Consider the following 115,343-nt stretch of genomic DNA (forward strand, 5'->3'; position numbering starts at 1 on the left):
ATACATGATGGAGGATAGCGGCATCGCATTGCTGCTCACGCAGACGGCGTTGCGCGACCAGCTACCGGTGCCGGCACAACTACAAGTGGTCGATCTGGACACGCTGGACCTATCAACCGAACCCTCCACCGCACCGGAAGCAACGATCCACGACGACACGCTCGCCTACGTGATCTACACCTCCGGCTCGACCGGCCGCCCCAAGGGCGTCGCGGTCGCCCACGGCGCGCTGACCATGCACTGCCACGCAATCGGCGAGCGCTACGCATTGACACCGCAGGACCGCTTGCTTCAGTTCGCGTCGATCAGCTTCGACGCCGCGCAGGAGCAGTGGCTGATCCCATTGCTCGCGGGCGCCGCGCTCGTGTTGCGTGGCCGCGAGTTGTGGAGCACTTCGCGCCTTGCCGATGCGCTCAAAACGCAAGGCGTCTCCGTCCTCTATCTTCCGCCCGCTTACGTGGACGAATTCGCGCGCAGCGTCGGCGGCGGCGAGGTGGCGGTCGGCACCTGCATCGTGGGCGGCGAGGCGTGGTCGCGCGCAGGCTTCGAAGCCGTGCGCGAACGCCTGAGCGCGCAGCGCATCTTCAACGCCTACGGCCCGGCGGAGACGGTGATCACGCCCACGGTGTGGGAAGCCGGCGCCGCCAGCCGCGTCACCGGCGCCTATGCACCGGTGGGGCGGCCAGTCGGCGTGCGCCGCGCCTATGTGCTCGACGCCTCGCTGAATCTCGTGCCGCAAGGCGCGACCGGCGAACTGTACCTCGGCGGCGCGGGACTCGCGCGCGGCTATCTGAACCGCGCCGGTCTCACTGCGGAGCGCTTCGTGCCCGACCCCTTCGATGCCAACGGCGGCCGCCTGTACCGCACCGGCGACCTCGTGCGCTGGAATGCACAAGGCGAGCTCGAATACGTGAGCCGCCTCGACCATCAGGTCAAGATTCGGGGCTTTCGCGTGGAGCCCGGTGAAATCGAGGCGTTGCTGCGCGCGCAGCCCTCGGTGCGCGAAGCCGTGGTGACGGCGCAGGCCGCAGCGGGCGGCGCGCGGCTGGTGGCGTATGCGACGCCCCAGACGGGCGCATCGCTCGACGCACCGGCGTTGCGCGAGGCACTCGCTGCGGCGTTGCCCGATTACATGGTGCCCGCCCGCGTCGTGGTCCTGGACGCGTTGCCGTTGAGCCCCAATGGCAAGGTGGACCGCGCGGCGCTGCCGGCTTTGGAGCTTCAGTCGGCCGCGCACGAGCCGCCGCAAGGCGACGACGAGGCCGCGCTCGCGGCGATCTGGCGCGAAGTGCTTGGCGTCGAGCGCGTGGGCCGCAACGACACCTTCTTCGAATTGGGCGGCCACTCGCTGCTCGCGCTCCAGGCGCAACGGCGCATTCAACGGCAGTTGTCCGTCGAGATTCCGTTGCCTGTGTTCTTCTCCCACGCCACGCTGCGCGAGATCGCCGCGTCGTCGCTGTCTTCGAGACATGCTTCGGCGCAGGCGAAAGCGCGCGCGGTCACGGACATGCAGGCGCTGCTCGACGACCTCGTCAATTAATCAAGATTCCTATGCAAATGACCGGATTCAATGACCTACGCTGACGCCACACGAAGACTCCTCGCGCTGGGCTGCGCCTGCCTCGCGGCCGCGCTGAGCGCGTCCTGCTCGTGGACGGGCGGCGATCACACGACCTGGCGCGCGGAAATCCGCCGCAACGAAGCGGGCATTGCGCACATCGTCGCGCAGGACTGGGGCAGCCTCGGTTACGGTTACGGGTATGCGCAGGCCAGCGACGATCTGTGCACCATGGCGCAGGCGTTCGTCACTTATCGCGGCGAGCGGGCTCGCTATTTCGGCGCGAATGGCGCATTGCAGGGCCGCTCGACGCTCGGCCAGCCCAGCAATCTCGACTCGGACTTCTTCTTTCGCCTCGTCGACACCGACGATGTCGTGGCCCGCTACCGCGCCGCGCAGCCGCCGGCGCTGCGCGAACTCGTGCATGGCTTCGCGGCCGGCTACAACCGCTACGCAGGCGAAATCCGCGCCGGGCGCAACCCAGGCGCGCATCTCGCCTGCCGCTCCGCGCCGTGGCTGACGCCCATCACCGAGGCCGATGTGTACCGGCGTCTGTACGCTGCAAACCTCGCGGGCGGCTTCGCGCGCTTCGTCACGGAAATCGCCGAAGCGCATCCTCCTGCCGACACCGCGCCAGCGCAACCGCCGGTCCAACCCTCGGCAGCCGTGGCGCCGCCCGCGTCCGCTGCGGCATGGGCCGACAAGCTCGCGCTCGGCGGCACGGTCGGCATCGGCAGCAATGCGATGGCGTTCGGCGCCGATGGCAGTGCGAGCGGGCAGCCCGTGCTGCTCGGCAATCCGCACTGGTTCTGGTCCGGTCCCGACCGCTTCTACGAAGCGCGGCTCACGCTGCCCGGAAAACTCGACGTGAGCGGCGCGTCGTTTCTCGGCGTGCCGGTCGTGATGATCGGTTTCAACCGCGACGTGGCCTGGACGCATACGGTATCGAGCGCGCGCCGCTTCGGGTTTTTCGAGCTCTCGCTGGTGCCGGGCAACCCCACGGCTTACCGCTACGATGGCCGCGTCGAGCCGATGACGGCCGTGCCGCTCTCGGTCGAGGCGCGCGAGGCCGACGGCACGCTGAAGACCGTGCGGCGCACGCTGTACCGCACGCGCTTCGGCCCCGTCGTCGATCTCGGCGCGATGTCGCCCGCGCTCGCCTGGAGCCACGCGAAAGCGTTCGCCATCGCCGACATCAACGCCAGCAATTTCCGCGTGTTCGAGAACTTCTTCGCGTGGGGGCAGGCGCGCTCGCTCGATCAGTTCGTCGACATCCAGAGGCGATTCGCGGCGATGCCGTGGGTCAACACCATTGCAATCGGGCGCAACGACCCGCGGGTCTGGTACGCGGATCTCGGCGCGGTGCCGAACGTGCCCGATACGCTGGCGAACGCCTGCACGACGCCAGCGGGCCGCGCGTTCGATGCGCGCCTGCCGGGCGTGCCGTTTCTCGACGGCTCGCGCGCGGCCTGCGCCTGGATCGACTCGCCGGGCGCGGCGCAGACCGGCGCGTTTCCCGCGGACGAGATGCCGGTGCTATGGCGGCGCGACTTCGTCGCCAATATGAACAACAGCTATTGGCTCGCCAATCCGGACGCGCCCGCCGCGCGGCACGCAGGCATCTTCGGCGCGTGGGCCACGGGACTATCGTTGCGCGCGCAACTAGGTTTTCTGCTCGCGCGCGCCGGCATCGCCGGCTACGACAATCGTTCGGGCCGGCTCGCGACCCCGGAGACCGTGCAGCGCCTCGCGCTGGGCAGTCAGGTGCTCTCGGCCATGCGCTTCAAGCAACCGCTGCTCGACGCGGTCTGCGCGCAGACGTCGGTAACGCTTGCCGCCACGCCGCCGCGGACGGTCGATATCCGCGAGGCGTGCCATGTCCTGCGCGCGTGGCACGACACGGGCGGCACGAGCGATCGCGGCGCGGTCCTCTGGGACGAGATCTGGGCGCGCCTGGACAAGATCGGCGCGAGCGAGCGCTACCTGGTGCCGTTTAGCGCCGACGATCCGCTCGACACGCCGCGCGGCTTGAACACGAGCGATCCGGCGCTGGCCCAGGCCTTTGGCGCCGCTGTCGCCGCCATGAACGATGCCGGGCGTCCGCTCGATCTCGCGCGCGGCGACGTGCTGAACGTCGAGGCCGATGGCGCGCGCATTCCGCTCTATGGCGGCTGCGAAGCGCCGGGCTATTTCACGTCGGCCTGCGCGGACGGCGAAGTGCCGGGCAAGCCCGTGTCGCGAGCGGCGATGTTCGGCAACACCTACATGCAGGTCGTGACGTTCGGCCCGGACGGCGTGCGCGCCGCGACGATGCTCGCGCCCTCGCAGTCGGACGACCCGGCGTCGCCGGGCTACGCGGACGGCACGCGCCGCTATGCACGCCAGCAATGGACCGATATTGAACTCAACGACGATGCGCACCACGCCGCCGAGCCGCCCCCGACCGTTCTGGAAGGAAGCGACGCCGCGATGCGCACGCTACCTTAGGACGAAGTGCAGAATGCAGTGGATTTCACGACGCCGGTTCCTGCGCGATGCCGTGGCGATGGCGCCCGCATTGGCGCTTGCCCCCGGCGTGCAGGCCGCCTCCGCATGGCTCGCGCAAGGCAGCGCGACGCGTGATGCAACGCGTGATGAAACGCGTGATGAAACGCGAATTGCGATGCGTATCGCGACGCCCGACCGCGCGGGCGCCGAGTCCGTGCTTGCCCTCGGGATCAAGCCGGTCGGGGCACCGTCGGCCGATTTTTATCGCGAGATGGGCGGCACGCCGGATTTGCCAGCGGGCATTCCCAGTGTCGGGCCGCCGGTCGAGCCGAATCTCGAAGTGCTCAAATCGCTCGCGCCCGCGATGATCGTGACCGGCACGATCGCGCAGAGCACGCGCCGCATGCTGGCGCGCGTCGCGCCCGTGCTGAACCTCGACATCTATACCGGCGAGCCCGGCGCCTATGGGCGCGCGGTGGCCGAGTTCCGGCGCCTTGCCGGCGTGGTCGGCCGGTCCGCCGTTGCGCAGTCCTACGTATCGCGGCTCGAAGCGGATATCGCGCGCGCCGCCACGGCGCTGCGCGCGCGCGGCGACCGTCCGGCCTACCTCGTCACGCTCGACGACGGCGGCCGCACCATGACCGTCTATGGCCGCAACAGCATCATGTACGACGTGATGGAGATGATGGGCGTGCCGAACGCGTGGGACGGGCGCACCAACGGCTTCGGCTTCATGCCGGTCGGCGTCGAGAAACTCGTCGCCCATCCCGACGCCGATCTCATCTATGTGAACTACGGCCTCGATACGAGCGCGGCGCTCGGCCGGCTGCGCGCCAGCCCGTTCTGGAACAGCCTGCCGATGGTGCGGGCAGGGCGCGTGCATCCGATCCCGCTGTTCGACGTGTTCGGATCGCTGCCGCTCGCGGGGCCGTTCGCCGCCAATCTTGCCGCGGCCTTGAGCAACGGGGAGGGGCGCCATGGCTAGCCTCGTGGAGGCGGACCGGACCCCGCGCACGGCGGGGCCCGCCATGTTCGCGATGTTGATGCTGCTGGTCGCGCTGCTCGAAACCGCGGCGTGCATGGCCGCGCATCTGAGCGTCGCGCGTTGGGGCGAGGTGCTGCAGGCGCATCCGGCGAGCCTCGATGTCGTGGTGATACGGTATGCGCTGCTGCCGCGTCTCGCGGTCTCGGTGCTGAGCGGCGCGGCGCTCGGCTTGTCGGGATTGATCTTCCAGTACGTGCTGCGCAATCCGGTCGCCGAGCCGACCACGCTCGGCGTCGCGGCGGGGGCGAGCCTCGCGCTGACGTTGGCCTCGCTCTGGTTTCCCGCGTGGCTGCTATTCGGACGCGAGTGGATCGCGCTCGCCGGCGCGCTCGTGGCGGTCGCCATCGTGCTCGCTATTGCATGGCGCCGCGCGCTCTCGCCGCTGACGGTGATTCTGGGCGGCCTCGTCGTCACGCTCTGCTCGGGCGCGTTCGCGTCGATGCTGACGCTGTTCTTCGGCGACAGCCTCGGCTCGCTGTTCATCTGGCAGAGCGGCATGCTCGACCAGAACGACTGGAGCGCCGTGACGTATCTGCTGCCGCGTCTCGCGATCGGCTTCGTCATCGTCGCGCTGATGATCCGCCCGCTCGCCATGCTCGAAATGGGCGACGAGACGGCGCGCAGCCTCGGCTTGCCGGTGCGGGCGATTCGCGCCGTCGCCATGGTGCTCGGCGCGGCGCTGGCCGCCGTGGTGGTCAGCGCGGTCGGCGTGATCGGCTTCATCGGGCTCGCGGGTCCGGCGCTCGCGCGCCTCGCGGGCGCACGCACGCTGCAGTCGCGCCTCGTCTGGGCGCCCGTGATCGCGGCCTGCCTGCTCTGGATCTCGGATCAGACGGTGCAGCTTGCCGGTCTGTTTACCACCGAGATCCCGACCGGCACGGCGACTGCGCTGCTCGGCGGACCGCTGCTCCTGTGGCTGCTGCCGCGGCTCAAGGGCCAGGCGCTCGCGCCGCCGGAGTCCGCGCCGCATGCACCGGCGACGGTCTCGCGCTCGGGGCAGATCGCCGCCGCGCTGCTGCTGCTCGCCGTGAGCCTCTGGCTGGCCTCGGACTTCAATCGCAGCGCCGCCGGCTGGCATTTCGCCGATTGGGAGGCGCTGCGTCCGCTGCTGTCGATCCGGCTGCCGCGCGTGGGCGGCGCGCTTGCGGCAGGCGCGATGCTTGCGGTCGCAGGCGTGCTGATGCAGCGCATGACCGGCAATCCGATGGCGAGCCCCGAAGTGCTGGGGATTTCGTCGGGCGCCTCGCTCGGCCTCGTGGTGCTGCTGTTCATGACCGGCTCGCCCGGCAAGCTCGAGCAGCTAATCTGCGCATTTGCGGGCGCGCTGGCCACCTTGTCGCTGATGTTCGCGCTCGGGCGGCGCAGCGGATTTTCTCCCGAACGGCTCGTGCTGGCCGGCATCGCCGTGACGACCGTATTCAGCGGCCTGGCCGCGCTGCTGGTCTCGGCCGGCGATCCGCGCATGGCGCTGTTGCAGGCCTGGATGTCCGGTTCCACTTACCGGGTCGAGCCGCCCGACGCGTTCGTCGCGCTCGCGGTGGCGGCGCTCGGCTGCGTGGCGCTGCCGCTATTCACGCGCACGCTCGAAATCCTGCCGCTCGGCGATGCCACGGTCCGCTCGCTCGGCTTCAATATCGGCGTGCACCGGCTGTTGCTGCTGATGCTCGCGGCCGTCCTGACCGCCGCATCGACCCTCATCATCGGACCGATATCGTTCATCGGCCTGATGGGGCCGCATCTCGCGCGCATGCTCGGCTTCCGGCGCGCCGTGGCGCAGGCGCTCGGCGGCGCGCTGGTCGGCGCGACCCTGCTCGTGATGGCCGACTGGCTGGGCCGCAACGTGATGTTTCCCGACCAGGTCCCGGCCGGATTGTTCGCGACATTCATTGGCGGTCCGTATTTTCTGTGGCTGATGTACCGCCAGCGGTCGTGAGCGCGCCGTTTCGCGCCTACCCGTTATGGCTTTTACTTCGTGGTCGAACATGAAACCTGACTTTTCCGCTTCCACCATCGCGCTGCCCCAGGCGCCGTGCAACGGCTCGGGCGACACCGTTGCCGACGGCGATGGCATTTTCGTGCTGCGGGACGTATCGTTTGCGATCCAGCAGCGGCAGCTTGTTTCGTCGGTATCCTTAACGTTGCCGGCGCGCCAGGTGGTGGGCCTGATCGGCCACAACGGCTCGGGCAAATCCACCTTGATCAAGATGCTTGCGCGGCAGCAGGCGCCAAGCGGCGGCATCATCGAATTCGAAGGCCAGCCGCTCGATGCCTGGGGCCTGCGGGCCTTCTCGCGCAAGGTCGCCTATCTGCCGCAATATCCGCCCTCGGCGGCCGGCGTGCTCGTCAAGGAGCTGGTCGCCTTCGGCCGCTATCCGTGGCATGGCGCGCTGGGCCGCTCGGGCCCCGAGGACCGGCGCAAGGTGGCCGAAGCGATGGCGCTCACCGACGTCACGCGCTTCGCCGATCGCCTCGTCGATACGCTTTCGGGCGGCGAGCGCCAGCGCGTCTGGCTCGCGATGCTGATCGCCCAGGACGCGGACTATCTGCTGCTCGACGAACCGATTTCCGCGCTCGACGTGGCGCATCAGGTCGAGGTGCTGTCGCTCGTCCGGCGGCTGTCGCACGAGCGGGGGCTCGGTATCGTCGTCGTGCTTCACGACGTCAACATGGCGGCGAGCTATTGCGACGAGATCGTGGCGATGCACGGCGGCAAGATGGTCGCGCAGGGCGCGCCCGCCGATATCATGACCGCGGAGCGCTTGCAGTCCATCTACGGCATACGCATGGGCGTGATCGCGCACCCGGACACGGGCGTCCCCATGAGCTTTGTACGCTGAACGCTTCAGCGCAATCCAGACGAAGGTTTCAAATGGCTAGCGAGAATGTGGAAAAAATGAAGACGGGCTTCGGCAAGGAATTGCTGCGCCTGCTTGGGCCGCTTTGGCCGGTCACGCTGGTTTCGACGGCGGCGGGCGTCGCAGGCGGCCTTTGCACGGCCTGGCTGCTCGCGCTCATCAACGACGGGCTGCATACGGCCAGCCCGCTCACGTGGCAAACGGGCGTGGCGTTCGTGGCGCTATGCGCCGCGACGCTGCTGGGCAATGCGGTATCGGGCATCGGCAATAGCGTCGTGGGGCAGCGCGTGGTGGCGCGGCTGCGCAAGGACATTTCCGCACGCATCGTCTGCGCGCCGATCGCCGAGATCGAGCGCTATCGCGTGCACCGTCTCATGGCGACGCTGAACAGCGACGTCGATACCGTGAGCGCGTTCACGTTCAATTTTCCCGGCTATGCGGTGTCGCTCGCGATCAGCCTCGGCTGCGTGATCTATATGCTGATGCTTTCGCCGATCCTGTTCGCGATCGCGGCGCTGGCCATCGTTGCGGGCGTCGCCATCAATCACTATGCGTCGTTCAAGTGGACGTACCACTATCGCGGCGTGCGCGCCGCGACCGACGATTTGCAAAAGCAATACCGGGCGATTACCGAAGGCGCGAAGGAGCTGCGCATCAACCACGACCGGCGCGCGCTCGTCTACCGCAAGCAGCTCTCGGGCGCGGCCGACGTGATCGCCGAGCTCAAGATACGCGCGATGAGGCTTTTCTATGCGGCCGGCGCGGCGGGATCGACATTGTTCTTTCTGGTGATCGGGCTGATTCTCGCGCTCCAATACCGGTTGGGCGTCGAACCGCGTGTCATCAGCGGCTTCATTATCGTCCTGCTTTATATTCGTGGCCCCATCGAGCAACTGGTCGGCGGACTGCCGGCATGGAGCCAGGCGCGGATCGCGTTCTGGCGCATCGCCGAGCTTTCCGCGCAATTTCAGAATCGCGAGCCGCAACTGCTGACCGAGGGTGCGCCGGCCGCGCCGCTCGAGATCGGCAAGATCGAACTGCGCAACGCCCGCTACGCGTTCCCCGCGGTGGGCGATGCGAAGCCCTTCGTGCTCGGGCCGGTGAATCTGTCGATCGAGGAGGGCGAGACGCTCTTCATCATCGGCGAAAACGGCTGCGGGAAGACCACTCTCGTCAAGCTGCTGCTGGGCTTGTATTCACCGACCGAGGGCGAGTTGCTGCTGGGCGGCCGTGCCGTCGAAGTCGATCGTCTCGATGGCTATCGCCAGCGCTTTTCGGCCGTGTTTTCCGACTACTATCTGTTCGACGATCTCGTCGCGCGCGATCCCGCGCTAATCGAACAGGCGAAGCGATATCTCGATCTCCTCGAAATCAGCCACAAAGTCGAGATCAAGGACGGGGTGTTTTCGACGATCGATCTATCAGCGGGGCAAAGGAAGCGTCTTGCACTGGTGCACGCGCTGCTGGAGCAGCGGCCGATCATGATGTTCGACGAATGGGCCGCCGATCAGGACCCCACGTTCCGGCGCGTCTTCTACACGGAGTTCCTGCCCGAACTGAAGCGGCAGGGCAAAACGCTCATCGTGGTTTCTCACGACGATCGCTATTTTTCCGTCGCCGATCGTGTTATCCGGCTCGAGAGCGGAAAGATCATTCAAAGCGCGAGCGGCTCGTCGTTCGAGTATGAAGATCGCGCACGGCGCACGGGAGGGGTCACGGTTCCGCTTCAGTAAGGCGGGGTCTCTTGACGAAGCTGACGGCGGCGGAGCGTCGGTGGCCGCGACGCAGGCGTCGACCGTGATCCACGGTCTATCAAACGCTCCCGCCGCTGATTGCCTGCCGGACATCGGCGATACGAACCTTTACACCGAGCCGGGGGAATCGCACGCTGCGCCCCTTGGGCGACACTTTGATCGCTTTCAGGTCGCGCGCGGCCGGCTTGCGGTCGAGCGCGGCGAGTTGTGGAAATCGGCTGATCGGGATCTGATACCGTACCCCGAGCGCGAATTCGACGCGCAGCTTGCCCGCTTTCCTGATGTAGCGTGCGCCTGCAATCTGCCAGATGTCGGTCGCTTGCGGCTGCGTGGTCTGCTGGAGAGTCAACTTGTAGCCCATCGCGCCGACGATGCGGGCGATGGTGGCGAAGCCGACATGCCTGTCGGTCAATGCCCGCTCGAAGGCCTTGCGCGTCATTCCCGCGCGGCGCGCGACGTCCTTCACCCCCAATACCCGCGCCACGTTGCCGAGCGCTAGCTGGCACGACGCCGGGTCGCCCGTTTCGAACGACTGTGCGAGATAGCGCCGGATGGCCTCTTTGTCGGTCAAGGAAGGGGCTGCGTCAAACGGTTTTGATTTCGTCATGGCCCGGAAGTGTACCGCTAAATCGAATCAGATCCGGAGTGTGTGCCAACGAGCCGGGCCATGCGTGTGGCCGGTGAGGGCGAAGCCCTCCCTCCGCTAAACCACCTCCGATACCTTGACCTCGAAAATCTCCGCCCACGCGCGCGAATCGACTTGCATGATATTCGCGCTCTTGTGTATGGCCAGTCGCAATGACTTGCTGGTGAGCTTGTCGCCAGCGAGCCTTTCGATATTCGCTTGCTCCATGGCCAGCAGGCCGATGAGCCGCGCCGAGCGATGGGCGACGATTTCGAACTCCGCCTGATTGCGGATGCCAAAACTCGCGGCACCCAGGGCGGGAAACACGCCGGCCAGCCAGCCCAGCCATCGAGGCCCCCCTGTATTCGACCAATGAAGCTCGGCTCCCGCCGCAAGAATGGTCAATGCGAAAAGACCCACGCTCAACAAGCGAAGACTTTTGCTTATCTTTGCGTTGCGATGCACCGTGGCCTCGTTGTACGCAAGCTGATCGCGCAATCTCTGGCCGGCGGCCCAGTCACGGATCTGCAGAAGATAGGCCGCGTCATAGCGTGCGCCCACGATCCCGACTGACCGCCTGACGGCCGCGACGAACCACGGCACCCACCCGCGCATTGGGTGAATCTCGCTATTGAGATTCATGCAACCGCACGGCTCCGAACCGCCGATGGTCGCGAGCAGATCCGCCTCTCGAAACTGTTCCGCGAGGGTTCGGTAATCGAGCCATCGTTCCCGCCAACGGAATTGCGATTCCGCCAGCACGAGCACCAGCACAAGGCCGAGCGCCGCCAGTTCGAAGCAAGTGGCGCAAAGGCCGAGCTCCAGCTTGCCGATAGTCGCGCCTCTGAGAAACTGCGCCGTAAATGCCGCGACGAGCGATATCGACCCCAGAATATAGATCATCACAAATGCGCTTCGATGTACGTTGGCGTAGCGCGTCGCCAGCGCATCGGCCTTCTGGAAGTGAGCGGCGTAGGTCTGGGCAGCTTGACTGGCGGCACTCGCCGGCTGGTTCAGTTCTGGAGTACAGACGGGTGGGGCGTCTGCCAGACACCGCTGCAAGAAGGGAAACACGGCGCCTATCCATGTCAAAGGCATGGACTTCAGATCAGACCAGGACAGGCCACGGCGGTCAGTGCGAGCGCTTTCCGATTCGTCCCACAAATAGGTCGAGACAGCCTTGTGATGATGACGGGTGCTGGTTGGACTCGTGGAACCTGCCCTCCATGCCGGCAGAATAATCAGGCGAATAAGCGCCTCGGTCGTGAAGCTGCGCTCGTCTGCGCCGAGCGGACGGTCAAGCCGCAATTTGACGGCATGAGGCGTGGCGGAATGGATATGAATGACCGGCAAACCCAGTCTCAAAGCTGTTTCCACGATCTCGCCCGTGCCGCCTTCTCCGGCCGCTTCGAGACCATCCCAGACCGCAATGAGCACATCGGAATGCCGCAGCACAAAGTTCCCCGCTTCAAAATAGGCTGCGCCTTCCGCTTCGCGGCTGCCGTCGAGTTCAACTACCTCGTCGATGGCTCGCGCATGTGCCAGCAGGCTGCGGAACTCGTCGACACTGTCGACAAAGTCTTTTTCGTACTCCTGCTGGGCAAACGGCAACGGTGCCGAAAGCAGCCACTGTCGTGCGAGAGCCTGTCGCGCAACTACGCGGTCGGCACCCGTCGCCAGCGGGGAAATGATGCGGAGCACGGGCTTCGCCTCCTGATAAAACCGGTGCAACGTGCGATCGCTGGCAAGCGTGGCCATGGTCGAACCGATTGCATCGAGGATCTTTCCGATCGTCTCGTCGAGAAGCGTCATATCGGCCGAGGGGAGGTTGCGATGTCCAGTGACCCCCACGCGCAGACCGAGCCTTGGCCGGCCCGCCGTTGCCCACGCCTTTGCCATATGCCCGGGGGTGACACTCTCCTTACCTCGCGCAACCGGTTCACACTCCGCCATTTTCATTGCCTCCAATAGACAACGCGATTGCTTTAACACATTTAGTAGACGAAATTTTTTCCTCGTCTGTGCGCTGTGCCATATGTGGGTCTATTGAGCGTCTATTGCGGATCTATTGCGCGTCGATTCTGTCGAGTGAAACGCTGCGTCTGAGGGGTTGTTAACCGCCAATGACCGCGACTGTGCGTTAGCGCACATACTGAAAAAACAGCTTACCGAAAATAATGAACAGTATCGCGTCTGTAAGTTTTCCTGTGGACGCGCGCCAGCACCAAGCTTCAGCTCGAGAAGAAATCCGATGTCCCGGCAGCAGGCCTGGTTCTAATGCCAGGCAAGATTGGAGTGGTCGTACGGAGTTCTCCTCATGGGCTACGACGCATTCATCAGTTTCTCTTCCAAGGACGGCATTGCGGCAGACAAGCTCAGGCATGGGCTCGAGTTGCGCGGCCTGTCCTGCTGGATCTCGTCGCGTGACGTGGCGCCCGGTGCCGACTTCGCCGACTCCATCGTCAAGGCGCTCGAGACTTCGAGCGTGATGGTGCTGGTGTTTTCAGCGAATGCCAATAACTCCGACGAAGTCAAAAAAGAACTCGTGCTCGCGGGCGAATACAAAATGCCCGTGCTGCCTGTACGTATTGAAAACGTCTTGCCATCCGGGGCTTTTCGTTATCAACTGACCATTCGGCAATACCTCGATCTGTTCGAGGATTGGGACACGAATCTCGCGAAGCTGGCGGAACAGGTCAAGCGCATGGTCGAAAGCCGTGTCGCGTTCATGGGCAACGCGCCTGCCGATCCCGGGCAGCCGGCGGCCGGCGCGGCGGATACGAACGGACAGCAGGTGCCGCAGCCAGCAGCGCGTTCCCCGGCTGCGGGTGCGCGCTCCGAAACCGCCCAGGTGCGTCGTCCGTCGCGCGTCGTTCCTGTTGCTGCGGGGGCGTGCGTCGCGCTGGTCATCGCCGGATTCGCCGCGACACGGTGGGCCGGGCACTCCGAATCTACGCCCGCTGCCGTCGTTTCGCCAACGCCGGCAAACGCAACCCAGCCGCTCGTCAGCAACCCGCCGCCAGCGCCGCCTGCGGGCACCACGGTCCCGATGGCGCCTCCAGCGCCCGCACCGGGTCCCCAGGTTGCGAACCGCGCGAGCACCAGCACCGCGAACACCACCGCGAACACCAATACGCAGGCCAGCACGCCGATCCCTCCGCCCTCGGGCGGCAACGCAGTCCAGACGGCGAAACCGGATCTCGACGGTCACGTCGATCAGGTGCTCGACTCCAGTGCGCTGATCGTCTCCGGAAAAATCGTCAATCTGTTCGCGATTCGCGGCAACGACGGACGACCCGCGCAGGCCATGCAGCGCTATTTGAAGAGCCAGGGCGGCCACGTCGAATGTTTCGCGAAAGACACGCACTACCAGTGTCTGGCAAACGGCGAAGACATCGCTGAGCATGCCGTGCGCAATGGCTGGGCACGGACGCGCGCCGGCGCGCCAGCCGACTATATCGCCGCCGAACAGGAAGCAAGGCGAGCGCACGCCGGGGTATGGGCAATGTAGCCGTTTCGGTAATTGCGTCTCGTAAAAGAGGAGAACGTAATGAATAACTGGCTCTTGGCAATCGCCTGCGCGGCTGTGTCCGGCGCCGTGCTAACAGGCTGCGCGGACAGCAATGGCTACGGCGGAGTGGACAAGACGACCGGAGGCGCATTGATCGGCGCGGGCGCCGGCGCCACCCTCGGCGGGCTGTTCAGTCACGGCAACGCCGGGGCGATCGTCGCCGGCGGGCTCGCGGGCGGTCTGGTCGGCGGCGTGATCGGTCACGAACTGGACGAGCGCGACCGCGAGGCACGCGCAGCCGCGTTGCAGCAGGCGTTGCAGACCTCACAGGACAACCGCCCGCGGCAGTGGCACAACCCCAAGACCGGTAACTCCGGGACGATCAAGCCGCTGAACGGCTATGCGAAATCGGCAAGCACGCAGACGTGCCGGCAATTCACCGAGACCTATACGAAGGAAGGCAAAACCTACGAGCAGACGTCGCGCGCGTGCCGCGATGCGAACGGCGAATGGAAGCTTGCGAATCAGTAGCGCGTGCGTGAAGAAAATCGCCGGATCGCGGCAAGTCGCGGCCGCTTGCGACACCCGCAGGCGCAGTCTGGTTTGAGCGGTCCACTGGAGTGCGCAATGGACAATCTTCAGGATCTGCGCGTCAACCCGACGCCCGATCTGAAGTATCTGCTCGGGTTCATCATCGCGATCGGCCCGGTATCGGTGGACATGTATCTGCCCGCCGCTTCCGCGATTGCGCAGGAGTTCGGCCGCTCGACGCCGCAACTCACACTGGCTGCCTACTTCGCGGGGTTCGCCGTCGGCCAGTTGACGCAGGGGCTGATTTCGGACCGCTTCGGACGGCGCGCGCCGCTTGCCGCCGGCCTGACGATCTACACGCTCGCGTCGATCTGCTGCGCGCTCGCACAGGGCACAGCGAGCTTCTGCGCGTTCCGTGCGGTCGCGGCATTCGGCGCCGCCGCCTCGATCGTAGTGCCGCGGGCGATGGTCCGCGATATCGCCGATGGCGCGAAGGCCGCCGCCCTGATGTCCGGCGTCATGCAGGTCATGTCGGTCGCGCCAGTCGTCGCGCCGGTGCTTGGCAGCTTCGTGCTGGAGGTCGCCAGCTGGCGGATGATTTTTGGCGTCGCGGCGCTGTACGGCGCGCTCAGCCTCGTGCTGCTGTTCTATTTCCTGCCGGAGACCTTGCCGCGCGAGCGGCGTCTGTCGATCGACGTCGTGGCGTCGTTGCGTCTCTTTGGCGGTGTACTGGGGGAACGGCAGTTTCTCTCGAACGCCGTGGTCGGCACCTGCGGGATGGGTGCGTTGTTCGCGTTCCTCGCGGGATCGCCCACCGTGTTCATGACGCAGTACGGCTATACGCCGACTGCCTACGGCATGATTCTCGCGCTGATCGGCGCCGCAACGGTCGGCTTCTTTCGTCTCAATACCTGGCTCGTGCAGCGTTGCGGCGCGCCTCGGGTGATCAGCTTCGGTGTCGTGCTTTGGCTGATTGCGAGCGGCGCTCTGCTGGGGTACGGACTCGGGCCTGCGCCGCATGCCTGGCCGGTGTTCATCGCACTGCTGGTTTTCACGCTCGGTTACTGCTTCATCCCGTCGAACACGCAGGTCGGTGCGCTGTCGCGGCACTCCGCTCACGCGGCCAGTGCGACCGCGCTCATGAGCACCATGCAGTACTCGGGCGGAGCGGTAACCGGCGCGCTCGTGGGCAAGCTCGCTGACGGCACGGCCAGGCCGATGGCCGCGGTGATGCTCGGTTGCGCGATCGTGGCCGCTATCGCGGCCCGTCTCCGGCCACGCATCGCCGCACAACACGTCTGACCGGGCGGGGCCGCTCTAACGCTATCGGCACGATACAAGGGGAATATGATGATGCGCCGCGTGCTGGTACTCTCGACTCTGCTATGCCCACTGCTGGCAGCCTGTTCGCTCGAGCCGATCATCAACCACCAGGTGATCGATTATTTCGAAGCCAACGACATTGCGTCGAATCAGGTGATCCTGCAGAACATCCTGCGCGCCAAGGACGGCGCGCCACTGCACTTCAGCGAACTCGCGAGCATACGCGGGTCGCTCTCGAGCGGCGCCTCGGCGTCGGCGACTTTTCCATTCATGAGCCCCGATCACGCCACGACCTTGCCGCGCAAGCTCGGCACGGTCGGCGTGACGATTGCGAGCTCGCCGAGCTTCGACATCGACAGTCTCGATACACAGGATTTCACTAACGGCGTGATGCGGCCCATCACGCCCGAGACCGCGCAGTTCTTTCTGAACGAAGGCATCGACTACCGGATGGTGCTGCTGTTGCTGGTGTCCGGCGTGCGCTCGGCCGGCAGCCCCGAAATGCTGCTGAATGCGCCGAACAGTTCGCGAATCGTCTGCTATCACACGCCGCCGGGCAAGAACAGCGTGCCGACCGACTATTCGATCCTCGAAGCGGACGAGCCGTGCGCCGGCAAGTCGGAGCCCGAGTTCTACGCTTTTTTACGGACCATCAATAATCTGGGGCGGCTCTATCCCCTTAGCGTGACGAAATCGCCGAAGCCGGTTGGCAATGCTTTCGATCTCGACATGAGAAAGGACATGACGGAAGTCGCCAAGATCGATCCCGGCCACTATCGGCTCGCGCACCTCAAGTCGGGGAAATACCAGCTAATGAGCGAGGTGCAGGGTAGCAACGTGGTGCTGTGCCGCGAGACGGCGAGCGGACCCGCGATCGCGGGCGTGCTCGATAGCGAACGCGACGAATCCACGCCGGTGCCTGGCGACGCCTGTTCGCGCAAGCGCGGCGGCGGCGCCGATCAACGTGCGTATGACGATCAGACGGGCGTCACCCGGCAGACGGTTGTCGGCGAAGCTGACGGCACCGTCGTGTTCAAGCTGCGCTCGACGCTCGAAGTGATCGAGTACGTCGGGCAGATCCTCGCGCTGCAACAGGACGAAACGCAAGAGAATCCGCAACTGCCGGAGCGCTGCGTGACACTCGAATACGAGGACTATAAGGACGGAAAAAAGGCGACCTGCAATTACGGCGTGCTGTTCCATCTGCAACGGAATTCCGCCGTGTCGAGTTCGCCGCTGACCACGGTTTCCTATAACGGCGTGAGCTGGTCGCTGCCCGCGCCGAAAGTCTGCAGGTCGCCAACGCTCTGCGACCACACCCTCGAAACCATCTCGGTGATTTCGCTGCTGCTCAACCAGAACAAATCGTCGAAGGACATCGCCAAAACGCAAGCCGTGCAGGTGGTTCCATGACGGCGCCCGGCAAGGACGATGCCGCCGCGTCTACGCCGGGTAGGGCGGAGTGGCTCGAACGCATTCAGCGCGCCAATGGCAACGAAGGCAACTACCTTGCCGCGTACGATCTATCCGTGAAAGCGCTCGCGGCATGGCCTGATGCCATGGTCTTCGAACATCAGGCGATTCTTGCCCTCGCGCGGGCAGGCGCGCTGAACCGTGCGCTCGAGCGATACCGCAGACTCGACGAAGCGGGGCGGTTCGCCACGTTGACGGATCTCGATCTGTCGGCCGAATTCGCGGGGCTGTTTGGCCGGCTGCTGAAGGATTGTGCGAGCGGCAGTTCCATCGAAGACGCGAAAAAACACCGGCTCGAATCGGCGATCGCCTATGCGAGCGCATTCGAACGGCTTGGTAAGTACTACCTGGCGATCAATGCGGCGTCGATGTATCTATCATGCGGCAAGTCCGGCAAGGCACGCCATTACGCACAGGTCGCGCTTGAACTGGCTGCCGCGCAACAAGAACAGGATTACTGGTCGCATGTCACGCAGGCGGAGGCATGGCTGATCCTCGGGCAAGCCGGGGCGGCGATCGACATGCTGAAGGCGGCGGCCAGCGACCGGCTTGCGAGTCTCGCCATTAACGGCACCGAAAATCTCGACGCGGTGGCGACGACCCGCCGTCAACTGACATGGGTTGCCAGCCTCGTGCATGCGCCCGCGGACATCGTCGATCATCTGCCAAAGCCGCGCGTGCTCAACTGGATCTCGCGTCCCGATCTGCTTCTGTCGCACAACCCGTTTTCCTTCGCACCGGGACAGACAGTCATCGCGTTCGGTCCGTTGATGTCCGCTGCCGATCTGCTGATCGCGGACGCACTGCTCGAAGTCGGCGCCAATGTTCATCTGGTGCTGCCATGCGAGCCCGATTCGCTCGCCTCGCGAGTTTTTCCGGATCAGCCGGAATTAATCGAGAAGCTGGCCCGCGTGCTCGGCAGCGAACGCGTCCGCGTGACGCTCGTCACGAAAGAAGGTTCGCCCGACGAGCCCGCGAGCACGCTGCTGTGCCAGCAGCAGGCGCGCGGCCTCGCGTTGCTGCGGGGCCGTAGTCTCGTGGTCGACCCGGAGCTCGTCGTGCCCGGTGACGGCACCCTTGCATACGGCGCGATTCCCTCGGGAAACGGCGACATTGCCGACAGCGCGCCGCGGGTGGGCGCGCGATCGAACGGCGTGCGCAAACCGCATGCGATCGTGTTCGGCGACGTGCGCGGCTTCAGCATGTTGAACGAAACCGGGCAACTGACGTTTCTCGAGCACGTGATCGGCGGATTCGCCGACGCGCTGCACGCGTGCGAGGGCGTCGAATATGCCGAAACCGCGGGGGACGGTTTGTTTATCGTGCTGTCCGACGTGATAGCCGCGATCGACTGCTGTTTCAGGCTCCAGAAGGTACTAAGGCCGGAGAGGACGGCACGGCTCGGCTTGCCCGCCCATCTCGGCATCCGGCTGAGCGCGCATGTCGGGCCGCTTTACCGGCGTTACGACAAGGTGATTCATCGATACAAGTTCGTCGGGATGGAGGTCGTGCGCACGGCCCGCATCGAACCGGTGACGCCCGTCGGGGAAATCTTCGTGACCGAGCAGTTTGCGGCGGCGCTGGCCTTCACGACACGGGATGCCTATGTCTGCGAGTACGCGGGACTGCAGCCGATGGCCAAGAATTTCGGCGAATGCCGGATGTATTCGTTGCGGCGGGCGAGGCGGCATTTTCCGGCGTGAAGGGGCGCCTATTTATCGTCGTGCCGGCGTTCCTGCAATGGCAGGGCTTCGTTTTCCGATGCGTCCATCAGCGACCAGAATCGGCCTTCCACCAGGTCGCGGGTGGCCGGCTTCAACCCCGCCGGCTTGAGATTTCCGCCGCTCCATACGAGCGGCAGATTCTGGTTGATGAATGCCAGCAGGCGGCTTTTGTCGCGGAAGAACTGCCACTGCTGCAGCGCTCCCGCCTGGGGTCGGGCCACGATCCGGTCTGGATTTTCGGCAAAGCCCGCGCCGGACCACTTCGCACCTGCCGCTCCGAAGATACCGACCGGGCTGTCCAGATAGTGCAAGTCGTACAGTTCCAGCGGCCCCTGCGAAGGCGTTAGAAGGAGCCACTTGCCGTCGTCCGAGACTTTGCACGCGATAATTCCTGTTCCTTTCGGCTTCAGGCTTCCTTCGGTCACCCCCTTGATTTCCGACCTGACGACCCAGGCAACTCCTTCTGGAGTCCTTGTGACTTGCGTCGTTTCAGGACTGCCGCCGGCACACGCAGTTTCAGCACGCGCCGGTGACGGAACCCCTGGAGGATCTGCCGGCAGTTCACGCGACAATGCTGGCGCCGGGTACCAGAGGGAAACTTTTCCGTTCGTCGTGCCGGCTGCAATGCGGTCCTGGTTGTCGAAAGCAACGCTGATGAACGGTCCATCATCGGGGTTTCCCCGCAGCACCAGCGGCGCTTCGCGTCCTCCAGGCGCGTAATCCGGCGAGTCGAGCTTCCATACGTAAATGCGCGACTGGTCCTGAATGGTTGCCGCGACCAATTTTCCGTCCGGGCTGATGGCCCCGCGGAAAATGGGGAGTTTGCTCCCTGTTTCGAGCGTGGTGATGTTCCGGGAAGTCACGCTCCAGATATCGACGTAGTCTGCCTGATCGTAGGTTCCAATCAGCCGGTCTGGATTGCCCGGGTCGAACATGAGCCATTTGACAGCGTGTGCCTGAAGACCGGAATCCTGGTCCTGGGCTCGATTTCCGCCCGTATCGGGCTTGAGCTGCCGAGGATCGACCAGCTCTTTGGCGAGCGGCCAGTCACGTCCATTGTCTTTGACTTCAAAAATCTGAATCGGGCCATCGTTCGCGGCAATCGCGACGAACTTCCCGGCTCCGCTGATTGCCGCGGCGGGAAAAAGGCTGGACGCCGGGGCAATATCGGCAAATACATAGGCCGGCTTACGGGTGAGGTTGAGCGCGCCGCCGTGATACGGTCGCGACAACGCCCACATTGCCCACCGGGTTCCGTTGCCGCCCGTCAGCATGAGATCCCGGTCGGGCGCAAACACGCCGAAGCGCGGCCTGGCGCCATCGACCTTGATGTCCTCCGTCCGGGTCCATTGCTTTGAAGCGGACGAGCTGACCAGGCTGATGCCGTTGGCGCTCACTGTCGGCCCCGATACGATTGCATCGCCGTTCTTGTTGATACTCAACTGAAAAGCGCTCAACTGGCCGGCCGACAGCAGCAGGTTCGACCGGGTCATCCGGCTGGCGCCGGTACCCCAAACCGGGTCGACGTTCCACACCCAGGGATCTCCGCCTGCGGACCATGAGACGGTGACGAGCTCGTCATTCTTCGAGCCCCCGGCGGGTTTAAAAAAGACGCCGATCATTCCGCTTTGGGCTGAGAGGACAGCACGCTCCTGCATATGCTGGAGAGCGTCATAGGCGAGCACCATGTTTTCCGGCTTGAGGGGCAGCCAGTCCACGGAGTTTTCGCGCTCGAACCCCGCCACGAGATTCGCGAGCGGCGGCCACATCAGGATTTTTTGAAGGGGAGGCCACGTTACGGGATTCTTGACCTGGTCACGAGACAAGGCATTCTCCGCGAGAAGGGCGGCCTGATCCGCGCTATCCCGCTTCAGTAGATTCAGCCCGGCAGAGGCAATCTGGTCGGCTTGCATCCCTCCAAGGTTTTCCCGGTCGTTGTGCACACGGTTGACATAGATCCCTGCCGCCAGTATCACCGCCGCGCAGACGGCGGCTGCGCTGCCCATCACCGTTTTGCGCCGACGCGAACGTCTCTGGACGGCCTCAGCCTGTCTGCGCGCGAGTTCCGCACGGCTGCGCGAAAGCAGATCCGCTGCGGCGTCGAGGCGGTTTTCGCCGCCACGGGCATACCGGCTGGCCCAGAAGCTGTTTGGTTGCCGTTGCTGCCACCATGTCTCGAACTCGCGAAGCAACGGCGGTGGAAGGGCATCGAGATCGGCAAGCGTGACCAGCCTGTTGTATTTTTCCGCGTCGTCGCGTTCCTGGCGGACCCAACTGGCCGGGTCGTCGCCGCCCAGACGCTCCCACCGGCGGATGAGCGCCTCGTGCCCGATGTCGACTACCGCGTTTGCACTGAGCGTGTCCTCGGTAGGCGCGCGCAAAAAGCTGCACATCGGATCGGCAAAATGCGCGACGACCTTGCGCACCGCGGCCTCGATTTCCGAAACTTCGTCAGCGGGGGCATCGTCCCGGGCAATCACCTTGACGAGATCGCCAATGGTCTGCGGCCTGCGGATAATGCGCCCCTGGCTCTCGATTTCCGTGAGGGACTGAAAAATCCGCTTCGCGATATGCTGAAGGTCCTGGCCGCCCGGCGCTTCGCCAGGCTGTGCGAGACTGGCCAGCAACTCGTCACCATGCTGGGTCAAGGCTCCTTCGATGCCGCCGATCTCGTTGTAACGCTCCAGCGTAAACGCCGGCGGCGAAGAGCGGTCATGGTCCTGAGCGCGTTGGCAGCAGCGCATCATGGCATGTTGCAAGACCGGAAGCTGATCCGGGTCCTCGTTCGTATCGTTGAGCACCCGCTGAACGAGGGCGGGTTCAATCGTGGCCTCGGCACGCTCCACCGGTCCACGGATCGCGAGCGCGCGTTGATCGCGGGTCAGCGCGGGCACCAGGTATTGCGTCTTCGTTACCGCTTCCGAAAGACCCTGGAAGCGGGCGCAGTCTCCAATGAAGTCGGAGCGCATCGTCAGCACGATGGCGCCGGAGAACTGATCGTCCGCCGCCGCAGCCAGCAGGAGTTGCACGAAGAAGGTGGCTTCGTCGCGCAGCTCCGACGCGCGCGTTGGATTGATGTTGTGGCGAGTCCGCAGGTTCGCATAGCGGAAGATTTCCTCGAACTGATCGATCACGATCAACAGCCGCGTGCGGTTGCGGACGTACGTGCTGGCGAGCACCTCGCCGATACCGAAGCTCGAGCTGCGCAGCATGATCTCGATGCGGTCCGCCTTGGACTCCGCCAGCGCATCGGACGTCGCGGCGCCCGCACCCACGTTGGGCCGCGCCAGTGCTTCCGCGAGGTTGCGCACGGGCGACTCGCCGGGCCGCATGTCAACCCAGTCCCACAACGTTTCGCGGGTTTCGCCCGGTGTCAGCGCGGGCAGCAGGCCGGCGCGGACCAGTGAGGATTTGCCGCTTCCAGAGCTGCCGACGACCGAGACGAGGGCGCCGCTGCGCACGAGATGCAAAAGCGTGGCGATCTGCCGTTCGCGGCCAAAGAAGAAAGCGGCGTCCTCGATCCTGAATGGACGCAAGCCAATGAACGGATGAATGTTGGAGGCGGCCGCATCGGCAAAATTGAGCATGATTAGCAGCCCATAATTATCTCAACGAGCGTCTCCAGCGGACAACCCGGCAATCAATCCCTGCTCGCCGAGCCTCGCTGCATCGACCACGAAATCCGCCGCACCGAAACTTTCAATCTCGCGAGCGATTTGCTTGGTGTCGCTGTCTGGCCCGAACAGGATGAGCTGAAGCTTCCCGTTCGGCCTCTGACGCCGCCATTCGGAAGAATCGAGCCGATCGAGCGCTTCCATCACGGTGATTTCGTCGGCCTCGCCCCAGCAGAACGCGAGGTGGTCCGCGCGGCTGGCCTGCTCGTAGGTCGTATCGGTCGGGCAAATGAGCACCTTTTGCCCGCGTTCTTTCAGGCGTTTGCCCGCTTCAATCGACAACTTCAGATCGACCGGCGCGGCGGCAATATAAATCGTGGTGGGGCGGTGCGGTTCCTCGGGTCTGGCCTGCTTGCGGGCTTCGAGCCGCTGGATGACGAACTCGTTGAAGCGCGCGGCGGTGTCGCCTTCGAGTTCGTCCGTTTCAAGCAACGTATCGAACCCGGCAAGAATCCGCAACGGGTCGCGCTCGTTCGCTTCGGCCGCGCCTGCTGCGGGGTTGCCTGCCTCGGGCACGATCTTCGGTATCCAGATGAGCCGGTGGAAATCAGGCCGACGCGCAACTTCGGCAGCCGCCTCCGTGAGTTGCAGGGAGACGATTCCGACGTCGAGGCCATCGGGTTTGTAACCGTGGCGTTCACCGATGAAATGGATGGAGAGCTCCGCCTGCGCAAGACCGGAACGCACCACGTTCTGTACCGCGCTGCCGTCGTCCGCGAGCGGCGATTGCACATCGGGCACGACGGTGTAGTGGCGCTTGCGAAGCTCGCGAACCAGCGTCTCGTAAGGCTCCAGCAAGTCGCTTGCCGGCTTGGCCAGATAGACGGTCCGCTGACCGGCGCGAGGAGGGAACTCGACGATACTGTGTTCCTCTTGCTCGTCGGGATGATTGTCGCGCCCGTGCTCCGGCTCCCGCCCGGATGCCCCCTCGCGTTCACCGGCGCCATCGGTGTCCTCGTCTACCTCGGTCTGCCTCAGTCTCTCGAGGCTCTTCATGATAGAGACGGCCAGGCCGTGGATCGCAGCAGCGTAGGGCGTGGGACGCTTCAGAACGCCACGGACGTAATAGGAGCTTTCGCCGCCGGTCTCGCGGTCTCTTTCCCAGAACCGCACCGCGTGGACGGCCTGGAGCAACTCGGGCAGCTCGTCGTCCGCCACCGGCTGTTTTTCCAGACGAAAGATTCGGTTGTTCTGGCCCGCTTGCGGCAGGTTCCGCAACCTGTGCACGAACAACTCGACTTCTCGTTGGCACTGCTCACTTTTCGCAAAGTTCTTTGATGTGACCACGAGCATGAGATCGCTCTGATTGAGCGTATCGTCAATCACGTTCGGCCATCTATCGGAGAACCTGAGATTTTCCTGATCGCGCCAAATGAGATTTTCCGGCAAGCCGAGATCAATGAGTTCCCACTTGAGTTGATCGTAAAGATAACTAACAAACCCACGGGTTTTTGGCTTCTCAAGCGGGCGCTGATCATCGTCCCTTGCATAGCTCAGAAAGGCAGAGCCTCGCTTGTTTGAGACGGCTTTTAGAATGCTCATTGTACGCTCCGCGATCAGGGCCCATTGCCGGTGCGAAGTATTGATGGCACGGTATTCGATACGTTCTGGTTCTTTTAAGGAAATCGATAATTCAAATGAATTGAAATGAAATTGAATTAATTTAATTTCTTTAATAGTTTTATTGATCGTAGGCTTCCTGTTTGTTGCAATATGTGCGCTGTCCAACATAGGGATTCGTACGAGCGTTGGTCCGCGCCGATTTGCTATTTGCTTCAGGCGCTTGTGGTCGACAACGGCGGATTGATCGATCCGGGCATAGCGGGCTGTCGAGTTCGCATATGCTTGCTGCGATCGGCTCACGTCCATTCATGGTTCGCCCCTGGTCGATGTCTCACGCGGGCGTGCGCGTCAACCTGGACAGGGATTCCGCCGCACCCCCAAAGCGGACATTTCAACCTGGCCACTACAAAATGAAAAGTTGATAACTTTACTTATGTTAAATTCAACCTCGACATGCAGGTGGGAAGCTTGTCATCGAACCGTTAATGGTTTAAATTCAGTCCTATGTGAACCTTACCCGGAGCGCTTGATGCATCTTGCCGACCATGTGAAGCCGATCAGTTACCTCAAAAGCGAAGCGGCGCAAATCGTAAAGGACCTGACGGAGTCTGGAGAGCCGCTCGTCATCACGCAGAACGGCGAGGCGAAGCTCGTCGTCCAGGATGTGCGAACCTACGAATCGACGCAGCAAACCCTCGCGCTCCTGAAAATCCTGGCTATCGGCCAGAAGCAGATCGAGCGCGGGGATCACGTCGATGGCGACGAGTTCTTCGCGGAGCTCAACGAGCTCGACCGTCAGGAAAAGCTCCGCTGATGGCGGCGCCGTTGCTGAAATACCGCATCCTTCCGACCGCGCGGATCGGCATCGACGAGCTCAGAAACTATGTCGTCCGCACGTTCGGATGGGAAACATGGCGTCAGACATCCGCGCAACTGCAGGAAACGATCACCCATATCCGCCAGTTCCCCGCTAGCGGTCATGCGCCTGCCGAGCTTGAGGGCTTCCTGGAGGACGGTTTCCGGCAAGCCCTGTCCGGCAAAAACCGGATCATTTATCAGGTCCGTGACAATATCGTTTTCGTTCATCTCGTGGTCGATGTGCGACGCGACCTGCCGTCGCTCCTCCAAAGAATCGTGCTTCGCCTAATGTAACGGGGCCGCACGGCGGCCCTGCGCGCATCTCGGGAGACAGCTGGACCGGTGCCAAACGCAAAAATGTCCAGCACATGCCGCGCGCGTGCGCGCGGTGCGCCAATTACCAATTTTTTGGGGTCTGACGTAAATAAGTAGTCAGTCTGAAACTATTCCGGCGCCGGAGAGCATGGCAAACTATGTGCATGGTTTATGCGCATGGGAGATGCACATGATCAATACGCCCAGGGCGCAACTCGATGCCCTCAAGCGGGCCGCTAAAGCACACGCCCCAGCAAAGGTTACGCGCAAACCCACCAACGTTTCGCTTCCGACGGATCTGCTCGAGCGTGTCAGGGAACTGAACGTCAACGTTTCGCGGGCAAGTGAACGCGGCTTGCGCGAAGAGGTTCAGGCGGCCGAGGCTCGTACCTGGGCAAAAAAGAACGCGGGCTTCATTGCTGAAATGAATGCACGTATCGAGCGTGACGGCTTGCCCCTGGAAGACTATCGGATGTTTTGATGGCGCGTTTTGATCTTTACAACAACCCCTCAACAAGATCCAGGGCCAAGTCACCGTTTCTGCTCGACGCGCAAAGCGATTACCTCGGTAATCTCATATCGCGCGTAATCATTCCCTTGACGCGCATAGCCGGCAACTATACGACGAGCAAGGTTGCGCAGGATCTCTCGCCCATCATCGAGATCGAGGGAGAAGCGTTCGTGCTGGAAATGCCGTTGCTCGGCACAGTCAGTGTAGGACGATCTGGGTTGCTATACGCGTATATGGAATATGGCGTAATGCCCGACATCCTCACGCCGCCGTGGGCGAAAAAGTCATCGAACTGGTAAACAAGCCGAATGTTCTCAAAGGCGTACGCAAAGGCGGCGACTACTTCCTTTCTGCGCTGCGCTCGCTTAACTCGCGGCTGGGCATGTTCCGGGAAGTCCGCAGCATGGGGTTATTGATTGGCGCCGAGTTGAGCGAGCAATTCGCAGGACGTGTGCCGGAACTGGTGAGCTCGGCATTCGTATCCGACCTCCGGATGCGCATGAATGTCCCGGCGAATAGCCTGTATTTCGGACGCATGCGCCTCGATTCCAGCAATAAATGCCATGGTGAATGACTCGGCCCCGCCCGGAACGCGGGACCTTTCGAAAATCAAACGTGAAAGATCTGGGCGACGAGCGCGGCGCCGAGGAACGTACCGGCGTTCGCGACGAACGAGACCAGCACGATACGCCAGCCAAGCCTGCGGAATGCCGGGATGTCCTTGGCAACGGAGAGGCCCGCGAACGTCAACATCGGGGTTGTCACGCCGAGGAAATCGTTCTTCGCGCTCAGTGCCGCAATCTGGGCAGCCCACGGGCAAAGCGGAGAGGTCATGAACATAGCGACGATCGATACCCAGCAGACAGCGGGAATTTTTCTGCCAGTCGCCGTGGCAAACAGATCGCCAAGGACCGCGGCAAGCACCATGAAGCACATGCCAGGCAAGCCTTGCAGCAGCGGCGTGCCGTGCGTGATCCAGTCGCAGACCAGCGAAAGCACGGCGGTCAGCACCCATGCAGCGAGCTTGCCCGTAAAGCCGAGAACCGGCGCTTCGGTCTGAACGTCTCCGAGCTTCGGGCGCGAATCAACCGCCGCGTTCGATGCACTCGACGCCCGGGTCGTGCGGCCGATGAGTGGCTCGAGCACGCGGTAGCCAAACAGCGCCATCGGCAGTGAAATGAACAGTGTGAAGTACGTGCCGACGGTCGTCGTAATGAGATTGCTCGCCGCCGCGAAGGTCATGACGTCCTTCGCCATCTCCGGCGTCTGCTGCGCCGCGATCGCGCCGGACGCCGCCGCCATCATGCTGCCCGATCCCACGCCCGAACCCATGGCGAGCGCAAGCGGATGAAAGATGTGCAGGCTCGCAACGAAGCCGGCAAAGATCGCAATGAAGACCGCGCCGAATACCGTGCCGGTCAGGTACTCTGCAAGAACGCCCCGCCCTTCGGCAGAGTCCATTCCGTACTTTTCGCCGATGATGGCAAGGCTCGGTTCGCGGCCCACCGAAAACGTCGCGCCAATGGCTTCGCGTTTAATGCCGAGAAGCAATGCAAGCGGTAGCCCGAGGAGAATGGTCCCGACGAAATGGCCGAGTTCCTGAAAGGCCAACGCCCATCCCGACGCGGCGAGCTTCGGCAGCGCGCTTCCGACCATTAATCCCAGCTTCGAAACGAAGAGCAGCAGCGCTGGCTGCAGGACCGCAGCGGCGAGCAGTTGCGTCCTGATGTCGAGACGCAGATCGCTCTTCCTGCGCCCGGAAAAGAGACCAAGCGCTCCGCCCATCAACAGCGCCCAGATCATCGGCAGCAAAACGACTTTGCCGGGACCGACGCTAAACGTGAATGACCCAATGAATTCCGCGACAACCAGGATTGCTGCCGCATAGACCAGAAGCTTCGCACCCGTGAAACCATGGCTTCCCGTGCTTTCCGTCATCATCGTATGTTCCATGCCTCCTCCGTGGTTTCAGGCTAACGCGAGGCCTCATATGCGCGGTTACCCGCGCTTCAGCTTCCGGCGAGGCCCCGGCCAACCCGGCCTATTTGTTTTTTATTTCGCTCAATAGTTGCCACTCCAGGCGCTGTGCTCTGCCCGGAGGGGCTGCTGGTCAGAGATATCCAAACGCGGTTGCCGGATCCTTCGCCGTTTCCACCCAGACGCTCTTCGTCTGCGTGTATTCGTAGAGCGCTTCGACGCCACTCGAGCGTCCATAGCCGCTCATGCCGTAACCGCCGAACGGCGAGGCCACGTTGATGGTCTTGTAGCCGTTCACCCAGAACGTGCCCGCGTTGATCTGGCCGGCCACCCGATGCGCGCGCGCCACGTCCTTCGTCCACACCGCACCGGCAAGACCGAACTCCGTGTCGTTGGCGATCTGGATGGCTTCCTCTTCCGTGTCGAACGGAATCGCAACGACCACGGGCCCAAAAATCTCGGTGCGGGCGACGTCCATGGAGTTGTCCACGTTCGCAAGCACCGTCGGCGAGACAAAGTAGCCCGCGTCGGAGCGTTCCGTCGAGCCGGCCGCGAGCGTTGCGCCCGCCTCCACGCCGCTTGCGATCATCTTCATGACATGGTCGTACTGCGTACGATTGCAGATGGGGCCGATTTCCGTCGCATCATCGGTGGGCATACCGACCTTGATCTTCTTTGCGCCGTTCGACACCATCGCGACGAACTCGTCATAAACGGAACGCTGTACCAAAAGACGCGAACCCGCCACACAGCTTTGGCCAGCGCCCGCGAAAATCGCAGCCTGAGCCGTGAGCGCCGCGCGCTTGAGGTCGGCATCTTCGAACACGATGTTCGCCGACTTGCCGCCGAGTTCGAGCACACAGGGCAAAACACGTTTCGCAGCCGCTTCCGCAATGCGCGCGCCGGTTGCCGGCGAGCCGACGAACACGACCTTCTTGATGGCCTTGTTGGCGATCGCCGCTTGAGCTACGGTCTGACCATAGCCCGCGAGCACGTTGATGAGGCCCTTCGGCACACCCGCTTTCTCGGCCAGCATGCCGACCACGAGCGAGCTGAACGGCGTGAGTTCGGACGGCTTGAGCAGAACCGCGTTGCCCATCGAGATGGCGGGCGCGAGCTGCCAGCCGCACGTGAAGACCGGCGCGTTCCACGGCGTGATCTGCAGAACCGTACCGGCGGGCTCACGGCGCGTGTAGTTGAGATGCGAGGTCGGAACCGGAATGACTTCGCCATAAAACTTGTCGGCCCAGCCACCGTAGTACTCGAACATTTCGGCGACCTTCGCGACTTCGCCGCGGCAGTCGCGAATCGGCTTGCCCGAACCCAGCGACTCCAGGCGGGCCAGCGGCTCCGCGTGCTTCCTTAGTTCGCGTGCGACTTCGAACATCACACGGCCGCGCGCGGCGTGGGTCAGCGCCCACCACGCCTTTTGTGCAGCCGTTGCCGCGGACGCGGCCAGCGCCACGACTTCGGCGCCCCCATCCTTGTATGCGAGGCTTCTCTCGCCCGTCGCGGCGTCGTAGAGCTGGACAAGCTCGCCGTTGCCGGCGACCAGGTCGCCATTCACATAGGAGCCGACCGTGCTCGCGTTCGGGAAGAAGTGCTTGAATGCCTCAAGCAGGGTATCTGCAATTTGCTGTGCCATGTTTGCTTCCTGTTTCGTTCAGTGCTTTTCGACGAATTCGACGATGCGGTTGAAGTCCTCGGCATCGGCGATCGACGCTTCGCTGTTGGCCCAGAGCCGCCCCGCTTCCTTCGCGACGGGCGCGGACACGCCCTGGCTCTCGAGGAGCGCCATTGCCAGGCGCATGTCCTTGCGCATCAGCTTCATCGTGAAGCCCGAATCGAACTTGCCGTTCAGGATCCAGGTCGGGTAGTTGGTCAGCGTCGCGCTGTTCTTGCCGGAACCGCCGCTAAGCGCTTCGATGAGGCGTTCCTTGTCTACACCTACCGCCTCCGCAGCGCGCACGGCCTCGCTCGTCACCAGAAGATGGACGCCCGTCAGCAGGTTGTTGATCAGCTTCGTGACGTGGCCCGCGCCCGGCGGACCGACATGCACCTGTTTGGCGCTGATGGCGCTCAGCAGCGGCTGCACGGCGGCGACGTCTTCGTCGGCGCCGCCCAGCACCATTGTCATCGTCGCGGTCGCGGCACCCTTCGGGCCACCGCTCACAGGGCCGTCGATGAAGCGGACTCCGGCCTCCTTGAGGGCTGCCGCCACCTTGCGCGTGCTGTTCGGGTCGGCCGTGGTGGTGTCGATTACGATCAGGCCCGGCTTCGCGCTCGCCAGCACGCCGCCTTCGCCGAACACGACCTCCTCGACGATTGCCGAGGTAGGCAGCGAGAGAATGAGCACCTCAACCTGGCTCGCGATGTCCGCAATCGACGCGCAGGGCAGCACCCCTTCGTCGCCGAGCGCGCGCACGCTTTCCTCGTTGGCGTCGAACCCGAGCACCGTAAAGCCACCACGCTTTGCCGACAACGCCATGCCGCGGCCCATGTTTCCCAGTCCGACGACGCCTACCTTTTTCATTGATGCGCTCCTCTGCAGTTCCGGCAAATGTGTATTCGGATGACATAGCTGGCCTCCGATGTCTGTGATGTTCGGCTTCTTGACGTATTCAAACAATAAATGCCAATATCGTCTCCGTTCTAATTATTCGAACACTCGATATGAACAACGCCCTCACGGAGAGCCGTATCGCCTATTTCTTCGAGGCCGTACGGTCTGGCACGATTCGGGCCGCCGCGGACTGGCTGAACGTCGCACCTTCGGCGGTTAGCCGCCAGATCAGCCTTCTCGAAGAAGAACTTGATGCGGCCCTGATAGAGCGGCACTCAAGGGGCGTGACGCCGACCGAAGCGGGTGAGTACGTCATCGAGTACTTTCGGGAGCAGCGCGCCCATCGGGACGACCTGCTCTCGCGGCTGCAGGAGTTGAGAGGCTTGCGCACGGGGCACGTGAACGTCGTGCTGGGTGAGGGATTCGTTTCCGACATGTTGTCGGGGCCCATGCAACAGTTCTGCAGACAGTACCCCAACATCAAGGTCAATCTCGACCTCGGCAGCACGAACGACGTCGTGAGACGAATTTCGGAAGACGAGGGTGAGATCGGCCTCGTCTATAACCCGCCGAACGAGGCGCGCATCGTCTCGCGGGCGGCGCGCCAGCAACCGATGATGGCCATCGTCGGCATGCAGATGGCGCGCACAATCAACAGGAAGAGCCTGAGCGTGCAGGAACTCGCTTCCTATCCTTTGGCGGCGCCTCACCCCACCTACGGAACGAGGCAAATGCTCCAGGCCGTGGAATTTGCCGAGCGGATCAGCCTCGACCCGTTGGTCACGACCAATTCCATCAACATCATGAAACAGTTCGCGAAGTCGGAACTGGGCATCGTGGTATTGCCGGCGTTTGCCGTTGCCACCGAGCTGGAAGCCGGAGAGCTGACGGCTATTCCGATTGAACATCCAATTCTTGAGAATGCCGAGGCGCATCTGGTGACACGTGTGGGACGAAAATTGTCGGTGGCCGCAAACAAGATGCTGCAGATGATGTCTTCGCAGATGACTGCGTTCCGCTAATAGCCGGCACAGGAGAGCGGCACGCGCCCAGTTTGCCGAGCCACTTCTGCACCCCGGACGCTTCGACCTCCGCGAAGTCTTGCCGATCGACACCCGGCGCGCCCTTGTTAGAGCGACACTAGGCGCACGCGTGCGCCAGCACATCCTCGCAATAGACCTTGTCGTCACCGCGTAGAGGCGATACCCGGCTTCTGCCTTCGCTTTCGCGTGTAACGCCATCTGCAGCTTCTGAACACGAATCGGAGTTGACAGGTCGCCCAATCTCCACGTCCTCACTACGTATTGCGTTGGTCTTGAACCAAGGCACCTTCCCTCCACCAGCATTACACCGGCTTCAACGGTAATACGGGCCTCTCCGTCACCCCAAGGCGCCCGGCCTGTCCCTCACCGGCGTCCGATTGGTCATCCCTGACCACGCCGAGGAAAAGCGCTGCCTTTGCACGGCGCACGCCAGGAAGAGACATTCGATATCAGTACCTGGATCGCGGCAATCGAGGCGATTATAGGAGTGCGAATGACTCGCGCCGGAGAGCTGAACCGATGAAAGAACACTGACAACTGCCTGTGGCAGCCTCAGCTTTACTGCATAGCCAAGAATTCGTAGTCCTTCAACTTCGCGAATGTGCATTGAGGCTTTGGGTCGAAGGTGACAACGAGGCCGCCAAAGAAATTGTGCTTCAGTTCACCAGGGTGGAATCCTGCAAGTGCACATTTGTGACCTCTCATGCACCGCTGCTATGTTCAACCTGGCTTACGCAAAACTCGTCTGTCTCGACAGTGCGCGACCGGACAAAGTCCGAAGCACCGAAAAGGCAGACAGATAGAGCGACTATCGATCTGTCATCCGATGATCACATTTGATGACGGGCCGCGCTATAAGATCATTTGCCGCTCTTGGAGCATCAAGGAGTGAGCGTGCAGCATCGCGCGTCCCAGCACGTCGACCCCAGTCTGCTATGTCCGGGTGCCCGTCGGCCAGGCGATCAACCCGAACCTGCGGATCGTTGACAAACTGTATCGACCATCAGCGCATCAAGATCCCCCGATAGTCCTCCTCCCACATACGGCCAGTAGTCATTCGCACATCTAGTTGGGTCGACAGGCGCTTCTCGCCTCCCCTGTCGCCATTCATGAAAAATCTCGCGATCACCTCATCACACTCCCCACTGCCGACCCCGTCACCGCCCCGAGACAGGGCAACGATTCAACGGGATACCTTAGCCGCGAGCCCCCGGTGCCCCTTGCGCGTCTGCATCACCGCAGCCACGAGCAGCGCGCCCAGCACGAGGCCACCTGCCACCACATACAGCGCGACATCGGTGCGGCCCGTCATCTCCTTGAGCGAGCCAATCATGTATGGCGAAACAAAGCCCGCGAGATTGCCGATCGAGTTGATCATCGCGATACCGGCGGCGGCCGTCACGCCGCTCAAGAACGAAGTCGGCACGGCCCAGAACAGCGAGGGAATCGAAAGCACACCCATGTTGGCGACGCACAGTGCAACAATCCCGAGCACCGGCTCGCGCTGCCACACGACGCTCAGCACGAAGCCCGCCGCCGCCAACGAAAATGCCCCAATCAAATGCCATTTACGCTCGCGGAAGCGATCGGCGCTATAACCGAACGCCAGCATGCAGACGATCGCGCAAAGACCCGGCACGGCGTTGAGCAGGCCGATCGCGAGCGCGTCCTTCGCGCCCATGCGCTGAATGAGCGTGGGCATCCAGAAGCTGATCGCGTAAAGCCCGACGTTGTAGAGAAAGTAGATCGCGACGAGCGCCCACACATAGCCGTTCGCGAGCAGCGCGCCGAAGCCGTGCGCCACCTTCACGCGGTCTTCGGCCGCCATCGCGTCGCTCAGCCAGTTCTTCTCGGCGTCGCTCAGCCAGTTGACCGTGCGAATCTGCTCGCTCATGCGCAAGAAGATATACACGCCGAGCAGGATGGTGGGCACCCCTTCACAGAGAATCAGCCATTGCCAGCCGCTCAGGCCGCCGAGCCCGGAGAAGAATTCGAGAATCGAGCCGGACATCAGCCCGCCGATCACCCCCGAAGAAGCCAGCGCGATATAGAACGTGCCCCATGCGCGCCCGCGCCGCGCCGCGGGAAACCACTGCGACATGTAGTAGATCGCGCCCGGAATAAACCCCGCTTCGGCGAGACCGAGCAGGAAGCGCATGACATAAAACTGCATCGGCGTGCGCACGAAAATGGTGGCGCACGACAGCAAGCCCCACGTAATCATGATGCGCGAGATCCAGCGCCGCGCGCCTACGCGATGCAGGATGATGTTGCTCGGTATTTCCAGCAGAAAGTAGCCGACAAAGAAAATGCCCGCCCCGAAACCATATACGACGTCGCTGAATTGCAGTTCGTTCGCCATCTGCAATTTCGCGAAGCCGACATTCACGCGGTTCAAATAAGAAAAGAAAAAGCCGAGCATCAGCACCGGCAAGATGCGTAACGAGACCTTCCGGAACAGCGCGTTTTCGTCGATGGACATGCTTGTCTCCTGATATGTTTTTTACGCGCGCAGCGCGTGCGCGACTTGATCGAGCGTTGCTCGTGCCCGCTCGTGCGTGACTTTCTCAGCCGACGCGATAAAACCGCTGCGCCGTGCCCGCGAACAGTGCGCGCAACTCGCCTTCGGTCGCGTGTGGCAACGCGCCGATCACATCGGCGACGATCTCGGTGAAGCTCGCCGAGAGATTGCCCACCGGCAGGTTGCTCGCGAACATCGACCGCTCGAAGCCGAACAGATCCACCGCCTCGCGAATCACGCGGCGGTTGCTCGCACTGTCCCAGGTTCCGTTTGGCAATCCTGGCTCGGATACCTTAAGCAACACGTTGGGACAATCCGCCAGCGCCTGCATCCCGTGCCGCCAGATCGCCACACCCGCATCCGAACGGTCGAGCGGCAAACCCAGATGGTTGGTCACGATGGGCGTATTCGGGAACGCGCGCGCGACTTCGGCGGCTTCTTCCAGATGCCAGTACGGCACGCGCAAATCCCACGAAAAGCCGAAGCGTTCGAGCATGGCGAGACCGCGCAGCCACGCCTCGTCCTGCATCGTGCCGGGCTGGCCACGCACCGAATCGCCGGGACCGGACGAGATTTCCGGCTTCGAGCGCACGCCGCGCGCGAGCGGGCTTTTCGCGTGACCCGCGAGGACCGCTTCGCAGTCGGGCTGCACGAAGAACACATGACCGACGATGGCGCTCGGCAAGCCCGTTGCCGCGTTCAGTCGCGTGAGGAATTCGGTTTCCTGCACCTGCTCGCTGCGCGAGCGTTCCGCTTCCACATGCACGGTGCCGATCACGTCGAAGCCCGCCGTCGCCGCGCGATATTGCGGCGGCAGGAAGTTCTGGCACATCCGACGGTAGTCGCCGAGGAAGAAGTGCTCGTCGTAGTCGTCGGTGAGCCAGGGGAAATGGCCCTCGGCGAGATCCCAGAAGTGATGGTGCGCGTCGAAGATCGGCAGGTCGAAACCGAGCGCGTTGTTCGATGCGTTGCTGCTTGCCGTGGAAGTCATCGTGAAACCTTTGCAGAAAGATTCGACAAGTCGATGGGCCGATACACCCGCGTCGCCGTGTCGTGAAAAAAGGCGCGCTGCTCCGCCGTGCTCCACGACGACACCAGCGCTTTAAAGCCGTCGATGAGCGCGTCGAGCGAGAGAAACAGGCCGTCGACGGGAAAATTGCTGCCGAACATGAGCCGTTGCGCGCCGAACAGTTCGCGCAGCGTGCCGAGCACTTCGCGGTTCGCTTCCACGCTCCACGGCTGGCCGGCTTCGCACAAACCGGACACCTTCACGGCCGTGTTCGGCAGCGCCGCCAGCGGCGCAAGCGCTTCGCGCCAGCCGTGCAGCGTGATGGCCGAGCGGTTGCCGGGCACGCCCGCATGGTTGACGATCAGCAGCGTGTCGGGGAAATCGCGCGCGAGCGCCGCCGCTTCGCGCAGGTGATGCCACTGCGTTTGCAGTTCGAAATGCAGGCCGTATTGCGCGAGTTGCGCGTAGCCGTCGCGCCAGCGGCCGTTCGACATCAGCGTGTTGCCGGATGAAGCATGCGCGTGCGCGGGCTTGTGGCGCACGCTGCGCACGAGTTCGAAGCGGCTTTGCGCGGCCAGCACGTCGGCGACATTGGCCGCATCGAGCCATGCCTGCGCGGCCATCGCGTTCGGCAAACCGTGCTCGCGCGCGAGCGCCGTAACGAAGCGCGTTTCATCGAGCGGCGTGGCCGGGTCCCATTCCGCTTCCACGTAGACGGTGGCGGCCACGTCGTGACCGGCCGCATCGCGGCGGTAATCGGCGGGCAGATAGTCGCGCTTGATGGCCTCGTAGTCACCGTAGCGGTGCGGCACACGCACGCCCGGCGCGAGCCACGGATGATGTCGCCGCGCGAGCGTCCAGAAGTGCTGGTGCGCGTCGACGATGGGGCCGTCGTACTTCGTGTTCATGTGCGTTCCGCCGTGCGCGTTGCATCGCCGGCTGCGCTCGCATCGCTCGCAACCGGCGTCGCGCCGAAGTCGATCAGCAGCGAGCCGATCAGATAGGTCAGCGCGCTCGCCGCGAGAAACAGCAGCACCATGTGATAGCCGCCCGTCATCTGCACAATCACGCCGACTACGACAGGCACCCCGATCGCACCGCTCGTGCCCGCGAAGTTCATCACGCCGCCCACCAGTCCGACTTGCTCGCGCGGCGCAAGCATCGCGGGAATCAGCCAGTAGAGGCCGCCCCACAGGTGGAAAAACACACCAATGGCAAGCACGACCACGGCGAGGCGCACGTCCTCGACGAACGGCAGCGCAACGAGACACAACAGCGACATGCCGCCCGATACGCCGAACAGCAGCTTCATCGCCCGCGCGCGCGGCATCACGCGTTGCAGCCAGTCGGCGATCGCGCCCGAGAGAATTTCCCCCAGCGCGCCCGCGAGGAAGACCGCGAACGTGGCAATGCCCATGCTGCGGATATCCAATCCACGCCCCGCTGAAAGATAGTTAGGACCCCAAGTGACCAATCCGAAGAACACCGTGGCCCAGCCGATGCGCCCGATCACCATGGCGGCGAGGGTGCCGCGCGTGAGCGGCGCGCGCGCGGCGCCGCCCGGCATTTCGCCGGCCACGCGCTTGGCTTCGCGAATCTCGCGCGCTTCCTCGGCGTCGAGGCGCGCGTGCTGTTCGGGCGTTTCGCGCAGCATCAGATACACGGCGACGCCGAGCACCACGGTCGAGATGCCGACCACGATGAACGCGGTGCGCCACGAGCCTGATGCGCCGATCAGCGCGCTGATGACGAGCCCGCCCACCGCCGATCCGAGCGGCGCGCCGCTGTCGATCAGCGTGAGGCCGCGCGCGCGTTCGCCGGGCGGCAGCCACGCGGCGGCGAGCTTGGTCGCGGAAGGCATATAGGGCGCTTCGAACACGCCGAGACCGATACGCGTGAGCAGCAGCATCACGCCGTTGATCGCGAAACCGGCAACACACTGGAAGCCGCCCCACAGCACCGCGGCGATGCCGATCATGCGGCGCGCGCCGAAGCGGTCGGCGGCCCAGCCCGCGGGAATCTGGAACGTGCTGTAGGTCCAGAAGAACGCCGAGAGAATGAGTCCTTGCATGGCCGGGCTCAGCGCGAATTCATGCACGATCGACGGCATGCCGACCGAGAGCGACATGCGGTCGATGCAGTTCACCGTGTAGAGCGCGAACAGCATCAGGATCATGCGCCAGCGCGTGGTGGCGAGCAGCGCGCGCAGCGAGCGCGGCTTGCCGTGCGTGGACGAAAGCGCATGGGCGTCGGTATCGGTTTGCATGGTCTCCTCCGGATATCGTTGTGTCGACGGCGTGGATGGTGTCGCCAGCGAAGACGCCGTCTACCAGCGTGCGCCGAACGTCGTGCGCAACTCGTCGATCTGGTCCTCACCGAGCGGCTCGACGCTCCTGCCTTGTGCCTGCATCATCAGAACGAGGCGCGCCGTTTCCTCGAGTTCCTCGAGCATCGCGGACGCTTCGCGCAGGCTGCGATGCCACACCACCGGCCCGAGCCGTTCGAGCAGCACGCCGCGCACGCTGCCCGCGAGTTCGCGCACGCGCTCGGCCACCTGCGGGTGGCCGGGGCGGCAATACGGAATCAGCGGAACGTGGCCGACCTTCATCACGTAGTACGGCGTGATCGGCGGCAGCACATCGTCCGCGCGCCACACGCCCGCAAGCGTGAGCGCGACGAGGTGCGTCGAATGCGTATGGACAACCGCATGCATGTCGGGCTGATGGTCGTAGACGGCGCGATGCAGCGCGAGCGTCTTGGACGGCTTGTCGCCGGCCACCCATTCGCCGGCCGTGCTCACCTTCGCGATGCGCGCGGGATCGAGGTCGCCGAGACAGGCGTCGGTGGGCGTGATGAGCCAGCCGTCGTCGAGCCGCGCACTGATGTTGCCCGCCGTGCCCGCCGCGTAACCGCGATCGAAGAGACTTTTGCCGATGCGCGCGATCTCTTCGCGCAACGTGCTTTCCTGATTCATGGAGATCCTGGTCATGACTGAAGCGCGAGGGCGCGCGTAAAGAAGTCCGTGCCGCCGAAATTGCCGGATTTGAGCGCGAGCGCGATGTGGCCTTGCGCGCTGTCGCCGAGCGTCCACGGCACGCCCGGATCGATTGGTGCGCCGATGCGCAACCGCGACACGCCAAGCGCCTGCACCACCGCGCCCGAGGTTTCGCCGCCCGCCACCACGAAGCGATGCACGCCGCGCTGCGCGAGTTCGCGCGCGATGGTGGCCAACGCGCCTTCTACGAGTTGCCCTGCCCGTTCGACGCCCAGTTGCGCCTGGATCGCGCCCAGTTCGTCGGGCGCGGCCGTCGCGTAGATCAGCACGGTTTGGTCGGGGTGTTGATCGAAGAAGGCGAGCGCCGCTTCCACCACTGGCTCGCCAGCGGCGAGCGCGAGCGGGTTGATACGCAGCGCGGGGCGGCTCGCGCGCCAGTGTGCGACCTGCGCCTGGCTCGCGCGCGAGCTGCTGCCGGCGAGCACCACCGCGCGGCCGCCCACGGCGGGCAGTTGCGCGGCCTGTTCGCCAGCTCCGAGCAAACCGGTTCGGCGGAAGTTGTCCGGCAGGCCGATGGCGAGACCCGAGCCGCCCGTGAGCAGCGGTGCGTCGGCGAAAGCGCGGCCCAGTGCGTGCAGGTCGTCGTTCGACACGGCGTCGGCGATCGCGAGGCCCACGCCTTGCGCGCGCAGTTTCGCCGTCGCCTCGCGCGTGGCCTGCTCGCCAGCGGCGATCGCGTCGTAGCGCAGCAGGCCGACGGGCAGCGTGCTTTGCGCGGCCAGCACGCGCACGAGGTTCGGGTCGGTCATGGGCGTGAGCGGATGCTTTTCCATCCCCGATTCGCTGAGCAACGCGTCGGCGACGAACAGATAGCCGCGATACACCGTGCGGCCGTTCTCGGGAAACGCGGGACAGGCGATGGCGAAATCCGTCCCGAGCGCCTTCATGAGCGCCTCGGCGACGGGGCCGATATTGCCGGCGGGCGTCGAGTCGAAAGTCGAGCAGTATTTGAAATAGAACTGGCGGCAGCCCTGCGCCTGAAGCCACGCGAGCGCAGCGAGCGACTGCGCGATGGCCTCCTCGGCGGGGATCGTGCGCGACTTGAGCGCGACCACGAGGGCGTCCGCCGCGATGGGCTCCGCGTCGCGCGGCACGTCGATGAGCTGCACCGTGCGCATGCCGCCGCGCACCAGCATGCTGGCGAGGTCGGTCGCGCCGGTGAAGTCATCCGCGATACAGCCGAGCAGCGGCGCGTTCGGGGCGGTTTCTGGAATAGGGGTCATTGCCTTCTTCTCCTCAATGTCAACCGATTATAGCCTTAATGTTCTAATATGTTAAAGATTGATATAAAAGTTGACGTAAATGGTAGTGAAAGTTAAATTCGCGTTCAGACAACGTGCGATTCCGTAGCTCGCGCAACCGTTCGCCGGCGAAGTCCGCAGCCGAGCGGCCGCCCAACCACTGGGGACACCCCTTATGAACTTCGAACTGCTTTTCCGCGCGGCTTCCGTAGCCCGCTCGCCCGTCACGCCGGTGGTCCGCTACGCGCTGACCGGCGCGGGCGGCGGCTTCGCGCGCACGCTGCTCGCGCAAACGCGCCTGATCGACCGTCTCGCGCCGACAGTGCTCTGCGATCTCGATCTCGCGGGCCTGCGCGCGCTGTGCATCGAACTCGGCTACGAAGCAGCGTCGCTCGTCGAATGCAGCGACGCCGCCAGCGTGCGCGCACTCTCGCCGGGCCAGATCGCGCTGGTGCGCGACGTGGCGCTGCTCGATCCGGCCGCCTTCGACATTCTTGTCGAAGGCACGGGCAACCCGTCGGTCGGCTACCGCGCCGCGCGCGCCGCGCTCGAAGCGAAGCGCCATGTCGCGATGGTCAGCAAGGAAGTCGACGCCGTGGCGGGCGTGTCGCTCGCGCAATTCGCGGCGCAGCAAGGCGTGGTCTACACCACGGCGGACGGCGACCAGCCGTCGAACCTGATCGGCTGGGTCTCGTGGGCGCGCACGCTGGGCCTCGACATCGTGGCGGCGGGCAAGTCGAGCGAATACGATCTCGTGTTCGACGAGGCCACCGGCGAAGTGACGCAGCTCGATCAGCGCTTTGCCGCACCCGAACTCGCGAACCTGATGACGCTCGGCGACGATGTCGCCGCCACGCTCGCCGCGCGCCGCGAAGCGTTGCGCGGCCGCAAGACCTCGGCTACGGCCGACTACTGCGAGATGACAGTGGTGGCGACCAACACGGGTCTCGTGCCCGACGTCGAACTGCTGCACTACCCGGTCGCGCGCACCACCGAACTCGCCGATATCTACGCGTTGCGCGAAGACGGCGGCGTGCTCTCGCGCACGGGCGTGATCGACGTGTTCAATATGCTGCGCCGCCCGGACGAGGCGAGTTTCGCAGGCGGCGTGTTCGTGGTCGTGCGCACGACCGACGCGCCCACCTGGTCGCTGCTCGCGCAGAAGGGCCATGTGGTGAGCCGCAACGGCCGCTATGCGTGCCTCTATCTGCCGTATCACTTCATGGGCGTCGAGACCCCGATCACGCTGCTCGAAGCCGTGCTGCACGGCCGTCCGACGGGCGCCGCGCAACCGATCCAATGCGCGGTGCTGGCAGGTCGCGCGACGGGCGACATCAAGTCGGGCGCGGTGCTGCACATGGGCGGCCATCATCACGACGTGACGGGCGTGCAAGCCGTGCTGCTGCCGCGCGAAGCGGCGGGCGCGAATGTCGCGCCGCTCTATCTGGCGGCGCACGCGACGCTCGCGCGCGACGTGGCGGCCGGCGAACTGCTGACGCTCGATCATCTGCAAAACGTGGACGAAGCGCTGCTGGCCGCGTGGCAAGCCGGCGCGAAGTAAGATCGGCGGCCAACGCAGCATGGCAAGCGCGTCGTCGCCGCGCTTGCAGCGACGCGCGCCTGAGCCCACGCAGCGACGCGCAATAAATACAGGGAGACACCATGCGGGGAGAGGTCGCAACCATCGCGATGGCTGTGAGCGCCATCGTCGTGCTGATCGTCCTGATCGTGCGCCTACGGCTGAGCCCGTTCGTGGCGCTGACGTTGTCGGCGCTCGGGCTCGGCCTTCTGGCCGGCGTCACGCCGGAACACAGCATCGAAAGTTTCACCAAAGGCTTTGGCGGTGCGCTCGCGCGTACGGGACCGGTCGTCGGCCTGGGCGCCGTGCTCGGCGGCATGCTGATCGGCACGGGCGGCGCGGATCGCATCGCCAATGCATTCGTCGGCAAGCGGCCGCTCTGGCTCACGCCCTGGACGATCTGCGCGGCGGCGCTACTGGTCGGCATGCCGCATCTGTTCGATGTGAGCTTCATCATGCTCGCGCCGCTCGTCTACACGATCGCGCGGCGCACGAAGAGCCATCTGCTTTATATCGGCTTGCCGGTCGCGGCGGGCCTGTACGTGTCGCACGGTTTGCTGCCGCCGCATCCGGCGCCCACGCAGGCGGTTTCGGCCTATCACGCGAATACCGGGCTCACGCTGCTCTACGGACTGACGATTGCGATTCCGGGCGCGGTTCTCTGCGGCCCGCTATTCACGCTCGCGGCGCGGCGCTTCTTCGGCCCGGCCCCCGATCTGGCGGCGGGCCCCGGCGGCACGCGCGGCGAGGACGTGCGGGAATCGACGGCTTCGCTGCCGCTCTCCGTGATTTCGCTGCTGATTCCGCCCGGCTTGATGTTGGCGGGCACGGTAGGCATGGGACATGTCGCGAAAGACAGCGGCGCATTCGTGTTCTTCCAGGCGCTCAACGACCCGATTCTTTCGCTGCTCGCCGCCGTGGTGTTCGCGTGGTTCGCGTTGGGCGTGCGCGGCGGCTACGCACTGGCGGCGATGCAGAAAATGGTCAACAAGGGCGTGGCGCCGCTCAGCACGATCCTGCTGATTCTCGGTGCGGGCGGCGGCTTCAGCGAGATGCTCAAGTCGATTCACCTCGACACGATCATCGTCGAGCATTCGATGCACTGGGCGGTCAGTCCACTGCTGCTCGCCTGGGCGCTCGCGGCACTCCTGCGCATCTGCGTGGGCTCGGCGACGGTGGCGACGGTGGCGGCCAGCGGTATCGTCGCGCCGCTCATCGTGGCGCATCCGGGCGTCTCGCCGGAACTGATGGCGCTGGCGACGGCCTCGGGCGCGGTGATGCTCTCGCATGTGAACGATTCCGGCTTCTGGCTGTTCAAGGAATACTTCCAGCTCTCCGTCGCGCAGACGTTTCGTACCTGGACGCTCATGCTCTCGCTGCAATCGATGGTCGGGCTCGCGGGCGTGATGCTGCTGAGCACGTTTATCGGCCATTAACATCGGTTAACATAGCGGCGTTCCGAACGGCCCCGCAGAGATTCCGTATGTCGAGCAAGACCAAACCCGACGAAACCCCAACGGCGCCGCTGATTCCCGATCAGCGGCGCGAAGCCATGCTGCGCCTGCTGCGGCGCGACAAGGTGCTGTCGCTGCATCAGTTGATGGAGTCGCTGGGCTGCTCGCACATGACGGTACGGCGCGATATCGCGCTGCTGGAGCGCGAAGGGCTCGTGCATTCGGTGCCGGGCGGTGTGCGCGTGGCGAGCCAACTGGCGACCGAGCCCAGCCACGTTTCGAAGACGCTGATCGATCCCACGGAAAAGCGCGCCATCGCGCAAATCGCGGCGTCGTTTCTGCGGCCCGGCATGACGACGTATCTCGACGCGGGCACCACCACGCTCGCGCTTGTGCCGCACATTCTCGCGCTGCCCGACATCACGGTCATCACCAACGACTTTCCGATCATGCAGGAGCTGATGAACGCCGGGCATGTCGCCGCGATCCACACCGGCGGCCTGTTAGACCATGCGAATCAGTCGAGCGTCGGCGAACTCGCCGCGGCCACGCTGCGTCAGCTTGCCGTGGACGTCGCGTTCATCTCGGCCAGTTCGTGGGACTTGCGCCGTGGTGTGACCACGCCCTCGCCGCCCAAGATCGACGTGAAGCGCGCGGCGATGGACGTGGCCGAGCAAACCGTGCTGCTCGCCACCAGTGCGAAATACGGCACCTTCAGCACGTACAAGATTGCCGGGCTGGAGCGCTTCGACCATATCGTCAGCGACTCGGCGCTGCCCGAGGCTGCGGCTTCAGGCATTCATGCGGCGGGGCTGTCGCTGAAGCTGGCGTCCGCCGGCAAGAAGGCAGTCGATTCGTAGCGGGCGCGGAAGTGTCGATTGGTCTTAATCGACGCAAAGGCGGCCGCGACAATTGAGGCGAGAAAGTCCGTGTGGAAAAATCGCTATATCCGAAAGGGGCGAGGTGGTCGAAATGAGCCGTGACGTAAGTGAGCCGTGACGTGCTGGATTTCAGCGACATCCAGCGAAGTGCGCTCGCGGACGGCACGCCCCGCGCTCGACGAATCGCGTCAACTCTTCGCCGACGCTCGCGGCGACGCTTGCCCAATCGCCGCGTTCCGGTGCGACGGCCAGCTCGCGCTGACACAGTTGCTCGGCATGGGTCGCCTGGCCGGCAGTCCAGTGTGCTTGCGCCCGGCGGCATTACATAATGCACCTCGTCGAGGCAGTACGCATAGGACGGAGCCCGTAGGCATTCGTGCCGACGATATCGAATGCATCGCACGGATCGATCACCGTCATGTTCGGCATCGCGCGCACCAGCGCGAGGTCTTCGGCGGCCTGATGGCTCGGGCCGTAACCCGTCGTAAGCCCAGGCAGCGCGCAGACGATCTTCATATCAAGGTTGTCTTCGGCGATCGTCTGATGGATGAAATCGTACGCGCGACGCGTCGCAAACACGGCGTACGTCGTGACGAACGGCTGCGCACCTTCGTGGGCGAAGCCGGCTGCCGCGCCCATCAGCAGTCGCTCGGCCATGCCCATCTGGTAGTAACGCTCGGGAAACTCCTTCGCGAAAATGTGCAGATCGGTGTACTTGCCAAGGTCCGCGCTAATGCCGATCAGCGGCAACGCAATGATTGCGCAGAGATACGGAATGGCGGTGAAAATGCCGACCGACAGCGACCATTTCCAACGAAATTAAGCGAAGCACAGTTCGAGCAGTTTGTCTTGCCCCATCTGGCCCCTTGGGGTGTCAGTGGAAAATGCCACCGATCGACAGGAATGCTCAAGGACTGCCCGAGATTCACTACATGCGGATCTACCGGACGTTTCGTCGCTGGCAGCCCATGGGTTGTATCGATGCAATCTTTTCCAACTCGGTTCGCAGGCTTCATGATGACCAGCTGCTTGATCTGGCGGTCATTCACGGCAATGGCACGACGACAGCAGCGAAAAAGGATGGCGATAACCTCAGCTTCAGCGGCCACCAACATCTCAAAGGCGATAAGGTGGTGGCCTTTTTCGATCGCCACTGCAACGTCATCGCGCCGTTCGTTATCGCTGCCGGCAACCGCAACGAATCGCTCCTGCTGCGTGATGCACTGCCCCGGCTCAGCCAGATAGCGCGCGCTATCGGCATGGATCTGCAAGGTGCCATCGTCAGTCTGGATGGCGTCTACGACTGTCGGGTCAACCGCAAAGTGATTTTCAATCGCGGCATGGTTCCCAACATTCCCAAGAACCTGCGTGCGCACAAAATCTTGAAGCGCGGTCGCAAGCGCCGCTTCAATCCGGCAATCTTCGAAGAGCACGCTTTCGCACCATTGAGCGCGTGTTTGCCTGGGAAGACAAGTTTCGCCGCCTGCTACTGTGCTTTGAACGCATCAGTGAGGCGCACTACGCGTTCAAGACGCTCGCCTATACGATGATCAACCTGCGCCACTACTTCTGAGCGTTAGATCATGGCGTGCAGGTCATTCATGGCACAGTACGCCATGAACAGTCACGTCAATTCGATTCGCATTGCTGACGAGAATGCCGGGAAAAGCTTCGATTTCCCGATGGTCTGAATGTAGCTTTTTAAAGAAACGCTGTACTAGATACGCTCTCCTGATGTCAATGATCGGTCAATCCAAGCATCCTGTCAAAAAACACTATAGCCAACACGCCCACAGTAACGCCATTCTTCGGCGTTCCCGCATAAGACGGGTTACCCCAGGTGTTCGTATTCCAGGTTCGCATGACATAGGGGCTGAGAAGAATGCTGCGGGTCAGCGCTATATTGGCGTCCAGCTTCACACCATATTGCGTGCGACCCACGGTATAGCCCGTGCCGCCAGCCTCGATATTCTGATTTTGGAGGAACGCCTGCTCGTGCGGTGTCAAGGTAGCCCAGTTGAAAGAAAGCGAGATGCTGTCGTGCGGCCGGCTACGCAACGGTGCTTCGACGATTACGCCCGCGCTGCCGGTCATTTCGAGCCCCGTGGACGAATGGGAATCGAAACTCCCCGTGGCGGTGGCGAACAGTGACACCGCAGTCGGGTCGGACACGCCCGCCTTACCGCCATCCGCACGATACACCACCTGACGTCCGCCGAAATAGATGCCTGATGTGCCTTTGTGTGTGCCGAGTGTGAACGGATCCGTCTGCGTGCTCGTATTGTAGTAAAACATGAGCTCGTAGCTCTTGGGCCAGGGATCGGTTTGATACGTGGTCCGATATACGACGTTCGCGAGGTACACGTTGCTGTCAGGCACGCTGTCAGTCCACTCCCAGCCGTTCGTGAACGGGAACGCCGGGTTCGAACGCCACATGCCTGCCTGCACCGACAACGCTGGCGTCAGGTTGTAGCGCACACGGCCGCCCCAGTTCACATAGATCGGCGGATTCATGCCGGCATTGTGCTGCAGGATCAGGCTCTGGCAACCAAAGCCCTGGTTACAAACGGGTGCCGCGAAATACAGGCCGGAATTCGTTTTGCCAAATTCGAAGTCCAGCTTGTCGTGGAAAGCCTTCTGCTCCCACGTAAACAGCGCGAGGTGAGAAACCTTGGGCACATAAGGGCCCACATTGGCCAGCACGTCGCCCACCTGTTGGCCCCAGCCGAGGTTGACCGTCGATGGCACGAAGAGTTGCTGGAAGTGAATCGTTGCACCTGGGAAACCCGCGATCTTCTGCATGTCGAAGTCGCCACCGACTGCGATGAACGTCAACGCCTCATGATTGCCGGTCTGCTGGCCCACGCTCGGGTTGGCCAGATACATCTGCACAAGGTTCAGCGTCGGCGTGAAGCCCCAGTTGTTCAGCATCTGGCCCACGCTCGACAACGGTCCGTGGCGCGTGCTTTCGGCAGCCTCCGCCGCCGCATCGCCAATGTGGGATACGCCAAGCTGATCCGTCGACGGAATGCCCTGTTGCACGGCCGGACGATCCGTGGACACCAACTTGGCCGGGCCGCTCTCTTGAGCGACCGTCAATGCCGGGCCTTCCGGCTGCGGAGAAGCCGCATGCAATTCGGAACCTGAAACGGACTGCGGATCAGGTAAAGCCACGGAACCCGCGGTAGCCCTATCTACCAGGCTGGCTGAGCCAGTGACCGCCGAAGCGTCGGGCACAGGCTGCGCCATGGCCGCGCCACTCGCGAGCATCGCCGCAGAAAAAATCGCCGAAAGCGGCAATGAAGCCGGCTGACGCCGCTGAAAAAACTCGCACCCTTTCGATGACATTTGTCGTCTCCTATTTTTTTATAAAATTCTCCCGTCACCTCTCGTTGGAGATGAGCGGCATTTCGCGTGGTAAGCAAGGTGATCAGGCCATCGCAGCACAGCTATGCGGCCACGCCGCTACTATTGGCGACCCATCGAATGAAATCCAGATATGAATAAAAAATGAATATAAGAAGCAGCTTTATAAAAAATCAATGAAAAACAGGAATGACAAGCGATTTGATTTCAGTATATTGTTCAATGGCTCCTCTCCCATGCTCCCGTCCATAGCCAGACTGTTTGACTCCGCCGAAAGGCAGGCTTGGATCCAGAGGGATATGACTGTTGATCCAGATCGTGCCCGCTTCAATTTCTCGCGCAGCACGTAAAGCACCGTTCAGGTCATTTGTCCAGATACTTGCCGCAAGACCATACTGGCTGTCATTCGCCATTCCGATGGCCTCGTCAAGCGATCCAATCGGAACGGCGGCGATCACAGGACCGAAAATCTCCCGCTGCATTGCCCGGCTCGTGGATGCCTGATTGATCAGCAACGTCGGTTCAAAGTAGTACCCATCGCGTTCTGGTACGTTGCCGCCGGTGATGACCTCGGCACCTTCTGCACGACTCGTCATGACCGCATTCAAAACACGGGTGCGATGACGTTCCGAAGTGAGCGGCTGCAGCGCTGCCGAAGGATTCAATCCGGGGCCGAGCGACATTGATTTCATCGAAGCCACCAGATGCTCGATCGTTTTGTCGAAAATCTCGCGATGAATATAGAGACGCGAGCCGGCGGCGCACACCTGCCCCTGGTTGAAGAAACAGCCGCCCATGAGGCCCGGCAGAATCTGTTCAGGGTCGACATCATTCATGACGATCATTGGATTCTTGCCGCCGAGCTCCAACGTGAATCGCGTCATGTTGCCAAGCGCCATACGGCCGATCTCCTTGCCCACCTCCGTGGAACCGGTAAACGTGAGCTTGTCGATATCCGGGTGACTGGCCAGTGCAGCGCCTGCGTTGATGCCGCTCCCCGTCACCACATTGACGACACCGGGTGGAAAGCCTGCGGAGCGTGTCAACCCGGCCAGATAAAGTGCCGTAAGCGGGGTGTCCTCCGATGGCTTGAGAACGATGGTGCAGCCGCACGCCAGCGCGGATGCCAGCTTCCAGACGGCGATCGAGAGCGGGAAGTTCCATGGGACAATTGCGCCGACCACTCCGACCGGCTCGCGCAAGGTCAACCCGAGATTGCGTGCCCCCTTTGGAATCGGAATTGACAGATCCGACGATGTCCCTTCAATTTTCGTGGCCCATCCGGCCATGTATCTGATGTATTCGACCGATCCACCCACTTCGATCGCCCGCGAAGCATGGATCGACTTCCCCTGATTGAGTGTTTCCAACTGCGCCAGCGCCTCGCTATTGGCTTCGACAATATCGGCGAGTTTGAGCAGTAGTCGCTCCCGATCGACCGGACGGCATCGCGCCCACGGGGTAAAGGCGCGTCGGGCGGCTTCGACCGCCCGGCTTACATCCGCGGAGCTGGCATCGACTACGCTCGATATGACTTTTCCTGTCGATGGGTCGAATACATCGAGACGTCGATTGCCCGTCGATTCGACATATTCGCCGTCGATCCACAATCCGTGCCGGCGCGCCATAAATTCATTGACCACTGGCAACACGGGAATCAGTTGAGATACGCCGGATTCATTCATGACGTTGTTCTACCTTCGAAGAAATTTCGCCGATGCGCTGAGCAGCCAGCGTGCTGCCTTTGATCAGGAATCCGAGATCGGTTCCACACGAAATAAACTGCGCTCCAGCGGCTATCCATATCGACAACTCGTCGGGTTGTCCCGCCATTCCGCCAATACCGACAAACTTTCCTGCACGGCGGCAAGTCTCGACAACATGCCGTAACGCGGACCGTACGCGCGGATGACAGACATCGCCGGGAATTCCCATATCCATCGACAGATCGTATGTGCCTACAAACACCATATCGACTCCGTCCACATCGGCGATTGCTTCGAGGTTATCGAGCGCCCGCTCGGATTCGAGCATTACCGTCACCATCGTCGCGTCGTTCACCGCCCGAAAAACATCATCGACCGGAAACTGACGATAACCGAGCAAAGGCAATTGCGGCGATGCAGAGCGCTCGCCTAGCGGAAAGTACCGAGCCTGTCGAACGATTTCGCGGGCGTCTTCCGCTGTCTCCACATGGGGAGCGATAATGCCCATCGCTCCAGCGTCCAGGGCACGTCCGATGTCGGCGCCTCGCCAATCCGCCACGCGAATGAACGGCGTCAGGCCGAGTTCCTGCGCAGCCAGACATATCTGCCCGGCATCACGCAGATCGATAGTCGAATGCTCGAGGTCAACATATAAACTATCGAAGCCCGCCGCCTTCGCGACGCGCGCTATCTCCGATCCCCGGCCGAAGGTGACTGTCATGGATAAAACGGTGCCCTTTGCGGACAGTTTTTCCTTGACACTGTTACGCGTGAGCTGCGCCAAGTTCATCTCGATTCCCGGATAGTCGTTCATCACTTTGCTACTCGCCTGGTATGCATCAGGCAGATGCAAGATCGTAAAAACGAGTCTTCTCTTCCCTGATATGGGATTGGTTGACCAGCACAGACGCATCGACGCGCGCGATGTCCGGCACACCGCACAACTGCATGGCCCTCCGCAACTCGTCTTCGAGAATATTGAGCGCCCTGCGCGCGCCCGGCTCCCCTGCGGCGATGGCTCCAAATAGCGTCGCGCGGCCGAGCAGCACGGCGTTGGCCCCCATCGCACGTGCCTTTAAAATATCGACACCCCGTCTGATCCCTCCGTCGAGCATCACTTCCATCTTCCCTGCTGCAGCCGCCACGGCAGGCAGCGCATCGAACGTTGCCATCGACGTATCCAGCTGACGTCCTCCATGGTTCGAGACCACGACAGCGTTGCACCCGATACGATCGAGGCGCTCCGCGTCGTCCGGCCTCAATACCCCCTTCACGACGAGCTTTCTCGGCCATTTATCGCGAAGTGCAGCCAGTCGATCCCAATCGAATGATGGATCGTAGTCGCGTCCCGCCGCCGAAGCCAGGGTTGACCTCGGTACCGCATCGCCCTCCAGTCCATGCAGGTTTCCAGCCGGGGGGGTGCCGCGGACCAGCATATCGATAGACCAGCGCGGATGCAGAATGAGATCGACAAGCCCCGCTCGCGTCGGCCTGAACGGCGCACTGAATCCATTTCGCAGATCGCGCTCGCGCTTGCCGCCGACCGCGAGATCCACCGTGATGACCAATGCCTCGTAATCGGCGGCGCGTGCGCGATCGATCATCTTCGCCAGAAATTCCCGATCCTGAAGAATATAAGACTGAAACCAATGGCGTCCCGGTGCCGCATCGGCGACCTCCTCGATCGAAGCGCTCGAACGCGTGGAAAGCGTATAGGGAATGCCGATATTCGCGGCGGCTTTCGCGATGCAAATATCGCCACCGCGTCGACCGAGATCGACGCCACCGGTCGGGCCAACGACCATCGGCAGCGACGCCGATACGCCGAGAATGTCCGTACGCGTAGCGACCGTCGCAACATCGACCAGCACGTGAGGTGCGACTCTCGTCTGCTCGAACGCCTCGCGGTTGGCGCGCAGGGTAATTTCGTCTTCAGCGCCGCCGTCGAAGAAATCGAAGACCAACCTGGGAAGACGCCGCATGGAAATGGTGCGCAGATCTTCTATTGAAAAAGCAGACTCTGCCCTGCGTTCTAGATTCATTTTCTGTGCTCGTGCTATATCGTCGGTTCATTCACAGCGCTCGCAATCTAACGTCTGGTCATTCTGGACCTAAGTGCGTGGGCTGCCACTGGAATGAACCCATTCTATCCATGCGGAAGTGCACAATCTGCTAAACGAATTGTTCGCGAAAGAGTTGTCCGACGAAACAGTACGGCTCCGATAGCAACCCGCCTGGCTCACAATTGCCAAGCAAACATGGGCTCCAGACTCGAGAGATATCTGCGGCGAGGATGAGAAGGAAAATCAATGACGAGTTGTGGCCACGCTCGGACACCGTTGCCACGCCGGCCCCCCTATCGAGAGATGGACGACCGGGTCATTGACGGGCGTGCCGTGTTGAACGGTTCTATTCGTGACGGGTTTCGCAAAGAAATAGTGACGTCCGGCATCATCTGATGCGGAGTAGCGTACAACAGCGGCCTGCCGGCATGCGGACTACAGTTAGCTGACCATAGCGAGCAACCTGCCCGCACACGACCAATGCCAAAACGACCCCACGCCGGCGCGATTCACAGATCATTACCATGAACATCGGCGGGAACCGGACTCTCCCATATTTTGGGCTGCTTGGCCCAGCCGCGCAGGAAATCGAGCAGACAAGTCGTTCTTGCAGGCATCAAATCGCGGTTCGAATACAAGACGTGAATCGACGTGCTATGCGGCTCGTACTCCGGCAGGACCCTGCACAACTGACCGCTCTCGATCTCGCCCGCAAACATATAGTAGGGGTGCATGGCGATGCCATGTCCTAGCAGGGCAGCCTGCTTGATCACCTCGCCAACCGAAGCGCTCAAGGTGCCATGTACATGCACCGACTCCACGCCAAACGGCCCTTTGAACCGCCATATCGAGCCGGGGGAGTTGAGCAGGTTCACGAGACAATTGCAACGCTTCAGGTCCTCAGGCGTTTTTATAGGCTCGCATCGATCGAGATAGGTTTTTGCCGCCACCAAAACCTGAGGAGACTCAGCCAACAAGAACGCCTTATGGCTCGAATCCGGCAGCGTCTGGGCAACAATAATTGCAACATCAAGACCTTGTGCGGTGAACTGGTCAATGGTATTACATGCAAATATCTTGATTTCGACCAAGGGATATTGCGCGGCAAATTCAAGGAGCATGGGCGTCAGGTAGCGCGCGCCGAATGAAGGCGGCACGCCAATCCGTAACGTCCCCTTGACGCCCTCTTCAAGCCTCCCGACAGAATCGAGCATTTCACCGTAGTCGGCCAGCAACTTGGCGGCCAACCCGAATATCTGCTCTCCCGCCTGCGTAAGCGCGACCTGCTTGGTCGTGCGCGCGATCAGGGTCGCGCCGAAAGTCTGCTCCAGCGCCGCCACCTGGTTCGACGCGCTGGCCTTCGAAATACCCAGGTGTTCTGCTGCAAACGTGAAATTTCCATGCCTCACTACTTCGAGGAAAGTGCGCAAGCAGTCCAGTTTATCCATCGTAGTGACCTGCCAGAATAATGCCGGCCGGGAAATCGCTGTCCAGTCGGCAGCAGAAACGCAAGGCAGGCCATGAATAAAGTACATACAAATACCGGGGCCATTTCAGGCGTTCTCGAAATGCCCATCCTGCATCCGCTCGCGCCCAGTAGCATCAGCGACCATCCGTTGGCGCCGTTCACGAGAATCGCGCTAATCCGCCTTCTGGATCAGTGCAACGCTGTATCCGCCCGGCGCCTGAACCGTCGCGAAAACACGTTTTCCATACATCATCCGCGCGGCCTGGCGCGTAATCAGACCGCCCCGCGCCTCGACTTCCTTGCATGCATCAAAAACGTTCTCTACCTCGAATGCGATATGTCCGAGTGCCTCGCCGGGAGGAATGTGTTTTACGTCCCACGCATGCATGAGCTCTAGTCGGGCCGTGGAGCCACTCTGTCCATCTTCAAGCAGCGCCAGGGAGAAGCGCCCTTCCAGATAGTCGTGTCGACGAACCAGCCTCATCCCCACGACATTCACATAAAAAGAAAGCGATTTTTCGAGGTCTTCCACCCTCAACATTGTATGCATCAGCCTCACACATGGACTCCTGTTCATTCCTGGCGACACGCCTATCACAAGCGAAGTTCCGAGGCGTCGCGGAACTTCGCTTCTCAGGTTGTCAAATCCCATCTGCCACTGACGATCGAATGGACCTCAACCCAGCGCCAAAGGAGCCAGAACGCGCTGTACAAACGACGGGTTGAACACCCGGTCGGCCATGACCTGGCACCGCTTGATGAGGCGTCGCTCGGAAGCCGTATAGTCGGGATTCGCCATATGCAACGTCCCGATATGGTCCCACATTAATACGTCCCCGACGCTCCAGCGATGGAAGTATTGATACTTCTCCTGCAATTGGTGCGCAAAGAGAAAACTTAACGTCTCCTGGCTCTCTTCGTCGCTCATTCCCTCGATCGAGACCGTGTAACCTGGATTGGCATAAAGAATCTTGTCACCGGTTACGGGATGATCAAGGAAGACCGGATGTCGCGACGGCGGCAAGGATGCCCGCATTTCCGGGGTCATGGGCCCGCGCCTGCTACCCGGCCGAGCTCGCGTCGCCTCCCAGAACTTATTGAAATCGTGCACGGCAACCGCTTTCGACAAGGATTGCTTGTAATGATCCGGGAGATCGTCGTATGCCAACTTCATGTTCGCAAACATGGTGGCGCCGAGCGCCTCGCCGTTTCGGTGAGGAATCTCGATCCCGTAGAGCACATTCGTGTAGCCAATCACATTGTTGTACGACATGTCGGTGTGCCAATCCTGGCCCGCATCCGGCGCACCCAGCGGCTTTCCGTTCTCGACGATGTTCGAGAGTATCGTCACCTCGGGAAGACCTGCTTCACAGTCCTTTCCGGTTGGCGAGGCCTGCAGGCTCCCGAACCGTTGACTGAACTGTTTGAGTTGAATCGGCGTCAACATCTGCTTGGGAAACCGCAACACGCCGTGCTCGCTCAAAGCACGAACAATTTTCGCGAAATTCAATTCATCGAGTTCATCCGCGAGATCGACTTCCTCGACAACGGCGCCCAACACGCATCCCGACGCTGTAATTTTCATTTCCAACTCCTGCCAGGTAATCGCTACCATTTATCAGATAAAATTTCCGCCGCAAATCGTCTTATCAAGAATGTTCCGTTGAAATTCAATGAAGTTTGACGATATTACAACCCGCTTAAATCAAATTCGATAGCCGCTCAGGAAGTCGCACCGTGACCGGCAACATATAGCATTTCGTCCGCCTTGTTCTTTTCGTCTTTCAATTGAGGATACCGGCCAATTCCGGCAAAAAGCCACGCAACAACGACCGTGCCGAGCATAAAGATAAGCAACGGAGCACGGTAGGATCCCAGCCGGTCATAGAAAGAAGCCATCACAAGCGGCCCGGAAGACGCACCGAGCATAAAACCGATGAAGCCGAGCGCGTAAATTCTCGCGGCCGATTGCATCCCGAACCACCGGCGAACGATCAATCCCATTACATCAACTTCGACGCCCGCCGCCAGTCCCAGGAAAATGGGAACAAGAAATTCACGCCCCGGCACCGAAAACAACAGCAACGCCAGGGCCGCAGTTGTGAACATGTAGATCGAAGTAGAAAACCGGATAATTTTGAGGCGGTCAAGGATGGCCGCACACAGCAAGCGCCCCGAGATCTGGGCGATTCCCATCAGGCCAAAGAACATAGCGGCCTTTTGCGGCGACATGCCCTGATCGATCATGATAGAAACGAAGTGGACCGAGACGCCCGCAAAAGTCATCCCCATCAGGAAGAAACACACAACGAGCCGCCAAAAAACAGGATGTCCGACCGCTTCGCGCAAGGGAAACCCGCCTAGCGCCGCTGCACTGCCCAGGTGGCGCCTCTTCGCGGCCACGACCTCTTTATTGTCCCAAACAAGCAATAGCGCGTTCAGAATCCCGATCGTACCCAGGATCATCGCCTCGACCCGGAAGGCTTCCCGCCAGCCCCAGAGCGTAATCCAGTGCGAAATGACGGGCGGCAGGAGCGCAGTCCCCACGCCCAACGCCGCCATGGATAGCCCCAGGGCCATTCCCAGGCGTTTGTCGAACCATTGCAGCAAGACCGAGGTGAGAGAAGCTGGCGTCGACAAGCTATTCACAACCCCGCCAAAGCACGTGATGAGAATAAATTGCCACATCACGGGTTGCAACGTACTGAACGCCATCAACAGCGCAGGAATCGCGATGGCCTGGACGAGAATGACCCAACGATTCCCCACTCGATCGATAACCAGTCCGACAAAAAAGGCCAGCGGTGCAGCAACCAGAGGGACAATCGAATAGCCCAGGGTAACCATTGTGCGGTCCCACCCAAAGCTCGCCGCAATCGGTTTCATATAAATACCCCATGGCTGTTGAATTGCCGGAGAGTACGAAACCATCAACGCAATTGCGGACCCTACAAGGACGATCCACCTGGTCAGTGGATTATGAACATTTTTCATATCGAGTCTCCTCTTGTCTTCAATACGATCTGATGCGATGCCGACTGAATCCCGTCTATCCCGCCCCTGAGCGCTCCAATAGGCGCTGATGAGGTGTTGAGCGCTTTCCGGGGCCGCCACTGAAAGTCAGTGGCAGCAGCCCTTTTCCCGCGCCGCTTTTTTCGAATTGCAGGTGCGGGGGGCACTCATCCTTCGAATCCAATCAGATCCATAGGGCTGGTAAAGGTATGCGGAGGTTTAAGTCCCCATCCAAGACCGGTTTTCTGCACACCCTCCACCCAGTCAAAATCCTCCTCGATATGATCCATATCAGCATAATATTCAACGAAATTGCCGGCCGGATCGCGCAAATACCAGAAGAAGTTCGAACCAATGTAATGCCGACCGAGCCCCCAGACATGCGTCTCGTCGTTTCGCTTGATCATCTGCGTCGCACCACGCCCGACCTCGTCGACATCCTCGACTTGCCATCCCGTGTGATGCAAGAAGTCGACTTTCGAGTCGAGCAGGAACACGTTATGATGTTCCGTGGAACAGCGCATGAACGTTCCCACGCCATTGACCGTGTCGGACGCCTTGAATCCGAGGCCGGCCAAAAAGAATTCGCGGGTAGCCTTCGCATTGGAAGATCCAAGCACTACATGCCCGAGCTTGCGTGGCTTGACCGCATTGGTACGGTAAAATGCATCGATTCGCTCGTTCGGCCTCGCATAGTCGCCAGGAAGGTTGAGCCGAGGCGCCTTGGCGGCACGTTGCGAGATCCGGGGGGCGACGCGGATGCTGACGGCCGTTCCCGAAACCGGCTCGGCTGTGCGCAAGATGTCCCCCTCGACGGAAGAAGGCAGGTCAAGACGCGCCAGGCTTTTCGATATCCCCTGCAAATCGCCAGACGTATCCGCGCCAAAGCATATTTCCATGAGTTGTCGCCTGGGTGTCTCAACGAGCGTGAGTTGATGGCCTCCCTCTACCGTTCCGTATTGGTGCTCGCCGAGATGAGTGAGTCCAAAGGCTTCGTAATAATCGCCGGTGGCTCCGACGTCCGGAACGCCCAGAGTAATGCTCAAAATACCATGCAAAGCCATGCCTATCTCCTGATCGTCGATTCCAGTGCGGATAATTTCCGTAACGGAATAAAAATGAAATCTGATCTTCCCTGAGATCAGGATTCCTGAATGCTGCTCGATTCATCGAGCTGGAATCGCAGTGTTAGTAACAGGCGTTTCAGTTCTGCCCGCGTGCGTGCTGTGCCATAGACGTATCGATCCGGGCGCATGACGAGCGCCGCATAGCCCTGACTGCTCATGAAATCGCGAAACACCCCCTCAGTTTCGAGCACGACACTCCCGCCCGCGGGGCAAACTGCGTCGGCTTCGGTGGTATCCGATCTTATCTTCACGAACGTTCCGCCAATGTCGGTCCAGAATTCCGCGTCCTCTTCATCCAGCCAGTATTGGGCATCGTCAGACGCAATTGCGATCACAAACTTGAGATCGATCACTTCGTCAAACAATGCGACCTGCCCCCCCACTGACTTCAGAAGCGGTTGCACGCAGAGCGATCCAGCGTCATTCGAGAATATGTTGTCGCCGCTCGAGCCCAGTATCCCAGCCTGTATTCCCGGAATGGCGCGATGGCGCTGCGTGGCTTGAGGCGCATTCGAGCGGGTCACGAGCAAACGCGCGTCGCGGTCTCGCGCGGCTTGCTCATCAAGTTCGCCGATGACGATTCCGGCCTCTTTCGCCAGCTCGACCAATCTTCGAGTTTGAGGTTCCCGCTCGAGCTCGTAACTGTCGAGCAACGACGGGGCGGCCCTTCCCCGAACCACCATGGCGAGTTTCCATGCCAGATTTGCCACGTCGCGAATCCCTGAGCACAGCCCCTGGCCGAGAAACGGCGGGGTCTGATGTGCCGAGTCTCCGACCAGAAAGACGTTCCCATGGCGCCAACGCCTGGCGACAAGCGCGTGGAAGCGATAGACGGCCGTCCGCCAGAGGTTGATCGCTTTCAGATCGACATAGGCGCTCAAGGCATCGGCAAGGGCAGTTTCGTCAAACGATTCGCGATCCTCGCCAGGAAGCAACTTCAATTCCCAGCGTCGCAGCGTGCCTGGCCCGATAATGTAAGAGGCCGGTCGCTTAGGCCAGCAATACTGAATATTCCTGTCGGGTACCGCATCTCGATCCAGTAACCATGCGTCGATCACTGCCCACGTTTCATCGAATTGCAGGTCGTCGAGCGGAATGTCCAGCTGGGTCCGGATGGGACTGCTGGCGCCATCACATGCGAGGACGTACTTCGCACGAGCGACGATCGGTTCTCCCGTCGCCGTGTGCTCCGCCATCACGTCGTATCCGGCGGCCACTTTTTCAAGGCCTGTCCAACGGTAGCCGAGGAAGGTGGTTACATTGTCCCGCCGCTCTGCCGCTGCCCGTAGCATACGTTCCAGTTCGGGCTGCAAGAACAGGAATGACGGCGGCCAGCCCAGCGGATAAGGGGGAAGCGGCGCCGCGTAGCTCCGGATAACCTCTCCGTCTACTCCGAGATAGTCGCTGCCGCGGTAGGCAACCGTGTGCTTTGCGAATTGATCGCCGATACCACACCATTGCATCACGCGGAAAAATTCGTGATCGCCGCCGATGGCACGTGGCTTGTCGTAAATATCGGTTTCACGTTCGAGCACAACAACCTTCAGCCCCATACGAGCCAGAAGATTGGCAGCAGTAGCGCCGACGGGTCCGTATCCGACCACTGCGACATCGAAATCCGTCTCGATTCTGCTCATTATGCGCTCGCAAGTGCAAGAATTTCGGCATTGATGCCGAGCGCGTCGACTTCCTGCGCGCGCAAGTTCTCTTTGACCTGATTGACCGTACGTGCGCCAAAAACAACGGATGCCACCGCCGGATTCTGCAAGGGAAAGCTCATCGCCAGTGCGGTGGCGGGAAGCCGATTTTCGGACGCCAGAGCGGCAAGACTTCTTGCGATATCCATCGAACGGCCGTCCAGTTCGGATTGCTTGTTGCTGAGTCTCCCACCGTCATGGGCGTCGGATTCAAGATATTTACCACTGAGAATTCCGCCTGCCATGGTGGTGGTCGCCGTAAGCATCAGCCCGTGCGACAGGTGCAAGGCGTCGAGCTCGGGGCTGACCGAAGCTTCCGGTTCGACCAGGCTGTAACGAATCTGTGCCACGGCAGGGGCAAGCAACGAATGGACGTCGACGATGGAAAAAATCCGTTTGATGGCTTCAGGTTTGGAATTAGCGAATCCGTATGCCTTGATTAAACCATCCTGTTTGAGCGCCGCCATTTCCTCGGCGATCGAGACGACAAGCTTCTCGTAGTCGAACGTTAGCTCCGGGTGGGCGACCGCCAGACGATCGGGGCGATCGATGTACAGGAGATCGATGTATTCCTGATCCAGCCTGCGTAGTGCCTTGAGAAGCTGCTCACGCAGAGAGAGCCGCGGATACTGATCCCACCAAAGCTTGTCCGCGATCGCGTATTCTTGGCGGGGACGACCGATTTCACGCAGCGCCCTCCCGACGATGACCTCTGTGGTCGGAATGCCGCCGGGAACACCTGGCGCACGGCCATACCTGCAATCATCGATAAAATTGATGCCGGCATCGAAACATGCGGCAATAACGGCCACGATATCGTCGAACTCCATCGTTTCGAAAGTCTTCCAGGAGCCGATGGACAATTCGGAGGTCGCCAGGGAGAGTCCTGGAATGGTACGAAATCTCATAGTGGTGCTCGCCTATTGCTGTATTTGAAACTCAAGGAACAATGTGATTGAGCAATGCGCCCAACCCGCTGATTTCCGTTTCGAGCACATCGCCCGGCTTGAGGAAGACAGGAGGGACTCGTGAACCGCCAATCCCCTCAGGGGTGCCGGTAAGAATGACGTCGCCACTCAGAAGTGTCATTCCACGCGAGAGTTCCGCAATAATCCTTGCAACAGAGAAAATCATTTGCCGCGTATGCGCACGCTGCATGGTTTCGCCATTAAGGCGGCAAGCGACGGTGAGTGCAGCGGGGTCTACCTCGTCCGACGTGGTCAACCAGGGGCCGATCGGACAAGTGCCATCGAGGCTTTTTCCCTTGAACCACTGCCCGCCGTGGGCGCGCTGCACGTCTCGCGCTGAAACATCGTTCGCGACGGTATAAGCAAATACGTGACTTAAAGCGTCTGCCTCGGAAATATCCGAACCTCCTCGACCAATCACGACGGCCAACTCTGCCTCCCAATCCAGCTTTTGGGTGGTTTCCGCGTGAAGCCTGACGTCATCGTATGGACCGCAAACGGTCGTCGTTGCCTTGGTAAAAATGGACGGTCGCTCGGGAAGTTCGACGGGCGGACGGGTATCTTTCCCCTCCTCAAAATGAGCCAAATAATTCCAGCCGATACAAAAGATATTTCGCCGGGGTTGCGGCAACGGCGCCAGGAGCTTGACCTCAGCCAATTGATGGTACTGTCCCCGCACTCGGCCGTGGATCTCGGCAACCGGTAACTGGACCAGATCGAGCATAGATGCCGCGCCATCGATGGACTGGATCGTTTCCCGTTTGTCGTCAACGACGCCGACGCGGATTGATCCGTTGCTGGAAAAGGTAGCGAGTTTCATGAAAGTTCTGTCCCTCGACGTTACCGCGTATTCATTTTTTGATATTCGGCCATGACGGCCTCCGTGGGTGGCGCCACGTCATCGAGTGAAGCGCCCTTGGCAATCTTCGCCTTCAGGAATTCATCCAGAGCCTCCTGCTCGCAACTGGCCTCCACTATTTCCGGGGCAATCTTCCATGGAACGACTACGACGCCGTCTTCATCACCGACGATGAGATCGCCTGGTTCGACCAGCACTTCCCCGCAGGCTACCGGAACGTTGATCTCGGCCGCGGCGTGAACATTCCGGAATGTCATCGTATGGGTCGCACCGGCATGCACGGGAAAATCGGCGGGATAATTCCGCGTATCGCGAACCGCTCCATCAGTCACGAAAGCGACGGCACCGTTTACCTTCGCGCATTCGATCAGCAGATCGCCGATCACAGCAGCGTGCAAAACCCCACGTGCAGCAACAACGATGACATCGTTCGGCCCGGTACCGTTGACTATTTCCCGATGTGCATTGCGCGAACGCCGCTCGCCTTGTACGTCGGCAACCTTGTCCTCCCGGTACGGCAGAGTCGAAAGTGTTCGCGCGCGGCCAACGAATCGGGATGCAGCCGTAACCGGATGGATCCGCTCTATCTGGCAATGCCGATACCCTCGCTTTATCAGGGAAAGCGAGATAGTTCCGACAGAAACTCCTTGGAGCTTCTTAGCCAAACTGCTGAATTCGCTTTCGGATTGGTCTGTCACATGTCCTCCTGTTCTCGATCAGGCGTATCACGCCAACGCACACAACTTAACATGTTAAATCACTGCGGATAGCCAGGGTTTCCTCTGTCTCCAGATCGTCGGGCCGAACTCCTGGAAGTTCGCAATGCCGCTTTTCAGCTGATTTCTTTTTTTAAGGGATCGAGCAAGCCGTACCCAGCCACGCAGCGAGCACTGGCGTCGACGATTCGCGGATAGACGGGCCTTCGTTCGCGTCGCTGGCGCGTTGTGTCCCAGAGCCGATAGCACAAGCGAAAGCATTCCCTCCGACCTGGGCGAGCGACGGAGGCCCCCCACTCGGATTCCCGTTGGGACCCGGCTGGATGATCGCCGATGTCCATACAGCGCTGCATCGTTTCCCGCGCGGGCTCCCAGCAACCGAGCGGGGTCGCCAACATCTCCTCAGACCGCTCGGCCATAGTTATGCTATCCCCGTCAGTCGGGCTGCGATTACTGAATAGATTGTTTCGTACATCGGTCGGTGGCCGCCGGCGCAGCGCCTGACTGATGCCAGTATGCTTAAGAGGAAACTCACGGACGCAATACTTTGCCCTGACGCCGCCGGGGAAAGCGGCCGGCCCGGCGGGCCGCAGGCTCCGCACGAATCGGACATAGAGGCGCTGGATGTGACCACCGATGACATCGAGCCAGCATTTGGCTATCATGAGCCGCAAACACTCGCCCTGAAGCCGGTCGTATCGGAGTTCAAGGAATCTCCGCTTCATGACGGCTCAGGAGCGAAAATCAAATCAATACCATCTTACTGCCTTTATTTTTTATAAAATTCCGGTTTTTCAGTCGATTCACGAAGCGAATCCGTTTAAGTTCTCAAGAATATCGCCAAGGTCAAAACTCCATGCCCTCCAATTCTCATTATCGATAGATGAACAAAATTTTCCCACCCGGTCCAGAACCGGAGTCAGCCGCGTCGTCTACGCGAAGAACCGACCGTCCGCGGGTGCAAACACTCCAGCCGATCGACGAATCTTTAGCTTTACTGCTGGCTCGCGCGCGCGAATCGCTCATGATGCCGCTTCGACCGCTGTTACGCGATGCAGACCTTACCGAGCAGCAATGGCGAGTGTTGCGGACGGTCGGTGCTCGATCAGAAATGGATCTCACTGAAATTGCTGTAGCCACCTCACTGCTGCCAGCCAGTCTTACTCGAATTGTTCGTGACTTAACCGACCGAAAACTGGTGGCTCGACGTGAACAGCAAAGAAAACAACGCTTTGCGCCGATTTATCTGACTCGTGATGGTCATGAGTTAATCGAAAGAATTACGCCAGACATTATAGAAATCAACGAACAAATCATTGACCTGTACGGTGAACAACGCATAGCGAATTTAATGAAGCTTCTCCGGGAATTTCGCGAAGCAATTTCATCACAGTTTTCCCAGGACTAAGAAATTATCCGTAAATCGCTGGCAAAGCGTCGACGGTGCGATGACCCATTCCATTACACATACTGACGTGTGTACCAAATAGTGCGTGGTGCGTTATACGGGCATGAAGACAAAAACTGGCTGTGTCGCAATAACAAAGATGGGAAGGCTGAACTCCATCGATGCACAGGACTATTTATGTCAAGAGAGAATAAAATTTCTCGGCAGGAGTCGCAGCAACGCCTTGTCGACGGCGCGGTACAAATACTTCCATTGGCCTTTGACCTTGACGTAGGTCTCATCGACGCGCCAGCTCCTGCCCACCGCACGCTTGCGTTTGCGAAACGACTTTTCGAACAACGGCACGAGCTTGATGACCCAGCGATGCACGCTCGAATGATCTACCTCGATTCCACGCTCGAGCATCATCTCTTCGAGGTTGCGCAGGCTCAATGAGTACGCCACGTACCAGCGTACGCACAGAAGGATCACGTCCAGTGGGTCGTGCAGCCGCTTCAGTACCTTGCCAGTGCCATCCGGCAGCATCTTGCTTGAGGTATTCTTCGTTCGGGCCATCGTGTTCGTCAGCGGTGTCGGGCTGTCGATTTTACCTTTGTGCTTAACGCGACACAGCCCCGGGTTCGGCCGCCAGGCGTTCGTCGGCCTGCAGAGTCCGTACGGCGCGGTCACACTCGGCCGTCAGTACGATCTGGTGACCGATTACGTCGATATCTACGAAGCAGGCAGTCAATGGGGCGGATATATCGCGGCGCATCCGGGTGACATCGACAATCTCAACAATTCGAACCGCGTGAATAACGCGGTCAAGTACACGAGCCCCACGTCCCGAGGACTGACCTTCGGCGGCTTCTACAGTTTCGGCGGCGCGGCCGGTGATTTCACACGGAATCAGCTTTATTCGTTTGGCATCGGCTACAGCAACGGTCCACTTTCGCTGGGCGCGGGCTATCTGTATGCGAGGAACCCGAATCAGTCGTACTTCGGCAGCACGCCGAGCTCATCCGCCGTGAACAACAACATGACCGCGACGCCGGTCTACAGCGGCTATGCGTCGGCCAGCAACGAGAAGCTGGCGGCGGCCGGCGGCGCCTACACGTTCGGCGCGGCGACCGTGGGAGCGGTCTGGTCGTACATCGCGTTCGGCGCGATCGTCGGTCGCTGATCGCTTGCGCGGTGAAAAGTGGACCGCTGGGTCGAACTTCGAGGCGGCGCGCTCCGGTGGGGGTCGCAATAAGGTCGTTTTGGCTCGGATAGTTCGCAAGGATCAACGACTGGATTTGATAGAAAATTAGGGGACGCAGCGCAAAGCCGTGGTACGCCCAGATGCCCCTAAACAGAAACGGGCCTGTGCGCCCACACCCGTCACGAACCGTTCGAGCGGGCCCGCATATTCTACGGAGGCACCTATCGTCATCGCGATTTGATACTGCCGGACGCGGCCAAATGAGTTTTTTCCATGGTGTGAGCGATCGTAAGCTCTTTCCTATGAAATTCACGTCCGACCTTGCTCTGGCTTCGAATGCGGCGCCCATAAAGGCACCGTCGACAGCCCCTGTCGCAGCGCCAATTGTGACGCCCGCCACGACTGCGTGGGAAGGCACTCCGTTCGACCGTTCGATGCACGGGCTCCAGCCGGCGCTGACGCGCCTGCCTGGGTGGCGCGGCCAATCGGTCCCGACGACCGATGCGCGCACCGGCCGCCGGGCGCAGCATGGGCTGCGCACGCGCGCCGGCGTCGAACGGGTGATCGCACATATTCATGCGAGCCCCGGCGGCGATCTTGGCGTCGCGACGCTTGCGGCCCGCGCGTGTCTGAGTATGTGGCGTTTCACCGTGATCTTCAAAGGTCTGACCGGAGAGTCACCGCATCGCTACGTTACGCGAATTCGAATCGAGCACGCGCAGAAACTGCTGTGCCAAGGCGTGGCGCACGCCGCGGCGGCACAGGCGTCGGGTTTCTACGATCAAAGCCATCTGTCGCGCGCCATGAAAGCGAACTGCGGCATGAGCCCCAAACAGTTCCAGCAACAACCGACCGGCGACACGCCGGCCCGCCTCATTCCCCTCTCATCCGCGAGCTACACATGAGTCTGAAACGCTTCAAAGTCTTAACGTTCGACGTGGTCGGTACCCTCATCGATTTCGAGCGCGGCATGTTGAACTACCTGCACTCAGTTGCCGGCGACAGCAAGGTCTCGGACGAGGACTTCCTGGCTGCCTATCGCCAGGCACGCAAGCGTGCCGACACAATTTGGTATCCGGACGATCTGGAACTGTGCTGGAAATTGATCGCCCCGGGCCTGGGTTTGCCCGACAGCGACAGCGTCGCCAAGGGTTTTCGCGACTCGGTATCAGAATGGCCCGCGTTCCCGGACTCTGTGGAAGCGCTCAAACGCCTCAACAAGCATTTCAAGCTGGTCACGATGACCAACGCGCAGACGTGGGCGCTCGCGCATTTCTCGAAGACCCTCGGCGAACCGTTCGACATGCTGCTCGCCTGCGATAACGCGCTGTGCGAAAAGCCGGACGCGCAATATTTCGCGTATGCCCGCGGCCGCTACGAGCAGGCATGGGGCCTCAGGCAGGAAGACAATCTGCACGTTGCGCAAAGCCAGTATCACGACATCGGCATCTCGAAGAAGCTCGGCATCACGACGTGCTGGATCGAGCGCCGTCATGGCATGCCCAGTTCGGGCGGCACGATCGAGTCTGCCCACACGGTGCCCGACTACCACTTCCACACGCTCGCGCAACTAGCCGACGCCGTGGAAGCAGGCAAATAAGCGAGGAGCCAGATCACGTCATGCCGATCACCATCCTCTCGCAAAGCGCGCAATGCCAGGCTCTCACACCCTCGGGTCCGGTCGGCGCGCCGATCACCGAACCTGCCTGCGTGACACAAACGCTGGAAGTCCCGCTCGAAGGCGCGGGCAACAACCGCTCGGGGCTGTGGGCAGTGTCCATCGGCCGCTTCTCGCGGCATCTGGCCAACGCTGAAGTCATGCACATCCTCTCGGGCGAATGCACGTTCACCCCGACGGGCGGCGAGGCTCAGCCGATCAAGGCCGGCGACACGCTGTTTTTCCCGGCGAACACCACCGGCGTCTGGGACATCAAGACGCCACTGCGCAAAGTCTATGTCGTGATGGCAGCCGAGTAGGCGCAATACCGCGCTCACTCGCGCGTACTGGCGCGTACTGGACGATGCACGCCTTCGAGCGAGAACGCATCGTCCAGCGACGCCTCCAGATGAGCGCCGATTCAGACCTTGCCGCCGAAGACTTTCTCGATCGGATAGTGCGTCTTGATGAAAGGCGACTTGATCACGATGTAGCTGAAGTATTTCTCGATGCCGATGTTGCGTTCAAGTAAGCCTTCCATTAACTCCTGGTAATGGTTGACGCCGCGCGCCATGACCTTGAGCAGGTAATCGTAGCCGCCGCTCACCAGATGGCATTCGACCACTTCGTCCAGTTCCTTCACCGCTTTCTCGAAGCGAATAAAGTCCTCACGGTGATGGTCGGATAAGGTCACTTCCGTGAAAACCGTCAGGATGTCACCGATCTTCTCCATCCGGATCTGGGCGCTGTATCCGCTAATGAAGCCCGCCTGTTCCAGGCGCTTGACACGGTTGAGGCAAGGGCTGGCCGACAAACCCACCGCTTCGGCCAGATCCACATTGGTCATTCGCCCATTCTTTTGAAGCTGGCTCAGGATGCGCAAGTCCAGTCGGTCCAGCTGCATATTTGTACTCATACTTCACTATCCCAAAGTTCCGCAAACCAGACGGTGTCTGTGACTGTCGGCAGCGGCTGCTGCGCCCGGGGGCCTCGTCGGTCGATGCGCCGCCCGCCTAGCCCAGCGCCTGCGCCGCCACAACGAAGGTATGCAGATCCGATGCGCCAGTCGGAAGGCTGCCGAGCGTCATTTTGGGGACACGATTCACGCAGGTCAACCCAAGGCCTTCGAACCACGCCTGCATCGGTGCCGCGTGGTGTTCGACCGCGTCGAGGCGCAGAAATTTGCCGGCCGCCATGCCGCAAAGATGCGCGATCAATGCTCGCGCCAGTTGAGGATTGGTCGCCACGACCGGGCCGATGAAAGCGCCGCGCCCGAAGCGGCGCAGGAACGCGAAGCCCTGTACGCCCTGGCCCGATTCTTCGTCGTCGAGCACGATGGCCTGAATAGGCTGATCGAGCCACGCGGAGATGAGCCGCTCGCGCATCACCCCATTGGCGCGGGCATCGAGTTCGCACAGCAAGACTTCGTCCGCGCGGCTCGCAGGACGCAGGCGGGTGCCTGCGGGTATGGCGATCAGCGGCGCGGGACGCGGGCGGCCCTGATACTGCAGAACCGACCCGCTCTCGCGAAAGCCGAAGCGCTCGACGGTGTGACGCCAATGTCCGAAAGCATGCACCGTCACGCTGCGCGCGCCCGCGCGCGCGAGGAGATCGCGCAGCAGCAGCGTTTCGGCCTCGCCGCCGCGATGCGTCTCGTCCGAGACCAGCAGGCCGATCGATGCCGCCTGCTCGTCCCATGTGAAGATTTGCCCGATCGACGCGATCTCGCCGTCGCACATCACGACGCGGCCCACTCCAAGCGCGGTCAGCGACTGCCAGTCGCTTAGCCGATGCGGCCAACCCGCTTGTTCCGAAAATCGCTGCGCGACAGGCAGATCCGTCTCGCTCAAATCGCGCAGGGACAACTGCGCCGCTGCCACAACCGGCTCGCGTCTGGTTGAATCGTTCATGACGGTCGAATGGTTCTATCAGCCTCATGATCCCGTAAAAGTATTTTTGATCGCTAGGAAAAACGCCACGTGTTTCGTGTCTCGACACCGTCCATTGGCACAAGCCCGACTATCTTTTTCGCGACGTTTTTCAGCGATTCCTAAAGAAACGAGTGAGCTGGGCGGCCTCTTCGCCAAACGGCAAACAATGCTGCCGAGCCCCCCATAAACCGCAGTTCCCTCTGCGCGACCCGGTCAATACGACGCGAAGCCCCGGTTTTGGCGTGATTCAATTTCAGCATGGTTTTTCACCCGGGCGGCACGTGAGCGCATGAACGCGTCCTGTCGCGGCTAGCGAAGCAAACCCGCGTGAATGATGTATTGATTGACCCTGGAGGCCGCGTTAGTCGATGAAACTGGATTCGTACTGGAAGGAAAATGTCGAGCTGGCTGAGCGCACCGTTGCGCCGCTGCCGGCAAGCGCAGACGTGGTGGTGATCGGCGCCGGCTTTTGCGGCCTGTCCGCCGCGCTGACGCTCGCTCGAGCCGACGCGCGCGTGGTCGTGCTCGAAGCGAACGACACGGTGATCGCCGAAGCTTCCGGCCGTAACGGCGGTCATGTGAACAACGGTCTCGCCGTCGATTACGCCTGTCTCGCCGCCAAAATCGGCACGGAAAAAGCGCGTGCGTTCTATCAGCTTTACGACGCCGCCGTCGATACCGTCGAGCGCATCGTGCGCGAACAAGCGATCGACTGCGATTTCGTGCGTCACGGCAAGCTGAAACTGGCGTCGCGCCCCGCGCATTACGATTCGCTCGCCCGCAGCTACGAGCGCCTGATCGCCGACGGCGTGGACACCGATATCGAACTGCTCGATCGCAACGCCGTGCGTGCCGAGGTCGACAGCGACAGCTATCACGGCGGCCTGCTCTACCGGAAGAGCGCCCAGATGCACATGGGCCGCTTCGGCAAGGGTCTCGCCGACGCGGCGATGCGCGCGGGCGCGCAGATTCATACGCGCACCGAGGCGTTGCGTCTGCAGCGTATCGCGCAATCGGCGCACGGCTATCGCGTGCAGACTACGCGCGGCACCGTGCAGGCGGGCAAGGTCCTGCTCGCGACCGGCGCAACGCGGCATGGCGACTACGGCAGCTTTGGATGGATCCGCCGCCGCGTGGTGCCGATCGGCAGCTTTATCGTGGCGACCGCGCCGCTCGGCGAGGCACGCGCAAGCGCGTTGCTGCGCGAGCGCCGCACGTACGTTACGACGTCCAATCTGCATCACTACTTCCGCATGTCGCCCGATCATCGACTGATCTTCGGCGGCCGCGCACGTTTCGCGGTGTCCAACCCGCAATCGGACGCGACCAGCGGAGAAATTTTGCGCGCGGGACTGCTCGACACCTTCCCGCAACTCGCGGACGTGCCGCTCACGCATTGCTGGGGCGGCATCGTCGACATGACGCAGGACCGCCTGCCCCATGCCGGAGAACGCGACGGCCTCTACTACGCAATGGGTTTCAGCGGCCACGGCACGCAAATGTCCACGCATACGGGCCACTGCATCGCCCGCACGATGCTGGGTGAACGCGCAGCCAACCCGTGGGCGGAGCGCAGCTGGCCGGCAGTGCCGGGCCACTTCGGGCCGCCGTGGTTCCTGCCGTTCATCGGCCTTTACTACAAGATGAAAGACGCAATCGCCTGACAAACGACGCGTGCTGCTCGACGATCTTCATGACACAGTTTGATGCAAGCGAATTCCCGTTTTCAACCATGACCTTGTCCCCAGGAACGTGTAGCCATGTCTGAACGCAAGAAACTCGAAACCCTCATTGGCGCACCGGAATCGGACCGTCTGGTCGCCGCTCTCCAACACGGCGCAACACGGCGCGATGTGCTGCGCATTCTCGCGGCAGGCGGCATGCAACTGGCGATGGCCGGCACGCTCGCCGGCGTGGCGAGCACGGCGCACGCGCAAACGCCACGCAAGGGCGGCAAGATCCGCGTCGCGGGGGACAACGCGTCCGCGAACGACACGCTGGACCCAGCCAAGCAGTCGAACAAGACCGACTACTGCCGCGGCACGATGCTGTACAACAACCTGGTCGAACTCGACGGCGCGCTCGCGCCGCGGCCCGCGCTCGCCGAATCGTTCACCACGACCGATGCGCGCGTGTGGGTGTTCAAGCTTCGCAAAGGCGTGACCTTCCACGACGGCAAGGCGCTCTCGCCCGCCGACGTGGTGTTCTCGATCATGCGCCACAAGGATCCGGCGGTTGCCTCGAAGGCCAAGACGCTCGCCGACCAGATCGACAGCGTGAAGGCCACGGGTCCGAACGAAGTCACGGTGACGCTCTCCGCGCCGAACGCAGACCTGCCCGTCATTCTCGGCACCTTCTACTTCCATGTCGTCAAGGACGGCACGACCGACTTCTCGAAGGGCATCGGCACGGGTCCGTTCAAGCTGCAGACATTCCAGCCGGGCGTGCGCTCGGTAGTCGTACGGAATCCGAACTACTGGAAGCCAGGCCTGCCGTATCTCGACGAGATCGAATTCGTGGGTATCGGCGACGAAAACGCACGCGTGAACGCCCTGCTCTCCGGCGACATGGATCTGGTCGCGTCGATCAATCCGCGCTCGGTTGCCCGCGTCAAAAGCTCGTCGAGCGCCAGCGTGTTCGTCACGCAATCGGGCCAGTACACGGACCTGATCATGCATCGCGACGCCGGCCCGGGCGCCAACCCCAACTTCGTTCAGGCGATGAAGCTGCTGCTCGACCGTAACCTGATGAAGCAGTCGATCGCGCTGGGTTACGCGGTGCTCGGCAACGATCAGCCGATCGACCCGACCAACCGCTTCTACGCGCCGGGCTTGCCGCAAACGCAGATGGATCTGGACAAGGCGAAGTACTACCTCGCCAAGGCCAATCTGGGCAGCACGCCGATTCCCGTGGTGGCTTCGCCCGCCGCGATGTACTCGGTTGACATGGCGCTGATCTTGCAACAGACAGCGCGCAAGGTCGGCCTGAATCTGGATGTCAAGCGCATGCCTGCCGACGGCTTCTGGTCGAACTACTGGCTTACCGCGCCGGTGGGTTTCGGCACGGTCAATCCGCGCCCGAACGCCGACACGCTGTTCACGCAGTTCTTCAAGTCCGACGCACCGTGGAACGAGTCGCGCTGGAAGAATCCGAAGTTCGATCAATTGCTGCTCACCTCGCGCGCCGAGATCGACGTGGCAAAGCGCAAGCAGATCTACGCGGACATGCAGACGATGATCCACAACGACGCGGGCATCGGCATACCGCTGTTCCTTGCGACGCTCGACGGCCACAGCAACAAGCTGCAAGGGCTTTCGCCGATTCCGCTCGGCGGCATGATGGGTTACTCGTTCGGCGAGCATGTATGGCTGTCTGCCTGATCGAAGGTCAAAGCATGAATCGCCGCGCAACGCATCAATGCACGGCGAGTTGTCCATTTCAGAGGAGTCCGACGTGAACACTGTCATTGTTCGCCTGCTGGCACGCCGCGTAGGCGCTGCCGTTCTATCGCTGCTCGCGATCTCCGCCATCGTGTTCGCGATCACCGCGGTATTGCCCGGCGACGCCGCGCAATCGCAGCTCGGCCAGGCCGCCACGCCCGAGGCCGTGGCGGCACTGCGTGCGCAGATGGGGCTGGACGTGCCCGCACCCATCCGCTACTGGCACTGGCTGACCGGCATGCTCACCGGCCATGCCGGCGAATCCATGCTCACCCATCTGAGCGTGGCGAGCCTGGTGGGCGACCGCCTGTCGCATTCGCTGCTCCTCGCCGGCATCACCACGCTGGTCTCCGTGCCGATCGCGCTCGCGCTCGGCATTCTGTGCGCCGTCCTGCGTGGCCGCGGTTTCGACCGGGCGGTGAGCGTCGGCGTGCTGGCAGTCGTTTCGGTGCCGGAGTTTCTGGTCGCTTCGCTCGCCGTGCTGCTCTTCGCCGTCAAGCTGCAGTGGCTGCCGGCGCTCGCGTATCTGGACGACGGCGCGCCATTTGGCCGCGTGCTGCGCGCACTCGCGATGCCGGTGATGTGCCTGTGCTGCGTGATCGTCGCGCAGATGGTGCGCATGACGCGCGCCGCGCTGATCGACCAGCTGAAGGCGCCATATATCGAAATGGTGCGCCTCAAGGGTGCCTCGTCGTTGCGCATGGTGATGTTCCACGCGCTGCCCAACGCCATCGGCCCGATCGCCAACGCCGTGGCGCTGAGCCTTTCGTACCTGCTCGGCGGCGTGATCATCATCGAAACCATCTTCAACTATCCGGGCATCGCCAAGCTGATGGTCGACAGCGTCAGCCAGCGCGACATGCCGGTGGTGCAGGCTTGCGCGATGATCTTCTGCTTCGCCTACCTCGTCCTCGTCACGCTCGCCGATATCTGCGCAATTCTGGGCAATCCGCGTCTGCGTCACCGCTAACGCGTCGTCACCCTCTAGTTTGTGGAGCTCACTACGATGACCCAATCCACCTCTCGGCGCAAACTCGCGCCGCATCCGGCCGAAGCCGTGCCCGACCTGAGCGCCCACCCGCGCCTCATCCGCCTGCGCCGTACGCTCGGCGGCCTGGGGGTGCCGGGCTGGATCGGTCTGCTGATCGTGCTTGTCTGGATCGCCGCGGCCATCGCCGGGCCGCTCGCCGGTGACGGCAGCAGCACGTCGGCCGACAACGTGCAGATCTTCGCCGGCGCGAGCGCACACCATCTGCTCGGCACGGACTATCTCGGCCGCGACATGCTCGATCGCGTGATGATGGGCGCCCGCTACACCGTGGGCCTGGCGCTGATCGCGACGCTGCTCGCGAGCGGCATCGGCACCGCGCTCGCGTTGCTGGCGATCGTCGGCGGCCCGAAGCTCGACGCCGTGCTAAGCCGCACGCTCGACACGCTGACGGCGATTCCGAGCAAGATGTTCGCGCTCATCATGGTGGCGGCGTTCGGTTCGTCGACCGTCATGCTAACCGCGACGGCGGCGATCATCTATCTGCCTGGCGCCTACCGCATCGCCCGCTCGCTCGCGGTCAACATCCACGCGATGGACTACATCGCGGTGGCCCGCACACGCGGCGAAGGCATGGGCTACATCATGCTGCAGGAGATTCTGCCCAACATCCTGAGTCCGATGCTCGCGGACCTGGGGCTGCGTTTCGTGTACGTCGTGCTGCTGCTCGCGAGCCTGAGCTTCCTCGGCCTCGGCATCCAGCCGCCCGACGCCGACTGGGGCTCGCTCGTGCGCGAGAACCTCGACGGACTCGCCGAAGGCGCGCTCGCTGTCATCGCACCGGCGTTGGCGATCGCCAGCCTGACGATCTCCGTGAATCTCGTGATCGACAACCTGCCGGGCGGCGCGCGCAAGGCCGGCCGCGATGCGCGCCGTCAGGCCAGACTCAACCTGAAATTCAATGCGGCGCGCGGCGCGCAAGCCACGAACGCCGCCGATGGGGAGGCAGACTAAATGGGCGCCGCAATTCATGTCAAGGACCTGACCATCTCGGCAGGCGACGCCGTGCTCGTCGAGCGCCTCGCGTTCGACATCGAGCCGGGCAAGGTGCTCGCGCTGATCGGCGAATCCGGTTCGGGCAAGACCACCACCGCGCTCGCGTTGATGGGCTATGCACGCGAGGGCTGCGCGATCGCGCCCGACAGCGTCGTCAGCGTCGGCGAACGCAACGTCACCGCGCTGGATGCCGCCGGCCAGCGCACGCTACGTGGCCGCGTGGTCACGTATATCGCGCAGAGCGCGGCGGCGTCGTTCAATCCGTCGCGCACGATCATGGACCAGGTCGTCGAGCCCGCGCGCATACACGGGACGATGCCGCGCGCCGAAGCCGAAAAGCGCGCGGTCGAGCTGTTCCGCGAACTGGCACTGCCGAACCCGGAAACCATCGGCGCGCGCTATCCGCATCAGGTATCGGGCGGTCAGTTGCAGCGGCTGATGGCCGCGATGGCGCTGATCACCGATCCCGATCTCGTCATCCTCGACGAGCCGACGACGGCGCTCGACGTCACCACGCAGGTCGAGGTGCTGCGCGCCTTCCGTCGCGTCGTCCAGCAGCGCAAGACCAGCGCCGTGTATGTCAGCCACGATCTGGCGGTGGTCGCGCAGGTCGCGGACCATATCCTCGTCCTGCGGCACGGCAAGATGCGCGAATACGGCGAGTCGGATCAGATCCTGCACGCGCCCAACGACGACTACACGCGCAGCCTGCTGGCCGCCGCGCGCCCGAAGGAGCGCCATCACGACGCATCGGACGACGCACTCATCGCACCGGTCACTCCAGGCGCGCCCAGCGCGCGCGCCGACGCCCCGCTGCTTCGCGCGGTGCCCGAAGACACGCGCAAGGCGCCGCAACCGCTGTTGCAGATTGACGGGCTGTGCGCGGGCTACGGCCCGCTGGACGCGCAGGGGCGCCCCCAGAACCGCATCCTCGACAACGTCGACCTGAAGCTCCATCGCGGACAGGCAATCGGCGTGATCGGCGAATCGGGATCCGGCAAGACGACGCTCGCGCGCGCCGTGGCCGGCCTGATCGCGCCGTTCGAAGGCCGTATTGCGTTCGACGGCAAGGCGCTGTCGCCGCAGCTCGAACAACGCAGCCGCGACGAGCTGCGCCGTATCCAGATCGTTTTCCAGATCGCGGATACTGCGCTGAACCCCTCGCATACCATCGAGCGTATTCTCGCCCGGCCGCTGCAGTTCTATCACGGCCTCCAGGGTAAGGAACTGCGCACGCGCATCGCCCACTTGCTCGACATGGTGCGCCTGCCCCGCACGCTGATGGAGCGTGCGCCGGCAGCACTGTCGGGTGGTCAGAAGCAGCGCGTCAACCTCGCCCGCGCGCTTGCCGCCGAACCCGATCTGCTGCTGTGTGACGAAGTGACCTCCGCACTCGACAGCGTGGTCGGCGCCGCAGTGCTCGACCTGATGGCCGATCTGCGCAAGGACCTTGGCGTCTCGTATCTCTTCATCAGCCACGACCTGCACACGGTGCGCGCCATCTGCGACGAAATCGTCGTGATGCAGCACGGCCGCCGGGTGACGCAGGTCGCGCGCGAGGACTATGACCGCGGTCCACATCATCCGTACTACGAACTGCTCTCGCGCTCCGTGCCCGAACTGCGACGCGGCTGGATCGACGAAGTCGAACTGCCGAAGATCGAAACCGCGGCGTGAGTCCCCCACACCATCACGATTCACGAAATTGAGGAAAACCACATGTCTCTGAGCATCAGCAACGATTCCTTGCTTCCGGGCCGCAACTATATCGACGGTGCCTGGGTGGATGCCGTCGACGGAACGACGTTCCCGGTCACCGATCCGGCCACCGACGCCGTCTTCACGCAGGTGCCCAACAGCGGCGCCGACGATGCGAAGCGCGCGGTCGATGCCGCGCACAAGGCGTTCGCCTCGTGGCGCAAGGTCCCGGCGAAGCAGCGCGCCGCCATCATCAAGCGCTGGAACGACCTGATCGTCGTGCACACGGAAGACCTCGGCAAACTGATCTCGCAGGAACAAGGCAAGCCGCTCGCCGAAGGCAAGGGCGAGGTGCTGTACGCCGCCAGCTACGTCGAATGGTTCGCGGAGGAAGCGACCCGCACGAACGGCGACATCATTCCCGCGTCGGCACCGGGCCGCCGCATGTTCGCGTTGCGCGAACCGGTTGGCGTGATCGCCGCGGTCACGCCGTGGAATTTCCCGGCCGCTATGATCGCGCGCAAGATCGCCCCAGCGCTCGCCGCCGGCTGCACGGTCGTCTGCAAACCCGCCGAAGACACGCCGCTCACCTCGCTCGCGCTAGTCAAGCTCGCTGAAGAAGCCGGCGTACCCGCAGGCGTCCTGAATATCGTCACCACATCGCGCGAGAATACACCGGCTGTCGTCGACGTTTGGCTCGACGATGCGCGCGTGCGCAAGATCACCTTCACCGGCTCGACGCCGGTCGGCAAACATCTCGCGCGCCGCAGCGCCGACACGCTAAAGAAACTCTCACTGGAACTGGGCGGCAACGCGCCGTTCATCGTGTTCGACGACGCCGATCTCGACGCCGCGGTCGACGGCCTGATGGTGTCGAAGTTCCGCAATGGCGGCCAGACCTGCGTGTGCCCGAACCGCGTCTACGTGCAAGCCAAGGTGCACGATGCTTTCGTCGCGAAACTGGCCGAGCGTGTCGGCGCGCTGGTCGTGGGTCCGGCGACCGATCCCCGCTCGCAGATCGGTCCGATGATTAACGCCCGGGCGGTCGAGAAGATCGAGCGGCACGTGCGCAACGCGGTCGAGAACGGCGCAAAGGTGGTCGTGGGCGGCAAACGGGTGCAGTCGGAGCAATGCGCGTCGGCGAATTATTTCGCGCCGACCGTGCTGATCGACGCCACGCCGTCGATGGACTGCTCGTGCGAAGAGACCTTCGGACCCGTGGTGCCGATCACGCGCTTCGAGACCGAGGCGGACGTCATCGCGCAGGCGAACGCGACGCCGTTTGGCCTCGCGGCCTACTTCTATTCGACGGACGTACGCCGCATCTGGCGTCTCGCGGACGCGCTGGAAAGCGGCATCGTCGGCGTGAACGAAGGCGCTCTCGCGGCGGAAGCCGCACCGTTCGGCGGCGTGAAGGACTCGGGTTATGGCCGCGAAGGCTCGACCCACGGCATCGAAGAGTACATGCACATCAAATACGTCTGCCAGGGTCAACTGGACTGACCGATTGTTTGACCGATGGGCGGTTGCGCAATGGCACTGTGGATTCTGCCGTTTCAACCGCCCAATTCGGTATGGGGTGCCGTGGCAAGGGACGTTTTCAATTGTTTGTGAATTGGCGTCGTTTCTATACTGCTTTACGGCGCTGCATTTCTGTGAACAACGCCGTATCGCTCCTCTCGCCGTTCGCCCCACGCATCGCATACCGCTCCATGACACGACACACCACCTCCGACGCCCCGGATCTCAACCAGCTTTTGACGCTGCGTCAGCAGCTCGAAAAGCGGACGACGGCAGAAGTCCGCTTCGACTCGGCCACGCGTGCGATGTATGCGTCGGAGGCGTCGAACTATCGTCAGCCGCCGGTCGGCGTCGTGATCCCGCGCACGATCGACGACTTCGAGACGACCGTCAAACTGTGCGCCGAGTTTGGGATCGCGATTCTGCCGCGCGGCGCGGGCACGTCGATGTGCGGCCAGGCCGTCAATGCCGCTATTTGCATCGACCATTCAAAGTATCTGCATGCGATCGAACGGATCGACGCCGCAGCAAGTTACGCGATCGTGCAGCCGGGCGTGGTGTGCGATCAGCTGAAGAAGGCCGCGGCAGGGCATGGCCTGACCTTTGGCCCCGATCCCGCAACGCATAGCCGCTGCACGCTCGGCGGGATGATCGGCAACAACTCGTGCGGCGCGCACTCGGTGATGGCCGGCAAGACCGTCGAAAACATCGAACGTCTGGAAGTGCTGAGCGCCACCGGCGCACGTTTCTGGGTCGGCCCGACCGACGACGCCACGTACGCGGAACATCTCGCCGCGGGTGGCGAACGCGCTCGCATCGTCAAAGGCTTGCGCGAACTGGCCGAGCGCTATGCGGACGATATCCGCGCCGGCTTTCCGAAGCTCAAACGCCGCGTGTCCGGCTACAACCTCGATCAGCTGCTGCCGGAAAATGGTTTCAATATCGCGCGGGCGCTGGTCGGCAGCGAAGGCACGCTTGCCACCACGTTGCGCGCGCAGACCTCGCTCGTCCAGGGACGCCACAAGCGCGTGCTGGTCGTGCTCGGCTTCGACAGTATTTTCGACGCGGCCGATAGCGTGCCCCATCTACTGCCGCTCGGCGCGATCGCGATGGAAGGGCTGGACCAGGGCATCGTCGGCGGCCTCAAGGAACTGGGACTGAAGCTCGACGACATCGCCGAACTGCCCGCCGGCGACGCGTGGCTGCTGGTCGAATTCGGCGCACGCACACGTGACGAAGCGATCGCGCAGGCCCGCGCGATGGCCAACGCAGCACAGCGCTTCCCGCAGCGGCCGAGTGTGCGCTTCGTCGAAGACGCGGCCCTCATGAACCGTCTGTGGACGATTCGAGAAACCGGCGCGTCGGCCACGTCGCTCTCTCTCGTGCCCCATGCACCGGACCCCGTGGTCGGCTGGGAAGACGCCGCGGTCGAGCCCACGATGCTCGGCTCGTATCTGCGCGAATTCACCGCGCTCGTGGCGCGCTACGGCTACAAGACGAACCTGTACGGCCATTTCGGCGACGGTTGCATCCACTCGCGCATCACCTTCGATCTGCGCTCGCCCAAAGGCATCACCGACTGGCGCGCGTTTCTGGAGGAAGCCGCGCAGCTCGTGGTCAAGTACCAGGGTTCGCTGTCCGGCGAACATGGCGACGGCCAGGCCAAGGGCGAGTTCCTGCACCTGATGTACACGCCGCGCCTCATGCAGGCATTCCGCGAATTCAAGGCCTTGTGGGACCCGCACGGTTTGATGAACCCCGGCAAGCTGATCGACGCGATGCCGGTGGACGCCAACCTGCGCATGGGTCCGCAATACCGGCAAGGCAACGTGAAGGGCATGTTCACGTATCCGATGGCAGCGCATGGCCATGCGAGCGCTGCGCAAGCCACGACCGGCGGCGCGCTCCAGGAACGCGGCTACGGACGCGAAACCGAGCGCTGCATCGGCATGGGCAAATGCCGCTCGATGGACGGCGGCACGATGTGCCCGAGCTTCAAGGCGACGCGCGAGGAACGCAACTCCACACGCGGCCGCGCCCGCCTCTTCTTCGAGATGTTGAACGGCGAGGTGATCGACGAGACGCGGGATGCGCAAGCGGTCAAGGAATCCATGGATATGTGTCTGTCGTGCAAGGGCTGCAAGAACGATTGCCCGACGCACGTGGACATTCCGAAATATCGCGCGGAGTTTTTGCACCGCTACTACAAAACACGCCGCCGCCCGCTGATGGATGCTGCCGTGGGCCGTATCGGCGCGTGGCTGCCGGTCGCGACGCGCGTGAGTGGACTGCTCAACGGCGTGATGCGCCATCCGCTCGTCAAGAAGGCTTCGCGACGCTTCGGCCTGTCGGAGAACGCACCATTCCCAGCCATCGCGAATCGCGCGTTCCGCGACACGGCGGCGGCGAAAAAACTGATCGCGCCGTGGCCCGGGCGCTTCGGCGCAAGAGACGTCGTGGTCTGGACCGATACGTTCAACAACGGCTTCTCGCCCGCCGTGCTCGAAGCGGCGTTGCATGTCGTCGAGGCGGCGGGCGGCACGGCGCGCCTCACGCCGCGCCACGTCTGCTGCGGACGTCCGCTTTACGACGTCGGCCTGCTCGACGAGGCGAAGAAGAACCTGCTCGAGATCGTGGAGATGATGCGCGCACCGGTCGTCACGAACGTGCCGGTGTTGATCCTCGAACCGAGCTGTCTCTCTGTGTTTCGCGACGAGATGCTCGCGTTGATCGGCAACGACGCCGAGGCAGGCGAACTCGCACGCAAGCTGTCGGCATCGTGCATCACGGTCGCCGATTTCGCGCAGAAACACGGCCTGAAACTCCCCCAGCCATCGCCCGACGGCGCGAACGCCGCGTCGGCCGTGCATGTGCACACGCACTGCCATCAGCGTGCATGCGGCGGCGCCGGTGCCGAAAAAACCATCGGCGCCAACGTGCTCGATACCGGCTGTTGCGGCATGGCTGGAGCATTCGGCTATCACGACAAGACCGCCACGATCGCGAAGGCGGTTGGCGAGAAGGAACTCGTGCCGAAGCTCAGGCTCTTGTCCGACGACGCGATCTTGGTGGCCGACGGTTTCAGCTGCCGCACGCAGATTGGCAAGCTCACCGGCCGCAAGGCGCAGCATCTTGCGCAGGCGATCGCGAGCGCGTACTCGCATGGCCGCGCCGACGCGGACGATCCAGCATAACGGCCCGCATCGAGCCCCACGCATTCCTCATTCACTTTTGCTCAACGCAGCATTCCAGAGAGAACCTGTCATGACCCGCGACAACAACACCCTGATCGAACATCGCCAGCATCACGTGCCGCGCGGCGTCGTCACCGCTCATCCGCTGTTCGTCGAAAAGGCGCAAGGCGCGCAGCTATGGGACGTCGAAGGCCGCCGCTTCATTGATTTCGTCGGCGGTATCGGCGTGCAGAACATCGGCCATAGCCATCCGCGCGTGATCGAAGCCGTGCAGAAGCAACTCCAGAAAGTCACGCACGCGGCCTTTCAGGTGGTCGGCTACGAGGTCTACACGCAACTCGCCGAACGCCTGAACACATTGATCGGCGGCGGCGAGCACTACAAGTCGTTTTTTTCGACGACGGGTGCCGAAGCAGTCGAGAACGCGATCAAGGTGGCTCGCGCGTATCGCAAGGTGCCGGGCGTGATCGCCTTCCGCGGCGGCTTCCACGGCCGCACGCTGCTCGGCTCGACGCTGACCGGCATGAGCACGCCGTACAAGCAGAATTTCGGACCGATGGCCGGCGAAGTCTTCCACACGCCGTATCCTGATCCGTACCGCAATTTCAGCGCAGCCGATGCAATTCGCGCGCTCGAAGACCTGTTCGCCACGCAGATCGCCCCGGATCGCGTCGCGGCCGTCATTCTGGAGCCGGTGCAGGGCGACGGCGGCTTCCTCTCGGCGGGCAAGGACTTCATGCAGGCGCTGCGCGCGCTGACGACGAAGCACGGCATCGTGCTGATCTGCGACGAGATCCAGGCGGGCTTCGGCCGCACCGGCGAAATGTTCGGCTTCCAGCACTTCGGCATCCAGCCGGACGTCGTCACGGTGGCCAAGAGCCTTGCGGGTGGTCTGCCGATCTCGGGCATCGTCGGCCGCGCGGACATCATGGAAGCGCCGCTGCCCGGCGGGCTCGGCGGCACGTACGGCGGCAACCCGCTTGGCTGCGCGGCGGCGCTCGCGGTGCTCGACGTGTTCGAAGAAGAGCAACTGCTCGCCAAGGGCCGTGCGCTCGGCGACACGCTGCACGCCGGTCTTGAGCAGATCGCCCGCGACCACGCCGCAATCGGCACGGTTCGCGGCCTTGGCCCGATGGCCGCGCTCGAATTCGTGCGCAACGGGGACCCGTTCCAGCCCGACGCCGACTTCGCGCAAGCAGTCATCGACGAGTGCCGTGAGGATGGCCTGCTGGTGATCAAATGCGGTGTGCATCGCAACACGGTGCGCCTGCTTGCGCCGCTGAACGCGTGTGACGAAATCGTCAACGAAGCGTTGATGATCCTCGGCAATGCGGTTTCGAAAGTGTCGGCCAAGGCGCGCTAAGACCTCGCCTGGGTGGGATTGCGGGGTCGCCGGGTCGCGCGTTGCGTAACGCTGCGCCGCGACGACGGTCCCTGCACAGCCCGTCCTTTTGTATGCCTTGTTGTTTGCAAGCCGATCAACGTCTTATTTTTTTGAGCTCACCCAGCCATGCTATTGGTGGTCAAATCGGGCGGACAGGAAGCGATGCCGGAATGGCAATCGCTGTACCGGGCCTTGTTGCCGGAACTGGAAGTTGTCGGTTGGGACGATCCGGCGCTGGATCCCGCGCGGGTCGAATACGCAATGGTCTGGGAGCCGACACCCGGACGGCTCGCGCAGTTTCCCGCGCTACGGGTGATCATGAGCAGCGCGGCAGGCGTGGATCACATTACGCGTGATCCTTCGGTGCCCGCGCATCTGCCCATCACGCGGATGGTGACACCCGAGACCGAGGAGCGGATGGCCGACTTCGTCACGGCAGCCTCGTACGGCATCGTCCGCGATTTTCCCATGCTGCGCGAAGCGCAAAAAGAACGACGCTGGGACGAGAGCATCGTCGGGCGGCGCGCGAGCGAGACGACCGTCGCGATTCTCGGCCTGGGCAACCTGGGCGCCGCGTGCGCCCGACGCCTCGCGGCAAACGGCTTTCGCGTCAAAGGGTGGGCACGCACGCACAAGCAGATCGAGCGGTGCGAGAGTTTTGCTGGCGACGAGCGTCTGGGCGAGTGCGTTTCAGACGCGCATATCGTCGTCAATCTTCTTCCGGACACGGCCGCCACGCGCGGGCTGATCGGCAACCGCTTTTTAGAGGCGCTGCCGCGCGGCGCTTCGTTGATCAACGTTGGCCGCGCGCCTCAGGTCGATCTGCGCGCGGTCGTGGAAAGTCTCGATACTGGGCATCTGCGCAGCGCGTTTATCGACGTGTTCGATTCCGAGCCGCTGTCACCGGACGATCAGATGTGGAATCACCCCAAGCTGTGGGTGAGTTCGCATATCGCCTCGGCAGTGTCACGGAAAAGCAAGGCCCGACAGATCGTCAAAAACATCCTGGCGGACCGGTCGGGGCAGCCGCTGGAACACGTGTACACCGCCAACCTTGGCTACTGAGCGTTGAGACCTCAAGCCATGGACTTCCGACCGGTCGACATCTCGAGCGCACGCATGTGGGCTGTCGCGACTACTCGACTGAGTCATTCACATCGGTGAGCCGGATCATGTGCGAATGGAGTTGCGCGTCGTCGTCCGCTTCGGGCGTGGTTCACAGTAGGGTTATACGACGAGCGGCATAGCGAGGGCGCGATGGTCGATAATCGGCGCTCACTTTTCACTTGGGGGCGCGGATGAATCGATCGGCTGGCGCGGCAGCGCAGCTGTCCGGGTGTGAACGCAAGCATCTCGCCGTACGGGCCCTGACGGGCGGGCACACCATCAGTTCGCTGGCCAATGGGCACGGCGTGAGCCGCAAGTTCGTCTAAGAGCAGAAACGCAAGGCCGGTGCGGCGCTCGATGATGCCTTCACGCGTGGGCCTGCACGACGAGATCTTCCATGGCGAACGCCCGGTGCTGGCCGGCGTCGATGCGGATTCGACCTACTGCTATCTGCCGGCCGCCGAAGACCATCGCGATGGCGACACCTGGGGCGTACACCTGCTCGATGCCGCGCAGCAGGGGCTTGCGGAACCGCGCCCCATGGAAATCCTTGATGGCCCGCTTCATACCGCACAGCACGCAGTGCCGACGCTGCACAGGTGATAGGCTCGGGCGACGGGCGCATCGGGTCGTACCGGTGATCGGCGCAAGATGCGAACCAAAATAGCAGGATTCCCCATGGCTTCGTACGCGCGGCGCTGCCGGCGCATTCACGCGGCCGCCTTCATCATGTCCTCGATCACCTTCTTCGCAGCTCGAGCGTGGCGTCAGCGTCACGTACGAGTCGATTCGCAACTGGCGCGACCGGTTTGGTGCGCGGTTTGTGCGCCGGACCAAGGCCTCGCGCGGCAAACCGGGCTCCACCTGGCATCTCGATGAAGTCTTCGTGAAGCTGCAGGGCGAGCCGTATGTGCTGTGGCGCGCGGTGGACGAACACGGAACGGAACTGGACGTGCTGCTGCAAAAGCGACGCGACAAGGCTGCGGCCAGACGCTTCTTCAGGAGAGTGCTGCGCTCACACCCGGTACCCGCGAAGATCGTGACTGATCAGCTGCGCAGCTACCCCGCTGCAAAGGCGGAACTGCCTGAGCTTGCCGGTGTGAAGCACGTCTTCGTGAAAGCTTTGGCCCGGGTCAATAACCGCGCTGAAAACAGTCACCAACCCACACGCCGGCGCGAACGCCAGATGCAGGGCTTCCGCGATCCGCGACGCACCCAGGCGTTTCTCTCGCGATTTGGTCCGATCCGTCAGCACTTCGTATTGCCCCGGCACCGAATGAACGCGGCCTGCCATCGCGCACAGCTGAAGGCGCGTTTGCAGGCGTGGTATGACTGGGCTGGCGTGCAACTCTTCAACGTGTATTAAAGAGGATACCTTAGTTTATCGGAATACCTCACACACCTCTCCGACAACTTGACAAAGCCCCAGCGTGCAGATCTTGCTACTCGGGACATCTTTCTCATTCTCGAGAATGATTGCAGCGTTGCCTTAGGCAGTGCCGATCTAAGCATTGACGCCATTCCGGCGCATGCGCCGGTTACGCGAGCGCTTGAGCTGAAGAAGGACGCGCCGGTGCTGCGCGTCGAACGGCTTACATACGACAGCGATCGCCAACCGGTCGACTTCGAATATCTCTACTTCAAGGGCGGCACGTTTCAATACCGGTTGCGCGTGGATCGAAAACGTTCTGTAAAGGCTAATCGCAGGGCCTGATTCGAGTGCGATCCAGATGTTCGTCCGGCAGGCTCGGCTAGACACGGCGGGGGTTCCGGCATTGCGTGGCGCCTCCTCAGGCAAACGTGTGAGGGCCGGCAGGATCATCGAGATGCAGTTCGACCGGATCGACGCTTCTCTACGCCCGGAAGTCTGTATATCACGCGTGAGCGCCGCAAGGCTCGCCAGTGTCACTTCGCCGGATCGGCCATTGCGATTCAATCGCTCCTCGTACTAGCGCAGGCCCAGCGCGATCGGGTGGGCTGCCTGGTCAAAGGCTACATGCTTGACGGCCGGACCTCAGCATGTGCCCTCTTGCGAACACGACTACTGTGAACTAGATACTTGGCCCGAGTGCGCTGCCAGGCCGCGCGCCTGAGACGAGCCGGACGCCTGAATTGCTTCATGTTGTCTACTTTTCATGATGCGTGCGTCAGGCGACCGGCGCTGACGGTCAATGCACCGCAATGACCTCGAGCACCTCGTCGTGCTCCTGGCGTTCCGCGAGGTACGGCGAGCGGTAGCCCGAATTCACGCCCCAGTAATAGAACACGAGCGACACCAGCGCGACGACCAGCATGTCCCAGCCGTAGGGAAGCAGACCGCTGCCGCCGAACTGCTTGCTGCCCAGCAGCGAGAGCAGCGCCATGATCGGCAGGTACGCGCACAGCCACCATGCCGCCTTCAGATCCTGGCCCCAGCCTTCGTAGCCCTGCTTGCCCTGGAAGTAGAAGTACACCGGCAGCGCGACGACCATCAGCAGAATGATTTCGCCGGTCAGCGGCCACTTCGCCCAGTACAGGATCATCGACGCGCACACGAACGCGAACGGTGCGATCACCTTCATGAACGGCACGGAGAGCGGGCGCTCGATGTCCGTGGCGGCGCGCTTGAGCGCCATCAGGCTGATCGGGCCGGTCAGGTACGAAATCACCGTCGCCACCGAGATCACCGCCGCGAGCGAGCTCCAGCCGCGGAAGAAGAACATGAAGATGAACGAGACGAGCAGGTTGAACCACATCGCATTGCGCGGCACGCCGTAGAACGGATGCACGTTGCCGAACATCTTCGGCATCGTGTTGTTGCGCTCCATTGCGTAGATCATGCGCGAGGTCGTCGCCATGTAGGTCGTGCCGGTGCCGCTCGGGCTCACGAACGCGTCGACGTAGAGCAGGATCGCGAGCCAGTTCAGGTTCAGCGCGATCGCGAGTTCCGCGAACGGCGACTTGAAGTTGAACGTGTTCCAGCCCTTCGCGACGTCAGCCGGATTGACCGCGCCGATATAGGCGATCTGCAGCAGCACGTAGATCACGAGCGCGCAGAGGATCGAGCCGATCACCGCGAACGGCACGCTCTTCGCTGGATTGCGCGCTTCGCCCGCCAGGTTGATCGGGCTCTGGAAGCCGTTGAACGCGAACACGATGCCGCTGGTGGCGACCGCCGTGAACACCGCCGACCAGCCATACGGCGCGAACTCGGTCGTCTGGCCGAAGTTCTCGTGGTGGAAGCTTCCAGCCATCAAGCCGGCGATCGTGAGACCGGGGATGATGAACTTGAAGATCGTGATCGCGCTGTTGGCACGCGCGAACAGCTTCACACCCCAATAGTTGAGCATGAAGTAGATGATCACGAGAATGGCCGAGAGCCCGAGCCCTGAATGGGTCAATGACCCGTCGACGAAGAGCGCGTGCGCCCAGTCATAGGGCCAGGTGCTCATGTACTGGATCGAGGCTTCGGCTTCGATCGGAATGACCGAGACAATGGCGATCCAGTTGGCCCACGCGCTAATGAAACCCACCAGTGCGCCGTGCGAGTAGCGGGCGTAGCGGACCATACCGCCCGACTCCGGGAACATCGCACCGAGTTCGGCGTAGGTGAGCGCGATGGCCAGAATGACCACGGCGCCGATGATCCAGGCGCAGATAGCGGCCGGACCTGCGATTTTCGCCGCCTTCCACGCGCCGAACAGCCAGCCCGAACCGATGATCGACCCGAGGCCAGTGAACATCAGCGCGAACGGGCCGATGTTCCGTTGTATCGATTGCTTCACATTGTCTCCTACGATATGGACAGCGCGCGCGAGCCATACCAGCGGGTCCGACACAGGCGTACTGTGCCAGGCCCAAGCCTGCTTTCACAGGCGACGGCGCCGATAGCGCGTGTCCTTGTTGTAATACCGTGTTACTGCCGAGGCAGAGGCATCCGCGATTGCAGCGGAGACGCGATGATGATGTGGCCTGTCGTGATCGTCTAATGCTGTGTCAGCATGATCATATGCAAATTATGCATAATAGCGACGAGGCTGCGCCTTCGTAGGGCACGCAGAACCATCCGTGTCGATGTCCTCGCCTTCGCGCGCAGCCGCTCTTTCATGGCGGGCGTCACGACGGGCATCGTCTTCGAACGGGCGCGGCGAACGACCACCTTCGGCTGCCTGGCAGCGTCCACCGGGTCAAAAGAATAGCCAGCGCTGTTCAATACTCGGCGATGCCGACTTGCAGGCGTCGCCGTTGCGGTGTTCATGGTGCGCCCAGACGATACCCGCCATCCAGTCGACAAACTGCAGGGAAAAACTGTCCCGGCTCTCCCACGGCGTGGTCTGCAGCATGGTCTCGGCACCCCGGCCCGCGAGTTCCGTGCAGAGGTACTCATGCAGTGAATGTTTCAGTTCGACCTTCAGTGAGCGCGCATCAGGGATAAAGCACACGGAATCGTATTCACCCATGACGTCGAGCAGCAGCAGCTTCGCCATGAAGTTGTGTACAGGCCATTGGGCGTGCGACGGAAAGCGCCGTTGACCCTTTCCTTGCGCACCGTGATGGTCACGAAACGGATATCGGGCCGTTTCGCCCGGATTTTTGCAAGCTCGCCCGCGAAAGCCATGCGCTCGCCAGATGAGAGCTGCACGGACTTGAGTTCGTTACCCGAGGAACGGCCGCGATGCTTGTACACGCCACGCACCACCCGTTCGAGGACCGGTTCCGCCCCGTCCGGGATGATGGCCGCGGCCAGCGTGAAGAAACGGCTTGAGCCGCCCCGCTGATACGGAGCATCCAGTTTCCAGCCGAGACAGCCGCTTTCATCGAGAAAGATCGTTGCGCCCAAATCCTTACGCCCACAGCCTTGCGCCCACATCGTGGCGCCCATATGAAAATAGCCTCCCGAAGGAGGCTACTTGGAAAAGGTGCGGTACCCGGACCTGACGTACTCACAGTACGCTTACGATCGCCGACGCCGATTTGTCGCAGGGGACCCGGGCATATTTAAACCGCAGCGCCGCTATACCTCCACTATGCGGGCGAATGTCCGGATTTTCAACGGGCCGTTGCAGGCCTGCCCTGGGTCGGGCATCGGTTAGCGGCGCGCGTTCACCGCGTCCTTGAACGCCTTGCCGGCCGTGAACTTCACGGTCTTTGCGGCGGCAATCTGGATTTCAGCGCCGGTGGCCGGATTGCGGCCGGTGCGTGCCGCACGGGCACCGGTCGAAAACGAGCCGAACCCGAGCAGCTGGACGGCATCACCCTTCGAGACCGCCGTCGTTATGGTCCCGATAAAGGCGTCAATTGCCGTCGCCGCAACTGCCTTGCCCTGCCCGGTGGCGGTCGCTACGGCGTCCACCAGTTCCTGCTTGTTCATTGGCGATTCCTCGTTGTGACTGGATGACGCCACCCCACCCCATCGGCGCGCTGTCGCGCAATCGCTGCCGTCGACCCCGCGGGTTGAGCGTGCGCGCCCGTCCGACGAAGTGAAAGTTGATCCAGTCCAGAAGTGAAATTTGTACCGGCCCCACAAAACCGCACGGCGCCGCAACTGTTCGTTTCCCCGGAGCAGCTGGGCGATCCAACGAAGTGGAAAATAGCGTGTCCCCGGGGAATCGGCTCGACGAGCGCATCCATCCCACCACACAGGTCCCCGTGAGCAGTCAGTGGGTCACCGGACTGGCGCTTTGGGCACGCACCCCCTTCAGCGCTCAAACTCCGGTTCGTCGAACAGATCGGGGCCTGTCCGGAACGCGGCGGGCTCGGGCACTTCGCCAGCGCGGACCTGCGCCAGCCGGTGCGGTGGCAGCCAGACCTCCTCGAGCGCGCTGATCCCGCCTTCGATCAGCTGCTGCAGGAAAAAAGACGGCTTGCGGCCGCTCGTTTCAGCCAGTAGCCGGAGCCTGCGCTCAATGCCCGGATCGATGCGGACTGCGACAACCTTCAATTTTGCTGCTTTCCTGGGCCTGACCAACCTGCACTCCGCGATTTTCAACGTACACGCATTTTACGCGGAGCCGCCGGGCGTATTGCACTATGCGCCGGGATTGGCGGCACACACGTCACGCCGGTTGCTGCATGCATGCGCCGGCGAGCCGGCAACGCTTCGCGTTCGCCGGCTCGCGTTGGGCCCTCGCCCGATGTCGTTGTGCGTGTTCGCTGACCATCAATCACTGTTGCGATAACCGCCTGCCATCTTTTCGCGAAAGCGAACCTGCCTGACGCTTGCGTTCCAGCGTGCAGACTAGCTGCGGATCAGAAATCTGTCACGGTTCTTCGCCTCCTTGATCCAGTTCGGCGCACGGCCCCGGCCCGACCAGGTTGCGCCGGTCTTCGGGTCACGGTATCTGTCCGGCACGGCGGTTCCGGCGGTCTTCCTCGGTCTGCCCCGCCCGCGTCCGAAAATGTCGTGCTCGGTGAACCCGTACTCGGCCACCTTGGCCCGGATGTCCGCGAGGATCTCCTGAAACTCTGCCGCCCGGGCGGCCGCCGCCTGTGCCTCCAGCTCGGCCATCTGGGCCTTGAGCTCCCTGTATGTTGCCAAGATTTGTCTCCCCGACTAGATATGATGATGGCGATCATAGCCCGCTTCACGGCAGTGCGATCAGTGGCTGCCCACTCAGTCTCAAACGGGCGTCGGACCCGGCACACGCACCCTGACACGCCTCCGGCGCTCGCCCACCAGTGATTAGAAGAAGAGTCCCTGCTGCCGCTCATCACGTGCAGGCGGCAATGAAACTTTCGCGCGGCGAGCGGTGCGGCGACGCGCGAGGCGGCGCACGTGGGCCACGAGCTCGGCCCGGACGCCCTCCGCCACCAGCACCAGTGAATACAGCTGCAGGCCGTCGGGCCCGGCTTCAGGTCGCGCGCGCAACGACATGCGCAGGGCCAGACGCCGCGCGCGATCGAGCAGCTGGGCGCGGCTCATTCCCGGCCAGCACGCGGCGACCAGTGCCGCGACCGGCGGCGCAAGCGATTCGGGGGCGCAGCCGGCGGGCAGCGCGAGGGCAACGAGTTCGAAGCGGACGGCCATGTCGTGGGGAAATGCGGTTCTGACCTGCCGGGAAGACCGGACGACCTGCCCATCCTGGCATCAATCGCGCTGCGCGGCAAATCCCTTCCGCAGCCAGCGCCTCACCAGCCACTGACCGTCGCAGAAGCTGCCAGAGCGCTGTGGGACACCATCGGCGCGCACCACAGATCCCAAGTTTGTACCAGGAATTTGCGACGCAATCACGCCATTAAGATAAGTATTCTTATCATAAGGTGTCGATTTACTCGCAAAACTCTGCACACGGTAAATCGCCCGCCAGGCGCCCGCGCTTGAAGCGGTGGCTCATCACCTGTCCGTAAACCTCCCTTTACGAACGGCGCCCCTGACATGTACTTTTTAACAATGCTCGAATAGGCTTCTTTCCCGGTCGACGAAGTTACCTACCGAAGGGGCGCAAAAGTGTGTCGCTGGAATGAGGGCATGACGGTCACGCCGCTGCCTTCCACATGGGCCCGAATCACGGATCCTCTACTACATACGCGAATTTCCCGACCAGATTCATCATCCGAAGGAAGAGCAATACCTGTTCGCGCGGCTGCGCGAATGTACCGACGAGTGCGACGCCGTCATCGAGTCACTCGAGCACCAGCACGAAGAAGGCGAGCGACGCGTGAGCGCGCTCGAACGCGCGCTCACGCGCTATGAACTGGCCGGCGCCGGCATGCGGTCCGCGTTGCGCGACGAGGTCATCGCTTATGCCGAGTTCTATGCCAATCACCGGCATCTTGAGGAATCCATAATTCTGCCCGCTGCGCAACGCTATTTGACCACCGCCGACTGGGTGGAAATCGACGAGGCGTTCGGTGCGAATCGCGATCCGTTCGAGAGTCTCGGAAACGAGGAGCATCTCGACGATCTCTATGCGCTGATCGTCCAGACGGTGCCCGACGCGCGATCGTGACCACCGGCATGAGGCGCGGAAAGCCGCGCCCGGCTCCCCCATACAACCTCACATCTCGATGACGACCTTCAGCGCCTGCGTGCTGGCCGCGTTCGAGAACGTCTCGTAGGCCTTGAGCACGTCGGCGAATGCAAAGCGATGCGTGATGAGCCGGGTCGGATCGATGCGCCCGGAGCACACAGTCTTGAGCAGCATCGGCGTGCTCACGGTGTCGACGAGCCGCGTCGTGATCGAGACGTTGCGGTCCCAGAGCTTGTCGAGGAACAGCGAGGCCGGCACGCCATGCACGCCGATGTTCGCAATCGTGCCGCCCGGCGCCACCAGTTGCTGGCAGAGCTCGAACGTCGCGGGCACACCGACCGCCTCGATCGCGCAGTCCACGCCGACGCCTTCCGTGAGCTTCATCACCGCCTCGACAGCGTCCGAGGCGCGCGGATCGATGCCCGCCGTCGCGCCGAAGCGCTTCGCGCATTCGAGACGGTTCGCGTCCATGTCGATCATGATGATCTGCGCGGGCGAATAGAACTGCGCCGTCAAAAGCGCCGCGAGCCCGATCGGCCCCGCGCCCACGATGGCGATCGTGCTGCCGGGCTCGACCTTGCCGTTGAGCACGCCGCACTCGAAGCCCGTGGGCAGAATGTCCGAGAGCATCACGAGCGCCGCTTCGTCGAGGCCGTCGGGAATCTTGTAAAGGCTCGTTTGCGCGTGCGGCGTGCGCACATATTCGGCCTGGGTGCCGTCGATGCGGTTGCCGAGAATCCAGCCGCCCGTCTTGCAGTGCGAGTACATGCCGCGCCGGCAGTATTCGCATTGCCCGCAGCTAGAGATGCACGACACCAGCACGTGATCGCCGGGTTTGAACGCCGTCACGCCGCTGCCGACTTCGTGCACGACGCCCACGCCTTCGTGGCCGAGAATGCGCCCCGGCGTGCAGGTCGGCACGTCGCCCTTGAGGATGTGCAGATCGGTGCCGCAGATCGTCGTTTTCGACATCTTGACGATGGCGTCGCCGGGCGCCTGCAATTCCGGCATCGGACGCGTTTCGACCGCAAAGCGGCCCGGACCGTTGTAGACCAGTGCTTTCATGTTCCCTCCATCGGCGTTCGAAAATGGGCCGGCGCGGTCGGCGCGCGCGAGCGGTTCGCAGCGCGCGCGGGACGGTCTGCCCGGATGGTGCGTAGTGCGGGCGGGCAGGCCACCGGCGGCTTCCATCATGCGCCGCGGCCGCATGGAGCAGTTGACTTCGATCAACTGTGCGCCGTCGGCCACTGATTGATGCAGGTCAAATGGCGATGGGTAGCCGTCCGGTCGAATATCGTCAGCTGGCACGCGCCGTGCGGATATCTGCGATGTGTGCTGGCATAACCCGGAGCGCCGATCATGACCATGCTATCCCTCCTGCGCAGGCTCCTTTGCGGGCCGCGCCGCTTCCGCCGCGTGCGGACCCTGACGCTGGCGCGCACGCGCGCCATGCCCGCGGCTTCGCCGCTTGCCGTCGTGCTGCCATGCCCCGCGCGCGTCAGCGTCAAGTTCCGTTCGCGCTGAGCCGCGGCAACGCGCGGCGCGATGCCCGTCGCGCCGATCGTGCGTTGCGCCATGCGGCGACCTACCCGCATCCGGCGGCCCGCGTCGTGCGCATCGAAACGCATCTGTCGGTCGTGTATCTCGCGGGGCGCTACGCCTACAAGGTCTTCAAGCCGGTGAAGTTCGGCTTCGTCGATCTCACGCGCCTCGCGCGGCGCCGCCGTTGCGCGCAGGCCGAATGCACGCTCAATCGCGCGCTGGCGGGGCCGCTTTATCTGGGCGTGTGGCCGCTCGTGGCGCGGGGCTGGCGCGGCGGGGCGTTCGGCCCGGCGTTGCCCGCGCATGAGGTGGCGCGAGGAACGCTCGCCGCCGCGTACGAAGCCGCACGGGGAACGCGTGCCGCCGCGCCCGAATACGCGGTGCGCCTGCGGCGCTTCGATGCGGGCGCGATGCTCTCCGCGCGCTGCGCGCGCCACGACGACGGCTTGGCCGATGCCGACGCGCTGGCGGCGCGCTGGCGGCGCGCCTCGCGCACTATCACCTGCACGCGCCCCGGCGCGCGCACGCGCAAACGGTGCTCGAAAGCGGCTACACGGCGATCGTCGACGCGATCTTCCTGCGCGAGCGAAACCGCGCGGCGTTCATCGCGCTCGCGCGTCGTTCGCGGGTTCAGATCTTGAGCCCTCCCGCCCGCGCGCCGCGTAAAACGCCTCGCACATAGCCATCGCCGCAACCCATACAGGCCATCGAATGTGGTACGCCCTTGTCGAACAGCAGCGCCAGTGGCTGCGTGCGTGGCGCGCGGCGGCGCAGTTTCCCCAGCTGTTTGCGCCACTCACCTGCGCTGCCTGGCCCGCGCCGGCGCTCGCTCGTGCGGCTTCCACCTGTTACGCCGATCTCTACGAGCCCCTGCTCGGCCTGGAGAACAGCCCGCCGCCGTTCGCGATCGGTTCCATCGAGCTCGATGGCCGTCTCTGTGCCGTCGAGGAAAGCGTCGTCGCGCGCATGCCGTTCTGCGAGCTGCGCCGCTTTGCACGCCGCTTCATACGCACCGACGTACGCACCGGCGCCTCGCGCGCCGTGCTGCTCTGCGCGCCGCTGGCCGGCCATGCCGCGGTCATGATGCGGGAGACGGTCGAGGCGCTGCTCGCCGATGGCGACGTCTACCTCACCGACTGGATCAACGCGCGCGACGTGCCGCTCGACGCGGGGCGTTTCGGCCTCGACGAATACGTGGCAATGCTCGACGGCTTCATCGACCGGCTCGCGCGGGACGAACGGCCGCTGCACGTGGTGGCCGTCTGCCAGTCCACGTTTCCCGCGCTCGGCGCCCTCGCGCTGCGCGCCCAGCGCGCGCTCGCCCCGCCCGCGAGCATGACGCTGATCGGCGGCCCGCTCGACGCGCGTCTCAACCCGAGCACGCTCGGCCTCGCGGCTGCGTCGCATTCGCTCGACTGGTGCCGCCGACATCTGCTCGACGTGGTGCCGCCCGGGTTCGCGGGGCAAGGCAGGCGCGTGTTTCCGGCCTGGCTGCAGCAGGCCGAGATCGCGATTGCGTATCCGCATCGTTATATGTCGCTGATCGACCGCTATGCGCAGGCGAGTTCGCGCGGCGACGCCCCTGCGCTCGCCGATGCGCGCCGCGCGCTGCTCGAATACGCGGCGCTGCTCGACATGCCGGCCGAGTATTTTCTCGACACCGTGGATATCGTGTTCCAGCGTGCGCTGCTCGCAAACCGCGCGTGGCGCGTGGGAGGTTTGAGCGGCATCGGCAGCAAAAACGGCGGCACGCTCGTCGATCCAGCCGCGCTGCGCGACACCGTGCTGCTGACCGTCGAGGGCACGCGCGATGCCGTCACGGGCGCCGGACAAACACACGCGGCGCTCGATATGTGCAGCGGCGTCGCGGCGCACGCACGGCTGCGTCTCGATGTCGAAGGCTGCGACCATTACGGCCTGTTCACGGGCGAGCGCTGGCGCAACGACGTGCATCCGGCGCTACAGGCGGCGTTCGCGCGCGCCGACGCCGCGCAGATGCGCTTACGCGCGATGTCTTGCAGAACCGGCGCCACGTCGGGCTGACAACGTCCCCCTACGCTTCCAGCACATATTCCCCCGGCGCCGCGCCCAGCCCCACTTCCGGCGTGCGCCCCGCCACCTCGCCCGTCGAGCGCTCGCGCAGCCAGTCGCGCCAGCAGAGCCACCACGACCCGTCGGCCGTCGGCGTCCCCTTCACGAACTCGTGCGCGCTCCGGTAAGCCGCACCGGGCGCGCGCGTCGCGCAGCGGTAGTACCGGTGCGCATGCCCCGGCTCGGACACGATGCCTGCGTTATGCCCGCCCCCCGTCAGCACGAAGGTCAGCGCGTTGTGCGTAAGCAGATGCAGCTTGTAGACCGAGCGCCACGGCGAGACGTGATCACGCTCGGTCCCGACGACGAACATCGGCGCCTCGATATCGGAGAGCGCGACCGGCCGGCCATCGACGCAATAGCGGCCCGCCGCGAGGTCGTTGTCGAGAAAGAGCCGCGTCAGGTACTCGGTGTGCATGCGGTACGGCATGCGCGTCGTGTCCGCGTTCCACGACATCAGGTCGTTGCGCTTGGTGCGCCGGCCGAGCAGATACTCGCTCATCATGCGCGACCAGATCAGGTCGCGCGCGTTGAGCAACTGGAACGCCGCCGACATCTGCGAGCCGTCCAGATAGCCCTGGCGCCACATCAGCGCATCGAGCGCGGCCAGTTCGCTCGCATCGATGAAAAGCCCAAGCTCGCCCGGCTCGCTGAAGTCGGTCAGGGCGGCCAGCAGCGTGACGGTGCGCAGCACATCGCTGCGGGCGTCGCGCGCGAGCGCCGCCGCCCCCATCGCGAGCAGCGTGCCGCCGAGGCAGTAGCCCACCGCGTGCACGGCCTCGCCGCAGCGCGCGCGCACCGCTTCGAGCGCCGCGAGGAAACCGTCGCGCAGGTAGTCGTCGAGGCCCAGATCGCGGGCCTCTCCGCCCGGGTTACGCCATGAAATCGCGAACACCGTGAAGCCCGCGTCGACGAGAAAGCGGATCAGCGAATCGCGCGGCTGCAGGTCCAGGATGTAGTACTTCATGATCCACGACGGCACGATCAGGACCGGCTCGCGCGCGACGCCGGGCGTCGTGGGCGCGTACTGGAGCAGTTCGCAGAGCGCGTTGCGCCAGACGACGCGGCCCGGCGTGAGCGCGACGTCGCGGCCCGGCACGAAGGTCTGCCCGCCGGGCGCATGCGCGCCGCCGCGGCCGGCGGCCAGTGCCACGGCGTCTTCGAGCCAGTTGTGGAGGCCGGCCACGAGATTCGCGCCACCGTTGCGGATCGTCGTATCGAGCACGACCGGATTGGTGGCGATGAAGTTGCCCGGCGAGCAGGCATCGAGCCACTGGCGCGCCGCGAGGGCCACCAGTTGCTGGTGGTGCTGCTCCACACCCGGCACGCCGCGCGTCGCCTCGTGCCACCAATGCTGGACCGCGAGAAAGCCGTCGCGATAGAGCCGGAAGGGCCAGCTCGACCATGCGGCGTCGGCAAAGCGCGGATCGGCTTCGCCGCTGTGCACCGCGACGCCGCTCTGGTCCTCGTCGTCCGATTCGCCTGCGGCGGGCACGGCGGCCGGATACAGGCTCGCGGCCAGCCACGCCTGAGTGGCAAGGTCGAAGCCCTTGCCCGGCGAAATCGCGAGATGCGCGCCCCAGTCGAGCGCGGCGAGCCCGAGCGAGATCGGCGAGAGCCCGAAGGTCATGGCCGCCATGCTCGCGTGCGCGGCAAGGTTCCACTCGACGGCCGGCGCCGCCGCGCCGCCCACCGAGACGATGCGCTCCTGCAACGCGGCCACCTCGCTCGCGAGCGTGGGCTGATAGCCCACGCGCGAGGGCATGCGCCCGAGCGACGCCGACACCTCGGCGCCCGCCTGCACGAAGCGGAACACGTTGTCGATCATGAGCAGCACGTTCTGGCGCTTCTCGTCGCGAAAGTGCTCGGCGATCGTGAGCGCCGTGAGCGGCACGCGCCAGCGCGCGCCGGGCGGCTCGTTCATCTGGCCGTACACGAGCACCGTGCGCGCGAGCACGTTCGAGCCGCGCATGTCGGCGAGCATCTCGTGGCCCTCGCGCGAGCGCTCGCCCACGCCCGCGAACACCGAGATGCCCTGGTAGCGCTCGACCATCGCGTGAATCAGCTCCATCACGAGCACGGTCTTGCCGACGCCCGCGCCGCCGAACATCGCGGCCTTGCCACCTTGCGCGAGCGGCGCGAGCAGATCGATCGCCTTGATGCCGGTCGTGAAGATCTCGGTGGAGCCGCGCAGCGCGGCGAGCGGGCCGCCCTGGGGCTCGACGCGCGCGCCGCGCCGTAAGCCCGCCGTCGACTGCAAGGCGAGCGCGCGCAATGCCGTGGGGCCGAGATGGGCCTCGACTTCGGCAGTGAGGCGCGAGCCGTCGTCGCGCACGATCCACAGCGCGTCTTCCACGGGCGGCAGCGGGCCAGCCTCGAACACCACGTCCAGCACGGCGCCGCGCACGGCGCTCACGCGCCCGGCGGCGCGCGCTCCTGCCGATGCAGCGGCGGCGGCATCGGGCGAACGGTCGTTTGAGTCGGTGCTGATGGGCACGGCGTTTCTCCGCATGGCCAGGCTTGGGTCCGTCCAGGATAGGCGCCTCGCGGGTATTTCGACTGATTTCGGTCAAATCGTCGCGTAGCGGGCCGCCAATCGAACCGCAAGCCGGGTGTGCGACGGCCAGGCTCGCCGCGCTCGCCCTCCGCATAGCCCTGGTTGATCTGAGTCAATTGGGGGCCCGCGTCCGGCGTCGAGACTGCAGCGGAAAGCCCCTCGCAAAACCACCCCCAGGAGACAGCCATCATGAAACCCACCGCCCCCAACCCCGCGTCGCTCGGCCTCGCCGGATTCGCCCTCACGACGTGGCTCCTCAGCATGATCAACGCCGGCTGGTTCAACGGCGACGCGCTCGGCCTCGTGCTCGCCTGCGCGCTCGCGTTCGGCGGCACGGCGCAGGCCGTCGCGGGGCTCATCGAGATTCCGCGCGGCAACACCTTCGGCGCCACGGCGTTCATCGCCTATGGCGCGTTCTGGTGGTCGCTCGCGCTCTATCTGCAGTTCCTGCACGAGCATGTCGTGCCCGCCTTCGTCGGCTGGTATCTGCTGCTCTGGGGCGTCTTCACGTTCTATATGTGGATCGCGACGTGGCGCTCGGCGCGCGCGCTGCAACTGCTGTTCGCCGTGCTCTGGATCACGTTCTTCCTGCTCGCCTCCAGCGAATGGACCGGCTCGCTGGCGCTGCACCACGCGGGCGGATATGCGGGACTCCTGACGGCCCTCGTCGCGTTCTACCTTTCGGCGGCGGAGATCATCAACGAGACGCACGGCCGGCGCGTGCTGCCGACCGGCACGCCCGCGAGCCCCGGCGCCGGGGATCTGCCCGCCGCGCGCGCCGCTTGACGCAAGCGTGCGTCGCCCGGCGCCGGAGCACGCGCGTCTACGCGGATACGCCCATGACGCTCGACACGCTCGGCGAATTGCTTTGGGCTGCCAACGGAATCAATCGCGCCGAAACGGGCGGCCATACCGCGCCCTCCGCGCACGGCTTCAACGAGATCGACATCTATGTCGCGCTGCCTCATGGGGTGTATTGCTATGAGCCCGCGCATAGCCGGCTCGTGCTCAAGCATGCCGTCGACGCGCGCAACATGACGGGCTATCAGGACTTCGTGGGCAAGGCGCCGCTCGATCTCGTGTACGTGCTGCGCGGCTCGCAGACACTCGCCACGCCCGCGCAGCAGCGCCAGTTGTTCGCGGCCGTCGCCACCGGGGCGATCGCGCAGAACGTCTCGCTCTATTGCGCCTCGGAAGGGCTCGCCACCGTGGTGCGCGGCTGGATCAACCACCGTCTGCTCGCCGAGGCGCTGCGCCTGAACGAGGACGAAACGCCGATCCTCGCGCAGACCGTCGGCAGGCCGGCGGCGTGAGTGACGAGCGCCACGAAGCGTGCCGTGAAAATCGCCGCGCGCTAACCGCACATTCACCCACATCATTGCGGCGCGCATTCGGAGCAGACCTGCGCGCCGCGTCGATCGCGCTCAGGCGCCCGCCGATGCGCCGCGATGCTCCGGCTGCACGGCCCGCACTTCACCATTCGAGCCAGTCGCGCCATTCATGCCATTCGGCAGCGCGCTCGCGAACCGGCCGAGGTACGTGAACCAGTCCCCCGCCTGCGGCACGGCCCCGGCCGTCCCCGTCATGCTCGCCGGCACGCCGCGCATCCAGGCCTTTTCCATATTGAGGACCGTGTCGCGCAGCAGCGCCCCATAGGCCGCCTGGTTCTGCGCCGCCGCGCCAAGGCTTTGCTCCCACAAGGCCACGTTCGCGGCCAGGTACTCGCGCATCAGCGTCTGCCACGTCTGCGCGAAGGTCGTCATGTCGTAGGGGCGCATCTGCATGAACGCGTCACAGGCATGTTTCGCGGCGGCACGGTCGTGTTCGAGACGCTTCGCGTGCAGCCCGAGCGCCGCCTCGAACTGATCGAAGCCAAGCTGCACCGCGCGCGTGCCCATGCTCAGCGGGGATTCCGGTTGGACCGGCACACTCTGAGGGATGTCTTTCATTTCATTCTCCTGATCAATTCAGTTTCGTTCGGTGCTCACGTCGCTCACTTGTCGTCGCGCACGAGCAGCACCGGGCAATCCGCTTCGCGCACGAACGCCTCCGCCACGCTGCCGAGGAAGGCGCGCCTCATGCCGCGCCGGCCATGCGTGCCGAGCACGACGAGCTGCGCGCCCACGCGCTTGGCGCAGCGGTGCAGGCAGTCGGCCACGCTGTCGGTGACGGCCTGCACTTCGAGCAGTTCCGTCTCGCAGCTCACGCCCACGGCCTTCGCTTCGGAGCGCGCGACCTCCAGCAGCCGTCTGGCCTCCTCCCGATACGCGGCGATCAGATCGGCCGGCACATAGGTCAGCCCCATGCCGAGCGGCGCCACGACGTCGATCACGTGCGCGACGCACAGTTGCGCGCCCGTCAGGCGAGCGACGCGCAGCGCCTCGGCGAGTGCCCGCGCAACTGCGCAATCGCGCGCACCGCGGTCTGGGCCTGCCACGCGTAATCGACCGCGCCCCGGAGCCCGACGTGGCCGTGCTCGACCTGGACCTGCACGGCGTCCTCGCTGAGCCCGGCCGTCCAGCGCAGCACCGAGCGCGCGATGTGCGCGATGTCTTCGTCGGTGCGCAGGTCCTCGCCCGGCAGATGCACGTCGAGCTCGACCACGAGCGCGCGCACGCCGCCCACGCGCTGCGCGGCCTGCCCCGCGGCGATCTTCTCGCCGAGGCTCGCGGGATGCCCCGAGAGCGTCACGATGCCGTCCTTGACCTCGACGCCGATATTCGACGCCGTCACCGCCGGTTCCCACTCGAGTTCCGCTTCCACGTCATGCTTGAGCTGCAAATCGGTCTTCATTGCCGCCTCCGTCGAATCCGGTCCAACGCGGACCGTCGGACCCAGCGTGGCATGAGGCGTTGTTGCTCGACTGATCTGCATCAACTGGCATGGCGGGCCGCACGCTCATCCATGCATGTGCATGCCGCCGTTGACGGCGAAGTTCGCGCCCGTCACGAAGGCGCCGTCGTCCGAGCACAGGTACGCGATCAGCGCCGCCACCTCCTCCGGACGGCCCAGCCGGCCCAGCGGAATCTGCGGCAGGATGCGCTTTTCGAGGATGTCCTGCGGCACCGCTTCCACCATCGCGGTCGCGAGATAGCCGGGCGACACCGTGTTCACGGTCACGCCGTGCTTCGCGACTTCGAGCGCGAGCGACATCGTGAAGCCGTGGACGCCGGCCTTCGACGCCGCGTAGTTGGTCTGCCCGAACGCGCCGCGCGAGCCGTTCACCGAGCTGATGTTGACGACGCGGCCGAAGCGGCGCTCGACCATGCCGGCGAGAAACTGCTTTGTGAGATTGAAGGCGCCGTCGAGATTGGTGTGCATCACTTCGTCCCATTCGCGTTTCGTGAGCTTCATGAAGCTCGCGTCGCGCGTGATGCCGGCGTTGTTGATCAGCACGTCGACGGCGCCGAACTGCGCCAGCACTCGCTGCGCGCATTCCTCGCACGAATCGTAGCTGCCCACGTCGACGCCGAACGCGTGGAACGTGCGCCCCGCCGCGCGTTCGCCGTCGAGCCAGCGCATCACGTGATCGTTGTGCTCCGAATGCGATACCGCGACGGTCAGGCCGGCGTCATGCAGCCTGCGGCTGATCGCGGCGCCCAGGCCGCCCATCCCGCCGCTCACAAAAGCAACGCGTTCGCTGCGCATGGCAACTTCTCCTCGCAAAGTGGCGACCGGCCGCGAACCGGCGCGGTCGAATGGGGTTCAACCAAGGTGGCTCAACCAGAGTGGCTCAACTATAGGGGCCGCGCCCTCCCCGCGATTGACGTGCATCAATTGCAACCTGGCCGCGCCGACGCCCGCGCACGCTTGACTCAAGTCAATCGAAAACCGGCGTGGACGCCCACACTGAGCCGCACGGAACATCGCTTCGGTGTCCCGTCCATCGTGGAGCGCCGATCATGAATTACCGCAGCATCCTCGTTCATCTGGACGAAAGCGAACCTGCGCGCACGCGCCTCGATGTCGCGCTGCACGTGGCGAAGCGGCACGGCGCTCATCTGAGCGCGCTGTTCGCGCCCGCCGTGCCGGAGCACGACGCGGCCTACGCGTTCATCCTCGACGCCGAGTATTGGTCGCAATGCCATCGCGAGCACGAAACATGCCGCCGCGCGCTCGAGCATCACTTTTTCTCGCGCCTCGCCGAGATGGAGCTCAAAGGCACCTGGCGCACGGCGGCCCACGCGCAGCACGAGTTGCTCGCGCGCGCACGTTTCGCAGACCTGATCGTGCTGGGCCAGAGCAATCCCGCCGATGTGGACGCATCGCTGAGCAACCGCTTTCAGGCTCGCGTGGTGCTGAGCGCGGGACGGCCGGTGCTGTTCGTGCCGTTCGTGCCGCCCGTGTCTTCGCCCGCCAGCGGCGGATTTGCGCACGTGGGCGACCACGTGATGGTCGCCTGGGATGCGGGCCAGTCCGCCACGCGCGCGCTCCACGACGCGCTGCCGTTCATGCGGCTCGCACGGCAAACCGAGCTCGTGACCTTCACGCCCACGCACCAGGACGGCGCGCTCGCGCACCAGAACGAAGACCGCATCCCGGCCGCCGACATCGGCCTCGTGCTCGCGCGCCACGGGCTCCACGTGCAGGTCACGGAGCTGCATCCGCCGCCCACGGTCCCGGTCGGCGACGCCCTGCTCGCGCGCGCCGCCAAGACCGGCTGCGACCTGGTCGTGATGGGCGCCTACGGGCACGCGCGCTGGAAGGAGCTGATCCTCGGCGGCGTGACGCAGACCGTGCTCGGCGCGATGCAGGTTCCCGTATTGATGTCGCATTGAGCGTGCCTTACTGGCCGCTTGCGTGCGAGCTTTCCGACTGATGTCGAAGGAAAACGCCATGTGCTACAAGACCCTGCTCGTCCACCTCGACGACTCGCCGCGCTGCACGGTGCGTCTTGCGCTCGCGCTCGAACTCGCGGGGCGCTTCGACGCGCATCTGGTCGGGCTCTATGTTCCGGCGCCGCATGCGCGCACGCCCTCGCCCGAGGACGCATCGGCTGCGCAGGAACGCAGCGAGCGGGCGCGCGCGCAGTTTCTCGACGCCGGCGCCCGCGCGGACCGCATCGTCGAATGGCGTGCGCCGCAGCCCGGCGACGGCACCGGCGCCATCGGCATCGCCGATGCCACGCTGCACGCGCGCCACGCCGACCTGCTCGTGCTCGGCCAGCACGACAGCGCCGATCCCGCCATCACAATACCGGGCGACTTCGTCACGGATCTGCTGATGAGCGCCGCGCGGCCCGCCATCGTGGTCCCGCATTCGGGCGCGTTCCCGGCATTCGCGCGCAACGTCCTGATCGCGTGGGACGGCAGCCGCGAAGCGGCGCGCGCGGCCTCGGACGCCCTGCCGCTGCTGCGCCGCGCCGACCATGTCTCGATCGAGGTGGTCGCCCCGCAGCGCGTCAGCCATCCCGCGCGCGCCGAAGCCGAAGCGATGGACGCCGCGGCATGGCTCGACCTGCACGGCGTAAGCGCATCGTTTCACGAAAGCGCCGGTGCATCGGGACTCGGAACGGGCGCCGCGCTGCTGAGCCGCGCGAGCGACCTGCGCGCCGACCTGCTGGTGGCGCTCGCGTATGCGCACGCTGCTCGAAGCCATGACGCTGCCGGTCCTGATGTCTCACTGATACCGCCTCCGATTCACCGTGGCGCGGCGGCGCATGCTGGATGCCGCCGCGCACGTTCCGCCAGGAAACGGGCCATGCACGAGAACCCCGGCGCGCGCGCCGCCGACAGCCGCACTCACGAGGAAACGCAGCAGTTCGCGCTGCGCTTCGCCCTGCGTCATGCGACGCTCGCGCCGTCGAGCCACAACAGCCAGCCGTGGCGCTTCGTGCTCGGCGCGGATCGCGTGCTGCTGTGCGCGGACCGGCTGCGCGCGCTGCCGGTCGTGGACCCTTACGACCGCGAACTCGTCATCAGTTGCGGCGCGGCGCTCTTCAACCTGCGGGTGGCGCTCGCGAGCCTCGGCATCGGCTACGCGATCACGCTGTTCCCGTCGAGCGCCGACCCCGATCTGCTCGCCGAAGTGCGCCTGCTCCACGGCCGCGCGATCGGTGCGGAGCTCGCGGCGCTCGTGAGCGCGATTCACGAGCGCGTCACCACGCGCCAGCCGTTCTCGCCGGAGCCCGTCGACGCCAGCGTCGAGCAGCATCTGAAGGAAGCCGCGCGCGCCGAAGGCGTCGACATCGCCTGCGTGAGCGCGGACGCGCCGCGCAATGCGATCGCCGAGCTCGTCGCCGAGGCGGACCGCCAGCAGTTCGCCAACCCCGGATTCCGGCGCGAGCTCGCGAAATGGATCCACCCGCGCCGCACCGACGACGGCATGCCCGCCTACGCCGCGGGGCTCGGGCCGCTGCTCGACTTCGCGACGCCGCTCGTGGCGTCGGCGATCCGGACCTTCGATCTGGGCGGCGGCGTCGCCGCCACGCATCGCGATCTGGCGGCGGGCTCGCCGCTGCTGCTGTGCCTCGCGACCGGCGTCGACGACGCGCAGGCGTGGCTCGCGACGGGCCAGGCGCTCGAGCGCGTCCTGCTGCTCGCGACCTTGCATGGACTGTGCGCCTCGTACCTGAACCAGCCCATCGAGGTGCCGGCGCTGCGGCCCCGGCTCGGCGCGCTGAGTGGACTCGCGGACGGGTTTTTTCCGCAGATCCTGCTGCGCATCGGCCACGGCACGCCCGCTGCGGCGACGCCGCGCCGTCCGCTCGATGAGGTCGTGTCGTAGGAGCGCGCCACGCGCCGGGCCACGAATAAACACATAGCCAACTCGCAGCGGCCCGCACCCGCGCGCGCTAACACGCGCCTCGTCACCCGACATCGCCGATTTCCCCGCTCGAATGCGCGAGACGCCTCGCGCAACAGGGCCGCGCATCCTCACATCGGCGAGCGACACCGCGTCGCATATCTGTAGGAATTGCCCTACACGCCTTCCGTTCCGCGTACGCTGGATTCCACCGTCGCCGATATTTTTTTGAGATGGCGTCGCCGATACTGGCTCCATGAAAGCCGATCTGACCCGTCCGAAATTGCACGTCTTCCTCGTCGAGGATGCGGCGCCCGTGCGCCGCAGAATCGCCGAGGCGTTCTCGGCCATTGCGGATGTAAGCGTGGTCGGCGAGGCCGAGGATGCGCTCACCGCGCTCAGCGCCATCGCCACGAGCGGGGCGCATGTCGCCGTGGTCGATCTGAGACTGACCGAGGGCAGCGGCATCGAGCTCGTCGCCCGGCTTTCGCACGAGCAGCCCTCCGTCGTCACGGTCGTGCTGACGAACCATGTAGCCGCGCCGTTCCGGGCGGCCTGCCAACGGGCCGGCGCCGATTTTTTCTTCGACAAGACGTCCGAATTCGACGCCGCCTGCCACACCATCGAAGCGCTTGTGAAAGAGCGCGCGCACGCCGCGCGCTGAACTGGAGACCGCCATGTATGCCGAGCCCGCTTGCGATTCCTCCCTGCCCGCGACGGCGCCGCTGCGCCGGTCCGTGATCGCACTGCAGGCCGCCGTGCGGGAGGATGCACCGCGCCGCGCCGCCTCACGCTGCTCCACCTGCTCGCTGCGGGCGGTCTGCATGCCGTCCGACCTCACGGCCGACGAGCTCCAGCAACTCGACACCGTCGTCCTCACGACCCGCCACGTGCGTCGCGGCGAGGCGCTGTTTCGCGCGCACGACGCGTTCCAGAGCCTCTACGCCGTGCGCACGGGCTCGTTCAAGACGATCGTCATGCATCGCGACGGCCGCGAGCAGGTCACCGGTTTCCATATCCCCGGCGAGCCGCTCGGACTCGACGGCCTGTGCTCGGGCACCCACAACTGCGAAGCGATCGCGCTCGAGGACAGCACCGTCTGCATCATTCCGTTCAGCCAGTTCGAGTCGCTGTGCCGCGAGAGCCGCCGCATGCAGCGCCATCTCTACCAGCTGATGAGCGGCGAGATTGTGCGCGAATCGAGCCTCATGATGCTGCTGGGCACGGCGACGGCGGAGCAGCGCCTCGCGGCCTTCCTGCTCGATCTCGCCGAGCGCTTCAAGGCGCGCGGCTACTCGGGCGCGCAGTTCAACCTGAAGATGAGCCGCGAGGAAATCGGCTGCTTTCTCGGCATGAAGCTCGAAACCGTGAGCCGCATGTTCTCGCGCTTTCATCGCGACGGCCTGGTCGAGCCGAGCGGCAAGCAGATCCGCATCGTGGACGCCGAGGGCCTCGCGCGCGTTTGACCCGCAGACCACTCGGGACCACGCGAGACGGCCCGGAACATCGGGCGCCGTCGTTTGCCGATTGACTCAGGTCAACGGCGCAGCGCCAGCCAATGAGAGCATGAAAAGCATGAGCCAGGGCCACCGCCCTTCGCGGCATGCCCGATGCGCAAGGAGACCTCTCATGGCCTGCAAACCCGTTCCCGCCGCGACTTCCGCCGCCTGGGCGCGGCCGGCGGCCCGTTCGAGGGCGAGCATGGCCGCGCGCAATGGCATGGCGGTGCGGGCGAACAAGTCTCTGGCGATTGGCACGTGCAGTGCGTCGATGAAACCGCTTGTGTGCCCGAGGAAGGGCTGTTCGCGGACGAGGTTTAGAAGGCACCGGACGGAATCGGGATCACCCGATCCTTTTCCGGTACGCGTCATTCATTCGCCACACACGCGGAACACGCCACTGTGCAGCAGGACCGGCGCGCCGCGCGTGGCTTCGATCAGCGTGGCTGCCACGATGCGCGCGGAACGCATCGACGAGATCCGTCTCGCGGATCGACAACGCCCCGAAATGATCCTCGAGCGCTTCGGCGGTAATGCCGCATTCAATGCGCGCGCCATTCACTTCGGCGGGAAACACGAGCGCGAAGGCCTCCGAGTCATAGCGCGGAGCCATGCGGGGAAACGAAATGTTCATGACGAGAGCCTCCTCACCCGTGCGCCTGAAGCTTGAATTCAGGATAAGGTCCGGCGCCCGGCGCCCGTTGACGCATATCAATTCAATGAATCCCGTTCCCGGCCGCGACGAGCGTGTGCTCCGAAGGTTGCGGCACGAGCAGCAGCGGCACGACGGTCCGTCGCGCGACCTCGGCCGCGACGCTGCCAAAGCGCCAGCCCCCGCCCTCGCCGCCACCGCCGTGCGTGCCAAGCACGAGAAGATCGGCGCGCCATCGCAGCGCGGCCTCGACGATCGCCTGCGAAGCCGCATCGCCCTCGTGCCTCGCACTTAGAACCAGTGCATCGAAGTCCTCGGGATGGCGCGCCGCCGCCGGATCGCAGGCCAGATAGCCCACGCGGATCGCCGCCCCCGCCACGGCAACGCGCGCCGCTTCCCGAACCGCCGCGGCCGACGCGGCGCCCCCGTCGCTCGCGACGAAGATGCGCTGCGGCGGCACCCGGCACCGGTGCGCGAACGGCTCCGGCAGCACGAGCACGGAACGATCCGCCGCCCCCGCGAGCGCGACCGGATTCGACGGCGCGCCGATCGCGAGATCCGCCTGCCATGCGCGCATCGCGCGCGCCAACGCTTCCTGCCCGTCGCCCTCGCCCCATTCCAGGATCTCGCGGTCCGCGTCGATGCCGCGCCGCCCGAGCATCTCGCACGCCGCGTCGGCGGTGGCCGCCAGCACGATCCGTCCGGAGAAGCCTTGCGCGGCGCGCGCGCCCGCATCGCCCTCCGCAGGCTCGAGCGTCATGGCCGCCACGCGCACGCGCGCGCCATGGCGTGCCCAGCCGGCCACGCAGTCGAGCAGCGAAGCCACGTGCTCGCGCCCCGTCATCAGGACGACGATGCGCAAGAACGGCGCGACGAACGGTGTATTCGTCGATGAACTGGCCGAACGCCTCATGGTTGTCTCCCTGGTGCAATGCGCGTGGCGCCGGAAAGGCGCGCACGCACATTGCGGCACATTGTGCATTGTGTATGGGCTGGCCGGCCTTCGCGCACGGCCCTCGCCTGACCGTGCCGCCGCCGGGGCCTGCGCCCCATCATGCGCACCGCGCGCAGCGGCGCGCGCCATCTCCAATCCAGGAACGCCCGGATTTTCGCGATTGATCTGCCTCAATGTCCTGCGTGGGCCGCACGCTTGTGACTCGGCTTTTTTTTGTCTTTTTACGGGCCAAACCAGAGCCTGATTTAAATCAAGTGTGACGAGGCGCGCGTTCCTGGACTCGAAGCCATTCACCACCCCAATCGAGCCTGGAGGCCCACCATGTTTTCCCGCATTCTCGTCGCCCTCGACGGCAGCTCGACCGCTTCCACCGCGCTCGATGCCGCGATCGGGCTCGCGCGCGACAGTGGCGCGGAGCTGCAGCCCCTCTACGTGATCGACATGCCGGTGCTTGCCTACGACGTGCCGGGCTTCGATCCGTCGATCGTGCGCGACGCCTATGTCGAGGAAGGGCGGATCGTGAGCGCCGACGCCCAGGCGCGGATGACGCGCGAAGGCGTGAAAGGCGCGCCGCGCACCGCCGAAGTCGAGCTCGGCGTCGAGGACGTCGCGCAGTGCATCGAGCGCGTTGCCGCCGACTGGCACGCGGACCTGATCGTCATGGGCACGGACGGACGCCGCGGCGTGCGGCGGCTCGTGCTCGGCAGCGTCGCGGAGCGCGTGCTGCGCAGCGTATGCCGCCCCGTGCTGCTCGTGCCGGCGCGGGCGGGCGCACACGAGGCGAAGGCGCCCGACGATCGCCCCGCCAGCGTCACTGCATGACCCGATGGGTGGCGCGCGCCGTCGTTTGCGCGCTTGGCGACTGAGTTCACGGATTGTTCACGGATTACCCGCCCCGCCCGACGCCCCGTAAATCTGCCCGGTCACATAAGTCGACTGCGCCGAGGCCAGCTCCACATAGATCGGCGCGATCTCGGCGGGCTGGCCCGGCCGCCCCAACGGCACCTGCTCGCCGAACTTCTGCACGTTCTCGGTCGTCTGACCGCCGCTGACCTGCAAGGCGGTCCAGAACGGCCCCGGCGCGACACCATTGACACGAATGCCGCGCTTGATCATCTGCTTCGCGAGCCCCTTCGTGAAGTTCGCGATCGCGGCTTTCGTCATCGCGTAGTCGAGAAGATTGGGCGCCGGATCGTAGGCGTTCACCGACGCCGTGTTCACGATCGCCGCGCCCGGCGGCATATGCGCAATCGCGGCCCTGGTGATCCAGAACAGCGCGTAAAGATTGGTCTTCAGCGTCCAGTCGAAGTCTTCGGTGCTGATGTCGAGGATCGAGTCGTGGCTGTGCTGGCGCCCCGCGTTATTGACCAGAATGTCGAGGCCGCCGAGCTCCGAGACCGCGCGCTCGACCAGCGACTGGCATGCGGCCTCGCTGCGAATGTCGATGGCAATGGGCACCGCCTTGCGCCCCGCCGCCTGGATCAGTTGCACGACTTCGCGGGCATCGGGTTCCTCTGCAGGGAGATAGACGATCGCCACGTCGGCGCCCTCGCGCGCGAACGCGATCGCCGTTGCGCGGCCGATGCCCGAGTCGCCTCCCGTGATCAGCGCGCGGCGTCCGGTCAGCTTGCCGCTGCCGCGATAACTCGTTTCGCCATGATCGGGACGCGGCGTCATGCGCCCCGCGAGTCCTGGCCAGGGCTGCTGCTGCGCCGGGAAAGGCGGATGCGGGTAGCCGTTTCGCGGATCGCGCAGCGCCGCTGCGCCCGCGCTCGCCGGCGCGTTCGTCTCGTCCGCCATCGCGGGCATGGCGGCGACGAATACGCCGGCGGCAGTGGCTTGCATCCAGTTGCGACGCGATGAGGACACCTCGTCTGATTTCATGACTCGCTCCGGAAAGTCGTGATGACCTCCGTGCGCGCGCATCGCGCGTGCCAGGCAGCTTCGCCTGGCCGCGCGGCGCGCCGTTCGAAACAGGATGATTACGGACAGCGCCGCGCCTTTCAACACCGCAAGCTCAGAACAGATGCCTGACGCCGACATTCGCGCCAACGGTCGTGCCCCGCACGCCATAGAGCGCGCCGTTCAGGGAGAGGCCGGTGTTCATCGTCCCGTGATTATCGACAACGCCGGCCTGGACATAAACGGCCGTGCGCTTGGACAGGTTGCAGGTCGCCCCGACCGCGCCCATGATCGAATGATTCTCCGTATGATTCCGGTCCGTCGTGTAATAGACGCCGCCATTGAGATCGAGTTGCGGCGTGACGTAGCTGTCCAGGCCCGCGCTATAGATATTGGCGTCGAATGATTGCGCAACCTTGTAGTTCACGAATTGCGCCTTGGCAGTCAGGATACCGAAGTTATATGTCGCGCCAATCGTGCGTCCCCAGAACGCGACCGTGGTCGGAACCGGCGTCGCAACGGTGCCACCGCCGTTGCCCGAATAGATGGCGGCATTGATCAGCAGACCGCCGTTCTGGTATTTGAGGCTCGCCGAGTATTGACGGCCTGCCTGAAAATTGCCGGCGCTTCCGCCCAGCGCCAGCATCGCGCTGGCCTGAAATCCATAGAGCTTCGGGCTCGAATACGAAATGGCATTGGCATTGAATGCGCCCGTGCCGAGGACATTATCGACATAGCTCACGAGACCGCTGCCGAATTGCGAAAAACCGCGCGGGTCCGTATCGAGAATGGCCAGAAAAAACGGCGAGAACTGCAGGCCGAGCGCCACCTGCCCTGCCGGACTTTCCAGCGCGACGTAAGCCTGACGCCCGAAGATATTGCCGTTCGAGTTGTTGAATCCGCCGTTCATCACGTTGAAGCCGCTTTCGAGCTTGAAGGATGCCTTGAGGCCGCCCCCCAGATCCTCGGTTCCCATCAATCCGAACTGGGTTGGCAGATTACCGCCGTCGATGGCCGAGAACTGATGCCCTGCGTTCTGTCCGTTCGCGCTCGCCGTCTTGCTCGTGTAGAGCAATCCGCCATCGACGATGCCATAGAGCGTCACGCTGCTCTGGGCGTGGGCGATGCCGCCCATCATCAAGCACGCCAGTGCGAGCGCCGTTCCCTTGAGGGAGAATTTCAGACCAGCCTCCATCTACGTCTCCTGTCTATTTAATTTAATTAAGGAATTCGAACTATTTTCGCCAGGGCTATGGCTTCGACCAGTTCAACAAGCTGATGCGTCAGCGAATCAGATTGCAGCAGCGAAGGCGCGGAACCCGCGCGCCTTCGCGTGCGCCGATGGCTCAGCGAGGAACGCTGCAGGCCAGCGCAAAAGCAAGCTGCTGAAGCTGGAAAGCGCCGCCGAGCCGGTGAAAGTCGATGTTATGGCCCACGCCCTTGAACACCCGGGCATCGACCAACGGCGCATTGACGAAGCGGGACGCAAAGTCCTGAACCTCGGCTTCGTTCACGACCCAAAGATTGTCGAATTCCGGCTGCCGGTAGTGAACGGGAACGTCGACGCGCGGTGCCGCTTCCTGAAGGAGCCGTGGCCACTCGAAAGCGATGTCCAGCAATTCCTGTCTCGGCATGGGATGATCCGCGCGATGCGCGGCGCGCTGCGCCTCTGGCACATAAGTCTGCGCGGGACCGTACATCAAGTGGTCTTTGGCTTCCGGCTGGATCGCGATCAGCTCGTCGGGCGGCAGCGATCGCCATTGCTCGAGAACCGGTTCGGGCTCGCGCACGCCAACGCCCGAGATCGAGAGGCCGAGCAATGGCCACGACTTCTCGAGCGCGGCCATCTGAACGGCAATCGCACCGCCAATCGAATGGCCGATCAGAAAGATGCCGCGCGCGTTGCCACGCCGGGTCTCCCACAACCCGGACAGCGCATCGTTGAGCAGCGCTGCGTTAGCCGCAATCGAGCAATCGAGTTTCTCCTTGCGCACGCTGTCCGCATACGCGGGGCGATTCACCGTGAAGATGGGAATGCCGAGCGCAGCGGCGCGCGCCGCCAGCGAATATCCCTCGATATGGAAATAGTCGTCGGTATAGGTTCCGCCATGAATGGCCACGACGAGCGGGTAATCCTCAGCGGCGGGAACCTCCAGCGCGGGCTGGAAGCGCCCGGTGACAAAGTCCACTCCGTCCTTGCAACGCACTGTCAAGTCGATCATTTCGTCTCCGTCATGGGTTTAAATGATTGGTAATCCTTATGAATTGTCCCGGGAGCGTTCCCGATGTGCCAGCCGGTGCGCAACGACCTCGAATCGATGCGGCCAATGCTATGGCGAGTAGACGTTAGTGTCAAATAAATTGACGTTGTAGTTAACCCGATGACGGTGCCCCGGTGGCGCGCCGCTGGCGGGCCGTGGTCTTACAATAACGAGCGCCCGAAAGCGGCGCCCGGCGGCATGACCTCGGCGCAACGCATGTTCAAGTCAAACCAGGGAAACCATGAGCAAGGTATCGCCCCCCGCAAAAGCACGTCCGACGCGCAACGACTCGCAGCGCCAGGCCATTCTGGACGCCGCGTCGTTGCTGTTCATCGAGAAGGGGTTCGCCGGCACCAACATCAACGACATCGCCGACGCGGTCGGCGTGACGCGCACCGCCCTTTACTACTACTTCGCGAGCAAGGAACTGATCCTGATTGCGCTGACCGACGAGGTCACCGAAAAGGCCAGCCAGCTCGCGCAAACCGTTTCCCGCCGGGGCGACCTGCCGCCTGACGAGGCGCTGCGGCAACTGATCGAGCAGCACGCCGGGTTGATCCTGTCTCATCCGTTGCAGTTTCGCGTCGTGGAGCGCAGCGAAAGCAGCTTGCCCGAGCCGCATCGCTCGGCTGCCGAAGCGGCGCGCCGGACCGTGCTCGATCATTTCGTGCGGGTCGTCGCGCGCGGCATGGAAGAGGGGGTATTTCGGGCGACCCATGCCCGCGTGGCGGCGTTTTCGATCATCGGCATGTGCAACTGGTGTGCGTGGTGGTTCGATCCCGATGGCGATGTATCGGCCGAGGAGATCGCCGCCGAGATCGCGGAGCTCGGGCTGCGCGCGGTCGCGTCGGGGCAGGACGGACGCGACCCGGCCGCCACGCTCGACAGCGCGCTCGCCCAGATGCGCACCGCCCTCGATGCGATGGAAGGCCACCTGAAAGGCCGGCGCCCGAAGAAAGGATGAAGCCTCGCGGGCAGCCGATATCGACCGCGGCAGCAACCGTAAGGTCCACCGCCCTCGCCGCGCCGCGCGTTTGACACGTCCGGATCATCGTTAACACTTAAGTCAAATAATTTGACGTATGTGTCTAATGAGCCTAGCATTGACTCAACGTCAATGACAGGAGCGCCCGCGCGCGATTCGTACGATGAACGACCATTCCGCCAACCAGCCGGCCACCCAGGCGACCGCCGGTTTCCTCAACACCGACTGGAACCCGCGCGATGTCCCGCCGGGCACGCTCACCACCAACGTCGTGCTGCGCACCGCGGATCAGGCGGCCACGGGCGGCTCGCTCTACCGTCCGTCGACGCCCACCGACACGGTGGTCTGCGTCATGCACCCGCGCGAGTTCATGGCCTGCCACTACCTGATCCCCGATATCGTGGGCGCCGGCTACGCCGCCTGGTCGCAATCGCCGCGCTCGGTGGGCAACGACCTGCGGCTCGAACACGAATTCGCGCTGCACGACGTGGCCGCCGGCCTGCAATATCTGCGGGCGGCGGGTTTCCGGCGCATCGTGCTGCTCGGCAATTCGGGCGGCGCGGGGCTCTATGCGCTGTACGCGCAACAGTCCGCGCTGCCCGGCGCACAGCGCATCGCCCGCACGCCGGGCGGACGGCCCACGCAACTGGCCGAGCTCGACATGCCGGCCGTCGACGGCTTCGTGCTGGTCGGCCCGCACCCGGGCCAGGGCGCGCTGCTGCTCAACTGCATCGACCCGAGCGTGAGCGACGAAAACGATCCGCTGTCCGTCGATCCCTCGCTCGATCCGCTTTCGCCGGCCAACGGCTATGCGGGCAAGGGCGGCACGCGCTACGGCGCCGAATTCATCGAGCGGTATCGCGCAGCGCAGCGCGCACGCGTGGCGCGTATCGACGAGCACGCGCGCGCGCTGATCGAGCGCCGCCAGGCGGCGCGCCAGCGCGTGAAAGCCGCCGCCGCGGAAGGCCGTGCAGCCACGCCCGAGGACCGGCGCATCGCGGGCCACACGCCGATCTTCAACGTCTGGCGCACCGACGCCGACCCGCGCTGCTTCGACCTCACGCTCGACGCATCGGAGCGCAAGTTCGGCTCGCTCTGGGGCGCCGATCCCTATGCCTCCAACTACGGCGCGGTTGGCTTTGCGCGCCAGTGCACGCCCGAAAGCTGGCTGTCCACGTGGTCGGCGCTCTCGTCGAACGCCTCGCTCGCGAAGACGGCGCCCGCCATCACGCAGCCCACGCTCGTCGTCGAATACACGGGCGACCAGGCCTGCTTTCCCGGCGACGTGCAACGCATCGTCGATGCCCTTGGTGCGCCGGGCAAGCGCCACCTGCGCGTGCGCGGCGACCATCACGGCCGCGCGCTGGCCGCCGGTGAAGATCCGGGGCGGCTCGAAGCCGGCCGTCTGGTTGCGCAATGGCTGCGCGAGCAGTTCCCGCATTGAGCCGGAGCTAGCCCACTACCCGATACTCGTGGCGCCCGCGGCGCCCCTCCCTCGCCATTCCCCTTTCTCATGGACAACGAACCATGTCTGCACCCGACCTTGCTCCCCTGACGCTGCGCGGCGTCGACCACACGGCGCGGCCCACCTGGCGCCTGCGCGAGACCGTCGAGTTCTATCGCGACAAGCTCGGTCTGCCGCTGATCCACGTGATCTCCGCGCGCGGCTGGGGACCGGCCACGCACCCGGACTTCCTGCATTTCTTCTTCGATAGCGGCAACGGCAGCACCATCGCGTTCTTCTACTACCTCGGCAGCGAAGAACCCGCGGGCATGCACGAGCGCGCCGCCGCGCGTCCGCTGCCCGACGATCACGTGATCGACGCCACCCATACCGCCTGGCTCGTCAACGGCCCCGATGAACTGCGCGCCTGGAAGGAACGCCTCGAAGCGCACGGGCTGGACGTCTCGGTGGAAACGCGGCACGAAGTGATCGAGTCGATTTACGTGCGCGACCCCAATGGCTATTTCGTCGAGTTCACGCACAAGCTGCGTCCGTTGACGGCGCTCGACGCCACCGACGCCTCGCTGACGCTCCAGGCCGCGATGGCGCTCGAAGACGCGGCACGCGCCGGCGAACGTCCGCTCGATACCGTGGACGCAATCTGGAGTCGCAAGGCCGAATTGCTGGCCGGGCACGGGGTGGCTTCCCGCGCGCCGGTGCGCATCGCCGTCCCCCGCGTGGAGGAGTTCGCGCCGCTGGTGCGCGCAGCGGAGCAGCATGCCGGTTGCCGCGTCGTTAAAGGTCAGGAGTACGATTTGATCGAAGCCGATGGCGCGCTCGAATTCGAACGCAAGGCGCTCGGCTTCAAGCCCGCCCTCTGGTATGGCATGCTCACCGGCGGCGTGCATGGGCGCATCGAGCGTTTCGACCGTGACGTCCTGCGCATCGCGCCGGCACAAGCCTGAGCGCGGGCCGGAGGAGACGACAATGACTAATGTTGCATACCCGATTGACGACGTGGTCTACCCGACCCAGGCGCGCGCCGAAGCGGCGCTCGCGAGCGGCGCCTGGATCGCCAGCACCGTGGGCGACGCGCTGCGCGCGACGGCCCTCCGCTATCCGCAACGCGCGGCTTTTATTGGCGACGAACGCAGCATCGGCTTCGCCGAGCTCGACGAAGCCACCGAGCGCCTCGGCGCCGCGCTGCTGACGCTGGGGCTCGAACCCGGCGACCGCGCCATCTTCCAGCTCGGCACCACCGTGGAGACCGCGATTGCGCTGCTGGCCTGCTTCAAGGCCGGCATCGTGCCGGTCTGCTCGCTGCCGCAGCACCGCGAAGTCGAGATCGGCCAGCTCAGCGAGCAGTCCCGCGCGCGCGGCTACTTCGTGCAGGCGGACTTCGGCACGAGCTTCGACCTGCCGGCCTTCGCCGCTTCGATGATGACGCGCCATGCCTTGCTCGAACATCTCGTCATCGTGCGCGGCGAGCGCGCCGGCGCGAGCAGCATGCAGGCGCTGATCGACGCCATGCCGCTCGCGCAAGCGCGGGAGCGCCTGGCTCGCGTGCGCATCGGGCTTTCGGACGTGCTCAGCTTCCAGCTCTCCGGCGGCACCACGGGCGTGCCGAAGATCATCCCGCGCTTTCACGCCGAGTACCTCGGGCATTCGGCGGGCTGGATGCGGCGCTATCGCGTCGATGCCGAGAGCCGGCTGATCTGGTCGCTGCCGCTCATGCACAACGCCGGCCAGCTCTATGCGCTGATTCCGGCCGCGATGACGGGCACGCCCGTGGTGCTGATGTCGAGGGTGGACATCGCGCGCATGCTGAACCTGATCGGCCAGCACCGCGTCACGCACGCGCTCTCGATCGGCCCCATCGCCCCCCAGTTGCTGGCCTATCCGGACATCGCGCAGCACGATCTGTCGTCGCTGAAGCTGTTCGCCACGTTGAGCCGCGCCGACACGCTCGAAGCGCATCTGCGCGTGCCGTGCTCGAACCTTTATGGCATTACCGAAGGCCTGCTGCTCGGCTCGCCGGCCGACGCGCCCGCCGACGCACGGCATCGGAGCCAAGGCTGCTCGGGCTGCACCGACGACGAAGTCCGCCTGCTGGAGCCGGGATCGGAGCGCCCGGTGCCCGAGGGCGAAATGGGCGAACTGTGCTTTCGCGGCCCCTCCACGCTGACGGGCTACGTCGGCAATCCCGAGGCCAACGCCGAGGCGTTCACGTCCGATGGCTTCTATCGCACGGGCGATATGGTGAGCGCGCACCGCGTGGACGGCGTGCTCCACTACGCGTTCGAGGGGCGTTTGCGCGACAACGTCAATCGCGGCGGCGAGAAGATCGGCTGCGAGGAAGTGGAAAGCCACGTCAGCCAGCATCCCGCGGTGGCCGACGCGAAGCTCGTGCCGATGCCCGATCCGTTCTACGGCGAAAAGGGCTGCATCTTCATCATTCCGCGCCCCGGCATGCCTGCGCCCGACGTTCGGGAACTCGCGCAATTTCTCGTCGAGCGAGGGCTCGCCAAGTACAAGTGTCCCGAGCGGGTCGAGGTGGTTGAAGCGTTCCCGGTCACGCGCGTCGGCAAAGTGGACAAGCCGGCGATGAAGCGCGTCATTGCCGGCATTCTCGACCAGGAGACGAAACAATGAGCGCGCGAGGTTTCATCGAATCGGCCGCCTTGCGCGAGGCGCCGGACTGTAAGCGCGACTGCGGCCGCTGATAACACCCCCCGTTCAGGATTCCTTATCATGAAGATCGATATCGTCGGCGCCGGCCCCGCCGGAATGTATTTCGCACTGCTTGCGAAGAAGAACGACCCGTCTCACCAGATCCGCATCTACGAGCAAAATGCCGAAGGCGCCACCTATGGCTGGGGCGTGGTGTTCTCCGACGTCGGCCTGTCCTTCCTCAAGGACGCCGACCCGGCCTTCTTCGACGAATTCATCGCTCACCACGAGCGCTGCGACTACATGGAGATCGTCCACCGCGGCACGCACGTGCAGGTGCACGGCAATCACTTCTCGCGCACCTCGCGCATCGACATGCTGCGCGTGCTCCAACGTGCGTGCGAGCGCGAAGGCATTCGCATCGAATACGGGCGCCGCATTGACGATGCGCGCTCGCTCGCGGCCGACTGCGACCTTCTGGTGGCCGCCGATGGCGGCAACAGCGCGATACGCATGCAACTGGCCGATCACTTTCGTCCCAGTTTCGTGAGGCGCCGCAACAAGTTCGCCTGGTACGGCACGCACCAGCGCTTTCATCCCGTTTCGCTGATCTTCCGCGAGACCGAACACGGGATCTTCATCGCGCACAGCTACCAGTACAGCCCCGAGCTTTCGACCTTCCTGATCGAAACGGACCCCGATACCTGGCAACGCGCGGGGCTCGACAAGGCGACCGAAGACGAGAGCCACCGCTTCTGCGCCGAGGTGTTCCGGCCCGAACTCGGCAGCAACGAGCTGCTGACCAACCGTTCGCTCTGGTTCGAAGCCAATATCGTCAGCAACGAGCGCTGGAGCCACGACAACATCGTGCTGCTCGGCGACGCGCTGCGCACCGTGCACTTCTCGCTCGGCTCCGGCACGCGCATGGCGATGCAGGACGCCATCGCGCTGCACCGCGCGCTGGCCGCACATCCCCGCGAGCTTTCCGCCGCGTTCACGGCGTTCGAAACGGAGCGGCGTCCCGCGTCGTCGACCTTCCAGGGCGCCGCTGCGAAAAGCCTCGACTGGTACGAGAACGTGGCCGACAAAATGCATCTCGATCCCGTGAGCTTCGCTTACGACTATATGCGCCGCACCGGCAAGGTCGAGCACGCCGATCTCAAGCAGCGCGACCCGAACTTCGCTCGCGCCTATGAGGCGCTGCATGGCGCAGGCCGCTGAAAAGGCTTTTACCCTTCACGTCAATCCGAGGGACACACCGTGACCCAGCTTTATCGTATCGGGCAGATCGTGCCCAGCTCCAATACCACCATGGAGACCGAGATCCCCGCCATGCTCCACGCGCGCGAGGCGATTCGCCCCGAAGAACGCTTCACCTTCCACTCCAGCCGGATGCGCATGCACAAGGTAACG

At 63.7% G+C, this 115,343-nt stretch carries 98 protein-coding genes and 9 pseudogenes (1 of these 107 running past the window's edge); 57 read left to right on the top strand and 50 right to left on the bottom strand.

What is annotated here, in order from left to right:
• The 6 genes from U5775_RS20600 to U5775_RS20625 all read left to right on the top strand — a co-directional run.
• On the top strand, nt 1-1,540 hold a 1,540-nt coding region (locus U5775_RS20600; RefSeq protein ID WP_322059943.1), incomplete at its 5' end, for an amino acid adenylation domain-containing protein.
• Between the two features lie 30 nt (nt 1,541-1,570).
• Complete coding sequence (locus tag U5775_RS20605) at nt 1,571-4,045, top strand: penicillin acylase family protein (RefSeq protein ID WP_322059944.1); 2,475 nt, start codon at nt 1,571-1,573, stop codon at nt 4,043-4,045.
• A 13-nt stretch (nt 4,046-4,058) separates the two neighbouring features.
• Nucleotides 4,059-5,030, top strand: a complete 972-nt coding sequence (locus U5775_RS20610; protein WP_322059945.1) for an ABC transporter substrate-binding protein — start codon at nt 4,059-4,061, stop codon at nt 5,028-5,030.
• Nucleotides 5,023-7,023, top strand: a complete 2,001-nt coding sequence (gene fhuB, locus U5775_RS20615) for a Fe(3+)-hydroxamate ABC transporter permease FhuB (protein WP_322059946.1) — start codon at nt 5,023-5,025, stop codon at nt 7,021-7,023. The genes U5775_RS20610 and fhuB overlap by 8 nt, the downstream gene beginning before the upstream one ends.
• Before the next feature lie 49 nt (nt 7,024-7,072).
• The gene (locus U5775_RS20620) at nt 7,073-7,927 is read left to right on the top strand and encodes an ATP-binding cassette domain-containing protein (RefSeq protein ID WP_322059947.1); all 855 of its coding nucleotides are present in this window, start codon (nt 7,073-7,075) and stop codon (nt 7,925-7,927) included.
• Nucleotides 7,928-7,959: 32 nt separating this feature from the next.
• A complete protein-coding gene (locus tag U5775_RS20625; protein WP_322059948.1) occupies nt 7,960-9,678 on the top strand; it encodes a cyclic peptide export ABC transporter in 1,719 nt (572 codons plus the stop codon).
• Nucleotides 9,679-9,757: 79 nt separating this feature from the next.
• Here U5775_RS20625 and U5775_RS20630 read toward each other — a convergent pair whose 3' ends face one another.
• Both U5775_RS20630 and U5775_RS20635 read right to left on the bottom strand, forming a co-directional pair.
• Entirely contained in the window at nt 9,758-10,306 is a 549-nt protein-coding gene (locus tag U5775_RS20630) for an addiction module antidote protein (protein ID WP_322059949.1), read from the bottom strand.
• Nucleotides 10,307-10,402: 96 nt separating this feature from the next.
• A complete protein-coding gene (locus U5775_RS20635) occupies nt 10,403-12,136 on the bottom strand; it encodes a hypothetical protein (RefSeq protein WP_322059950.1) in 1,734 nt (577 codons plus the stop codon).
• Nucleotides 12,137-12,641: 505 nt separating this feature from the next.
• Between U5775_RS20635 and U5775_RS20640 the strand changes: the two genes are divergently transcribed.
• The 5 genes from U5775_RS20640 (at nt 12,642) to U5775_RS20660 (ending at nt 18,865) form a co-directional block, all read left to right on the top strand.
• The gene (locus U5775_RS20640) at nt 12,642-13,835 is read left to right on the top strand and encodes a TIR domain-containing protein (RefSeq protein ID WP_322059951.1); all 1,194 of its coding nucleotides are present in this window, start codon (nt 12,642-12,644) and stop codon (nt 13,833-13,835) included.
• Between the two features lie 39 nt (nt 13,836-13,874).
• The gene (locus U5775_RS20645) at nt 13,875-14,366 is read left to right on the top strand and encodes an RT0821/Lpp0805 family surface protein (protein WP_322059952.1); all 492 of its coding nucleotides are present in this window, start codon (nt 13,875-13,877) and stop codon (nt 14,364-14,366) included.
• A gap of 96 nt (nt 14,367-14,462) precedes the next feature.
• On the top strand, nt 14,463-15,668 hold the full coding sequence (locus U5775_RS20650; protein ID WP_322059953.1) for a multidrug effflux MFS transporter: 1,206 nt from the start codon (nt 14,463-14,465) through the stop codon (nt 15,666-15,668).
• A 45-nt stretch (nt 15,669-15,713) separates the two neighbouring features.
• Nucleotides 15,714-17,102, top strand: a complete 1,389-nt coding sequence (locus U5775_RS20655; RefSeq protein ID WP_322059954.1) for a hypothetical protein — start codon at nt 15,714-15,716, stop codon at nt 17,100-17,102.
• Entirely contained in the window at nt 17,099-18,865 is a 1,767-nt protein-coding gene (locus U5775_RS20660) for a tetratricopeptide repeat-containing protein (protein ID WP_322059955.1), read from the top strand. Before U5775_RS20655 ends, U5775_RS20660 begins: the two co-directional genes overlap by 4 nt.
• Before the next feature lie 8 nt (nt 18,866-18,873).
• Here the strand turns inward: U5775_RS20660 and U5775_RS20665 are convergent, their stop codons facing one another.
• Both U5775_RS20665 and U5775_RS20670 read right to left on the bottom strand, forming a co-directional pair.
• Nucleotides 18,874-22,473: a WD40 repeat domain-containing protein gene (locus tag U5775_RS20665; protein ID WP_322059956.1), complete on the bottom strand. Its 3,600-nt coding sequence runs from the start codon at nt 22,471-22,473 to the stop codon at nt 18,874-18,876.
• Between the two features lie 21 nt (nt 22,474-22,494).
• Nucleotides 22,495-24,291 carry a toll/interleukin-1 receptor domain-containing protein gene (locus U5775_RS20670; protein WP_322059957.1) on the bottom strand — a complete coding sequence of 599 codons (1,797 nt, stop codon included), beginning with the start codon at nt 24,289-24,291 and terminating at the stop codon, nt 22,495-22,497.
• A gap of 361 nt (nt 24,292-24,652) precedes the next feature.
• Here U5775_RS20670 and U5775_RS20675 point away from each other — a divergent pair, with 361 nt between their 5' ends.
• The 5 genes from U5775_RS20675 (at nt 24,653) to U5775_RS20695 (ending at nt 26,381) form a co-directional block, all read left to right on the top strand.
• Nucleotides 24,653-24,937, top strand: coding sequence for a type II toxin-antitoxin system Phd/YefM family antitoxin (locus U5775_RS20675; RefSeq protein ID WP_322059958.1), 285 nt, complete (start codon nt 24,653-24,655; stop codon nt 24,935-24,937).
• Entirely contained in the window at nt 24,937-25,275 is a 339-nt protein-coding gene (locus U5775_RS20680) for a type II toxin-antitoxin system RelE/ParE family toxin (protein ID WP_322059959.1), read from the top strand. Before U5775_RS20675 ends, U5775_RS20680 begins: the two co-directional genes overlap by 1 nt.
• A gap of 211 nt (nt 25,276-25,486) precedes the next feature.
• A complete protein-coding gene (locus U5775_RS20685) occupies nt 25,487-25,777 on the top strand; it encodes a type II toxin-antitoxin system CcdA family antitoxin (RefSeq protein ID WP_322059960.1) in 291 nt (96 codons plus the stop codon).
• Nucleotides 25,777-26,106 carry a CcdB family protein gene (locus U5775_RS20690; protein WP_322059961.1) on the top strand — a complete coding sequence of 110 codons (330 nt, stop codon included), beginning with the start codon at nt 25,777-25,779 and terminating at the stop codon, nt 26,104-26,106. Before U5775_RS20685 ends, U5775_RS20690 begins: the two co-directional genes overlap by 1 nt.
• Complete coding sequence (locus tag U5775_RS20695; protein WP_322059962.1) at nt 26,079-26,381, top strand: hypothetical protein; 303 nt, start codon at nt 26,079-26,081, stop codon at nt 26,379-26,381. The genes U5775_RS20690 and U5775_RS20695 overlap by 28 nt, the downstream gene beginning before the upstream one ends.
• A 35-nt stretch (nt 26,382-26,416) precedes the next feature.
• Here U5775_RS20695 and U5775_RS20700 read toward each other — a convergent pair whose 3' ends face one another.
• From U5775_RS20700 to U5775_RS20710, 3 genes are all read right to left on the bottom strand, one after another.
• The gene (locus tag U5775_RS20700) at nt 26,417-27,760 is read right to left on the bottom strand and encodes a DUF3100 domain-containing protein (RefSeq protein ID WP_415913617.1); all 1,344 of its coding nucleotides are present in this window, start codon (nt 27,758-27,760) and stop codon (nt 26,417-26,419) included.
• A gap of 157 nt (nt 27,761-27,917) precedes the next feature.
• The gene (locus U5775_RS20705; RefSeq protein WP_322059963.1) at nt 27,918-29,429 is read right to left on the bottom strand and encodes an aldehyde dehydrogenase family protein; all 1,512 of its coding nucleotides are present in this window, start codon (nt 29,427-29,429) and stop codon (nt 27,918-27,920) included.
• Between the two features lie 18 nt (nt 29,430-29,447).
• Nucleotides 29,448-30,335 carry an NAD(P)-dependent oxidoreductase gene (locus U5775_RS20710; RefSeq protein WP_322060060.1) on the bottom strand — a complete coding sequence of 296 codons (888 nt, stop codon included), beginning with the start codon at nt 30,333-30,335 and terminating at the stop codon, nt 29,448-29,450.
• Nucleotides 30,336-30,457: 122 nt separating this feature from the next.
• On the opposite strand from U5775_RS20710, the gene U5775_RS20715 reads away from it, so the two are divergent.
• Nucleotides 30,458-31,369, top strand: coding sequence for a LysR family transcriptional regulator (locus U5775_RS20715; RefSeq protein ID WP_322059964.1), 912 nt, complete (start codon nt 30,458-30,460; stop codon nt 31,367-31,369).
• A 1,204-nt stretch (nt 31,370-32,573) separates the two neighbouring features.
• Here U5775_RS20715 and U5775_RS20720 read toward each other — a convergent pair.
• From U5775_RS20720 to otnK, 6 genes are all read right to left on the bottom strand, one after another.
• The gene (locus U5775_RS20720) at nt 32,574-33,872 is read right to left on the bottom strand and encodes an MFS transporter (protein ID WP_322059965.1); all 1,299 of its coding nucleotides are present in this window, start codon (nt 33,870-33,872) and stop codon (nt 32,574-32,576) included.
• Nucleotides 33,873-33,957: 85 nt separating this feature from the next.
• Nucleotides 33,958-34,902 (bottom strand): amidohydrolase family protein, encoded by a 945-nt coding sequence (locus tag U5775_RS20725; protein ID WP_322059966.1) that lies wholly within the window; start codon nt 34,900-34,902, stop codon nt 33,958-33,960.
• On the bottom strand, nt 34,899-35,828 hold the full coding sequence (locus tag U5775_RS20730) for an amidohydrolase family protein (RefSeq protein WP_322059967.1): 930 nt from the start codon (nt 35,826-35,828) through the stop codon (nt 34,899-34,901). Before U5775_RS20730 ends, U5775_RS20725 begins: the two co-directional genes overlap by 4 nt.
• On the bottom strand, nt 35,825-37,186 hold the full coding sequence (locus U5775_RS20735; protein ID WP_322059968.1) for an MFS transporter: 1,362 nt from the start codon (nt 37,184-37,186) through the stop codon (nt 35,825-35,827). Before U5775_RS20735 ends, U5775_RS20730 begins: the two co-directional genes overlap by 4 nt.
• Nucleotides 37,187-37,246: 60 nt before the next feature.
• The gene (locus tag U5775_RS20740) at nt 37,247-37,894 is read right to left on the bottom strand and encodes an aldolase (RefSeq protein ID WP_322059969.1); all 648 of its coding nucleotides are present in this window, start codon (nt 37,892-37,894) and stop codon (nt 37,247-37,249) included.
• Nucleotides 37,895-37,905: 11 nt separating this feature from the next.
• Nucleotides 37,906-39,198: a 3-oxo-tetronate kinase gene (otnK, locus tag U5775_RS20745; RefSeq protein ID WP_322059970.1), complete on the bottom strand. Its 1,293-nt coding sequence runs from the start codon at nt 39,196-39,198 to the stop codon at nt 37,906-37,908.
• A gap of 193 nt (nt 39,199-39,391) precedes the next feature.
• Between otnK and U5775_RS20750 the strand changes: the two genes are divergently transcribed.
• The 3 genes from U5775_RS20750 to U5775_RS20760 all read left to right on the top strand — a co-directional run bounded on the left by U5775_RS20750 (nt 39,392) and on the right by U5775_RS20760 (nt 43,109).
• Nucleotides 39,392-40,777, top strand: coding sequence for a homoserine dehydrogenase (locus tag U5775_RS20750; RefSeq protein WP_322059971.1), 1,386 nt, complete (start codon nt 39,392-39,394; stop codon nt 40,775-40,777).
• A gap of 101 nt (nt 40,778-40,878) precedes the next feature.
• Nucleotides 40,879-42,231 (top strand): gluconate:H+ symporter, encoded by a 1,353-nt coding sequence (locus U5775_RS20755; RefSeq protein ID WP_322059972.1) that lies wholly within the window; start codon nt 40,879-40,881, stop codon nt 42,229-42,231.
• A 47-nt stretch (nt 42,232-42,278) separates the two neighbouring features.
• A complete protein-coding gene (locus U5775_RS20760) occupies nt 42,279-43,109 on the top strand; it encodes a DeoR/GlpR family DNA-binding transcription regulator (RefSeq protein WP_322059973.1) in 831 nt (276 codons plus the stop codon).
• A gap of 405 nt (nt 43,110-43,514) precedes the next feature.
• Here U5775_RS20760 and U5775_RS20765 read toward each other — a convergent pair.
• Nucleotides 43,515-43,874, bottom strand: a pseudogene (locus tag U5775_RS20765) (transketolase family protein); the annotation flags it as partial.
• Between the two features lie 140 nt (nt 43,875-44,014).
• Here U5775_RS20765 and U5775_RS20770 point away from each other — a divergent pair.
• Nucleotides 44,015-44,680 (top strand): transposase, encoded by a 666-nt coding sequence (locus tag U5775_RS20770; RefSeq protein WP_322059974.1) that lies wholly within the window; start codon nt 44,015-44,017, stop codon nt 44,678-44,680.
• Nucleotides 44,681-44,867: 187 nt separating this feature from the next.
• Here U5775_RS20770 and U5775_RS20775 read toward each other — a convergent pair whose 3' ends face one another.
• The 13 genes from U5775_RS20775 to U5775_RS20835 all read right to left on the bottom strand — a co-directional run bounded on the left by U5775_RS20775 (nt 44,868) and on the right by U5775_RS20835 (nt 60,094).
• Complete coding sequence (locus U5775_RS20775) at nt 44,868-46,478, bottom strand: carbohydrate porin (RefSeq protein WP_322059975.1); 1,611 nt, start codon at nt 46,476-46,478, stop codon at nt 44,868-44,870.
• A gap of 191 nt (nt 46,479-46,669) precedes the next feature.
• A complete protein-coding gene (locus tag U5775_RS20780; protein WP_322059976.1) occupies nt 46,670-48,181 on the bottom strand; it encodes an aldehyde dehydrogenase family protein in 1,512 nt (503 codons plus the stop codon).
• On the bottom strand, nt 48,174-49,016 hold the full coding sequence (locus U5775_RS20785) for an HpcH/HpaI aldolase family protein (RefSeq protein WP_322059977.1): 843 nt from the start codon (nt 49,014-49,016) through the stop codon (nt 48,174-48,176). Before U5775_RS20785 ends, U5775_RS20780 begins: the two co-directional genes overlap by 8 nt.
• Nucleotides 49,017-49,041: 25 nt before the next feature.
• Complete coding sequence (locus U5775_RS20790) at nt 49,042-50,244, bottom strand: alpha-hydroxy acid oxidase (protein ID WP_322059978.1); 1,203 nt, start codon at nt 50,242-50,244, stop codon at nt 49,042-49,044.
• Between the two features lie 530 nt (nt 50,245-50,774).
• Entirely contained in the window at nt 50,775-51,800 is a 1,026-nt protein-coding gene (locus tag U5775_RS20795) for a LysR family transcriptional regulator (RefSeq protein WP_322059979.1), read from the bottom strand.
• Nucleotides 51,801-51,905: 105 nt separating this feature from the next.
• Nucleotides 51,906-52,283, bottom strand: coding sequence for a VOC family protein (locus tag U5775_RS20800; protein WP_322060061.1), 378 nt, complete (start codon nt 52,281-52,283; stop codon nt 51,906-51,908).
• 126 nt (nt 52,284-52,409) lie between these two features.
• Nucleotides 52,410-53,318 (bottom strand): TauD/TfdA dioxygenase family protein, encoded by a 909-nt coding sequence (locus U5775_RS20805; RefSeq protein WP_322059980.1) that lies wholly within the window; start codon nt 53,316-53,318, stop codon nt 52,410-52,412.
• Nucleotides 53,319-53,455: 137 nt separating this feature from the next.
• Complete coding sequence (locus tag U5775_RS20810) at nt 53,456-54,727, bottom strand: MFS transporter (protein ID WP_322059981.1); 1,272 nt, start codon at nt 54,725-54,727, stop codon at nt 53,456-53,458.
• Between the two features lie 185 nt (nt 54,728-54,912).
• Nucleotides 54,913-55,809, bottom strand: coding sequence for a VOC family protein (locus tag U5775_RS20815; protein ID WP_322059982.1), 897 nt, complete (start codon nt 55,807-55,809; stop codon nt 54,913-54,915).
• 77 nt (nt 55,810-55,886) lie between these two features.
• On the bottom strand, nt 55,887-57,509 hold the full coding sequence (locus U5775_RS20820) for a bifunctional 3-(3-hydroxy-phenyl)propionate/3-hydroxycinnamic acid hydroxylase (protein ID WP_322059983.1): 1,623 nt from the start codon (nt 57,507-57,509) through the stop codon (nt 55,887-55,889).
• Entirely contained in the window at nt 57,509-58,477 is a 969-nt protein-coding gene (locus tag U5775_RS20825) for an aldo/keto reductase (RefSeq protein ID WP_322059984.1), read from the bottom strand. Before U5775_RS20825 ends, U5775_RS20820 begins: the two co-directional genes overlap by 1 nt.
• Nucleotides 58,478-58,508: 31 nt before the next feature.
• Nucleotides 58,509-59,357: a fumarylacetoacetate hydrolase family protein gene (locus U5775_RS20830; RefSeq protein ID WP_322059985.1), complete on the bottom strand. Its 849-nt coding sequence runs from the start codon at nt 59,355-59,357 to the stop codon at nt 58,509-58,511.
• 20 nt (nt 59,358-59,377) lie between these two features.
• Complete coding sequence (locus tag U5775_RS20835) at nt 59,378-60,094, bottom strand: hypothetical protein (RefSeq protein ID WP_322059986.1); 717 nt, start codon at nt 60,092-60,094, stop codon at nt 59,378-59,380.
• A 533-nt stretch (nt 60,095-60,627) separates the two neighbouring features.
• Here U5775_RS20835 and U5775_RS20840 point away from each other — a divergent pair.
• Both U5775_RS20840 and U5775_RS20845 read left to right on the top strand, forming a co-directional pair.
• The gene (locus U5775_RS20840) at nt 60,628-60,894 is read left to right on the top strand and encodes a hypothetical protein (protein WP_322059987.1); all 267 of its coding nucleotides are present in this window, start codon (nt 60,628-60,630) and stop codon (nt 60,892-60,894) included.
• Between the two features lie 176 nt (nt 60,895-61,070).
• Nucleotides 61,071-61,520 (top strand): MarR family transcriptional regulator, encoded by a 450-nt coding sequence (locus U5775_RS20845; RefSeq protein WP_322059988.1) that lies wholly within the window; start codon nt 61,071-61,073, stop codon nt 61,518-61,520.
• A 222-nt stretch (nt 61,521-61,742) separates the two neighbouring features.
• Here the strand turns inward: U5775_RS20845 and U5775_RS20850 are convergent.
• Nucleotides 61,743-62,075: pseudogene (locus U5775_RS20850) on the bottom strand (IS6 family transposase); the annotation flags it as partial.
• Between the two features lie 37 nt (nt 62,076-62,112).
• Here U5775_RS20850 and U5775_RS20855 point away from each other — a divergent pair.
• The 4 genes from U5775_RS20855 to U5775_RS20870 all read left to right on the top strand — a co-directional run bounded on the left by U5775_RS20855 (nt 62,113) and on the right by U5775_RS20870 (nt 64,680).
• Entirely contained in the window at nt 62,113-62,682 is a 570-nt protein-coding gene (locus U5775_RS20855) for a porin (RefSeq protein ID WP_415913618.1), read from the top strand.
• 281 nt (nt 62,683-62,963) lie between these two features.
• A complete protein-coding gene (locus tag U5775_RS20860; RefSeq protein WP_322059989.1) occupies nt 62,964-63,608 on the top strand; it encodes an AraC family transcriptional regulator in 645 nt (214 codons plus the stop codon).
• A complete protein-coding gene (locus U5775_RS20865; RefSeq protein WP_322059990.1) occupies nt 63,605-64,303 on the top strand; it encodes an HAD-IA family hydrolase in 699 nt (232 codons plus the stop codon). The genes U5775_RS20860 and U5775_RS20865 overlap by 4 nt, the downstream gene beginning before the upstream one ends.
• Before the next feature lie 20 nt (nt 64,304-64,323).
• Nucleotides 64,324-64,680 carry a cupin domain-containing protein gene (locus U5775_RS20870; protein ID WP_322059991.1) on the top strand — a complete coding sequence of 119 codons (357 nt, stop codon included), beginning with the start codon at nt 64,324-64,326 and terminating at the stop codon, nt 64,678-64,680.
• 101 nt (nt 64,681-64,781) lie between these two features.
• Here the strand turns inward: U5775_RS20870 and U5775_RS20875 are convergent, their stop codons facing one another.
• Both U5775_RS20875 and U5775_RS20880 read right to left on the bottom strand, forming a co-directional pair.
• Entirely contained in the window at nt 64,782-65,276 is a 495-nt protein-coding gene (locus U5775_RS20875; RefSeq protein WP_322059992.1) for an Lrp/AsnC family transcriptional regulator, read from the bottom strand.
• 97 nt (nt 65,277-65,373) lie between these two features.
• Nucleotides 65,374-66,270: an N-acetyltransferase gene (locus U5775_RS20880; RefSeq protein WP_322059993.1), complete on the bottom strand. Its 897-nt coding sequence runs from the start codon at nt 66,268-66,270 to the stop codon at nt 65,374-65,376.
• A 389-nt stretch (nt 66,271-66,659) separates the two neighbouring features.
• On the opposite strand from U5775_RS20880, the gene U5775_RS20885 reads away from it, so the two are divergent.
• The 12 genes and pseudogenes from U5775_RS20885 to U5775_RS20940 all read left to right on the top strand — a co-directional run.
• Nucleotides 66,660-67,955, top strand: a complete 1,296-nt coding sequence (locus tag U5775_RS20885; RefSeq protein WP_322059994.1) for an FAD-binding oxidoreductase — start codon at nt 66,660-66,662, stop codon at nt 67,953-67,955.
• A 96-nt stretch (nt 67,956-68,051) separates the two neighbouring features.
• Nucleotides 68,052-69,671, top strand: a complete 1,620-nt coding sequence (locus U5775_RS20890; RefSeq protein WP_322059995.1) for an ABC transporter substrate-binding protein — start codon at nt 68,052-68,054, stop codon at nt 69,669-69,671.
• A 73-nt stretch (nt 69,672-69,744) separates the two neighbouring features.
• Complete coding sequence (locus tag U5775_RS20895) at nt 69,745-70,701, top strand: ABC transporter permease (protein WP_322059996.1); 957 nt, start codon at nt 69,745-69,747, stop codon at nt 70,699-70,701.
• Between the two features lie 36 nt (nt 70,702-70,737).
• Complete coding sequence (locus tag U5775_RS20900) at nt 70,738-71,733, top strand: ABC transporter permease (protein ID WP_322059997.1); 996 nt, start codon at nt 70,738-70,740, stop codon at nt 71,731-71,733.
• Nucleotides 71,734-73,452 carry an ABC transporter ATP-binding protein gene (locus U5775_RS20905; protein ID WP_322059998.1) on the top strand — a complete coding sequence of 573 codons (1,719 nt, stop codon included), beginning with the start codon at nt 71,734-71,736 and terminating at the stop codon, nt 73,450-73,452.
• A 42-nt stretch (nt 73,453-73,494) separates the two neighbouring features.
• The gene (locus U5775_RS20910) at nt 73,495-74,976 is read left to right on the top strand and encodes an NAD-dependent succinate-semialdehyde dehydrogenase (RefSeq protein ID WP_322059999.1); all 1,482 of its coding nucleotides are present in this window, start codon (nt 73,495-73,497) and stop codon (nt 74,974-74,976) included.
• Nucleotides 74,977-75,185: 209 nt separating this feature from the next.
• On the top strand, nt 75,186-78,188 hold the full coding sequence (locus U5775_RS20915; RefSeq protein ID WP_322060000.1) for an FAD-binding and (Fe-S)-binding domain-containing protein: 3,003 nt from the start codon (nt 75,186-75,188) through the stop codon (nt 78,186-78,188).
• 70 nt (nt 78,189-78,258) lie between these two features.
• On the top strand, nt 78,259-79,551 hold the full coding sequence (gene gabT / locus U5775_RS20920) for a 4-aminobutyrate--2-oxoglutarate transaminase (protein WP_322060001.1): 1,293 nt from the start codon (nt 78,259-78,261) through the stop codon (nt 79,549-79,551).
• A 147-nt stretch (nt 79,552-79,698) separates the two neighbouring features.
• Nucleotides 79,699-80,637, top strand: a complete 939-nt coding sequence (locus U5775_RS20925; protein ID WP_322060002.1) for a glyoxylate/hydroxypyruvate reductase A — start codon at nt 79,699-79,701, stop codon at nt 80,635-80,637.
• 399 nt (nt 80,638-81,036) lie between these two features.
• Nucleotides 81,037-81,282, top strand: coding sequence for a hypothetical protein (locus tag U5775_RS20930; protein ID WP_322060003.1), 246 nt, complete (start codon nt 81,037-81,039; stop codon nt 81,280-81,282).
• Nucleotides 81,283-81,433: 151 nt separating this feature from the next.
• A pseudogene (locus U5775_RS20935) lies at nt 81,434-82,045 on the top strand (IS6 family transposase); the annotation flags it as partial.
• A 60-nt stretch (nt 82,046-82,105) separates the two neighbouring features.
• Nucleotides 82,106-82,393, top strand: a pseudogene (locus U5775_RS20940) (UTRA domain-containing protein); the annotation flags it as partial.
• Nucleotides 82,394-82,847: 454 nt separating this feature from the next.
• Here U5775_RS20940 and U5775_RS20945 read toward each other — a convergent pair.
• From U5775_RS20945 to U5775_RS20975, 7 genes are all read right to left on the bottom strand, one after another.
• On the bottom strand, nt 82,848-84,443 hold the full coding sequence (locus tag U5775_RS20945; protein WP_322060004.1) for an APC family permease: 1,596 nt from the start codon (nt 84,441-84,443) through the stop codon (nt 82,848-82,850).
• Between the two features lie 402 nt (nt 84,444-84,845).
• The gene (locus U5775_RS20950; RefSeq protein WP_322060005.1) at nt 84,846-85,145 is read right to left on the bottom strand and encodes a hypothetical protein; all 300 of its coding nucleotides are present in this window, start codon (nt 85,143-85,145) and stop codon (nt 84,846-84,848) included.
• The gene (locus U5775_RS20955; RefSeq protein ID WP_322060006.1) at nt 85,070-85,540 is read right to left on the bottom strand and encodes a DUF3800 domain-containing protein; all 471 of its coding nucleotides are present in this window, start codon (nt 85,538-85,540) and stop codon (nt 85,070-85,072) included. The genes U5775_RS20950 and U5775_RS20955 overlap by 76 nt, the downstream gene beginning before the upstream one ends.
• Nucleotides 85,541-85,747: 207 nt before the next feature.
• Entirely contained in the window at nt 85,748-86,029 is a 282-nt protein-coding gene (locus U5775_RS20960) for an HU family DNA-binding protein (protein ID WP_322060007.1), read from the bottom strand.
• A 327-nt stretch (nt 86,030-86,356) separates the two neighbouring features.
• Nucleotides 86,357-86,599: a hypothetical protein gene (locus tag U5775_RS20965; protein WP_322060008.1), complete on the bottom strand. Its 243-nt coding sequence runs from the start codon at nt 86,597-86,599 to the stop codon at nt 86,357-86,359.
• Nucleotides 86,600-86,896: 297 nt separating this feature from the next.
• Nucleotides 86,897-87,196, bottom strand: a complete 300-nt coding sequence (locus U5775_RS20970; RefSeq protein WP_322060009.1) for an H-NS histone family protein — start codon at nt 87,194-87,196, stop codon at nt 86,897-86,899.
• Nucleotides 87,197-87,340: 144 nt separating this feature from the next.
• Entirely contained in the window at nt 87,341-87,685 is a 345-nt protein-coding gene (locus U5775_RS20975; RefSeq protein ID WP_322060010.1) for a hypothetical protein, read from the bottom strand.
• Between the two features lie 484 nt (nt 87,686-88,169).
• On the opposite strand from U5775_RS20975, the gene U5775_RS20980 reads away from it, so the two are divergent.
• Nucleotides 88,170-88,607, top strand: coding sequence for a hemerythrin domain-containing protein (locus U5775_RS20980; RefSeq protein WP_322060062.1), 438 nt, complete (start codon nt 88,170-88,172; stop codon nt 88,605-88,607).
• A 48-nt stretch (nt 88,608-88,655) separates the two neighbouring features.
• Here the strand turns inward: U5775_RS20980 and U5775_RS20985 are convergent, their stop codons facing one another.
• Entirely contained in the window at nt 88,656-89,693 is a 1,038-nt protein-coding gene (locus tag U5775_RS20985; RefSeq protein WP_322060011.1) for a zinc-dependent alcohol dehydrogenase family protein, read from the bottom strand.
• 161 nt (nt 89,694-89,854) lie between these two features.
• A complete protein-coding gene (locus U5775_RS20990; protein WP_322060012.1) occupies nt 89,855-90,256 on the bottom strand; it encodes a hypothetical protein in 402 nt (133 codons plus the stop codon).
• Here U5775_RS20990 and U5775_RS20995 point away from each other — a divergent pair.
• Both U5775_RS20995 and phaZ read left to right on the top strand, forming a co-directional pair.
• A pseudogene (locus U5775_RS20995) lies at nt 90,239-90,693 on the top strand (kinase); the annotation flags it as partial. The gene U5775_RS20990 and the pseudogene U5775_RS20995 overlap by 18 nt on opposite strands.
• 188 nt (nt 90,694-90,881) lie before the next feature.
• Entirely contained in the window at nt 90,882-92,213 is a 1,332-nt protein-coding gene (phaZ, locus tag U5775_RS21000) for a polyhydroxyalkanoate depolymerase (protein WP_322060013.1), read from the top strand.
• A 10-nt stretch (nt 92,214-92,223) separates the two neighbouring features.
• On the opposite strand, the gene U5775_RS21005 is transcribed toward phaZ, so the two are convergent.
• Entirely contained in the window at nt 92,224-94,371 is a 2,148-nt protein-coding gene (locus U5775_RS21005) for an alpha/beta fold hydrolase (RefSeq protein ID WP_415913622.1), read from the bottom strand.
• A 114-nt stretch (nt 94,372-94,485) separates the two neighbouring features.
• A pseudogene (locus U5775_RS21010) lies at nt 94,486-94,773 on the bottom strand (F0F1 ATP synthase subunit beta); the annotation flags it as partial.
• A 228-nt stretch (nt 94,774-95,001) separates the two neighbouring features.
• On the opposite strand from U5775_RS21010, the pseudogene U5775_RS21015 reads away from it, so the two are divergent.
• Nucleotides 95,002-95,604 (top strand): annotated as a pseudogene (locus tag U5775_RS21015) (acetate uptake transporter); the annotation flags it as partial.
• 5 nt (nt 95,605-95,609) lie between these two features.
• Nucleotides 95,610-96,131: pseudogene (locus U5775_RS21020) on the top strand (nitroreductase family protein); the annotation flags it as partial.
• 111 nt (nt 96,132-96,242) lie between these two features.
• Here the strand turns inward: U5775_RS21020 and U5775_RS21025 are convergent.
• The 4 genes from U5775_RS21025 to U5775_RS21040 all read right to left on the bottom strand — a co-directional run bounded on the left by U5775_RS21025 (nt 96,243) and on the right by U5775_RS21040 (nt 98,466).
• Complete coding sequence (locus U5775_RS21025) at nt 96,243-96,767, bottom strand: hypothetical protein (RefSeq protein WP_322060014.1); 525 nt, start codon at nt 96,765-96,767, stop codon at nt 96,243-96,245.
• A gap of 44 nt (nt 96,768-96,811) precedes the next feature.
• Nucleotides 96,812-97,255, bottom strand: a complete 444-nt coding sequence (locus U5775_RS21030) for a universal stress protein (RefSeq protein WP_322060015.1) — start codon at nt 97,253-97,255, stop codon at nt 96,812-96,814.
• On the bottom strand, nt 97,177-97,611 hold the full coding sequence (locus U5775_RS21035) for a BON domain-containing protein (RefSeq protein WP_322060016.1): 435 nt from the start codon (nt 97,609-97,611) through the stop codon (nt 97,177-97,179). Before U5775_RS21035 ends, U5775_RS21030 begins: the two co-directional genes overlap by 79 nt.
• A 105-nt stretch (nt 97,612-97,716) precedes the next feature.
• Complete coding sequence (locus U5775_RS21040; RefSeq protein ID WP_322060017.1) at nt 97,717-98,466, bottom strand: beta-ketoacyl-ACP reductase; 750 nt, start codon at nt 98,464-98,466, stop codon at nt 97,717-97,719.
• Between the two features lie 254 nt (nt 98,467-98,720).
• Here U5775_RS21040 and U5775_RS21045 point away from each other — a divergent pair, with 254 nt between their 5' ends.
• The 6 genes and pseudogenes from U5775_RS21045 (at nt 98,721) to U5775_RS21070 (ending at nt 103,382) form a co-directional block, all read left to right on the top strand.
• On the top strand, nt 98,721-99,596 hold the full coding sequence (locus U5775_RS21045; RefSeq protein ID WP_322060018.1) for a universal stress protein: 876 nt from the start codon (nt 98,721-98,723) through the stop codon (nt 99,594-99,596).
• 58 nt (nt 99,597-99,654) lie between these two features.
• A pseudogene (locus tag U5775_RS21050) lies at nt 99,655-100,444 on the top strand (universal stress protein).
• A gap of 74 nt (nt 100,445-100,518) precedes the next feature.
• Complete coding sequence (locus U5775_RS21055) at nt 100,519-101,544, top strand: Acg family FMN-binding oxidoreductase (RefSeq protein ID WP_415913619.1); 1,026 nt, start codon at nt 100,519-100,521, stop codon at nt 101,542-101,544.
• Between the two features lie 274 nt (nt 101,545-101,818).
• Nucleotides 101,819-102,226 carry a response regulator gene (locus U5775_RS21060; protein ID WP_322060019.1) on the top strand — a complete coding sequence of 136 codons (408 nt, stop codon included), beginning with the start codon at nt 101,819-101,821 and terminating at the stop codon, nt 102,224-102,226.
• 13 nt (nt 102,227-102,239) lie between these two features.
• A complete protein-coding gene (locus U5775_RS21065) occupies nt 102,240-103,028 on the top strand; it encodes a helix-turn-helix domain-containing protein (protein WP_322060020.1) in 789 nt (262 codons plus the stop codon).
• Between the two features lie 144 nt (nt 103,029-103,172).
• A complete protein-coding gene (locus tag U5775_RS21070) occupies nt 103,173-103,382 on the top strand; it encodes a DUF3564 family protein (protein ID WP_322060021.1) in 210 nt (69 codons plus the stop codon).
• 22 nt (nt 103,383-103,404) lie between these two features.
• Here the strand turns inward: U5775_RS21070 and U5775_RS21075 are convergent, their stop codons facing one another.
• Both U5775_RS21075 and U5775_RS21080 read right to left on the bottom strand, forming a co-directional pair.
• Nucleotides 103,405-103,776, bottom strand: coding sequence for a DUF1488 domain-containing protein (locus U5775_RS21075; protein WP_415913620.1), 372 nt, complete (start codon nt 103,774-103,776; stop codon nt 103,405-103,407).
• 1 nt (nt 103,777) lies between these two features.
• The gene (locus U5775_RS21080; RefSeq protein ID WP_322060022.1) at nt 103,778-104,626 is read right to left on the bottom strand and encodes a universal stress protein; all 849 of its coding nucleotides are present in this window, start codon (nt 104,624-104,626) and stop codon (nt 103,778-103,780) included.
• Nucleotides 104,627-104,989: 363 nt separating this feature from the next.
• On the opposite strand from U5775_RS21080, the gene U5775_RS21085 reads away from it, so the two are divergent.
• On the top strand, nt 104,990-105,490 hold the full coding sequence (locus U5775_RS21085) for a universal stress protein (RefSeq protein WP_322060023.1): 501 nt from the start codon (nt 104,990-104,992) through the stop codon (nt 105,488-105,490).
• Nucleotides 105,491-105,547: 57 nt separating this feature from the next.
• Here U5775_RS21085 and U5775_RS21090 read toward each other — a convergent pair whose 3' ends face one another.
• The 3 genes from U5775_RS21090 to U5775_RS21100 all read right to left on the bottom strand — a co-directional run bounded on the left by U5775_RS21090 (nt 105,548) and on the right by U5775_RS21100 (nt 108,792).
• Complete coding sequence (locus U5775_RS21090; protein WP_322060024.1) at nt 105,548-106,552, bottom strand: SDR family oxidoreductase; 1,005 nt, start codon at nt 106,550-106,552, stop codon at nt 105,548-105,550.
• Between the two features lie 133 nt (nt 106,553-106,685).
• Nucleotides 106,686-107,765, bottom strand: a complete 1,080-nt coding sequence (locus tag U5775_RS21095; protein ID WP_322060025.1) for a porin — start codon at nt 107,763-107,765, stop codon at nt 106,686-106,688.
• A gap of 151 nt (nt 107,766-107,916) precedes the next feature.
• Nucleotides 107,917-108,792, bottom strand: coding sequence for an alpha/beta fold hydrolase (locus U5775_RS21100; protein WP_322060026.1), 876 nt, complete (start codon nt 108,790-108,792; stop codon nt 107,917-107,919).
• Nucleotides 108,793-109,072: 280 nt separating this feature from the next.
• Here U5775_RS21100 and U5775_RS21105 point away from each other — a divergent pair, with 280 nt between their 5' ends.
• From U5775_RS21105 to U5775_RS21130, 6 genes are all read left to right on the top strand, one after another.
• Nucleotides 109,073-109,795, top strand: coding sequence for a TetR/AcrR family transcriptional regulator (locus tag U5775_RS21105; RefSeq protein WP_322060027.1), 723 nt, complete (start codon nt 109,073-109,075; stop codon nt 109,793-109,795).
• Between the two features lie 184 nt (nt 109,796-109,979).
• Nucleotides 109,980-111,260 carry an alpha/beta hydrolase gene (locus U5775_RS21110; protein WP_322060028.1) on the top strand — a complete coding sequence of 427 codons (1,281 nt, stop codon included), beginning with the start codon at nt 109,980-109,982 and terminating at the stop codon, nt 111,258-111,260.
• An 83-nt stretch (nt 111,261-111,343) separates the two neighbouring features.
• On the top strand, nt 111,344-112,225 hold the full coding sequence (locus U5775_RS21115; protein ID WP_322060029.1) for a VOC family protein: 882 nt from the start codon (nt 111,344-111,346) through the stop codon (nt 112,223-112,225).
• A gap of 22 nt (nt 112,226-112,247) precedes the next feature.
• Nucleotides 112,248-113,912, top strand: coding sequence for an AMP-binding protein (locus U5775_RS21120; protein WP_322060030.1), 1,665 nt, complete (start codon nt 112,248-112,250; stop codon nt 113,910-113,912).
• A gap of 99 nt (nt 113,913-114,011) precedes the next feature.
• Complete coding sequence (locus U5775_RS21125) at nt 114,012-115,151, top strand: FAD-dependent monooxygenase (RefSeq protein ID WP_322060031.1); 1,140 nt, start codon at nt 114,012-114,014, stop codon at nt 115,149-115,151.
• Nucleotides 115,152-115,190: 39 nt separating this feature from the next.
• On the top strand, nt 115,191-115,343 hold the start of the coding sequence (locus U5775_RS21130; RefSeq protein ID WP_322060032.1) for an Asp/Glu racemase. The gene runs 600 nt beyond the window's last position; 153 of the gene's 753 nt are visible here — the first part of the coding sequence; its start codon is at nt 115,191-115,193; the stop codon falls past the right edge of the window.

Origin of the sequence: Paraburkholderia sp. J63 (assembly GCF_905220245.1) — a bacterium.
Lineage (GTDB): Bacteria > Pseudomonadota > Gammaproteobacteria > Burkholderiales > Burkholderiaceae > Paraburkholderia.

Bases quoted from the DNA above. Each gene is read 5' to 3' on its own strand.
- U5775_RS21005 (WP_415913622.1), bottom strand. From the start codon at position 94,371: ATGTTCGGCGGCGCGGGCGTCGGCAAGACCGTGCTCGTGATGGAGCTG.
- U5775_RS20725 (WP_322059966.1), bottom strand. From the start codon at position 34,902: ATGACTTCCACGGCAAGCAGCAACGCATCGAACAACGCGCTCGGTTTC.
- U5775_RS21105 (WP_322060027.1), top strand. From the start codon at position 109,073: ATGAGCAAGGTATCGCCCCCCGCAAAAGCACGTCCGACGCGCAACGAC.
- U5775_RS21090 (WP_322060024.1), bottom strand. From the start codon at position 106,552: ATGAAATCAGACGAGGTGTCCTCATCGCGTCGCAACTGGATGCAAGCC.
- U5775_RS20730 (WP_322059967.1), bottom strand. From the start codon at position 35,828: ATGAACACGAAGTACGACGGCCCCATCGTCGACGCGCACCAGCACTTC.
- U5775_RS20720 (WP_322059965.1), bottom strand. From the start codon at position 33,872: ATGTCCATCGACGAAAACGCGCTGTTCCGGAAGGTCTCGTTACGCATC.
- U5775_RS21095 (WP_322060025.1), bottom strand. From the start codon at position 107,765: ATGGAGGCTGGTCTGAAATTCTCCCTCAAGGGAACGGCGCTCGCACTG.
- U5775_RS20630 (WP_322059949.1), bottom strand. From the start codon at position 10,306: ATGACGAAATCAAAACCGTTTGACGCAGCCCCTTCCTTGACCGACAAA.
- U5775_RS20880 (WP_322059993.1), bottom strand. From the start codon at position 66,270: ATGAACGATTCAACCAGACGCGAGCCGGTTGTGGCAGCGGCGCAGTTG.
- U5775_RS21040 (WP_322060017.1), bottom strand. From the start codon at position 98,466: ATGCGCAGCGAACGCGTTGCTTTTGTGAGCGGCGGGATGGGCGGCCTG.
- U5775_RS20775 (WP_322059975.1), bottom strand. From the start codon at position 46,478: ATGTCATCGAAAGGGTGCGAGTTTTTTCAGCGGCGTCAGCCGGCTTCA.
- otnK (WP_322059970.1), bottom strand. From the start codon at position 39,198: ATGACCCCTATTCCAGAAACCGCCCCGAACGCGCCGCTGCTCGGCTGT.
- U5775_RS20755 (WP_322059972.1), top strand. From the start codon at position 40,879: ATGCGGGGAGAGGTCGCAACCATCGCGATGGCTGTGAGCGCCATCGTC.
- U5775_RS21110 (WP_322060028.1), top strand. From the start codon at position 109,980: ATGAACGACCATTCCGCCAACCAGCCGGCCACCCAGGCGACCGCCGGT.
- U5775_RS20795 (WP_322059979.1), bottom strand. From the start codon at position 51,800: ATGTACTTTATTCATGGCCTGCCTTGCGTTTCTGCTGCCGACTGGACA.
- U5775_RS20825 (WP_322059984.1), bottom strand. From the start codon at position 58,477: ATGAGATTTCGTACCATTCCAGGACTCTCCCTGGCGACCTCCGAATTG.
- U5775_RS20885 (WP_322059994.1), top strand. From the start codon at position 66,660: ATGAAACTGGATTCGTACTGGAAGGAAAATGTCGAGCTGGCTGAGCGC.
- U5775_RS20625 (WP_322059948.1), top strand. From the start codon at position 7,960: ATGGCTAGCGAGAATGTGGAAAAAATGAAGACGGGCTTCGGCAAGGAA.
- U5775_RS20645 (WP_322059952.1), top strand. From the start codon at position 13,875: ATGAATAACTGGCTCTTGGCAATCGCCTGCGCGGCTGTGTCCGGCGCC.
- U5775_RS20675 (WP_322059958.1), top strand. From the start codon at position 24,653: ATGCATCTTGCCGACCATGTGAAGCCGATCAGTTACCTCAAAAGCGAA.
- U5775_RS21045 (WP_322060018.1), top strand. From the start codon at position 98,721: ATGAATTACCGCAGCATCCTCGTTCATCTGGACGAAAGCGAACCTGCG.
- phaZ (WP_322060013.1), top strand. From the start codon at position 90,882: ATGTGGTACGCCCTTGTCGAACAGCAGCGCCAGTGGCTGCGTGCGTGG.
- U5775_RS20605 (WP_322059944.1), top strand. From the start codon at position 1,571: ATGACCTACGCTGACGCCACACGAAGACTCCTCGCGCTGGGCTGCGCC.
- U5775_RS21060 (WP_322060019.1), top strand. From the start codon at position 101,819: ATGAAAGCCGATCTGACCCGTCCGAAATTGCACGTCTTCCTCGTCGAG.
- U5775_RS20990 (WP_322060012.1), bottom strand. From the start codon at position 90,256: ATGCGTTTCGATGCGCACGACGCGGGCCGCCGGATGCGGGTAGGTCGC.
- U5775_RS20955 (WP_322060006.1), bottom strand. From the start codon at position 85,540: ATGGGCGCCACGATGTGGGCGCAAGGCTGTGGGCGTAAGGATTTGGGC.
- U5775_RS20890 (WP_322059995.1), top strand. From the start codon at position 68,052: ATGTCTGAACGCAAGAAACTCGAAACCCTCATTGGCGCACCGGAATCG.
- U5775_RS21025 (WP_322060014.1), bottom strand. From the start codon at position 96,767: ATGAAAGACATCCCTCAGAGTGTGCCGGTCCAACCGGAATCCCCGCTG.
- U5775_RS20620 (WP_322059947.1), top strand. From the start codon at position 7,073: ATGAAACCTGACTTTTCCGCTTCCACCATCGCGCTGCCCCAGGCGCCG.
- U5775_RS20770 (WP_322059974.1), top strand. From the start codon at position 44,015: ATGCCACCGATCGACAGGAATGCTCAAGGACTGCCCGAGATTCACTAC.
- U5775_RS20900 (WP_322059997.1), top strand. From the start codon at position 70,738: ATGACCCAATCCACCTCTCGGCGCAAACTCGCGCCGCATCCGGCCGAA.
- U5775_RS20640 (WP_322059951.1), top strand. From the start codon at position 12,642: ATGGGCTACGACGCATTCATCAGTTTCTCTTCCAAGGACGGCATTGCG.
- U5775_RS21120 (WP_322060030.1), top strand. From the start codon at position 112,248: ATGACTAATGTTGCATACCCGATTGACGACGTGGTCTACCCGACCCAG.
- U5775_RS21035 (WP_322060016.1), bottom strand. From the start codon at position 97,611: ATGAAGACCGATTTGCAGCTCAAGCATGACGTGGAAGCGGAACTCGAG.
- U5775_RS20830 (WP_322059985.1), bottom strand. From the start codon at position 59,357: ATGAAACTCGCTACCTTTTCCAGCAACGGATCAATCCGCGTCGGCGTC.
- U5775_RS20925 (WP_322060002.1), top strand. From the start codon at position 79,699: ATGCTATTGGTGGTCAAATCGGGCGGACAGGAAGCGATGCCGGAATGG.
- U5775_RS21070 (WP_322060021.1), top strand. From the start codon at position 103,173: ATGCGCAAGGAGACCTCTCATGGCCTGCAAACCCGTTCCCGCCGCGAC.
- U5775_RS21085 (WP_322060023.1), top strand. From the start codon at position 104,990: ATGTTTTCCCGCATTCTCGTCGCCCTCGACGGCAGCTCGACCGCTTCC.
- fhuB (WP_322059946.1), top strand. From the start codon at position 5,023: ATGGCTAGCCTCGTGGAGGCGGACCGGACCCCGCGCACGGCGGGGCCC.
- U5775_RS20655 (WP_322059954.1), top strand. From the start codon at position 15,714: ATGATGATGCGCCGCGTGCTGGTACTCTCGACTCTGCTATGCCCACTG.
- U5775_RS20930 (WP_322060003.1), top strand. From the start codon at position 81,037: ATGATGCCTTCACGCGTGGGCCTGCACGACGAGATCTTCCATGGCGAA.
- U5775_RS20985 (WP_322060011.1), bottom strand. From the start codon at position 89,693: ATGAAAGCACTGGTCTACAACGGTCCGGGCCGCTTTGCGGTCGAAACG.
- U5775_RS20910 (WP_322059999.1), top strand. From the start codon at position 73,495: ATGTCTCTGAGCATCAGCAACGATTCCTTGCTTCCGGGCCGCAACTAT.
- U5775_RS20915 (WP_322060000.1), top strand. From the start codon at position 75,186: ATGACACGACACACCACCTCCGACGCCCCGGATCTCAACCAGCTTTTG.
- U5775_RS21055 (WP_415913619.1), top strand. From the start codon at position 100,519: ATGCACGAGAACCCCGGCGCGCGCGCCGCCGACAGCCGCACTCACGAG.
- U5775_RS21080 (WP_322060022.1), bottom strand. From the start codon at position 104,626: ATGAGGCGTTCGGCCAGTTCATCGACGAATACACCGTTCGTCGCGCCG.
- U5775_RS20685 (WP_322059960.1), top strand. From the start codon at position 25,487: ATGATCAATACGCCCAGGGCGCAACTCGATGCCCTCAAGCGGGCCGCT.
- U5775_RS20635 (WP_322059950.1), bottom strand. From the start codon at position 12,136: ATGACGCTTCTCGACGAGACGATCGGAAAGATCCTCGATGCAATCGGT.
- U5775_RS20820 (WP_322059983.1), bottom strand. From the start codon at position 57,509: ATGAGCAGAATCGAGACGGATTTCGATGTCGCAGTGGTCGGATACGGA.
- U5775_RS20905 (WP_322059998.1), top strand. From the start codon at position 71,734: ATGGGCGCCGCAATTCATGTCAAGGACCTGACCATCTCGGCAGGCGAC.
- U5775_RS20610 (WP_322059945.1), top strand. From the start codon at position 4,059: ATGCAGTGGATTTCACGACGCCGGTTCCTGCGCGATGCCGTGGCGATG.
- U5775_RS21125 (WP_322060031.1), top strand. From the start codon at position 114,012: ATGAAGATCGATATCGTCGGCGCCGGCCCCGCCGGAATGTATTTCGCA.
- U5775_RS20805 (WP_322059980.1), bottom strand. From the start codon at position 53,318: ATGAAAATTACAGCGTCGGGATGCGTGTTGGGCGCCGTTGTCGAGGAA.
- U5775_RS20865 (WP_322059990.1), top strand. From the start codon at position 63,605: ATGAGTCTGAAACGCTTCAAAGTCTTAACGTTCGACGTGGTCGGTACC.
- U5775_RS20750 (WP_322059971.1), top strand. From the start codon at position 39,392: ATGAACTTCGAACTGCTTTTCCGCGCGGCTTCCGTAGCCCGCTCGCCC.
- U5775_RS20870 (WP_322059991.1), top strand. From the start codon at position 64,324: ATGCCGATCACCATCCTCTCGCAAAGCGCGCAATGCCAGGCTCTCACA.
- U5775_RS20650 (WP_322059953.1), top strand. From the start codon at position 14,463: ATGGACAATCTTCAGGATCTGCGCGTCAACCCGACGCCCGATCTGAAG.
- U5775_RS20705 (WP_322059963.1), bottom strand. From the start codon at position 29,429: ATGGCACAGCAAATTGCAGATACCCTGCTTGAGGCATTCAAGCACTTC.
- U5775_RS20960 (WP_322060007.1), bottom strand. From the start codon at position 86,029: ATGAACAAGCAGGAACTGGTGGACGCCGTAGCGACCGCCACCGGGCAG.
- U5775_RS20740 (WP_322059969.1), bottom strand. From the start codon at position 37,894: ATGAATCAGGAAAGCACGTTGCGCGAAGAGATCGCGCGCATCGGCAAA.
- U5775_RS20660 (WP_322059955.1), top strand. From the start codon at position 17,099: ATGACGGCGCCCGGCAAGGACGATGCCGCCGCGTCTACGCCGGGTAGG.
- U5775_RS20790 (WP_322059978.1), bottom strand. From the start codon at position 50,244: ATGAATCTAGAACGCAGGGCAGAGTCTGCTTTTTCAATAGAAGATCTG.
- U5775_RS20760 (WP_322059973.1), top strand. From the start codon at position 42,279: ATGTCGAGCAAGACCAAACCCGACGAAACCCCAACGGCGCCGCTGATT.
- U5775_RS21115 (WP_322060029.1), top strand. From the start codon at position 111,344: ATGTCTGCACCCGACCTTGCTCCCCTGACGCTGCGCGGCGTCGACCAC.
- U5775_RS21100 (WP_322060026.1), bottom strand. From the start codon at position 108,792: ATGATCGACTTGACAGTGCGTTGCAAGGACGGAGTGGACTTTGTCACC.
- U5775_RS20700 (WP_415913617.1), bottom strand. From the start codon at position 27,760: ATGGAACATACGATGATGACGGAAAGCACGGGAAGCCATGGTTTCACG.
- U5775_RS20670 (WP_322059957.1), bottom strand. From the start codon at position 24,291: ATGTTGGACAGCGCACATATTGCAACAAACAGGAAGCCTACGATCAAT.
- U5775_RS20665 (WP_322059956.1), bottom strand. From the start codon at position 22,473: ATGCTCAATTTTGCCGATGCGGCCGCCTCCAACATTCATCCGTTCATT.
- U5775_RS20735 (WP_322059968.1), bottom strand. From the start codon at position 37,186: ATGCAAACCGATACCGACGCCCATGCGCTTTCGTCCACGCACGGCAAG.
- U5775_RS20690 (WP_322059961.1), top strand. From the start codon at position 25,777: ATGGCGCGTTTTGATCTTTACAACAACCCCTCAACAAGATCCAGGGCC.
- U5775_RS20860 (WP_322059989.1), top strand. From the start codon at position 62,964: ATGAGTTTTTTCCATGGTGTGAGCGATCGTAAGCTCTTTCCTATGAAA.
- U5775_RS20950 (WP_322060005.1), bottom strand. From the start codon at position 85,145: ATGGCGAAGCTGCTGCTGCTCGACGTCATGGGTGAATACGATTCCGTG.
- U5775_RS20800 (WP_322060061.1), bottom strand. From the start codon at position 52,283: ATGCATACAATGTTGAGGGTGGAAGACCTCGAAAAATCGCTTTCTTTT.
- U5775_RS20680 (WP_322059959.1), top strand. From the start codon at position 24,937: ATGGCGGCGCCGTTGCTGAAATACCGCATCCTTCCGACCGCGCGGATC.
- U5775_RS20780 (WP_322059976.1), bottom strand. From the start codon at position 48,181: ATGAATGAATCCGGCGTATCTCAACTGATTCCCGTGTTGCCAGTGGTC.
- U5775_RS20810 (WP_322059981.1), bottom strand. From the start codon at position 54,727: ATGAAAAATGTTCATAATCCACTGACCAGGTGGATCGTCCTTGTAGGG.
- U5775_RS20975 (WP_322060010.1), bottom strand. From the start codon at position 87,685: ATGGCCGTCCGCTTCGAACTCGTTGCCCTCGCGCTGCCCGCCGGCTGC.
- U5775_RS20840 (WP_322059987.1), top strand. From the start codon at position 60,628: ATGCTTAAGAGGAAACTCACGGACGCAATACTTTGCCCTGACGCCGCC.
- U5775_RS20875 (WP_322059992.1), bottom strand. From the start codon at position 65,276: ATGAGTACAAATATGCAGCTGGACCGACTGGACTTGCGCATCCTGAGC.
- U5775_RS20715 (WP_322059964.1), top strand. From the start codon at position 30,458: ATGAACAACGCCCTCACGGAGAGCCGTATCGCCTATTTCTTCGAGGCC.
- U5775_RS20785 (WP_322059977.1), bottom strand. From the start codon at position 49,016: ATGAACGACTATCCGGGAATCGAGATGAACTTGGCGCAGCTCACGCGT.
- gabT (WP_322060001.1), top strand. From the start codon at position 78,259: ATGACCCGCGACAACAACACCCTGATCGAACATCGCCAGCATCACGTG.
- U5775_RS21065 (WP_322060020.1), top strand. From the start codon at position 102,240: ATGTATGCCGAGCCCGCTTGCGATTCCTCCCTGCCCGCGACGGCGCCG.
- U5775_RS20815 (WP_322059982.1), bottom strand. From the start codon at position 55,809: ATGGCTTTGCATGGTATTTTGAGCATTACTCTGGGCGTTCCGGACGTC.